Origin of the sequence: Marivita sp. (assembly GCF_022763305.1) — a bacterium.
GTDB lineage: Bacteria > Pseudomonadota > Alphaproteobacteria > Rhodobacterales > Rhodobacteraceae > Marivita.
Genome location: NZ_JALEGT010000067.1, coordinates 1 through 93,904, shown reverse-complemented (window position 1 = coordinate 93,904; position 93,904 = coordinate 1). Strand labels below are relative to the sequence as shown.

Here is a 93,904-nt window from a genome sequence, read left to right as displayed (position 1 = left end):
TCCCTACCGCCGGAGCCAAAAATCCCCAAGACAGCATATAGTCAGCATAAATCGCGACATGCGGTCTTGGACGGTTTTGGCGTTCACACTTCCGAAATCAGGTCCGGTTGACGATCAAGCCAGTCCGATCCGCGATCGGAACCTGTCGAGTTCGCTTTGCGTCGGCGCCTGAGCGGTGAAGGTTTTGACGTAATCCGGGATTCGCGTGAGGCGCAGCGCCAAGTCTTCCTGCACCTGCATCGAAATATAACCGATCTGGACCAGGTACATCGTCCGTGCGCGCACATCCGCTTCGCCGGGTGGATATCCGAACCGCGCGAACATCGCGCGCATGGCCGACAGCCTCCGGTCGTCCGTTGCGTTCACGATGGCCGCGACGCTGTCGGACTGGTGTGCCCAGCCGCGCACCGCGAGGTCGAGTCGCGGTTCGAATCCGCCGCCCGGCAGGAACACGGCAATCACGTTGAGCGCGGCTTCGGCGATCGTTTCGGCAAAGGCGTCGCAGCTGTCCAGAAGACGCCGCGTGTTGGTCTGATCCCAATCATCCAGCAGCGCCTGCAGCACCGCGTCACGGTCTTCGAAGAACCAGTAGAAACTGGTGCGCGAGAGGCCCAGGCGGTTGGCGAGCGGTTGAATTTTGACGGCGTCGATCCCGGAATCGAGAAAGGCCTCGCGCGCCGCAGCCAGCCAGACCTCGCGTGAGCCACGCCAGCCTTTTGTCTTTTCGTCGAGATCTGATGCCTCTGCCATGTCGCAGGTCTACGCGCGGATGTCGCCGCCGACAAGCAAAATGGTCATAGGTGAACATAAACTTTACAGGTATGAACATTCAGCGCAACGCTGTGCCAAACCGCGCGGAGCCCCCATGTCGACCGATCCTCTTCTTCAGCCCTATCAGCTCAAGCATCTGACGCTGCGCAACCGTATCATGACAACCAGTCACGAACCGGCCTATCCCGAGGACGGGATGCCGAAGGCGCGCTATGCGGCCTATCATGCGGAACGCGCCAAGGCAGGGGTGGCCTTGGCCATGACGGCGGGATCGGCGGCCGTGTCCAAGGACAGCCCGCCGGTGTTCAACAACATCCTCGCCTACAAGGACGAGGTGGTGCCCTATATCCGTCAACTCACCGATGCCTGCCACGATCACGGCTGCGCGGTGATGATCCAGCTCACGCACTTGGGGCGGCGCACGACATGGAACAAGGGCAACTGGTTGCCGTCCGTCTCGTCGTCCAAACACCGCGAACCCGCGCACCGGGCGTTCCCCAAGCTGGCCGAGGATTGGGATATCGAACGCATCATCGCCGATTTCGCCGATGCCACAGAGCGGATGAAGGAAGGTGGCATGGACGGGATCGAATTGCAGGTCTACGGCCATCTGCTCGATCAGTTCTGGTCGCCGCTGACCAATGATCTGGACGGACCGTATGGCGGGCAGACGCTCGACAGCCGGATGAAGCTGCTTCTCGACGTGCTGGCGGGTGTCCGAAAGCGCGTGGGTGATGAATTCATCATCGGCGTCCGCTACACCGCCGACGAGGCCGAGGCGGGCGGGATCACACCCGAGGAAGGGATCGAGATCTCGAAACGGCTGGCAGCCACCGGCATGGTGGATTTCCTGAACGTGATCCGGGGCCGTATACACACCGATCCAGCCATGACTGACGTGATTCCGGTGCAGGGCATGAAAAGCGCGCCGCATCTGGATTTCGCAGGCGCCGTTCGTGCTGCGACCGGCATGCCCACCTTCCATGCTGCGCGCATCCCCGATGTGGCCACGGCACGGCATGCCGTGCAGGCGGGGCTTCTGGACATGGTCGGCATGACCCGCGCCCATATGGCTGATCCGCATATCGTGACAAAGATCATCGAAGGGCGCGAGGATGACATCCGACCCTGCGTTGGCGCGACTTACTGTCTGGATCGCATCTATGCCGCCGGTGAGGCGCTCTGCATCCACAACGCCGCGACGGGCCGCGAATTGACCATGCCGCACGAGATCACACCTGCCGCAACTCGCAAGAAGGTGGTGATCGTGGGCGCTGGTCCGGCGGGGCTTGAGGCCGCGCGGGTGGCGGCCGAGCGTGGGCACGATGTGACCGTGTTCGAGGCGCAGCCCGATGCTGGCGGTCAGGTGCGGCTTACCGCGCAGAACCCTCGCCGCCGCGAGATGATCGGCATCATCGACTGGCGCATGTCGCAATGCGCGGCCCGCGATGTGGAGTTCCGCTTCAACACATGGGCCGAGGCGGAGGATGTGACCGGACTCAACCCCGATGTCGTGATCGTCGCCACGGGTGGCCTGCCCAATACCGAGCTGTTCGAAAGCCGGCGCGACTCTGACCTCGTGGTCTCGTCCTGGGACATCATCGCGGGCGATGTGAAGCCCGGCCAGTCGGTCCTGATTTATGACGAAACGGGCGACCACCCCGGCCTCATGGCCGCTGAAGTGGCCGCCAATGCGGGCAGCACCGTCGAGATCATGACGCCCGACCGCACCTTTGCGCCGGATGTGATGGCGATGAACCTCGTGCCCTACATGCGCGCGCTGCAGGACAAGGACGTGACCTTTACCGTCACACGGCGACTCAAGGACGTGCAGCGGGACGGCAACCGCCTGAAGGCCGTGATCGGCACCGACTACAGCGATCACACCAGCGAAAAGACATATGATCAGGTGGTGGTGAACTACGGCACGATGCCGCTGGACGATCTGTATTTCGCTCTCAAACCATTGTCGTCCAACGGCGGAGCTGTGGACTATGACGCGCTCATCGCAGGTCAGCCGCAGGGGGTGGCCCGCAACGAGACCGGCACGTTCCAGCTGTTCCGCATCGGTGACGCGGTCAGCGCGCGCAACACCCACGCCGCGATCTATGACGCGCTGCGCCTGGTCAAGGATATCTGAGGCGCGGTGATGCTCAAATTTCAGGCGGGTTTCAACGTATCCTGCGGCGCGTTTGCGCCTCATCGCGGCGTGAAACCGACGCCGCGCGAGGTGCATCGAAACGCCGGTCGCAAACCGGTTTCGCTGCGTCGCAAATCATGACGTGGCAGCGGAAATTGCGTGCGATTGCGCGATCTAGAGAACCGGGCCCCGGCCCTTGTCATTTCCTCCCACCGCCCTGTGGCGCGTGACCAATCAGAGGTGTCCCATGCTTCGCGAAGCTGATGTTCTGTCCACGTTGATGCGTCGCAAACCTGCCTATTCGCTGGCGCAGGATCTCTATTGCGATCCGGGTGTCTTTCAGGCCGACATGGCGGGGATCTGGTACCGCGAATGGCTGTTCGTGCTGCCCTCCTGCGAGATCCCGAAGCCGGGCAACTACGTCGTCCACGACATCGGGGCCTATTCGGTCGTGATCGTGCGCGGCAACGACAACGAGATCCGCGCCTTCCACAATTCCTGCCGCCATCGCGGGTCGGTTCTGTGCAAGTCGAAAAAGGGATCGAATCCCAAGCTGGTCTGCCCATATCACCAGTGGACCTACGAGCTGGACGGCAAGCTTCTCTGGGCGCGGGACATGGGGCCGGAGTTCGACCCCTCGCAGCACGGTCTGAAGCAGGTGCATTGCCGCAACCTGTCGGGGCTTGTCTATATCTGCCTTGCGGATGACGCGCCCGACATCACCGAGTTTGTCGCGCAAACCGCCCGCTATCTTGCGCCGCATGATCTGGAGAACTCCAAGGTCGCGTTCGAAAGCACCATCATCGAACATGGCAACTGGAAGCTGGTGTGGGAGAACAACCGCGAGTGCTATCACTGTTCGGGCAACCACCCGTCGCTCTGCCGCACCTTCCCCGAAGATCCGCGCTATATCGGGTCGGACAATTCCGGCGTGCTGTCCGAAGTGGCATCAAACCACATCACCCGCTGCGAAGCGGTGGGCGCCCCGTCGGAGTTTCTGGAATCACCGCTTGGGGATTGGCGCTATGTGCGCACGCCGCTTCTCGACAAGGGCGAAAGCTACACGATGGATGGCAAGGTCGCCGTGACCAAGCCGAACTCGTCGATCCCGTTCAAGGATGCCGGGTCGCTTCTCAAGTACAAGTACCCCGGCTGCTGGAACCATTTCCTGTCGGATCACAGCCTTGTCTTCCGCGTCACGCCGATCAGCGCGATGGAAACCGAGGTCTGCACCAAATGGCTGGTCCACAAGGACGCGGTCGAGGGGCAGGATTACGACCTCAAGCGCCTGACCGAAGTGTGGATGGCCACCAATGACGAGGACCGCGAGGTGGTCGAGAACAACCAGCGCGGCATCCAGTCGCCGGCCTATACACCGGGGCCGTATTCGCCGACACATGAGGGCGGCAATATCCAGTTCACCAACTGGTACGCGGACACGATGATCCGGGCGATCACCGGCGGCGCAACCCCGATGGCGGCGGAGTAGGCCATGGCCCTGGATGTTGATCTCAAAGCCTCGGAAGATGCGGGAATCTGGACCGACGGAGAACCGCTGGTCTGCTGCGCCGTGGTGCCCGAGGCACCGAACACGGCGACGTTCAGCTTTGTCTCGCCGTCCGGCAAGCAGTTCCGCTATGAACCCGGGCAATTCCTGACGCTGGAACTGCCGGTGCCCGGCGGCACGCTGTGGAAGACCTACACGATTTCGTCCTCACCGTCGCGCCCGCTGACGATTGGTGTCACGGTCAAGGCGCAGCCTGGCAGCATCGGCACGCGCTGGATGCTGGATCACCTCAAGCCCGGGATGCAGATCAAGGCGACGGGACCGGCGGGCATCTTCACCCTGCCCCGGTCGACCAAGAAGAAGTATCTCTTCCTCTCAGCCGGGTCCGGCATCACGCCATCGCTGTCGATGACCACATATCTCTACGACCGGGGCACCGATGTGGACGTGGTCTTCGTCAACTGCGCGCAGCGCCCGCAGGACATCATCTGCCGCCAGCGGCTCGAACAGATGGCCAGCCGTGTGCCGTCGATAAAGCTGTTCTTCATTGTCGAGGAAGACGACCCCTACCGCGTCTGGACCGGCTTTCGCGGGCGGCTCAACCAGCTGATGATCGGTCTGATCGCGGGTGATTATCTGGAGCGCGAAATCTACTGCTGTGGGCCCGAGCCCTTCATGGACGCGGTGCGCGAGATGCTGATCGGTCTGGGCTACGACATGGACCGCTACCATCAGGAAAGCTTTGTCGCCCCGGTCAAGAAGGAAGAGCAGCTTCCCGAACATGACGACGTCATCCCCGATGACAGCGCCACCGCCAGTGTCGCCTTCGCCCGATCCGACGTGACGGCAGACTGCCTTGAGACCGATACCGTTCTTGCCGTCGCCCGTGGCGCGGGGATCGTCATTCCGTCGGGCTGTACGTTCGGCGTCTGCGGCACGTGCAAGATCCGCAAGACGTCGGGCGAGGTGCACATGGTGCACAACGGCGGGATCTCGGAAGAGGATATCGAGAGTGGCTATATCCTCGCCTGTTGCTCGAAGCCCATCGGCGCGGTCGAGGTGGACATCTGACCCTGCGGACGCTTCAGCCCGCCAGCAGGACACCCAGCGCCATGGTCACCGCCGCCTGAACCGGGTCGATCACCGGAATTCCCAGCTCCGCCTCCAACGGGCGGCGGTGCCGGGCCATTCCGGCACAGCCCAGGATCACAACGCCTGCCCCATGTGCCTCGAGCGTTGCGCCTGCCTCAACCAGTTTCGCAAACGTGCCGTCCCCGCGTGCGCTGTCATCGACGCTCGTGTTGATCGCGACCTCGGCCGCGAAGCGGTCCAGAACCTGCATCCGCGCCATGTAGCGCCGGTGACGCGGGATCGATCCATCGGCCAGCGCGATGATCCCGAACCGATCCGCCCGCACCATCGCGGTCAGCACGCCGCTTTCCTGAATGCCGAACACCGGCTGCGGCACCACCGACCGGCAGGTGTCGAGACCGGGATCGGAATAGCAGGCAATCACAAACGCCCCCGCATCCGGGCGCGATTGCATGAGCTTGGCCAGCGGCAGGATCACGCTGTCGGAATCGCGCTGGCTTTCGATGCCGAACGGGCCTTCCGTCAAGGTCAGGCATTCGATGGTTGGACCACCTTGCAGGCTGAACGCGGCCAGCGCGTCGCTCAGACCATCGGTCACCGCCTGATTGGAGTTCGGATTGATGACCACGATGGGTGCGGTCATTTCAGGATCTCCGCGCCGAAATTGGTGGCCGGGTCGGTTTCCGGCAGGTGCGTGCCCGTCAGACCCGACAGATCGCTGCGCCCGCGTTTCACGAACGCCCCGTCGCCGGGTTTGGCGACCAGAGCGCCCTGATCCACGATCCGCCGTCCACGGGTGAGCACCGTTACAGGCCAGCCAGTGACTTCCATCCCTTCGAACGGGTTATAGTCCATCGCGTCGTGCATCTCGCCCGCGATGCGGGTTTCGGTCGGGTCCCAAATCGCAATGTCGGCATCCGCGCCAATCGCCAGAGTCCCCTTGGTTGGGTGCATGCCATAGAGCCGCGCGGCGTTGGTCGAGGACAGCGCGACGAATTGGTTGAGGTTGATCCTGCCCTTCACCACCCCTTCCGAGAACATCAAGGGCAGGCGCATCTCGATCCCCGGCATGCCATTGGCGATCTTGCGGAAATCCACGTCCCGTCCGTTCGAGAACTTGCCCGTGTCGTCATACCGGAACGGCGCATGGTCGGAAGACACGACGCTGAACGTACCGCGCGCGATGTGCCGCCAGAGCACCTCTTGCGTGTGGGTGTCGCGCAGAGGCGGCGAACAGATGTATTTCGCGCCTTCCATGCCCGGACGGTCCAGATCGTGTTTTGTCAGGAAAAGGTATTGCGGGCAGGTTTCGCCAAAGACATAGGCCCCATCCGCCCGCGCATTCGCCACCAGTTCCGCACCTTTCGGCGTGGAGACATGCACGATCATCAGCGGCGCATTGGTCAGCTTGGACAGGCTGATCGCGCGGTTGATCGCCTCTTCCTCGGCCAGACCGGGGCGCGCGGGGGCGTGGTATTTGGGGTCGGTATAGCCGTTGTCCGCCAGGGCGGAGGCCATCCATGTCAGCATGTCGTGGTTTTCAGCGTGCACCATGGTCAGCCCACCATGCCGCCGCGCGACGGTCAGGATGTCGAGAAACTGCGCATCGCTGACGCGGGTGGCGTAGGTCATGAAGACCTTGAACGAAGTGATGCCCCGGTCAAACACGCCCGGCAGTTCCTCGAGAACCGACGGGTTCGGATCGGTCAGGATCAGGTGGTAGGAATAGTCGATCACCGATTTGGGGGCCGCGCGACCGTCATAGGTGGCCAGCGTGTCGGCCACGCTCTGCCCCGGTTTCTGCGCCGCAAAGGGAACGAAACAGGAATTGCCCCCGAACGCGGCCGAGATCGACCCGGATTCGTAATCATCCGAGGTCATGAGCCCCATGCCGCTTTCCTGCGCGATATGGCAATGCGCCTCGATCCCGCCGGGCAGGACCAGCTTGCCGGTGGCGTCGATCACATCGTCGCCGCTCAGGTCATGGCCCAGTGTCGCGATCTTGCCGTCCCTGATACCCAGATCCGCGCGGAAGGTCTCGGACGCGGTGGCGAGTGTGCCGCCCTTGATCACCAGATCATGCTGCATGGTCCTTTTCCCCCTTAACCCAGTTCCGCCAGCTTGCGCTCCAGCCGCTCCATCAACCGCGTCAGTTCGGCGTGGTCGGCCTTGGTCATGGACGGCCCCGGCGCGCGCACCTTGGGGGCGGCCAGCACGCCGCGCCGGTGCAGGATTTCCTTGCGGATGGCAAGGCCGATGCCAAGCTGCTGTTCGTAGCGGACCATCGGCAGATAGGCGTCGAACAGGTCCTCCGCCCCGTCCACATCCCCCGCCTTGTGCCGTTCGACCACCTGAACCAGCATCTCGGGGTAGGCAAAGCCGGTCATCGCCCCGTCCGCGCCCCGCGCCAGTTCCTGCGGCAGGAAAAGTGCGGCGTTGCCCGTCAGGATCGACAGGCGCGGAGTATCGGCCGTGCCGCTTTCGGCCCGCACGCGCGACAGCTTGTTCAGCCCCGGCCAATCCTCGTGCTTCAGCATGACGATCTGGTCGTGGTCGCGGGTCAGTTGCAGGATCGTCTCGACGCTGAATTGCACACCGGTGGTCTGCGGGTAGTCCTGCACACAAACCGGCACTTCCGGTCCCAACGCGTCGCAGACCTGCGCGAAGTAGCCCCGCAGTTTGACCTCGGTCCCCAGCCCCGGCATCGGTGCGACCATCACACCCGCGGCACCCGCCTCCATCACGCTGTGCGACAGCCGCGCCATGTTGTCCAATCCGGCACCGGATACGCCCACCACCACAGGCACACGGCCCGCAACACGGTCAAGAACATGCCGGGCAAACTGCGCCGACTCCTCACCCGAGAGTTTCGGCGCTTCGCCCATGATGCCGAGGATGGTCATGCCGGTGACACCGCAGTCGAGGTAGAAATCCACCATCCGGTCGGTGCTGTCCAAATCCAGCGCGCCATCCTCGGCAAAAGGTGTTGCCGCGATGATGAAAACGCCTTCGGAGGTCCGGTCGATTTTCTGGACCATATGTGCTCTCCCTGTCTGTGTGATCGGTCTGATGCCGTGCTTCGCTGGAATGATAGCGGCCCGCGCCGGGCCGCGCGACCGGATTGTCATGGGGCCGACACGAAACCGCCCGGCCCCGGCAGGTCCGGGACCGGGCGGCCGGTCTGTCGATGTGCTCCCCGATCAGCCGACGGTGACCGTCAGCGATCCCAGCCCTTCGATCGACATCTCCATCGTGTCACCCTTGACCACCGGCCCCACGCCGGACGGCGTGCCAGACAGGATCACGTCGCCAGGCGCCAGTTCGAAATATTCGGACAGGTACGAGATCATTTCCGGGACTTTCCAGATCATCTGGTTCAGATCGCCTTCCTGGCGCACCTCGCCATTGACCTTGAGCTCCACCCGGCCCTGATCGGGATGACCCACCTCTTCAACTCGGTGAATCGGTCCGCAGGGGGCGGACTGTTCGAACGCCTTGCCGATTTCCCAGGGACGGCCCGCTTTCTTGGCGATTCCCTGAAGGTCGCGGCGTGTCATGTCGAGCGCCAGCCCGTAGCCGTAGACATGGTCGAGCGCCGACGACACCGGAATGTTCGTACCACCGGTTTTCAATGCCACCAGCATCTCGGCTTCATGATGCACATCGGATGTGTGCGGAGGGTAAGGAAAGCTGTCTGACGTGCTGAGATTGTTGGCGTTTTTCTGAAAGAAGAACGGGTCTTCACGGTCCGGATCATGACCCATCTCGATGGCATGGGCGGCGTAGTTTCGCCCGATGCAGTAGATGCGGCGGACCGGGAACATCGCCTCCTGTCCAGCTACGGGAAGGGCCACGACAGGCGGTGTTTCGATTGCGTATTGGGTCATGCGGTTCTCCGGATTTTCTCTAGCCGTTGGGGTGGATTAGCCCAGCACCATTCGTAAATCAATCTGGGTTGGGCGACCAATTGCAAGAAAAATCATTGATTGATCGCCCAATATGGGCTTAGATTTTCCCAAATACGCCCGAAAGGGTGAAAATTGGTCGACCAATATGAGGCCCAAGCATGTTGATGAATTCGGTCGCGGTGGATGCGGATGACGTGGTAGCAAAGCTGCGCGCCTATATCGCGGAAGGCGGCTACAAGCCTGGCGACCGGCTCGAATCCGAGCGAGACCTGATCGTCCGGCTTGATGTGACGCGTGCCCGCCTGCGCCGCGCACTCGATTCGCTGGAGCATGAAGGGATGATCTGGCGGCACGTGGGCAAAGGCACCTTCATCGCCTCGCCCAATGTCACCTCGGGTCCCAGCAACCTCAAGACGCTCAGCCAGCAGGTGACACCGGTCCAGCTGATGCGCGCGCGCCTGTCACTGGAGCCTGCCATCGCCCGCGAGGCGGCGCTGCATGCGTCCGAAGATGCGGTGCAGAGGCTGAAGCAATCCCGCGACCGCGCGACCGAGGCTCCGACCTGGGATGAGTACGAGGCGCAGGACGACAATTTTCATCGCAATCTCGCCGAGGCAACCGACAACGTGCTGCTGCTCTCGCTGTTCGATCATCTGAACGCGGTGCGGCGCGCGGTGGCCTGGAACATGGTGGTGCGCAGTTCGGACCGCCCGCCGCGCACCCATTCCAGCTTTGCCGAACATGACGCCATCGTCGCTGCCATCGAAGCGCGTGATCCCAAATCCGCGCAGGAGGCGATGCGCGCGCATCTGGGTTCCGTGTCCGCACGGCTCTTCGGAGAGGGGTGACAACACGAGCAAGTTTCGCGGGACAACAAGAACAAAACCGCCCGCACAGACGACGATCCAAATGATCTCAGGGAGGAGAGACATGTTTCGATTTCTGAAAGCCGCCGCGGTTGCGGCAGTGGTTCTGCCAGCCACCATCGGCCTGACGGCCGGTCCGGCGCAGGCCGAGAAAATCCGCATCGCGCTTGCGGAGACCCCGTCGGACGAACTTGCCGCGTTCTTCGTCGCGCTTGATCGGGCCAAGGCCAATGGTCTGGACTACGAATGGACAGCCTTCTCGGACGAGGAACTCGCCATTCAGTCGGTGCTGAGCGGCCAGATGGATATCGGGTTCGGCACGCCATATGCGGCAATGCAGCGTTCCAAGGCCCCGCTGCGGATCATCTTCCAGCTGTCAAAACTCAAGTTCTTTCCGGTCACGACCAAGAAATACAGCTCTCTCGAAGATCTGAACGGCGAGCCGATCCTGCTGCATTCCCGTGGTGGCGGTACGGATTCCATTGCGAACGTGATCGAAGACCGCGTCGGCATCACCTTTGGCGAGCGGTCCTACGTACCCGGGTCGTCCAATCGGGTGGCTGCCCTTCTGGGCGGTCGTGCGGATGCCACCATTATTGACTTGTCCAACAAGAACAAACTGATGCGCAGCGAAGCTGGTGAAAACTTCAACGTGCTCGAGATGTTCGACGTGGACGCCAGTGACGAGGCGCTGTTCGGCAACCTGGACTGGATTCAGCAGAACGAGGAAGACGTGGCGATCTTCGTGAATGCCCTTGTCAGTGTCTGGCAGGACATGGCCAAGGACCCCACCATAATCCGCCGGGAAACCGATCCCGATGGCCCGATCGGGCAGCTGCCCGCCGAGATCCTGGGTCAGCTGGACGACTTCTACCGCGATGCGGTCGAGGGTGGGCTCTATGACCCGAACGGTGGTGGCCGCAAGGCGGCAATGGCCGACATGGAATGGTACTCGGCGGCAGGTCAGCTCGAAGGGTCGCCGGATGAGCTCAACATCGAGGATTTCTGGTATCTCGCGCCGCTTGACGCCGCGATGAACTGATCCCGAGCACCGTTGCTGCGCGGAGCGACCGCGCAGCGACACCCTGCCCTGTCACCGGAAAGAGACCGTTCGATGCCGAACCGTGCCTTGCTTCTGAAACTGCTCTCGGCCGTGATCCTGTTCGGCGCGTGGGAAATCGCGGGCCGCGTGCCCGTCAGTTTCGCATTCCCGACCTTCCTCGACTCCATGAGTGCGCTGCTGGCGATGACGCTGGATGGGTCGATCTTCGACGCCTATGCCGAAACGTTGAAACCGCTCGCCATCGGGGTCGCAATCTCTGCCGTTCTGGGCATTGCCATCGGCCTTTGGGTGGGACTCAGCAGCACGTTCGACTGGCTGTTCTCGCCGATCTTCATCGTCATGCAGGCTGCCCCGCTGGCCGCGCTCATACCGCTTCTGGTTCTCGCCTACGGCATCGGGCTCACCTCAAAGGTGCTGGTCGTGTGCATCATGGCGATGCCAGTGATCGTTCTGAACACATCAGGAGCGGTCCGCAACACACCGGAATCGTTCAAGGAAATGGGACGCTCTTTCCTTGCATCCGAAACCGCCATCATCCTGAGGATCATCATTCCCGCCGCATCCCCCGTGATCTTTGCAGGCCTGCGTCTGGGTATTTCGGCGGGTTTCATCGGGGCGATCCTGTCCGAGCTGAAGATTACCCCCACAGGTGTGGGCGACATCATCACCTACAGCCGGTCGATTGCGGATTATCCCAGCATGTATGCCGCGATCTTCTCGATCATCCTGCTGGCGGTGCTGTTCCTCAACCTGCTCGAAAAGGTCGAGACCACCCTCTTCAAAGGAAACCAACGTGACTATGTCTCAAACTAAGGAAAAGATCACGCCAGCGGCGGCCGCCGGGTACGAAAGCGCGGTCTCGGCCCGCAACATCTCCAAGAACTATGGAGAGGTCGAAGCCCTGCGCAACATGTCACTGGAGTTTCCGCGCGGGCAGCTGACATCGCTGTTGGGTCCGTCGGGCTGTGGCAAGACGACCTTGCTCAAGATCATCGCAGGTCTTCTGGAACCGACATCGGGTGAAATCGAGGTCAATGGCAAACGCGTCACCGGCCCTGGCCCGGACCGTGCCTTCGTGTTTCAGGACTTTGCGCTGTTGCCCTGGGCGACCGTGCTTCGGAACGTGGCCTTTGGCCTCGAAATGCGGGGCGTTGCCGCGTCAGAGCGCGAAGCACGGGCCGAGAAATACATCAAGGAAGTCGGTCTGGCCGGCTTTGAGAACAGCTATCCGCACGAATTGTCCGGCGGGATGCGCCAGCGCGTTGGTCTGGCCCGCGCTCTTGCCGTCGATGCCGAAGTGCTGCTGATGGACGAGCCGTTTTCGGCTGTCGATGAGCAGACCCGGCGCAAGTTTCAGGAAGATCTGCTGCAGCTTGTGCAGAACGAGAACAAGACCTTCATCTTCGTGACACATTCCATCGAAGAGGCGGTCTACGTATCCGACCAGATCGCGATCCTGCTGCCGCGCCCCAGCCGCGTGTCCGAGATCATCCGCCCGACAAGCTTCCGGAACAAGGGTGTCGACAACATTCGCCGCGACCCGGAATACCTTGATATCGTGGATCAAATCTGGGCCTCGCTTAGAAGCTACGTGGAATGAGGCGGGCGCGATGATACTGTTCGGATACCGCCTTCCCGGAATGTCCTCGCTGCTGCTCTGGGGACTGCTCTGGGAGATCGTTGGCCAACTGGGCGTGACCTTCTTTGTGCCACCCTTGAGCGAGGTTCTGGGAACCCTGTTTGAAATCCTCGGCACCGCGTCGTTCCAGAAGGCGCTTTTCGAAACCGCGTATGCCTTTCTTGCGGGCGTGTTCTTTGCAATCGTGATCGGCATTCCGACCGGTATCCTGATGGGCAAAAGTCGCCTCCTGGACGAATTGCTGCTGCCTTGGGTCAACGTGTTCCTCAGCGCACCGTTGACGGCACTCGTGCCGGTTCTGATGGTGCTGTTCGGCTTCGGCATGAAGTCGATCATCATCACCACCACGCTGTTCGCGATCTGGATCATCATCCTGAACTCCCGCGCCGGAGATGGTATGGTTGCCGCCCTTCCCCGAGAGGCATCAACGTGCCAACATTTGTGGAGGTTAAGACCACAGAAATGAAGAAGGACGACATCATGAAAGATACAATGATCGGGGTAGATTTGGCAAAGCGCGTTTTTCATCTTCACGTCGCGTCGATGACGGGGGAAGTGAAAGATCGCAAGAAGCTGACGCCGGACCAGTTTCGGCGCTACATGTCCGACGTTCCTGAATGCGTTGTTGTTTTTGAAGCCTGCGGAAGCGCCCACTACTGGTCACGCGAGATGCTGGCACTTGGTCATGATGCTCGGATTATTCCAGCGCAATACGTGAAGCCATTCGTCAAGCGCCATAAAAATGACAGGAATGACGCTGAGGCGATCGTTGTGGCTGCACAGCGGCCGGACATGAGGTTCGCTACGGTGAAATCAGAAGATCAACAAGCGCGTGCGGTGGTCTTTCGTACGCGGGAACGACTTGTGCATCAGCGTACGGAGTTGGTGAACGCTCTGAGGTCTGCCCTTTACGAATACGGTCATGTTTTCCCGGTGGGCATCGCACATCTGAAAAAGATCGAGGAGCTTCTTCAGAACCCACATTGCGACCTGCCGACCCTTGTCGTGACGGAGTGCCAGGACCTGCTGGCGCAAATTGCTGAGAAGACCGAGCGCATCAACGCGAAGAAAACGCTCATCAAGGAACTCGCAAAAGAGAGTGATGTCGCCAGGCGACTCCAAACCATGCCGGGTGTCGGTCCGATAACAGCACTGGCGGTGGAAGCGTTTGCCCCTGACATGGCGCAATTCTCCTGCGGTCGTGACTTTGCAGCCTGGCTGGGACTGGTGCCGCTCCAAAACTCGACAGGCGGAAAGAGCCGATTGGGAAAGATGTCCAAAATGGGTCAAGCCGATATCCGGCGGCTTTTGATCATCGGGGCAATGTCACGGATTGTTGGCCGTGCGCGGCATACCATTCCAGACGACAGCTGGCTTGGCAGGAAAGTAGCTGCAAAACCGAAAATGCTAGTCGGCATCACGCTGGCCAACAAGATGGCGCGCCAGATCTGGGCGATGCTGACGAAGAGCCAGGATTATAGAGATCCGGCACTGGTGGGTGCGGCATGAGCCTCATGCCATAAACTGCAAGTGTCGGTGCCAAGGGGAGTGTGAGAGAGTTATGACCTGAATGGGCGCAACGATCGAATAGATCTGGATTGGGAAACCCATAGTCGAACTTAGAGCCACGAGCTCTTCCCGGAGATTTGGCCCTAATCTGCTGATCACCATACCGGCCGCGGCTTCTGGAAACGCCGCTTAGTATAGGCCTGAAAGAAGCACGCAATCGATCACACGCACAAACAGTCAGAAAAACTCTTGCACCACGGGCGGCAACCAAAGAAGTTCGACAGATCAACAGGTCCCTGATCGAAATGGCGCGGAGTTTCGGTGCATCGCCCACGGACGCCTTCTTCAAGATCTATTTCTGGGCCGCCCTGCCCGAGATCCTCGGCGGTGTGCGGATCGGCATCATCCGGGCGGTGAAAGGCGTGATCATCGGCCAGCTTCTGATCTCGATCGTGGGGTTTGGCGCCCTGTTCGAACTCTATTCTGCCAACTTCCTGATGGGGCATTTCTGGGCCGTGCTGATCGTGCTCTTCGCACTTGCTTTCACGATCTCGGAGTTCCTCGCCTATCTCGAACGGCGCGTGTCCTACTACGCGGCCAAGCGGTGATCGGAATGGAGGCAGAAACCGCGTGAGTCACCTGACCCTGACATTGGCCACCTGGGACCACGACCGCGTGATGGCGCTGCACGACGGGCGCGTCACGGTGCCGGGTGTCACGCTGGAAAGCCACATCCACCCGACCTCCAAGCTGTTCCCCTGGGCGGTTCAGGAGGCACGGTTCGACATCACCGAGATGTCGGTGTCGAGCTATGTGCTGCAATTGTCGCGCGGCGGGTCGGACTATACGGCGATCCCTGCCTTCGTCAGCCGCGCTTTCCGGCACAGCGGGTTCTTTGCCCGCGCGGGTTCCGGCATCGAAAGCCCGGCGGATTTCGCGGGCCGCCGGATCGGCGTGCCGGAATACCAGATGACCGCAGCACTCTGGATGCGAGGTATTCTGGCGGATGAATACGGCGTGGCCTGCGACCAAATCCACTGGCGCACCGGCGCCCTGGATGAAGGTGTGCGCCGCGAGCGGCTGGAACTGGCGCTGCCCGAAGGCATGGTGGTCGAGCCGATCACCGAAGGCGACACGCTTCAGGACATGCTCCTGCGCGGGGAAATCGACGGGCTGTTGGCTCCAAAGCCACCGCAGGCGTTCTTGGACGGAAACCCCGACCTTGTTCGCCTGATCCCCGATTTCGAGGCGGCCGAACAAGCCTATCACGCCAAGACCGGCTTCTTCCCGATCATGCATCTGATCGGCATCCGCAAATCCGTGGCCGAGCAATATCCCGAACTGCCGCGCGCGCTCTATGACGCCTTCGTGCAATCGCGGGACATGGCCATGGCACGGCTGCGGTCGGTCTGGCTTGGCAACGCCAACCGCATGACCCTGCCCTGGCTCAATTCCGCGATGGAACGGACGCTGGCCAGCATGGGCCCAGATTATTGGAGCTATGGCTGCAACGCCAACATGGCCGAGATCGACGCGATTTGCCGCTATTCGCTGGACCAGCACCTTGCCGCTGGACCGGTTGCTCCTGAAGCGCTGTTTCATTCGTCGGTTCTGGACACCTGAGATGATGGAGATGTGGCACGCAGGATTGGGATGGCCGACCGCAAGCGCATTGCTCGCCGTCAGCTTTGCCAGCTCCTTCATCACGATTGCCTTTGGCATCGGCGGCGGTGCGGTGATGCTGGCAGTACTGGCGACGCTGCTGCCTGCGTCTGCAATCGTTCCGGTACACGGTCTGGTGCAACTGGGTTCGAACGCCGGGCGCGCGGCCATCATGACGCGCTATATGCGGTTCGACCTGCTGGGTCCGTTCGCGCTTGGGGCAGTGATCGGGATCATCCTTGGCGGCTCTGTTGTGGTGCAGCTTGAACCAGGGTGGATTCAGATCGGCGTGGGCCTTTTCATCCTGTGGTCCGTCATCGCCAAACCGCCCGCGTTCCTACGGCAATCCGGTGTGGTGACGGGCGTGTTTTCCAGCTTTCTGACCATGTTCTTCGGCGGCACCGGGCCGTTCGTGGCCACCTATGTCAAGGCGCAGGACCTTGAACGTCATGCCCATGTCGCGACCCACGCGATGTTCATGACGTTGCAGCACCTGCTCAAGACCGTGGCCTTCGGCATTCTGGGCTTCGCCTTCAGCATCTGGGCCGGGCTGATCGTTCTGCTGATCGCCGCCGGGGTGCTGGGCACGCTGGCCGGGCGTGTGATGCTGGCGAGGATCGACGACCGGCGCTTCCGGATCGTGCTCAACGCCATACTGACGCTACTGGCGGCGCGGCTCATCTATGCCGGGGCCGTCGACATCTTTTTCACGAATGCGCCTCAGCTGACGACAGGAGGACAAGACTGACCCGCAGGAAGACAGCGCGCCCCTGCGGAGGACCACCCACAGCGCGTGTGAACTGGACCATGAAAACGGGAGGAAACCATGTCCATGAAACCGATGATCACCCGCCGGACCCTGCTGGGAACAGGTGCCGCTGCCGCAACGATGACCCTCGCCACACCGGGCCTCTTGCGGGCGAACACCTTCCCCGAACGAAACTTCAACGTCTATATCCCGACCGCTGAAGGCGGCGGCGCAGACCGCAACTTCCGCGCGTTCTCGAGCGTGTGGAAAACCCGCCTTGGTGTTGAATTCGAACCCAGCTTCTATCCGGGCGCATCCGGCCGCGTGGGATACGAGATCTACATGGGCAAGGCCGAGCCAGATGCCTACAACCTGCTTTTCGGCAATATCGGGCCGGAAGTGCTGAATTGGGCAATGCAGGCCCCCAGCTTTGACATCAACGACTACATCTATTTCGGACAGGTCGACAAAGACCCCTGTTGTCTGTTCGTGGGTGCGGAAAGCCCGCTTCAGACGATGGATGACATCATTGCGGCGGCCAAGACCCGCAAGCTCAATGTCGGCACCAGCCGCATGGCGCACCCGGCGTCGATCGGGCTTCTGGCTCTGGGCGACAAGCTGGGGCTGGATTTCAACCTGATCCCGCTGCAGGGCGGAAAGGGCACCGTCGCCGGTGCCGTCACCGGCGAGGTCGATTTCTCGGTCCTCACATCGGGTTCCGTGATCGCGGCGGGCGATGCGGTGAAAACGCTTCTGGTCTTCGGCAACAACATCGTCGGTGAGGCGCTCGACAATGCCCCGAGCATCAATGACGCCTACGATATGGACCTGCCGGAAATGCTGTCCACCCGTGCCTTCGGCATCCACAAGAAGGCGGTGGACGATTATCCGGACCGCTTCGAGGTGCTGACCCGGACCTTCAAGGAAACCCACGAAGACCCGGCCCTGATGGAAGCCTACATCGCCTCCAAGGGGCAGCCCGAGTACCTCGTCTACGCAGGGGTCGAGGAATGCGAGGCCGAGAAGGCCGCGATGCTCGAACTGGGCGCGCGCTACAAGTCGCTGCTCAGCGGCGCGTAATTCCAAGAACTCCGGATCGGCAGCGCAACCGCGCCTGCCGATCCGTTCCGGACCCCACTCCGCAGACAGGACGCCCTCACCATGTCATCCGAGCATCACAAACCGCCGCGCCAGATCGGCGGAGAGCTTGTCATCCCCATCCTTGCGGTGGGCTTCACGATCTACTTCTTCTCGACGATCTGGAATTCGCCGTGGACCGCGCAGGTCAGCACCTTCCTGATCGGAGGCATCCTGCTGCTTGTCTGCGCGATCTTCTTCATCCGCTGCGCCGTCTGGCTTGGTCGCGGTGAAGGCACGCTGGGGTTTGGAAACCTTGTCACCCTGGACGACATCCGGACCGGGCGGATCGGGCTTCTTGCCACGACAATCGGCTATGTCGCCCTGATCGACACGCTGGGGTTCACCCTGACCACCTTCCTGTTTCTGGCGGTCAGCATGCTGATCCTCGCACGTGGCAAGAATGCGGTGTTCATCACGATGATTTCGGCGGCGATGGCGCTGACCGGGTGGGCGGTGTTCATCTGGGCCTTCGACACACGCTTCCCGCGCGGCTGGTTCGAAACCACAATGAAGGCGGTGCTGGCCAATGGATAGCAGCACAGCCTCGATCCTGACCGAAGTGTTCTTCGAAACGCTCGGCTACTGGTACATCATCATCCCGACGATTTTCCTCGGCCTGATCGTCGGCGGCATCCCCGGTTTCTCGGCAGCGAACACGATCATCATCCTGATGCCGCTGACCCTCGCGCTCGACCTGCAATCCGGGCTCGTGTTCATGATCTCGCTTTATTGCGCCGCACGCATGGGGGCGGGCATTCCGGCCATCCTTGTCAACATCCCCGGCACGGCGGGGGCTGCAGCGACACCGCTTGACGGCTACCCGATGGCAAAGCAGGGCAAGGGCCAACAGGCGCTGGCGATTTCCTTTGTGGCCTCCTGTATCGGCGGTCTGCTGACAACCATCATCGCCCTTGCCGCCATGCCGATCCTCGCCCGGGTCGGGTTCTACATGCACTCGGTCGAAATGATCGTGGTCATGCTGTTCGGCATTTCCCTGATCGCGTCGATCGCGGCGCAGGACATGGTCAAAGGGCTGATTGCCGGGTTCTTGGGCCTGATGATCGGCTCCATCGGCACCGATGTGGTCTATGCCACACCGCGTGGCACGTTCGGGTTCCTTGAACTCTACGACGGGGTGCCCCTGATCCCAGCCCTTGTCGGCCTTTTTGCGGTCTCCGAAGCCTTCGTCATCATCGAAAAGCGCGTCATCGTGAACCATGACGGCGAACCAAAGGCCCCCAACTGGCACGACACGTTCGAAGGCGTGTCCATTGCGCTCAAACGCTGGGTGCATATCGTCTGGACCTCGATCATCGGTCTGGTGATCGGCGTGATCCCGGGTGCAGGTGCCTCCATCGCGAGCTTCGTGGCCTACCAACAATCGCGCAGCTTCTCCAAAACGCCCGAGAAATACGGCACCGGCCACCCGGAAGGCCTGATCGCGCCTGAATCCGCCAACAACGGCGTGACCTCGGGCACGCTGGTGCCGCTGCTGGTGCTGGGCATCCCCGGCGGAGCAACGGCGGCGATCATGCTTGTCGTGATGCAGTTCCATGGGGTGAGCTTTGGCCCCTCGCTGTTCGAGAACCAGCCCAAGGTCGGCTACGGCATGTTCATGGCGATGGCGGTCAGCTACGTCTTCATGTTCCTGACGATCCTGCCGCTGTCGCGCTACATGAGCCACGTGACCACGATCCCGACGATCTACCTTGCGCCGATGATCATCAGCTTCACGCTGGTGGGTGGCTTTGTTCCTCGCGAATACATGTTCGACATGTACCTCGCGCTGGCCTTCGGTGTGCTGGGCTACATCGCGCGGCGCACAGGATACCATGTGGCTGCGATCCTGATCGGGGTCATTCTTGGGCCGCTTCTGGAAAAGTACTTCCTCTGGTCGCTCAAGAAATCGGACGGCGACATCATGGTGCTATTCTCGTCCACGTTGGGCAACATCCTATGGGTGGCCTTCGCCCTGTCGATCATCCTGCCCATGGTGTTCAGCATGCGGCGCAAACGCAAACTCGAGGTGCCTGCGGAATGAAACGCGAAGTCACGTATGAATTGTCCCGCAACATCCGGCGGCTGGGACATCTGGACATCGAAGGCGGCGGCGAAGTGGTGGTGCGGGATGGCTATGCCTATGTCGGCCATATGAAGCCCCCGATGGGCACGTCGATCATCGACATGTCCGACCCTGCACATCCCAAGGTGGTGTCCCACGTTGCGCCGCCGGACGAGTGGTCGCACACCCACAAGGTCAAGGTGGTCGGCGATCTGATGATCACCAATGTCGAAATGGACCGCCGCCATTTCCTGCGCAAAGGCGACAAGATCGCGGGTCTGCGCGCCGAAGGGCTGTCGGACGACCAGATCGCAGAACGGCTTGCGGTCAAACCGTCGGACATTCCCGTGCTGGAAGAGGCTTTGGCGCGCGGTTACACCAGCGGTGGCTTCCGCGTTTGGGACATCTCGAACAAGGCCGAGCCCAAGCTGCTGTCCTACGTCAAGACCCACGGCTTTGGCGTGCACCGCTTCGATATGGATGCCAACTACGCGTATATCTCGACCGAGATGGAAGGGTATGTCGGCAACATCCTTGTCATCTACGATCTGTCCGATCCGACAAACCCCACCGAAGTGTCGCGCTGGCATATGCCGGGGCAGCATGTGGCAAATGGCGAAACCCCCACGGGTGTCGGCTACAGCCACCGCCTGCACCATGCGATGCGCTGCGGCGACGAGCTTTGGGCGGCGGTCTGGCATGCGGGCATTCGCGTGCTGGACGCCAGCGACATCACCAAGCCCACGCTCAAGGGCAGCTACCGGTTTCCCAAGGGCATTCCGGAACCAACGCACACCGTCATGCCGCTGGAACAGACGATCAACGGACGGCGCTATGCGATCGCCATTGACGAGGAACATGACCACAAACCCGGCCGCTTGCACGGGTTCATCTGGGTGATGGACGTGACCGATCTGGAGAACATGGAACCCATCGCAGCGTGGGACCTCTCGGAACGGGTCTGCCCCTGGGTGGGTGAAGCCGGTGTGCGTTTCGGTGGGCACCAATACCGCGAAAAGCTGGACAGCACACTGATCTATGCCACGTGGTTCGCAGGCGGTCTGCGCGTGCTCGACGTGGCCGACCCGCACCTGCCCGTCGAAGTGGCGCATTTCATGAAACCCGGCCCAACCGGCGCACCGCCGCAGTCGAACGACGTCGATGTGGACGATAACGGCCTGATCTATGTCCTCGACCGCAACCGGGGCCTCGACATTCTGGAGATGACCCTATGAGCGACAATGACCTTCTGCCCCCGAGTGTCGATCCCAACACCAAGGCGCTGGGCATCCGCCGCGTGAGCGCCCGGAACGAGGCCTCGACCCGGTCGGTCATGATGGTGCGCAACCATGTAGTCATCACGGATGAGAAAGAGTCGAACACCGGGCCGACACCTTTGGAGATGACGCTGTCGTCGCTGCTTGGCTGCGAGGGCGTCATCATCAACCGCTGCGCCGAGGCGATGCAGTTTTCCTACACCGCCGTCGACATGGAGGCCGATGGCGAGGTTGACCAGCGCGGCAGTCGCGGCGTGCAGGGCGTGCGCCCCTATTTCAATTGGGTCAAACTGCGTATTCGTGTCCACACAGACGAACCGCAGGACCGGTTTGATCGGCTCACCCGAAACGTCGAATACCGCTGCCCGGTGATGAACCTCTTCAAATCGGCGGATGTGGACGTGCAGATCACTTGGGAGCGCGTCACCCCGTGAGCCTGAGCCTGACGATCAACGGAACACAGCGCGAGATAACGTCAGACCCGGACACCCCGCTGGTTTATGTCCTGCGGGATGAGCTGAAGCTCAAAGGCACGAAACTGGGCTGCGGGTTGGAGCAATGCGGCGCTTGCGCGGTGATGGTCGATGGCAAGGTTGCGCTGTCCTGCGTGACACCGGTTGAGGCGTTCGACGGCAAAGAGATCACTACCATCGAAGGCATCGCTGAAACCGAGACAGGCCAACGCGTGCAACAGGCGTTCATCGAAGAGACCGCCGCGCAATGCGGCTATTGCACCTCTGGCCTCGTCGTCGCGGCGACGGCGCTCCTGTCGGAAAACCCCGCGCCGGATCTCGACACGACCAAGGCGGCGCTTACGCCACATCTGTGCCGCTGTGGATCACACCCACGCGTCCTCGCCGCCATAGAACGGGCGTCAAAAACATGAGCCTCGACGCGTATCCCCTTGTTTCAGATTGGTTAAGTCCATCTGCCGGTGGCTTCGTCATCCACAGCGGCAAGGTAGACATCGGCCAGCGCATTTCGACGGCGCTCTTGCGGATCGTTCAGGAAGAACTGGCGCTGCCCCTGGACCAGTTGAGGATCGCTGAGGTGCGGACAGGCGCCGCACCCGATGAAGGGATCACGTCCGGCAGCAATTCGATCGAACAGTCAGGCCGCGCCGTAGCCGCTGCCGCCGCGACCCTGCGCAGGCATCTTCTTGAAAACGCCGTTGCCCAGTATGGCGGCACGTTGGCCGACTGGTCCCTGGTAGACGGCTATGTGCAGCGTGCTGGCACGAACCAACGCATTGCCCTCACTGACCTTGCCCGCGATCTGCCGCTCGATCTGCCCGTAGACACCACGCTTCCGCGGCACGTGCCAGAGGACAGCGCCACCGCCACGATGCGCGGCATCACCGAGATGGTCACGGGACGCTTCACCTACGTCCACGATCTCGACCTGCCCGGCATGTGGCAGGCGCGCCGGGTCAGCCCTCCGCATGTGAAGGCAAAGTTGCAGGACATCGACATGACGGCGGTTGAGAAGGTGCAAGCCAAAGGCTTGCGCGTCTTTCGCGACGGCAGTTTCCTTGCCGTGGCGGGACCACGCGAATGGGACGTGGTCAAAGCCGCGACCAGTCTGGGCCTTGCCTGCACATGGGACACGGAAGGCGGACTGCCCGAAATCGATGTCTTCGCGCAGCTCATACCCGAAAATGCCAAACGCTTTCCGGTCGTGAACGGCACCCCGCAGAACGCCCCGGTTCCTGATCCCGACCCCACTCCCGACATCAGTTCCCGGTTCGAACGCCCCTACCAGATGCACGGCGCATTGGCCCCTTCCGCCGCACTGGCGGAATGGACCGGAGATCGCCTGATCATCAAAAGCCACAGCCAGGGCATCTACCCGCTGCGCGAAGCAATTGCCGACAGTCTTGGCCTTGCGCCCGAACAGGTCGAGATCACCCATGTTCCCGGCTCCGGCTGCTACGGCCATAACGGCGCCGACGATGCCGCATTCGAGTCCGCGCTGGTTGCGATGGCGCATCCCGGAACACCGATCCTGCTCAAATGGTCGCGCGAGGATGAACACGCATGGGAACCATACGCCCCGGCTATGGCGGTTCAGGTCGACGCGAGACTGACCGATGGCCGGATCACCGCCCTGTCGGCCGAAGCTTACAGCGACACCCATCGTGGCCGCCCCCGCCCCGGCCCGAACCGCGCGGGACCGGCCAAGCTTCTGGCCAACCGGTTTCAGGCAGACGCGATGGCCCCTTATGTCGCCCCACCGAACATGGGGAACCATGCCGGGATGCATCGGAACCTCGATCCGATCTACGACATTGCCGAAACGCGGCTGGTGAAGAACCTTGTGCAAGGGCTGCCTCACCGCACCTCCGCGATGCGCTGCCTGGGTGCGGTCGCCAACATCTTTGCGCTGGAAAGCACGATGGACGTAGCCGCGCACAGCGCGGGTGTCGATCCGATCACATTCCGCCGCACCCACCTGACCGACACCCGCGCCATTGCCGTTCTGGACGCGTTGGAACGCCGCCTCCTCCCCGTGCCCGAAGGAATGGGTCGCGGCATCGCCTATGCCCAGTACAAGAACGCCATGACCCGCGTTGGGCTTGCCGTCGATCTGACGGTGACGGACGCCGCCAAGGTCAAGCTTGACCGTGTGACGCTGGTGGCCGATGCGGGCCGCGTGATCGACCCGGAGGGCCTGAAGGCGCAGCTTGAAGGCGGGGTTATGCAGGCGGCCAGTTGGGCGCTCTATGAACAGGTGACATGGGATCGCGACGGCATCACGTCCCGCGATTGGGACAGCTACCCGGTAATCCGCTTCGACAATGTGCCGGTCTTCGACATCACGCTGCTGAACGACACCGCACAGCCCTCGGTCGGAGCGGGCGAGGCCTCGCCCGGGCCCACGGTCGCCGCCATCGCGAACGCCATCTTCGCCGCAACCGGCCTGCGCCTGCGCCGGATGCCATTCACACCGGATGCCATCACACAGGCCGCATTGTCCGTCTAGGCCGGACCACGGGGCGGGTTGCACGCCACCCGGCAAGCTGGCACAGCTAAGGCACCTGATACGGAGCATCCCATGTCCAAGACCATCTTTCTGATCAATGGCCCGAACCTGAACCTTCTGGGCAAGCGGGAACCCGCGATCTATGGCGCGGACACGCTCGACGATGTGGCGCAGCGCTGCGAGGCGTTGGCCCAACCGGCGGGGTTTGCTGTCAGGTCGATGCAATCGAACCACGAAGGTCAGATCATCGACTGGATCCACCAGGCCCGCGACGAGGCGCAGGCGATCATCATCAATCCCGGCGCGTTCACCCACACCTCTGTGGCGATCTTCGATGCGCTGCAGGCCTATGACGGGCTGGTGTTCGAGGTTCACATCTCGAACGTGCACAAACGCGAGGCGTTCAGGCATCACTCCTATGTGTCTGCTCGCGCAGAAGGTGTCCTCGCCGGGTTCGGGATCGAAGGATATGAACTGGCGCTGCGCCGGGTGATCAGCCTTCTGGGCTGACCCCTCCTAGAACGGGCCGTCCTCCAGCACGCCATCCGCCGACATCTGCGCGTAAAGCAAGCCTTCGCGCAGTCCCCGGTCCGCCACGGACAGCCGGTCGGTCGGCCAGCAGCGCAAAAGCGCCTGAAGGATCGCTGCCCCCGACATGATCAGCGCCTGACGGTCCAGCCCGATGCGCGGGTCTGCCCGGCGTCCTTCGGGACCCAGCTGCAGATAGCCCGAGATCACCTTTTCGATCTGGTCCGAGGTCATGCGCAGCCCGTCCACCTTGGTCCGGTCATAGCGTTTGAGACCCAGATGGCTGGCGGCCACGGTCGTCACCGTGCCGCTGGTGCCGACGATCTGGAATCCCTCGCGCGCCTGCTCGTCCTTGTAGGGGGCGAACTCGGCCAGGTTCTCCTCGAAATACCAGCTCATCAGAGCGTAGCGGGCGCTGTCGCTTTCCACATCCGAGAACTGATCGCGCAGCGTCGCGACCCCCAAGGGGACACTGATCCAGTCCACCACACGGGCCGCGGGAAACGGGCTGTCCTTGGTGTGGAACCCGGCATGCAGGCGCATGATGGCACGCGGGCGCTCGAACGGTGGCACCGCCGTCAGGTCGATCCAGACCAGCTCGGTCGAGCCGCCGCCGATATCCACCACCAGCAACTGCTCGGTCTTGGTGCTGACCAGAGGCGCGCAGGAAATGACCGCGAGCCGCGCTTCTTCCTCGGGCTGGATGATCTCGAGGGTCAACCCGGTCTCGCGTTTGACTTGGCGGATGAAATCCCGCGCATTGTGCGCGCGGCGGCACGCTTCGGTCGCCACCAGCCGCATGCGTGTCACTTCGTGCCGACGGATTTTCTGCTGGCACACCCGCAGTGCGGCAATGGTCCGGTTCATCGACGCGCGACTGAGCCGGCCCGATTTCTCGAGTCCGGCCCCAAGCTGGACCGATTTGGAAAAGCTGTCGACCACGTGGAATTGGTTGCCCTTGGGTTGGGCAATCAACATGCGACAACTGTTTGTGCCCAAATCCAGCGCGGCATAAAGCTCGGATGGATCGGGCCGTGACGGCGCGGGGCTCTCTACCGGTTTCGGGAATGCGCCCGCACCTTTGGGACGCTTTGGCGCCATGATTTCGCGCCTTCCGAATATGTAAGTTACCTCAACCCTAAGCCCGGTTTGCAAACGGCGCAAGTTTCGTGATGCGGCAGACGCCCGTTATGAAGCCACTTCATGCAAAGCCTGAGAAATTTGAACCTGCGGGGCCATCGCCTTCGCCAGCGACCTGCCCTATTGTTCGCGCGGGTCGCAGACGGAAGCGGACAAGTCGAAATTCGCCCTTATGTCGCGAATGGCGTAAACTACTTAGGCGCAAGCGGAACAAAGGAATCACGGACATGCCGGATGTCACAATTGTCTACTGGCGGGATATCCCGGCACAGGTGATCGTGGGCAAAGGCCGTCGCGGCGCAAAGGCACAATTGCCTGAACGCTTCGAGCAGGCCATCGACCGTGCCGCGATGAAGATCGGCGCGTCGGATACGGACAGCTATCTGGCCGAATGGCGCAAGGCCGACCCCTACCCGCTCGACGGCGAAGCAGACGAGGTCTGCGCCGCCGAAGCGGCCCGCATTGATGCGGAATACGACAAGGAGCGCCTCAAGGCGCTGATTGATAACGAAGGCTGGGCGTAAGCCCCCATGACCCTGAGGGAGGCCATCATGGCATTGTTGAATTTCCGCAAGCGCGAGACCGTCGAAACCGGCGCCACCCCCGAGATGGAAGCGTTCCTCAAGGGCTATTCCATCGAGGTCATGCCGCGCACCGCCGAGAAGGTCGAGAATTTCCGCGACCTGCTGGCCCCCGGCACCCGCGTCTACATCGCCCATATCGAGGGCACGCCGATCGAGGACATGGTCGCAACAGCAAAGCGCGTCGCCTCCGAAGGATTCCCGGTCATGCCGCACTTCCCCGCGCGCATCATCAAGGACGAAGCCACGCTGGCCGACTGGATCGCGCGCTACCAGGGCGAAGCAGGTGTCGATCAGGCGCTCCTGCTTGCCGGTGGCGTGAACCAGCCGCAGGGTGACTTTCACAGCTCCATGCAGCTGATGGAAACCGGTCTGTTCGACAAGGCGGGGTTCAAGCGTCTGCACGTTGCGGGTCACCCGGAAGGCAACAAGGATATCGACCCGAATGGCGGCATGAAGAACGTCGAAGACGCGCTGCGCTGGAAGCAGGCGTTCTCGGAGCGCACTGATGCCAAGATGGCGCTGGCCACCCAGTTCGCCTTTGACGCCGATCCGATCATCAAATGGGTCGACGACCTGTCTGCCGCCGGCATCAAACTGCCCGTCCATATCGGCATTGCCGGTCCGGCCAAGCTGCAGACCCTGATCAAGTTCGCGATCGCCTGCGGTGTCGGCCCGTCGCTCAAGGTTCTGCAGAAGCGCGCGATGGACGTGTCCAAACTGCTCCTGCCCTACGAGCCGACCGACGTGCTGACCAAGCTTGCCGCGCACAAGGCCAGGAACCCCGAGTTCAACATCGAACAGGTGCATTTCTTCCCGCTGGGTGGGATCAAGACCAACGCCACCTGGGCCATCGAAAACGGGGGTGCCGCAACCGCGCCCGCAGCCGCGAGCTGAACCGACCTGATGCCGGCCCTGCTCTTTGATCTCGACGGCACGATGCTGAACTCGGATCCGATCCATGAAGCCGTGTTCACCGAACTTTGGCAGTCCCGCGGACTGCCAACGCCGGAAGGGTTTTACATAGATCAGGTGCATGGCCGTCTGAACGTCGACGTCTTTGCGGAGCACCTGCCGGACGAGCCCGATCCGCAGGGCCTCAGCGAATGGAAGGAAGCGCAGTTTCGCGACCGCCTGCCCGCACCATACCCCGCCACACCGGGTGTCGAGGCTTTTCTCGACCATGCCGAAGCGCGAGGCTGGCAGATGGCGGTCGTGACAAATGCCATGCGCCTCAACGCCGAAGCCATGCTGGGCGCCATCGGGTTGCGCGACCGGTTCGAGGTGATCGTGATAGGTGAGGAATGTGCCCACGGCAAGCCGCATCCGCTTCCCTACCTGACGGCGATGGAGGCTCTGGGCGAAAACCCGCGCGCTTGCATCGCGTTCGAAGACAGCCCCTCCGGCATGCGCGCCGCCGCAGCTTCCGGGGCTTACAGCATCGGTGTCCGCTCTGCCCTGAGCGACGCAGACCTGCGTGCCGTCGGTGCGCAGATGACCATTGAGGATTTCACAGACCCCGCGTTGCCAGGCATTCTGGCCCGCATTGAAGGAGTAGCCGCATGACCCGCACCATCGTCGAGTCCAAGACCAAAACCGCCATCATCGGGTTCGACCAGCCGTTCTGCGTCATCGGTGAGCGGATCAATCCGACAGGCCGCAAGATCCTTAACGAGGAACTAGAGCGCGGCGATTTCAGCCGGGTCGAAGCCGATGCGCTGGCGCAGGTTGCGGCGGGCGCCAACATTCTCGACATCAACTCCGGCGCCGTATTCTCGAACAAGATGGCCGAAGATCCGCGTTATGCCGACAACAACTTTGTCGAACCGACCCTGATGAAGGAACTGGTGGAACGCGTCCAGGCCGTCACCGATTGCCCGCTCTGCATCGACTCGTCCGTTCCCGGCGCGCTGGAGAACGGTCTGGCCGCCGCCGAAGGCCGCCCGCTGTTGAATTCTGTCACCGGTGAGGAAGAGCGCCTCGAGATGGTGCTGCCGCTTGTGAAGAAATACAACGTGCCGGTGGTGGCGATCTCGAACGACGACACCGGCATCAGCGAAGACCCCGATGTGCGCTTTGCCGTGGCGAAAAAGATCGTCGAACGCGCTGCCGATTTCGGCATTCCCGCGCATGACATCGTGGTTGACCCGCTTGTCATGCCGATCGGCGCGATGGGCACCGCTGGCCTGCAGGTCTTCACCCTCGTCCGACGTCTGCGCGAGGAACTGGGCGTGAACACCACCTGCGGCGCGTCGAACATCAGCTTCGGCCTGCCGAACCGTCACGGCATCAACAACGCCTTCCTGCCGATGGCCATGGGTGCGGGCATGACCTCGGCGATCATGAACCCGGTCGCTCTGCCCGTTGGGGCCACCAAGATCGCCGAAAAGCGCGCCGAGGTGGCCGCCGCAGGGATCGTTCTGCCGGACGACATGGACGACGAGACCTTCTGCGTGCTTTTCGGCCTCGGTTCGACCAAGCCGCGTCCGGGCAAGGAGATGGAGGCCATCCGCGCAGCCAACTTCCTCACCAACAATGACGAAGGCGGTGGCGCCTGGATCGCGTTCAACCGTCAGCCGCCAAAAGCCGGTCAGGAAGGCCGGGGCCGTGACGGCCGCGCCGGAGGTGGTCGCCGCCGCCGCGCCTGAGTGCCGATGCAAAAACAGCCGCGCTCTGAGATTGGGCGCGGCTTTTTTGTGTGGACTTGTCCGTCATCTGAAACGGGGATGAGGGGTGTTGGATTTGCACCATGTCGCGTTTGCGGCACGTGAACAGCTTCATTGCCGCTCGGACATCTTTTGATCAGGTTTAACGATTTGTTCAGCTTGCCGATTCAGAATCTTCGTACGAAGATTCTGAGCCCCGCCCATAAAATTCTGGGCCGCAGGCCCATGGGCTGGTCAGCAGACGGTTCAGCGTCTCATGTCACGCCGACAACGCAACTCCACGCCGTCCCGCCAGATCGGTGAAATACTGCCACGCCACCCGGCCCGACCGCGCACCGCGCGTCGCCTGCCATTCGATGGCTTCCGCACGCAACGTCGCGTCGTCAATCTCGACGCCATATGCGTCGCAATAACCCCGGATCATCGCAAGATAATCGTCCTGATTGCACGGATGGAAGCCCAACCACAGACCGAACCGGTCCGACAGCGACACCTTTTCCTCGACTGCCTCGGACGGGTTGATCGCCGACGACCGCTCGTTCTCGATCATGTCCCGAGGCATCAGGTGCCGCCGGTTCGATGTGGCGTAGAACACCACGTTGTCCGGCCGTCCTTCGACCCCGCCATCCAGCACCGCTTTCAGCGATTTGTAATGCTGGTCGTCATGGCTGAAGCTCAGATCGTCACAAAACAGCAGGAAACGGTGATCGGCCACCCGAAGCAGGTTCAGAAGCCGCGCCACGCTTGGCAAATCCTCGCGCTGCAATTCCACCAGCTTCACTGGCAGACCCTCGGCCAACACGGCGGCATGCACCGCCTTCACCAGACTCGACTTGCCCATGCCGCGCGCGCCCCACAAGAGCGCGTTGTTCGCGGGCAGTCCTTTCGCAAACTGCCGCGTGTTGGTCAGGAGCGTATCCCGGCTGCGATCCACACCCACGAGCAGGTCCACCGGAACCCGGCTCACCTTGGGCACAGGTTGCAGGTGATCGGGGTCCACATGCCAGACAAACGCATCCGCCGCGTCGAAATCCGGCGCCGGCTGCGGCGCCGGAGCAAGGCGCTCCAGCGCGGCGGCAATCCGCTCCATCGGGTCCGTCACTTCTTCGCGTCCTCGTCGAATTCGCGCATCAGCGGGTCGTCATCCATGCCGTCGGCGGGATCATCCTCGAACCAGAGGCCCTGCGCCTTCAGTTCCTTCTCGCGTTTCTTCTCGACCCGGCGGACCAGAATGATCGACACCTCGTAAAGCCCATAAACCACGGTGAAGAGGATAAGCTGCGTCACCACGTCAGGCGGCGTCACCAAGGCGGCCAACACAAGAATGCCGACCATCGCGTATTTGCGCACGCTGCCGAGACCGTCTGCCGACACAAGCCCGGCCTTGCCCATCAGCGTCAGCAGAACCGGCAACTGGAAGCAGAGACCAAAGGCCATGATGAACACAAGCGAGGTCTGAAGGCTTTCGTTCACCTTGCCGAAGAAGGTGATCTTCAACCCTTCATTGGTCGCGGGCACCACCGCTGTGGGGTCCACGTCCACCGACTCGGACAGCAGGTTCGCAAACAGCGATGGCGCGTCCGTGAAGCCCAAGAAGAACGCCATGGCAAGCGGCGTCACCACGAAATGCGCAAAAGCGGCCCCGGCGAGGAACATCACGGGCGAGGCGATGATGAACGGCAAAAACGCCGACTTTTCGGATTTGTAGAGCCCGGGCGCAATGAACCGCCACATCTGGTGCGCGATCACCGGGAAGGCCAGGGCAAAGCCGAAGACAAGCCCGATGCGGAACAGCACGAACAGGTATTCCTGCGGGCTGGTATATTGCAGCGTCGGCGCCGGGTCCCCAAGCGCGCGGAGCGTTTCCTCGATCGGCACCAGCAGAAAGCGCAGCACGTGCTCGGCCAGGAAATCGCCTTGAATCGGCACGAACAGCACGCAGATGCCGACGAACAGCGCAAGAACGGACCGGATCAGTCGGGTGCGCAGCTCTGCCAGATGTTCGATCAGCGGAGCGCTGCTGTCTTCAAGCTCGTCGTCGCTGGCGCTCATGTCAGGCGTCCTTCTCCGGGCTGGACTCGGCTTTCAATGCCGCTTCCATTTCCTCGGCCTTTTTCAATGCCTCGTCCGCCTCGCGCTTCTTGCGGTCGGCGGCCGCACGGGCGGCACTGGCCTCGATCTTCTTCTTGGCGGCCTCGCGCTCTGCGGACAGCTTGCCGGTGTTGCTCGAGGGATCGACACTGGTCATTGATTTGGCCGCGTCCTTCACCCCGTCCATTGCGCTGCCCAGCGGGTTGGTCGCGGATTTGAACGTCTTCTGAACGTCGCGCATGCCGCTTTCGTCGGCCGCATCGTTCATCGCGCGGCTGAATTCCCGCGCCATGCCACGGGCCTTGCCCATGAAGTTGCCCACCTTCCGGAAGAGCACGGGCAAATCCTTGGGTCCGACGACGATCAACGCCACCACCCCGATCACCAACAGCTCGGCAAAGCCAAGATCGAACATGATGCTTTAGACCTTGTCCTTGTCTTTCGCCTCGTCCGGCGTCACGTCCTTGGCGCTTTCCGCCTTCTGGTCCTCAAGCTCCTGCTTGCCTTCATCCACGCCCTTCTTGAACGCGGTAATGCCCTTGCCCACTTCGCCCATCAGCGACGAGATCTTGCCACGACCGAACAGCACCAGCACCACAACGGCGATGAGCAGAAGGCCCGGCAAACCGATATTTCCGATACCCATGAAGTCTCTCCTTACCGGCAGGCGACCGCCTGCGTTGCATTCCATTGCGGTTATGTAATGACTCGCGCCGCCCGACGAAAGCGCGAAAACACGCCATTTCGGACCGTTTTTGTCAAGAGCTTGTCAGTTGACAGGTTTTTGTCAGTATGTGCGCAGTGCAGCACGGAGATTTCCATGAAACGCAGCGATCGACTCTATGCCCTGATGCACCGACTCAAGGATGGTCGTCTGCACACCGCCGAAGCCATGGCGCAGGATCTTGGCGTCTCGGTGCGGACCATCTACCGCGACATGGAAACCCTCGCGGCGTCGGGTGTGCCCGTCGAAGGCGCGCGCGGGTCGGGATATACGGCACAGGCGATGATCACCCTGCCCCCGCTCAACCTGACCCAGACCGAGCTCGAAGCTTTGCATATCGGTCTGGCGGCGGTGGGCGTTTCGGAAAGTGCCGATCTGGCCACGGCGGCTAAAGCGCTGTCTGACAAGATCGACGCCGTCCTGCCCGAAGATGTGGGCGCCCCTTCCGGCAAGTTCGGCTTTGCCACCTATCCCTTTGCCGAAGCGGCACAGGGGTTTCGGCACATGCCCGCCTTTCGCCGGGCGATCCGCGCGCGGCAGAAACTGCGCCTCGCCCTCGATGGTGACGCCCGCGGCCATATCGTGCGTCCGCTGCATCTGGACTATTGGGGCCGCATCTGGACCTGCATCGTCTGGGACGAAACCGACGACGGCTTTGCCACCTTTCGGATGGACCGCGTGACCGATCTGTCTCCGCTGCCAGGCCTGTTCGTCGACGAGCATGGCAAGACACTGAAGGATTTTCATACCTTGCAGTCCTGAGCGTCTGGTGGTGCACTCTGTCGGACCGCACAGAGAGGCGGCACAGGGAGGACATCATGGGCGTTCGGTTCTTTTCCGACAAAAACCGGCCGGTGCATCTGGGGCCGTTTCCGCTCGAACGGGCGGCACGTGGGCCGATGCCCGATCCGGCGACCGTCCCCCGCCATCCCGGTCTGAGCTTTCACCGCCCCGAGGACCCGGCCTCAATCGTCAACGCCATGGGCGAGTATCAGGCAATGATGGACGCGATCCGCGACGGGTTCGTGAACAAGGTGAAATCCGCCTGTCCGAATGATGCAACAGAACGCGCCAACCACCTGAAAGCATTCTGTTATTTCTCGGACGCCAGCATGGTCGGGATCGGCCCCCTGCTGCCTGAAGCGGTGCTTCCGGAACCCCGATTGAACCCGGATATCGACCGGCTCGCCCATGACCTCAAGACCCGCCAGACCAAGACACTCGCGTCGGGCATCGACCTCATCATGGCCGACCTCAAGGACTCGATGGACGCCCCGCCCAGCACCATCGCCGGGCATCACACCGTTCTGGTGTTCCTGTATGAAAGCCTCCGCGCACCCCGGCGCGGCGAAACCGGCAGCGACTGGATCAAGGACGCCCAACACCACCGCGCCTGCCTGCGGGCCACGGAGACCGCGGTGGTGATCGCGAATTACATCCGCTTGTTGGGATGGGACGCCAAGGCGCACACAGCCACCAGCACGGATGTCGATCTGAATCTCTGCACCGTGGCAGCGGGGCTGGCGCATGTGGACGAGGGCACACTCCGCAATCCGTGGTTGGGCGACCGGTTCGGTGTGGCCATCGTCACCACCAATTTCGACCTGACCCATGACCGCCCTCTTGCGGCGGACCAGCCCCGGTCAAAGACCCATGGTCTGGCCTGGAAACTGGGCACCACCTCCGTCCGGTCGACGCTCAATGGCGATCCCTACGAGACGCGACGCTACGTTGACGGACCCCACCCGTTCGAAACGCTGAAGCGCGTCGATTTGCCCACCACCTATATCGACGAAGCCAACGTGCCCCGCGTGCCGAAACGCACTGACATGTTCGCCCGCGCGCAGTTCGGTGACATGGGCAAGAAACTGCAGGATGGCGCAAAGGGCGGGTATTACGCGCGCAAGGCGGCCCCCTCGTCGGCGCAGCGGCGGATGCTCGGCGCCTTTGTGTTGTTGCAGGACGGGCCCCCTGAAAATGGCACGCGCCCGGAAGATGCGCAAAGCAATGCCAATGCTATCAAGGCAGCAGGCTATTGGCTGGGCGTCGACGCACTTGGCATCAGCCGCTGCCCGGACTGGACGTGGTACAGCCACGACGCGCGCGGGGACCCCATCGACCCACCCCATGATCAGGCGATCAGCATCATCATCGACCAGGGCTACGCGACCATGGACGGCGCATCCGGCGACGACTGGATCAGCGTGGCGCAATCCATGCGCGCCTATCTGCGGTTTTCCCTGCTGGGCGGCGTGCTCGCCAAACAGATCCGCAATCTGGGCTACAGCGCCAAGGCGCATACGGTGCTCGATGGCGAAGTGCTCCAACCCCCGCTCCTCCTGCTCTCTGGTCTGGGCGAGGTCAGCCGGATTGGTGAGGTCATCCTCAATCCCTTCCTTGGGCCGCGCCTCAAATCCGGCGTCGTGACGACGGACATGCCGCTCGCGCATGATAAACCCATAGACTTCGGTCTGCAGAGCTTCTGCGAAAGCTGCAACAAATGCGCCCGCGAATGCCCGTCGGGGGCGATCACCGCCGGGCCGAAGCTCATGTTCAACGGATACGAGATCTGGAAATCGGACAGCCAGAAATGTGCCACCTACCGCATCACCACCGAAGGTGGCGCAATGTGTGGGCGCTGCATGAAGACCTGCCCGTGGAACCTCGAAGGGCTGTTCGCCGAAAAGCCGTTCCGCTGGGCGGCGATGAACCTGCCCAAGGCTGCACCTCTGCTGGCCAAACTGGACGACGCGGCGGGGCGTGGCGGGTTGAACCCGGTGAAAAAATGGTGGTGGGACCTGGAGTTGCAGGACAACGGCAGCTACGCGCCCACCACCCACCCGGTCAATGCGCGCGATCTGCAAAAGGACCTCGACCTGAAATACGAGGACCAGACGCTAGCCGTCTACCCGGCCCCACTCGCCCCGCATCCCTACCCCTATCCGGATCCGATGGACCGTGAGGCGGGGATCGAGGCCTATACCAAAATGGTCAGCGCCAAGGAGCACAAGCAGCGGCTGGCCAAGGGCGACACCTCTCATCTGCACCGCCCCAAGGACGCATCCGACAGCCCCGTGGTTCCGGTCGTGGTGAGCAAGGTCGAGAAGATGTCGGCCTCTGTGACCAAATACGAATTCCGCCATGTCGACGGGCATGACCTGCCGGAATGGAGCGCCGGCGCGCATCTTGATCTGGTGGTGGCACCGGAGTTCCTGCGGCAATACTCCATGTCGGGCGATCCGGCGGATCGGTCGGTCTACCAGATCGGCGTGCTGCGCGAGGATCAGGGGCGCGGTGGCTCTGCCCTGTTGCACCGGATCTTTGCCGAAGGGCGACGGGTCTTCGTGTCGAACCCCATCAACCATTTCCCGCTGGTCGAGGACGCGAGCTTCACATGGCTGTTGGGGGGCGGCATTGGCGTCACCCCGATGATCGCCATGGCGCATCGGCTGCACGCGCTGGGGCGGCCCTTTGCGCTGCATTATTCGCTGAAAACGCGCGCCGAGGCCGGGTATCTGCACGATCTGGCCCGCGTGCCCTGGGCCGACAAGGTCCATATCCATGTCAGCAATGAGAACACCCGCGCCGATCTGGAGGCTCTGATCCCCGACTATGCGGAGGGTCAGCACATCTACACCTGCGGGCCTGATCTTTACATGAACGCCGTGATGCAAACCGCTGAGCGCAAAGGATTTCCGGACGAGGCAAGGCATCTGGAATACTTCGCTGTACCGGAACTGCCGGAGTATGAAAACCACCCGTTCACGCTCAAACTCAGCGACGGGCGCAGCTTTCATGTGCCGGCGGATCAGACGGCGACGGATGTTCTCAACGCCAATGGTGTGGCGGTGGACGTGAAATGCTCGGACGGGATTTGCGGGGTGTGCAAGGCGCGGGTTCTGTCAGGCGCGGTCGAGCATCGGGATTTCGTGCTGTCCAAGGCGCAACGGCAGGACACGATCATCCTCTGCCAGTCGCGCGCGGCCGAGCCGGATGGAGAGATCACGATCGAATTGTAAGCAGTTGAAATCCTTCAAAGGATTTCGCCAAACTCTTCGAAGAGTTTGGCTGCGCCCGCCGCGAAAGGGGGCGCAGCCAGATGGCTTTAACTGTCGGCTTCGGGCATCAGACCTTCGGTCTGCGCCACCGCCAGTTCATCCGCATTGATCAGGCCGTCCCCATCGGCATCCACCGCCATGAACGTGTCCGTCGTGACTTCGGGCAGGATGGCCTGCACCTCTTCATAGGACAGCATCCCATCCTGATTGGCATCTGCGGCCATGTAATCGGCGGCGAAGGCGGCCACAGGCAGCGTGACGAGGCCAGCGGCGATCAGTCGGGTCAGTGTCAGTGTCATGTTGGTCTCCAATTTGGTCCTTGGTGATGAAGCGCCGCGTCCTGCGGCCTTCACGGGGTATGAGGGGCAAACGCGCCCCCGCATCCCGGCCCCGTCCCGCCGTGGCGCAGACCTGCCCAAACCCGCCCATCGGCTGCGCAAACCACCGCGCAAATTGCGCTGCGTTCCGCCATCGGCGGAAACCCCCGGGATGGCCGGGGAATTCCCCGCCGTCATACTGCGCGCCATGGATATGCATGACCTTTCCCGCCTGCGCGCCCGCGCCCGTCGCCTGACGCGCAGCCCGCAGGATGCCGAAGACCTCTGCCACGAGGTCTGTCTGGCGTTTCTGGAACGCAAGGCTCTGGGCGCACGCATCGCGCGCCCCTTGCCCTACATGATGACCGCGCTGCGCCATGCCGCCGTCGCGCGGTCGCGGCGGCTGGCGCGTGAAGCGCCGCTGGACGACGGCGCTGAACCCCAGGTCGGTGACGCGGCGCTGGCCTGTCTCTGTTCCGAGGTGCTGGCGCATCTGGATCACCTGCCCGCCCCGGACCGCGCCTTGTTGCGGCGGGTGGCGTTCGAGGGGGTCACGCCCTCTGAACTGGCCGAGGAGATGGACGTGCCCGTGGGGACAATCATGTCCCGGCTCGCCCGCGCCCGTGCGCGCCTGCGGGAGGTCGCGGGGATTGCGTCGGTGTTTTGATCTTTCGCCCGACGGCACGTCGGGCCGCCCCCGACCGCCCCCACGGGCGGGGGCTACACACCCACCCGCGGTCGGGGTCAGCCCTTTGCGCTCAATAACAAAAAAAGGGGGCCGCAGAGGCCCCCTTTGAAGTTTCGCTCGTCAAGCTCTCAAGTTGTACACCGCTCGGAATAATCTTGCCTGCGGCCCGACGCGCGTCAGAGGCGGGCGCACCCGCCTCGTGACTGGTTGAAAATTGGCGATTAGTTCAGTTCGAAACCCGTCGCGATCTTTGCAAGATACTTGAGGCTGCTCTTGTGTTTAGGATCAAGATAATCACTCTCGAAAAAACAAGCCGTTAGTTCATGACCTTCGTGATAACACTTTAGTTCGCCGCGGTTTGCTCGGTGTCTATTCAGGAAGCCGTAGGGAACAAAAACGACACCATTTTTCGCCTTTGCCTTATCTACGCAGCACCTTGCTTTGCCGATGTGGAATTCAACAAACTCTTCCATCAGCTACACCCGCTCGTGGCGCCACAGGTGTTGCACTTCATGCAGGTGCCGTTGCGCACCAGCGTGTAGTTGCCGCAATCGCCGCAGGCCTCGCCTTCGTAGCCCTGCATCTTGGCTCGTGTGACCGCCGTCATGGCGGGCACCGACGCGCTGGACTTGGCTGTAGCCACGGCTGTCGCCACGCCGCCGGTCTCCGGCACCAGCGTGTTGAGCGCCGTCACCGCATCCACTCCGCCGCCAAAGGCCACGGCCCCGGTCTGGCCGCCCTGCAGCACGATCAGTTCCTGCGGCAGGCGCTTGCGCAGGTAGCCGGTGGAGCTGATCTGCTTGAGCACTTCGAGCGAGCGGGAGGCTGCGGTTTCGGAGAGTTCCTTGACGTTGGACACGCCCTCTTCCTCGCCCCGGCCCAGATCGTCGAAGGTTGCGCCTTCGGGTTTCACATGGGCCAGATCGGTGCGGTCGAGATAGCTGACAGCGAGTTCCCGGAAGATGTAGTCGAGGATCGAGGTCGCGTTCTTGATGCTGTCATTGCCCTGCACCATGCCCGCCGGTTCGAACTTGGTGAAGGTGAAGGCATCGACGAACTCTTCGAGCGGCACGCCATACTGGAGACCAACCGACACCGCGATGGCGAAGTTGTTCATCATGGCCCGGAAGCCTGCGCCTTCCTTGTGCATGTCGATGAAGATCTCGCCAAGGGAGCCGTCTTCGTATTCGCCGGTGCGCAGGTAGACCTTGTGCCCGCCGACGATGGCCTTCTGGGTGTAGCCCTTGCGGCGCTCCGGCATCTTGGTGCGCTGGGACTTGATGATCTCCTTGATGACCACCTTCTCGACGATCTTCTCGGCCAGCACCTGTGCCTTTTCCTGCGGCGAGCCGGATTCGAGCACCTCTGCCGCCTCGTCGTCGTCCTCGACCAGCGCCGCCGCCAAGGGTTGGGACAGTTTGGAGCCGTCGCGATAGAGCGCGTTGGCCTTGGTGCCCAGCGACCAGCTCAGCTCGTAGGCTTTCTGGCAGTCCTCGATGGTGGCGTCATTCGGCATGTTGATCGTCTTGGAGATCGCACCCGAGATGAAGCTTTGTGCCGCCGCCATCATGGTGATGTGGCTTTGCACCGACAGGAAGCGCTTGCCTTTCTTGCCGCAGGGGTTGGCGCAATCGAAGACCGGGTAGTGTTCAACCTTCAGGTGCGGCGCGCCTTCCAGCGTCATTGTCCCGCAGACATGGTCGTTGGCGGCGTCGATCTCCGCCTTGGTGTACCCGAGGTGACGCAGCAGGTCGAAGGTCGGATCGTTCAGCTTATCCGCCGGGATGCCCAGCACTTCGCGGCAGAACTCTTCGCCCAGCGTCCACTGGTTGAACACGAAACGGATGTCGAAAGCCGAAGCCAGCGCCTTGTCCACCTTTTCGAGCTGTGCCGGGCCAAAGCCGTGGCCTGCCAGCGAGGTGTGGTTGATACCGGGCGCGTTGCCGATGGTGCCGTGGCCCACGGCGTAGGACACGATCTCTTCGATCTGCGCAGAGCCGTAGCCCAGCTTTTCCAAGGCCGCCGGGACCGACTGGTTGATGATCTTGAAGTACCCGCCACCGGCGAGTTTCTTGAACTTCACCAGCGCAAAGTCCGGCTCGATGCCTGTGGTGTCGCAATCCATGACCAGACCGATGGTGCCTGTGGGCGCGATCACCGTCGCTTGCGCGTTGCGGTAGCCGTGCTTTTCACCAAGGCGCAGCGCCTCGTCCCAGCTTGCCATCGCCAGATCGACCAGAGTGCTGTCCGGGCAGTTGGCGTGATCGAGCGGAACCGGCTTGACCGACAGGCCTTCATACCCATCCGTCGCGCCATAGGCGGCATTGCGGTGGTTGCGGATCACGCGGAGCATGTGATCGGCGTTCTTCTTGTAGCCCGGGAAGGCCCCCAGCTCTCCGGCGATTTCCGCGGATGTCGCATAGGACACACCGGTCATGATGGCGGTCAGCGCACCACACAGCGCGCGGCCTTCGTCGCTGTCATAGCTGTAGCCGAGATTCATCAGCAGGCCGCCGATATTGGCATAGCCCAGACCCAGCGTGCGGAAGTCATAGGACCGCTGCGCGATTTCTTTGGATGGGAACTGCGCCATCATCACCGAGATTTCCAGCGTCAGCGTCCAGAGGCGGACGGCGTGCGTGTAATCCTCGGACTGGAACACCCCGTCCTTGAGGAAGGTCAGCAGGTTCATCGACGCGAGGTTACAGGCCGTGTCGTCGAGGAACATGTATTCCGAACACGGGTTGGAGCCGCGAATCTCGCCATCCGCCGGGCAGGTGTGCCATTCGTTCACGGTGTCGTGGAACTGGATGCCCGGATCGGCGCAGGCCCAGGCAGCGTGGCCCACATCTTCCCACAGCTTGCGGGCCTTGATCGTCTTGGCGACGCTGCCATCGGTGCGGCGGAGCAGTTCCCAGTCTGCGTCATCCTTGACCGCCTGTAGGAAAGCATTGGTCACGCGGATCGAGTTGTTCGAGTTCTGGCCCGACACGGATGCGTAGGCTTCAGAGTCCCAATCGGTGTCGTAGGTCGGGAATTCGATCGACGCATAGCCCTGCCGCGCGTAATCCAGCACGCGCTTGATGTAGGTCTCGGGGATCATGACGCCTTTGGCCGCGCGAATTGCGTCCTTCAAGGCATTGTTTTTCTTGGGGTCATAGGCGTCTTCTTCCAGCCCGTCCCATGCGCCGATTGCCTTGAAGATCCCGTTGAGCATCTTCTCGTGCATCTTGGAGCCTGCGACGATGCTGGCGACCTTCTGCTCTTCCTTGACCTTCCAATTGATGAATTCCTCGATGTCCGGATGGTCGGCATCGCAGATCACCATCTTGGCCGCACGGCGCGTGGTGCCGCCGGATTTGATCGCACCGGCTGCGCGGTCACCGATCTTGAGGAAGCCCATGAGGCCCGAGGACTTGCCACCGCCCGAAAGCGGCTCATTCGCGGCGCGGAGCGAGGAGAAGTTGGTTCCGGTGCCCGAGCCATATTTGAAAAGACGCGCCTCGCGGACCCAGAGGTCCATGATGCCACCATCGCCCACCAGATCGTCTGCCACGGACTGGATGAAGCACGCATGGGGCTGCGGGTGTTCGTAGGCCGAGGAGGACTTGGTCAGTTCGCCTGTCTTGTAGTCGACATAGAAGTGGCCCTGGCTTGGCCCGTCGATGCCGTAGGCCCAGTGCAGACCGGTGTTGAACCATTGCGGGCTGTTCGGAGCGGCCTTCTGCGTGGCCAGCATGAAGCGCATCTCGTCGTAATAGGCCTGCGCGTCTTCCTCGGTTGTGAAATAACCGCCCTTCCAGCCCCAATAGGCCCAGGCCCCTGCCAGACGGTCGAACACCTGCTTGGAGGACACTTCGCCGGTGCGCGGCGTGTCGTCGGCCTCTGGTACGGAGCGCCACAGGAAGCTGGGTACGTCCTTTTCCTTGACCTTCTTCAGGGCAACCGGGACACCCGCCTTGCGGAAATATTTCTGTGCGATGACATCGCTGGCGACCTGGCTCCAGCTGGCCGGCACTTCGACATTGTCGAGTTTGAAAACCACGGACCCGTCAGGATTCCGGATTTCAGAGGTGGTCGAGACAAACTCGATCCCTGCATATGCGTCCTGCCCAGATTTCGTAAATTTTCTTTCGATTTTCATCGCACCGGTCCGTTTTTTGTGACTACGCCATGGCCCTTGCAAGGCCGCGACAGGCACGAGCATTCCGGCCCCGCGTGGCATGCACGCAGGAAAGCGCCTCAAAAGCTGTTAACCGGTGTTCCCGTCCCTGTTGTCGACCCTGACACTATATGTTGTGGTTCCCCGAGCCGACCCGCACAAATTGACGGGAACATCACGGAGTCGTCAATACGTTTTTTGCAGATTTGGACATAGATTTTGGGTTGACCGGCACCGCGAACACAATGGGTGGTGATTCAGCTGTGGATGATCCCGGGAAAGGTCTGTGGATAAGTGAAGGGATAAAAAATCCTGTCCGCACAGAAAGTTATCCACAGGCATTCGGACCCCGCTTGAACCCTCCGCGGCACGCTGTGGCGCAGATGGGGTGCACCGTCCCGAATCTCGGATCGGGGACGCCTTGTGGCCAGCAGGACACGCACAACCCGTGCAGGCCCGGATCGCCGCGATATGACGGAGCAATGGTATCGGAATGAAGATTGGTCGGGACGGCAAGATTCGAACTTGCGACCTACGGTACCCAAAACCGTCGCGCTACCAGGCTGCGCTACGCCCCGACTTGCGCGTCGTTTACCGACCGTCGGCAGGATTGGAAAGCGGTTTTTTCCAGCCGCGTCAGGACGCGCAGGCCCAGCTTGCAATCTCGTCCAGAATCGCAGGATGACGCATCTGCGTGCCGACGTCGATACCCAACCGATCGGCCATGCCGCCATTGATTTCCAGCACGAACTGGATGTTTGAGCCGCCAGGAATGGACGTGAGGTCCCCCGGCACCGCGTTCTCATGCACGCGCTGCACGACGCCGCTGCCATCGGCAAAGAGCATATCGAGCGGGATCAGCGTGTTCTTCATCCAGAACGACACGGATTGTTCGCGGTCATAAACAAAAAGCATGCCGCTCATCGTCGGCATACTTTCCACGAACATCAAACCGCGTCCGCGCGACTCGGGCGTGTCCACGACCTCGACCGAAAACCGCGCGCTCCCCCAATCGCCCCGCAGGAACACGACATCATCGCTGCAGGCCGGATCGGCTGCAGCTGTCGATGCCACAATCGCGAGAAAACCGCTTAGGACAGACCACTTTCCCATGGGAGTACCTCGACCGCCATGCGCCCGCGGCTGCTCTGGATCGAGCGCAACGCCAACGCCTCGCCCGGAAACAAATCCGAAAGGCCGGAACGGCGCAAGACCTCGACATGGATAAAGATGTCCTCGGACCGGCCATACACATTGGCAAATCCGAATCCCTTGGCCTTGTCGAACCACTTGACCCGTGCAGGCTCAAGCGGTGCGGCCGCCAGTTCTTCCGCCGAAACACCGCTGAAATCCTCCAGAGGTGCAATGCCGGACTGTTCAGGCGGCGTGATATTCAAGACTTCGACGGCCTGAAGGCCGCGTGTGGTGGTTTGAACCACGACTTCGATACGCGCTCCGTCTGCGACGGAACCTTGGCCGTAATTGCGAAGTACGTTTGCATGCAGCAAGATATCAGGCCCTCCCTCGTCTGAAACGAGGAAGCCGAAACCTTTGGCTGGGTCAAACCACTTCACTTGGCCCGCAACGCGCGCGCCAGGCTGTTGTGACTGTTCCACGACTCTTTCCAACATCAAATTCCCACCACAGTGTGCGGTGCCCCAACCTTAGTTGCAAGTATAAGAAAAAAAGTGGGAATTTCATCCCCGCATTTCACGTGACGTGAATGTCAAGGGTTCAACCTACTGATTTCCCATGTTATTTTTTCATCCGACTTCGTCCAGCGAAACCGGTCATGAAGACGAAACGCCCCATCTGCCCAAAATTCGATCTCGGTCGGATGAATGCGGAATCCCCCCCAAAACGCCGGACGCGGGGGATTTGTTCCAAGTTTTGCAGTAAGCTGGGCCACTTCGGCCATCAACTCGGTGCGGGATCCCAGAGGCTGCGACTGGCGTGACGCCCATGCGCCGAGGCGACTCTTGAGCGACCGTGACGTGTAATACTCGTCCGCCTGTTCGCCGTCTTCGCGGGTCACGGTGCCACGCACCCGGATCTGACGCCGCAAGGATTTCCAATGAAGCACAAAAGCCGCTTTGCCGGAGGCGGAAATCTCCTGCCCCTTCACGCTGTCATAGTTCGTGTAGAAAACGAACGCGTCCGCCTCGATTTCCTTGAGCAGCACCATCCGCACATTGGGCATGCCGTCAGCATCCACCGTCGACAGCGCGATGGCATTGGGGTCGTTGAGTTCCGACGCTTCGGCTTCTGTCAGCCAGCGGCGCGCGATGTCGAACGGATCATCTCCTGCAAAAATTCCAGAGCGATCACTCATAGTAACCTCCAGTTGAAGCGTGCGCGGTAACGCACAACTCGGGCATTGTCCACCACGACGTCGTGTCACGAAATCGCGATGCCGAATTGGTCCCATTGACAGCCTTGCCGCGCAAGGCGGCATCGCCTAAACGGAAGGCATACAGACCAAGAAGGGGCGTGGCACCATGAAAACCGAAATAATGGCCGGAAAGCGTGGGCTTATCATGGGCCTTGCCAATGACAAGTCGATCGCTTGGGGCATCGCCCGCACCTTGGCGGATGCGGGGGCGCAGCTCGCCTTCTCCTATCAAGGCGACGCGCTCAAGAAACGGGTGGATCCGCTGGCAGCGCAACTTGGGTCGGATATCGTTCTGCCCTGCGATGTCGGTGACGCGGCCTCGATTGATTCTCTGTTCGAAGGTCTGAAAGAGCATTGGGACAGCCTTGACTTCGTGGTGCATGCCATCGGCTTTTCCGACAAGAACGAACTGCGCGGCCGCTATGTGGACACCAGCCGCGACAATTTCATGATGACCATGGACATCTCGGTCTATTCCTTCACCGCCGTGATGCAGCGCGCGGAAAAGATGATGACCAATGGTGGCTCGGCCCTGACCATGACCTATTACGGCGCGGAACGGATCATGCCGCATTACAACGTGATGGGCGTGGCCAAAGCCGCGCTGGAATCCTCTGTGCGCTACCTGGCCGAAGACCTCGGCAAGGATGGCATCCGCGTCAACGCCATCAGCGCCGGCCCGATCAAGACGCTGGCCGCCTCCGGCATCGGTGATTTCCGCTACATCATGAAGTGGAACGAATACAACTCGCCGCTCCGCCGCAACGTAACCATCGACGACGTGGGCAAGTCGGCGCTTTACCTGCTGTCCGATCTCGGCTCCGGCGTCACCGGCGAGACCCACCATGTCGATTCCGGCTACCATGTCGTCGGCATGAAGGCGGTCGACGCACCGGACATGAGCAAGGAATAAGCCATGACCACGGCGCAGCTCATCGCGTTCAACCTCACGCTGCTGGCGGCGATGGCCGCGCCGGGCCCGGCGCTGCTCTATGCGCTGCGCCAATCCGTGGCGGGTGGCTTCGCAACCGGAGTTGCGACCGGTGTCGGGCTTGGTTTGGTCGCCGCCCTCTGGACAGGTGCGGCGCTTCTGGGCCTCAATGCGGTCTTCGCGCTTGTGCCCTGGGCCTATCTTGCGCTGAAGACCGCAGGCGCGGCCTACCTGATCTGGGTCGCGATCCAACTCTGGCGTCACGCGCACACACCCGTGGCCGACAGCGCGCGTCCCGGCGCGCGGGCGTTCCTGGGGGGCGTGTTGGTCAATCTGGCCAACCCCAAATCAGTGCTTTTTGCAGGGGCGGTTCTGGTGGTGATCTTCCCCCCGGACCTGACGCTTGCCCAGAAGGGCCTGATCGTTCTCAATCATTTCATCGTCGAAGTGATCGTCTACACCCTGTTTGCCGCCTTCCTGTCCAGCGCCCCCGCCCGCGCCGGATACCTGCGGCTCAAACCGATCATCGACCGCACCGCCGCCGTGATCCTTGGCGCGCTTGGCCTGCGCCTGCTCTTCGGCCGCTGACCCTTTGAAGGAGCCAACCATGACCGACCGCCTGCCCCACGAAAAAGGCTTCCACGTCAGCTGGGACCAACTGCACCGCGACGCCCGCGCCCTTGCTTGGCGGCTTCAGGGCGAAGGCCCAGACGAAGGCGGCTGGCGCGCCGTTGTCGCCATCACCCGCGGCGGCATGGCCCCGGCGATGATCGTGGCCCGCGAGCTCGACATCCGCATGGTCGATACGATCAGCGTCAAAAGCTACAACCACCAGACCCAATCCGAACCCAAGGTGATCAAATCGCCCGATATGGACGTGGTCGGCGACGGCACCGGCGTGCTGGTGGTGGACGATCTGGTGGACACCGGGCGCACGCTCGAAGTGGTGCGCAAACACATGCCGAACGCCCATATCGCCACCGTCTACGCCAAGCCGATGGGCCGCCCGCAGGTGAACACCTACATCACCGAAGTCAGCCAGGACACGTGGATCTTCTTCCCGTGGGACATGGCGCTGCAATATGTCGAACCCTATCGCGGCAAGGACTGACCCGGCTTCTCTGGTTCCCAAATACTTCGGGGGAGTCCGCCACAGGCGGACGGGGGCAGCGCCCCCAAACCCAAAAATACAGCGCGCCGCAGGCGCACAATGTGGAAAGACAGGCATGACCTCACGCACCCAGACCACATTCGCCCCTCCGGTCATGGAAGCCCGGCGCTGGCTGGCTGGCGTGACCTTCCCGGACAACCAGCCCCTGATCAACGTGAGCCAGGCCGCTCCGGTCGAGCCGCCGCCCGCGCCCCTGCGTGCCGCCATGGCCGAGGCACTGGACCTGCCCGAAACGCATCTCTACGGCCCGGTGCTGGGCCTGCCTGCCTTGCGAACCGAACTCGCCGCGCAATGGTCGGCGCATTACCACGGCACCGCCACACCGGATCAGGTCGCCATCACCTCGGGCTGCAATCAGGCCTTTGCCGCGATCATCACGGCGATCTGCACCGAAGGGGATGAGGTGATCCTGCCAACCCCATGGTATTTCAACCATAAAATGTGGCTCGACATGTCCGGCGTCACCTCGGTCGCGCTGCCGACCGGTGCTGACCTGATCCCGGACGCCGAGATCGCGCGCACCCTGATCACGCCGCGCACCCGCGCCATCGCGCTGGTCACACCGAACAATCCCGGCGGCGTCGAATACCCGGCCGAGACGCTCTCCGCGTTCTTGGCACTCGCCCGCGAGACCGGCATCAGGCTGATCGTCGACGAGACCTATCGCGACTTCGACAGCCGCCCCAATCCGCCACACAGCCTGCTGTCGGACCCCACCTGGGACGACACGCTGATCCAGCTCTATTCCTTCTCCAAGGCCTACCGCCTGACCGGCCACCGCGTCGGCGCGATCATCGCTGCACCGGCTCTTCTGGCCGAGGTCGAGAAATTCCTAGACACCGTCGCCATCTGCCCCTCGCAACTTGGCCAGCGCGCAGCGCTCTGGGGCCTGCAAAACCTGGGCGATTGGCTCGCAGGCGAACGGGCCGAGACCCTCGATCGCCGCGCGGCGATCCATGACTACATGCCTCTGATCGAAGCAAAAGGCTGGCGGCTCATGGGGTGTGGTGCCTATTTCGCCTATCTCGAACATCCCTTCGCCGAAAGCAGCGCCACCTTGGCCCCGAAACTCGTGCAGGAGATCGGCGTGCTCGCCCTGCCCGGCACCATGTTCACCCCGGACAGTGACCCAAGCGGCGCACGCCAATTCCGCGTGGCGTTCGCCAATGTCGACCGGGCCGGGATCGAGGCGCTTTTCACCCGTCTGGCCAGCCTCGACTGGCCCCTTGCGACCCCAGTCTCTGCCGCGTAGACACGTCGCACGAACTCACACCTAAGCAAGGGGCACACCTGCATGGCCATGGGCAAAGGCAAGCTCTCGAAGACGTTCATCTGGATCCTGATGGGGCTTCTCATCGTCGGGCTTGCGGGCTTCGGCGCCACCAGCCTGTCGGGCACCGCACGCAGCGTCGCCACGGTCGGCGACAAGGAAGTGTCGACGGACGCCTATCTGCGAACCCTGCGCACCGAGATCAACGCCTTCGCCGCGCAGGCCGGTCGCGCCGTGCCGATGTCCGAAGCGCAGATGCTCGGACTGGACCGGCAGGTGCTGGCTCAGCTGGTCACCGCCCGTGGCCTCGACAACGAAGCGGCGCGCATCGGCATCTCGGTCGGGGACGACGTGGTGGCGGACCAGCTCTTGCAGGTGCCCTCGTTCCAGGGGGCCGATGGCAGCTTCAACCGCGAAGCCTACAGCTTTGCCCTGCGCAACCAGGGCCTGTCGGAATCCGAATTCGAGGAACAGCTGCGCGATGACACCGCGCGCACCATCCTGCAAAGCGCGCTCATCGCGGGAAACACCCTGCCCAATACCTATATCGACACGCTGCTGGCCTATACCGGTGAAACCCGCGACTTCACCTGGGCGCGTCTGACCGGATCGAACCTGCAAACCGGCCTGCCGGAGCCGTCGGACGCTGATCTGCAGTCCTATTACGACGACAACATCGCCAACTACACCCTGCCCGAGCTCCGGGACATCACCTATGCGTGGATCACCCCCGAGATGCTTGTCGACACGGTCGAGGTGGACGAGGACACGCTGCGCGCCGCCTATGAAGAGCGGTTCGACGAATTCAACCTTCCCGAACGGCGCCTTGTCGAACGGCTGGTCTTCAGCACCGAAGATGCCGCAGCCGACGCCGCCGCGCGCCTCGGTGACGACTTTACCTTTGAAGCGCTTGTTGCCGAGCGCGGCCTCGCGCTGGCCGATATCGACATGGGCGATGTCACCCGCGACGGGCTGGGCGACGCGGCCGATGGCGTCTTCGCCGCAGAGCCCGGCGAGGTCGTGGGCCCCCTTCCGTCCTCGCTTGGACCGGCGCTCTACCGTGTGAACGCCGTGCTGGACGCGCAATCCACCCCGTTCGAAGACGCCCGCCCCGATCTGCGCGGCGAACTGGCACTTGACCGGGCCCGCCGCGTGATCGAAACGCTGGCTCAGACGATCGACGACGAACTGGCAGCCGGCGCCACGCTGGAAGAGATCGCCAACACCACCGAGGCCGAACTGGGCCAGATCGACTGGTATCCCGGTGCGGATGGCGCGATCGCCGCCTATGACGCGTTCCGCGAGGCGGCGGCCCAGCTGGATGAAGGCGATTTCCCCGAGGTGATGCAGCTTGGCGATGGTGGCGTGTTCGCCATGCGCCTCAACCGCATTCAGCCCCCCGCGCCGCAGGCGCTGGACGAGGTGATCGACCAGGTCCGCCAGGGCTGGGACACCCGCGAACAGACCGCTCAGCTGATGGCTCAGGCCGAAGAGCTCGCAGCCTCGCTGGTCAATGGCAACAGCTTCGAAGATCTGGGTCTGACCCCGCAACCTGAAACCGGGCTGGGCCGCAATGCGCAGATCGCAGATCTGCCTGCCGGCCTGCTGTCCGCCGTGTTCGAAATGGGTGTCGGCGACACCCGCGCCGTCGCAGGGATCGGCGAGGTCATCCTGCTCAGGCTCGACGCCATCACCCCGGTCGACCGCAGCGATGGCGATATCGAACTGCTGGCACAGGCGCTGCGCAATCAGGCCTCCAACAGCATCGCCGAAGATCTGTTCCGCGCCTTTGCCACCGATGTGCAGCAGCGCGCCGGGGTCGAAATCAACCAACCCGCGATCAACGCGGTCCATGCCTTGATCCAGTAAGACAGATGGCCAGCCTGACCCCCGATTACGACAGCTTCGCCCGCGCCTACGAGGCCGGCGAGAACCAGGTCGTCTATGCCCGCCTTGCCGCCGATCTCGACACGCCGGTGTCGCTGATGCTGAAACTCACCGGGGCCGCCAAGGATGCCTTCGTGCTGGAAAGCGTGACAGGCGGTGAAGTGCGCGGGCGCTATTCGATCATCGGCATGAAACCCGATGTTATCTGGCAGTGCCACGGCACCGAGAGCCGGATCAACCGCGCCGCGCGGTATGACCCTGACGCGTTCGACCCGCTGGAAGGCGATCCGCTCACCACCCTGCGCGCGCTCATCGCCGAATCGAAGATCGACCTGCCTGCGGACCTCCCACAAGCGGCGGCGGGTCTGTTCGGCTATCTCGGCTATGACATGATCCGGCTGGTCGAACATCTGCCGCATATCAACCCCGACCCCCTTGGCCTACCCGATGCGGTCATGATGCGACCGTCCGTGGTGGCAGTTCTGGACGGCGTCAAGGGTGAGGTGACTGTGGTCTCTCCGGCATGGGTCAATGACGGGCTGTCCGCCCGTGCCGCCTATGCGCAGGCAGCCGAGCGGGTGATGGATGCGGTGCGCGATCTCGAGCGCGCCCTGCCGCAACAGGCCCGCGAGATGGGCGAAGCCGCCGACATCCCCCCGCCCGTGTCGAACTTCACCCATGAGGGCTACAAACAGGCCGTCGAAAAGGCCAAGGACTACATCCGCGCGGGCGACATCTTCCAGGTCGTCCCCGCACAGCGCTGGACGCAGGACTTCCCGCTGCCGCCCTTCGCGCTTTACCGATCGCTGCGGCGCACCAACCCGTCACCCTTCATGTTCTATTTCAACTTCGGCGGCTTCCAGGTGATCGGGGCCAGCCCCGAGATCCTCGTGCGCGTCTTCGGCAACGAGGTCACCATCCGCCCCATCGCTGGCACCCGCCCGCGCGGCGCGACACCTGCCCAGGACGACGCGCTCGAGGCCGACCTGCTGGCCGATCCCAAGGAATGCGCCGAACACCTGATGCTGCTCGATCTGGGCCGCAACGATGTGGGCCGTGTGGCCAAGATCGGCACGGTGCGCCCGACCGAGAAATTCATCATCGAACGCTACAGCCACGTGATGCACATTGTGTCCAACGTGGTGGGCGAACTCAGCCCCGACCATGATGCGCTTTCGGCCCTTCTGGCGGGCCTGCCCGCAGGCACGGTCTCCGGCGCGCCCAAGGTCCGCGCGATGGAAATAATCGACGAGCTGGAGCCGGAAAAACGCGGCATCTATGGCGGCGGTGTCGGCTATTTCAGCGCAGGTGGCGACATGGACATGTGCATCGCGCTGCGCACCGCGCTGGTCAAGGACAAGAAGCTCTACATACAGGCCGGTGGCGGTGTCGTCTATGACAGCGATCCGGAAGCGGAATATCAGGAAACCGTGCACAAATCGAACGCGATCCGCCGTGCCGCCGCAGACGCCGCGCGCTTTACCGGCAACGGCAATTCCTGACCGGAACCGCACACCCAGTCCGTCTTCTTCGGTTTCAAAATACTTCGGGGGCTTTGGGGGCAGCGCCCCCAATGGGCTTTGCGGCCTGAAGGGCAGCAAAGCTTGAACCTGTGCGCCGAAGGCGCTCAAATCAACTTGAAGATGCCCGCGCAAACCCTTGCAAACGCTCGATCATCGCCCGCAACCCGTTAGACCGCTGCGCCGACAGATGGTCGTTCAATCCCAGCCGCCCCAATTCGGCCCGCGCGTCGATGGCAGCGACCTCGGAAGGCGGCAACCCGTTGTATAGCTTGCGCAACACAGCGATCAGCCCGTTGACGATCATCGCATCCGACTCGCCTTCAAAGACCACCACACCGTCTTCGATCTGCGGATGCAGCCAGACCTGACTGGCGCAGCCCTCGACCTTGGTGGCCGGCACTTTGAGCGCGTCGGGCAGTGGCTCCATCGCCTTGCCCAACTCGATCACCATCCGGTAGCGGTCTTCCCAATCGTCCAGAAATTCGAAATCCTCGACAATCTCTTCAAAAGCGGCGCTCGCCATCGCGGTCTCCGGGTCTCTGTCCTTGTGTTCCCCGAACACCTAGGCAGGGACGGCACAAAGGTCCAGCCCGGGCTTCGCGCTTTTCAACGGCGGCGCAATCGGTTACGTCGAAGACAGACAGGCAGAGGGACCGACCATGCGCAAATCCGTGACGCTCTTGATCCTTGCAACCGTGACGTTGACGGGGTGCGCCACCATCAGCGAGTCGCGCCTCAACCCGTTCAACTGGTTCGGCCGCAGCGAGGCCGATCCCGCGGCGGTGGCCAATGCGACGGTCAATCCCCTGATCCCCCAGCGTCGGGCATCCGTCTTCCTCGACAACCGCCCCGAAGTCTTTGCGGGTCGCCCGATCGCCGAGGTGACGGAGCTTTTGGTCGAACGCCGCCCCGGCGGGGCCATCATCCGCGCCACCGGCGAGGCCAATCGCCTCGGGCCATTCGACGTGCGCCTGATCCAGGACGAGGCAGCCAGCGACGAGGGCACACTGGTCTATGATCTCAAGGCCTTGCAACAGCCCGGCCCGCGCAACACCAACCCGCGCTCGCGTCAGGTAACGGTGGGCCTCTGGATCACCGATCAGGACCTGGCCGGCATCCGCACCATCACCGTGCGCGGTGCCGAGAATGCCCGCAGCGTGCGGCGCTGACCCGACTTACAATTCGATGATCTGAACCTGCTTGCCCTTCGCGGCAAGCCCGACATGCCCGTCGCAGAGGCGCAGCGCGTCATGGCCAAAGACCTCGCGCCGCCAGCCCTGCAGCGCGGGCACATTACGGTCGCCCGCCGCCAGCGCGTCGAGTTCCGCAGACGTGGCGATCAGCTTGGACGCGACGCCTGACGCCTCGGTCTTGGCCTTGAGCAGCACCCGCAGCAGATCGGCCAGGGCGGGGTTCACCTGCGGCGAAGGTCGGTTGTCATCCTGCGACGGCAACTGATCCTTGGGCAGGCTCTGCGCCCGGTGCACCGCCTCGAGAATGCCGTTGGCGATCTCACCCTTGCGCGCCTCGCGCAGCAAAAGCCGAGACCGGCCCAGATCGGTCATGTCCTTGGGTTTGGTCGAGGCCAGCTCGACCAGCGCGTCATCCTTGAACACCCGGCTGCGCGGAATGTTGCGCTCCTGCGCATAGGCTTCGCGGAACCGCGCGAGTTCCTTGACGAGCGCAAGGAAGCGCGGCGCATTGGAGCGTGTCTTCACGCGCATCCACGCATCCTCGGGTTTCGTGACATAGGTCGCAGGATCAAGCAGCGTGGCGATCTCTTCCTCGACCCAGCGGTCGCGCCCGGTTTCAGCCAGTTTCTTGCGGAGGAATTCGTAGATCACCCGCAGATGGGTCACGTCCGCCAGCGCGTAGGCGGTCTGACTGTCCGACAGGGGCCGCCGCGACCAGTCGGTGAAGCGCGAGGATTTGTCGAGCGACTGCTTGGCAATCTTGCGCACGAGGGTCTCGTAGCCGACCTGTTCGCCGAACCCCGCGACCATCGCCGCGACCTGACTGTCGAACAGCGGTTCGGGGATGACACCATGGTCGATATAGAAGATTTCCAGATCCTGCCGCGCGGCGTGAAACACCTTGACCACGTCCCGGTTGCGGAAGAGCTCCAATAATGGCTCCAGTGACAACCCGTCCACAAGTGGGTCGACCAGAACCGCATCGGTCTTGCCGTCACCGCGAAAGGCCAGCTGAATCAGGCACAGCTTGGAGTAATAGGTCCGTTCGCGCAGGAATTCCGTGTCGACGGTGACATAAGGGGTCTGGGCGGCGCGCTCGCAAAAGGCGTCAAGCTCGGTCGTGGTCGTGATGATGTGCATGTCTCGGGTCGTTCGTTCTTCTTGTTCTGTCGGCACCCCGACTTGCGTATAGCCCAAATGCCGGGCTTTGCCTAGCGGGGGCGCCTCTGCCGTCAGGGCAGGTCGATGCGGGTCCGGTCACCGGCCGCAAAACGGCGCAGGATCAACGGGTAAAGCATATGTTCCTGCACCAGCACCTTGGCGGCCAGCGTGTCGGCGCTGTCCTCGGGTGCAATGGGCACCCGGGCCTGCCCGAGCACCTGACCGCCGTCCAGCTCTGCCGTAACCTCGTGTACGGAACAGCCCGCCTCGGCATCGCCCGCATCGATGGCGCGCTGATGGGTGTGCAGCCCTTTGTACTTCGGCAGAAGCGACGGGTGGATGTTGAGCATCTTGCCCTGCCAGCGCGTCACGAAACTTTCGGTCAGCACCCGCATGAAACCGGCAAGGCAGAGGATGTCGGGACGAGCCTGATCCAGCACATGGGTCAGCGCGTCCTCAAATGCCGGACGGTCTGATCCGAACGGCCGATGGTCCACCACTGCCGTGGGGATGCCGTGCGCCCGCGCCTTCTCCAACCCACCCGCATCGGCGCGGTTGGACAGCACAAGCACAGGCCGCGCCGGGTGATCCCCGGTCATGTCCTCGACCAGCGACACCATGTTGGAGCCACCACCCGAAATCAGGATCGCAACCCGTTTCGTCAAAGCAACGTGCCTGTGTAAGCCACACCCGGCGTGCCGGTCACAGAGCCGATCCGCGACACGGTCTCGCCCGCCTCCTCCAGAACCGCTGTCAGCGCGTCGGCGCGGTCTGCAGCGACGACGACGATCATGCCGATGCCGCAGTTGAAGGTCTTGAGCAGTTCCGCCTCGGCCATTCCGCCGGTTGCCGCCAGCCATTTGAACACCGGCGGCAGGTCCCATGCGGAAAGGTCAATCTCGGCACCCATGTCTTCGGGCAGCACGCGTGGCAGGTTCTCGGTCAGGCCACCGCCGGTGATATGCGCCAGCGCATGCACGCCGCCCGCCTTCACCGCCGCCAGCGCCTGTGTCACGTAAAGCCGCGTCGGCGTCAGCAGCACCTCGCCCAGCGATCCGTCGGCCCAGGGGCAGTCCGCCTCCCAACCAAGGCCGGACACCTCCACCAACTTACGCACAAGGCTGTATCCGTTGGAATGCACACCGTCCGAAGCCAGACCCAGCAGCACGTCGCCCGTCGCCACCCCCGACGGAAGGTCCGTACCCCGCTCCATCGCGCCCACGGCAAAGCCAGCAAGGTCGAAATCGCCGGCCGGATACATTCCCGGCATCTCGGCCGTTTCGCCACCGATCAGCGCACAGCCCGACCGCGCGCATCCTTCGGCAATACCTTCGATCACCCGTGCCGCCGTGTCGGTATCGAGCTTGCCTGTCGCGAAATAATCGAGGAAAAACAGCGGCTCAGCGCCCTGGCAGACCAGATCATTCACACACATCGCCACAAGGTCGATGCCCACGCCATCCACATGGCCCGTATCAATCGCAATCCGCAGCTTCGTGCCCACGCCATCGGTCGCGGCCACCAGCACCGGATCGGTAAAGCCTGCACCCTTGAGATCGAACAGCGCGCCAAAGCCGCCCAGCCCGGACATCACACCGGGCCGCGCCGTGCGCTTGGCCGCGGGTTTGATCCGCTCCACCAGCGCGTTGCCCGCGTCGATATCCACACCCGCATCCGCGTAGGTGATGCCGTTCTTGCCGTCTGTCATGCTGCACCCTCCGAAGGTCGCGCGTGCCTTAGCGCAGCGACGAACACGAGTCCATCATCCCTGTGCCGCGCCTCTTGACGCGCCCCGGTTGTCTGCTACAGAAACACACATGGCGGGCCTGTAGCTCAATTGGTTAGAGCAGAGCGCTCATAACGCTTTGGTTGCGGGTTCAAGTCCTGCCGGGCCTACCATTCTCGTCACACACCACCAGTCCAGATGCGGGTGCCGCCACGACACGCCGCGTTCTGGCCGGTTCAGATATGAAGCGGCAGAGGCATGGTCATGAACATGTGGCTCAGATGGATTTTCTGCATGTATCCGGGCCAATCCCAGTTCGGTCCGGGACAATTGTGATTGGTGGTCGCGATCTCCTGATGGCCGAGGATATGCGTGCGATCTATGGGGACAGAGTATTTGTGGCAGAGATAGCGAACGAGAACCGCTGACGAGCAGTACTGGACATCTGTCGGGCTTTCTCCACTTCGATTGCTGGCACCGTGTTCGATCCCGATGCTGCGTTCGTTCGCACTGGACCCGGCATGGTGAGCGCGGTCCTTCTCCCGCACCATCTGAAAGATCTCGCCTTCCTGCCCGACGACATAATGGCTCGAGGTCCTGTTCGCGTTTCTGTCGGTTGCAAAGGTGCTGATCGCGCTCGAGATATTCGGGCCACCGGTGATGTGTATGACAATCCGGTCGATGTCGGCAGCGGTTCTGTTCGATACCGTGAAGTTGGTCGAAGCCGCAGGAACAAACCCTTCTGCCCAAGGGTACTCGGCGGTATGGCCTCGTCGTTCGTAGTACCCCGAGTCCAACGCCCTCCGCCACCAGGGTTTAGCCATGTCCGGCCTCCTGATCGATCTGGAAAGATGATCCAGAGTGCGCGCGCAGGTGACTTCAGTCAAATCCTTGCTGCACAGCATCGCGATTTGGGCGACTTCTGGCGCATCACCGGCCAGGGATATCGACTTACGCCTTGAGTGAAGCCCGCCAGCGCAGCGCATCCGCGATCATCTTGGGCACGTCCGGGTGCAGGCCGATGGGATCAAGGACGACACCCTCGAACCCCGATGCCGCGACCGCCTCGGGCAGATCGTCGAGCACGTGGCCGCGCTTGGCGGCGAAGAACGGCAGGCAGATGGCGTTTGCCCCCAGACCGGACAGCGCGTTGGTCAGGGAAGGCTCTTCCTCGACAAAGCCGCAGCGGACGGACCTTGGCCCGAAATCCTTGGCCACGCGGTCGGCAAAGGCGCGGGTGGCCTCGGACACGCGCCGGGATTTGCCCGAGCCGTGGCCTGCGATGACGAGGTCGGTTCCGTACGGCTCGAACCCGTGATCCGTACAGACCCGCCGCAGCCAGTTCGCAGCGAGCATCGGCAGGGTGCAGTCCAGACCAAAGCTGACCAGTTGCGGCCCCACGCCATCCGCCAGCCGCTTGGGCAGTTGCACCTGCGTGAACCAGCCATCGGCCATGAACATCGGATAGATCAGCGCCCCGGGGCGGTCTGCCGACAGCGCCTCGATCCGGCCCTCGGCGGCCAGCGTCACGCCTTCCACCCGCGCCTCGGGCAGATGCGCCGCAACGGCCGCCGCAAGCGTTGCGATTTCCGCCTCGCCCACATCCGGGTCCGAGGGCTGGCCGTGGCTGACGATCAGGGCATCGAAGGTCATGAACGTCTCCGGGGTTGCTCCTGACGAGACTTAGCGCGGGGCCATGCGGATGGCACCATCCAAGCGGATCACTTCGCCGTTGAGCATCGGGTTCTCGACGATATGGCGCACCAAAGCCGCGTATTCGCTTGGACGACCCAGACGCGAGGGATTCGGCACCTGCGCGCCAAGGCTGTCCTGCACCTCCTGCGGCAAGCCTTCGAGCATGGGTGTCTTGAAGAGCCCCGGCGCGATAGCGCAGACGCGGATGCCCAGTTGCGCCAGATCGCGCGCCATCGGCAGGGTCATGCCGACCACCCCGCCCTTGGAGGCCGCATAGGCCACCTGCCCCACCTGCCCTTCAAAGGCCGCGACAGAGGCGGTGTTGACGATGACACCGCGCGCCCCGTCCGCATCCAGGCGGTCGTTCGCGGCCATCAGCGCCGCTGCTTGCGAGGCCACGTTGAAGGTGCCGATCAGGTTGACATTGATCGTGGCGATAAAGGGCTTCGGGTCATGTGCTGCGGCTTTCGACACGGTCTTGGCGGCAGGCGCAATGCCTGCACAGTTCACCGCGATATGGGCGGCGCCATAGGTGGTTTTGACAGCCTCCATGGCGGCGGCGACGCTGGCGGGGTCGCTGACATCGGTCTTGACGAAGGTGCCCCCCAGAGCTTCGGCCTGCGCGGTGCCAGCCGCCTCGTTCATGTCGAGAAGAACAACCTTTGCCCCGGCGTCGGCCAGAGCGGTTGCGGCGGCGGCCCCGAGGCCGGATGCGCCGCCCGATACGATGGCGACGGTGTTTTCGGTGATGATCATGTGCGCTCCCTCTTCCCCTTAAAGTCACAGGTGGTGATGCCTTGCGATCCTTACAGAAGTGTTTCGAACGGGAAAAACAAGGTCGGGCATGGCACGGGGGGCAAGCCCGTTGCAACGGGCTTTGACACGCGATTTGCAAATCGCGTATCAAGCGCCTTCGAAGGCGCTTCCCGCCGACACCAGAACAGGTTTTCCTTTTGGCCAAGACGAAGAAGCGCAAACACACCCCCGGCGGCTGGGAGGACTGGGCCACGGATCGCGTGCTGCGCGCGGCGATCTGGTGCGCGCTGCGCCTGCCGCTCCGTGCCCGGCTGTGGTTGATGGGGCGGCTCATCCGCCATGTGGTGGCCCCGCTTGCGGGCTACCGCGACCGTGCGATGGACAATCTCGCCCATGTCTGGCCCGAGATGGGCGTGCTTGACCGCCGCCGTCTGGCCGATCTGGTGGCCGACAATGCCGGGCGCACGATGATCGACAATTACGACGTCAAAGGCCTGATGCGCCGGATGGCGAAGGCGGAAATCAGCGGTGAAGGGCTGGCCGAGGTGGAACAGGCCCGCGCCGAGGGGCGTCCGGTGCTGTTCGTCACCGGGCATTTCGGCAATTTCGAAGCGCCGCGCGCGGCGCTGGTGGCACGGGGATACCGGATCGGCGGGCTCTATCGTCCGATGTCCAACCCCTATTTCAACGCGCATTACGCCGCCAACATGCATGCCCTGTCAGACCCGGTCTTCGAACAGGGTCGGCGCGGCACGATGGGGCTGATCAAGCACATCCGCGAGGGCGGCATGGGGGTTCTCTTGTTCGATGTCTATGACAGCGCAGGCGAACCCATCGACTTCATGGGGCAACCCGCCCCGACCCTGACCTCAGCCGCCGACATCGCGCTCAAGACAGGGGCGCTGCTGGTTCCGTTCTTCGGCATACGCAAGGCAGATGGCATCAGCTTCGAGGCGGTGTTCGAGGCCCCGATCCCGCATGGGGACCCGGTCGAGATGATGCGCGAGGCAACCCGCAGGCTCGAGGCGCGCGTCCATGCGCATCCCGAGCAATGGTTCTGGATTCACCGCCGGTGGAAGCCCAAACGTCAGCGCAAACGCGCCGCTGCAAAGATGGGGCCGTAGTCCTTTTTCTGCACCAGAACCACGATAGGCGCATTGCCCGAAACGGGCACCGAAGAGGACAGCGGCGCGCGGCCGTTCCAATCGCCGATGTCGGACCATTCCGTGACGATGTGGCTGTAGCTCAGGGTCTTGCCGGCGTTTTCACCGCGCGGGATCTGCACATTGGCAGACGGGGTGTAGCGGATAAGGATCACATCCGCCTCGGCCAGACCCGACGCGGCCGGAGCGGAAATGGTCAACCGGTCGCCGGAGCGTTTCAACGTCAGGCGCACCGGCAGACCTTTGGCGGAATGCGCCTGCACCGTGTCGCTCACATCCATGGGACGGTTGCCCACCACATCGGCTGCCCCGTTGACGACCATCTGCGGCGTGTAGATCGACCGGTTGCCGAATGACCGGGCATAGCCCTTCTGGCGCTTGGTGAAGGCGGCATGGGCGAACTTATCCTTCCAGCCGATGTAATCCCAGTAATCGACATGCAACGCCAGCGCGATCACGTTGTCGCGTTCCCCAAGACGGGCCAGCATCTCATCGGCGGGAGGACAGGACGAACAGCCTTGCGAGGTGAACAGCTCGACCACAACCGGTGTGTCCTGCGCCCGAGTGGCGGTTGCCGTCACACCGACGATCAGCGCCGTCAGCAAAGCCATGACCTTCTTCATTCCACTGGTGTCCCGTGCTCGTTTCTGCCTGTCCGTACTTAGCGGCAGCGCGTTGAAATAACCAATCAAGGTTTTGCGATAGGCTGCGATCAGGGCGGCACCAAAGAATTGTGCACAATAGTATACCAAAATCGTCGCACCCCCCTTGATCGACTCTGTGGCATCAGGCAAAGAGCGCGCAAAGACCCCTTTTCCCCTTTTGAGGAGCCATGTCATGCCCATCATCGTTGGTCAGGATACAGCCAAGACTCGCAAGACCCTTACGGTCAATGGCCAGTCCATCGCCTATTACTCGATCCCTGCGGCAGAAGCCGCCGGGCTTGGGACGTTTTCCAACCTGCCCGCCTGCCTCAAGGTGGTGCTCGAGAACATGCTGCGCTTCGAAGATGGCAAGACCGTCAGCGTGGACGACATCAAGGCCTTTTCCGAATGGGGCGCCAATGGCGGCCAGAACCCGCGCGAGATCGCCTATCGTCCCGCCCGCGTGCTGATGCAGGACTTCACCGGCGTTCCGGCGGTTGTCGACCTTGCGGCAATGCGTGACGGGATCGTGGCGCTGGGGGGTGATCCCGAAAAGATCAACCCGCTGAACCCGGTCGATCTGGTCATCGACCACTCGGTCATGATCGACGAATTCGGCAACCCGCGGGCGTTCCAGATGAACGTCGACCGCGAATACGAACGCAACATGGAGCGCTACACGTTCCTGAAATGGGGCCAGAACGCGTTCAACAACTTCCGTGTGGTTCCCCCGGGCACCGGCATCTGCCACCAGGTGAACCTCGAATACCTGGCACAGACCGTCTGGACCGATGCGGATCAGAACGGTGTTGAGGTCGCGTACCCCGACACGCTGGTCGGCACCGACAGCCACACCACGATGGTGAATGGCGCGGCCGTTCTCGGTTGGGGTGTAGGCGGGATCGAGGCCGAGGCCGCGATGCTGGGTCAGCCGATCTCCATGCTGATCCCCGAGGTTGTGGGTTTTGAGCTGACCGGCCAGATGATGGAAGGCACCACCGGCACGGACCTCGTGCTCAAGGTCGTGGAAATGCTGCGCGCCAAAGGCGTGGTCGGCAAGTTCGTGGAATTCTACGGCGCAGGTCTTGATACGCTGCCGCTGGCAGATCGCGCGACCATCGCCAACATGGCGCCGGAATACGGCGCGACCTGTGGCTTCTTCCCGATCGACGACGAAACGCTGCGCTATCTCAAGACCACCGGCCGCGACATGGACCGGATCGCACTGGTCGAAGCCTATGCCAAGGAAAACGGCTTCTGGCGCGACGCGGATTACGCTCCGGTCTACACCGACACTCTGCATCTCGACATGGGCACCATCGTTCCGGCGATCTCCGGCCCCAAGCGTCCGCAGGATTACATCGCACTCGACAAGGCCGGCAAAGCCTTTGGCGAGTACGTCAAGGGCATCCGTTCCGGCAAGGACGCCAGCCCGAAAGAGGAAATCCGTTGGGAAGGTGAAGGAGGCGCACCCGAACCGACCGAGATTCCGGGGGACGAAGGCCACCACAAGCGGGGCTATGTCGCCAGCAAGGACGGCAACTATCAGCTGCATGACGGCTCGGTCGTGATCGCGTCGATCACCTCCTGCACGAACACGTCGAACCCCTATGTGATGATCGGTGCTGGCCTTGTCGCCCGCAAGGCGCGTGAAAAGGGCCTGACCCGCAAGCCTTGGGTCAAGACATCGCTCGCCCCCGGCTCGCAGGTCGTCTCCGCCTATCTCGAAGCGGCAAACCTGCAGGAAGATCTGGACGCCATCGGCTTCAACCTCGTGGGCTATGGCTGCACCACCTGTATCGGCAACTCCGGTCCGCTGGCCGAAGAGATCTCGAAGTGCATCAACGACAACGACCTGATCGCGACGTCGGTCCTGTCGGGCAACCGCAACTTCGAAGGCCGGATTTCCCCGGACGTTCGCGCCAACTACCTCGCCTCCCCGCCCCTCGTGGTGGCCTACGCGCTGGTTGGTGACATGAACGTGGACATCGCAAACGAACCGCTGGGCCAGGACAAGGACGGCAATGACGTCTATCTTAAGGACATCTGGCCGACACAGGCCGAGATCGCCGAGCTGGTCGAACAGACCGTGACCCGCGAGGCGTTCCAGTCGAAATATGCGGATGTGTTCAAAGGCGACGAAAAGTGGCAGGGCGTCGAAACCACGGACGCCAAGACCTATGACTGGCCGCCGACCTCGACCTATGTGCAGAACCCGCCCTATTTCCAGGGCATCACCATGGCGACCAAGAAGATCGAGAACATCGAAGGTGCCAAGGTTCTGGCCCTCCTGGGCGACATGATCACCACCGACCACATCAGCCCGGCGGGGTCCTTCAAGGACACAACCCCGGCAGGCAAGTACCTGATCGAACGTCAGGTGCCGGTGCGTGAATTCAACTCCTACGGGTCGCGTCGCGGCAACCACGAGATCATGATGCGCGGCACCTTCGCCAACATCCGCATCAAGAACGAGATGCTGGATGGCGTCGAGGGCGGCTACACCAAGGGCCCCGACGGTCAGCAGACCTCGATCTATGACGCGGCGATGGCCTATCAGGAGGCGGGTGTTCCGCTGGTTGTCTTCGGGGGCGAACAGTACGGCGCAGGCTCCAGCCGCGACTGGGCGGCCAAAGGCACCGCGCTGCTGGGCGTCAAGGCCGTGATCGCCGAGAGCTTCGAGCGTATCCACCGCTCCAACCTGGTTGGCATGGGGGTGATCCCGTTCGAGTTCACCGGCGGTGACACCCGCAAGTCGCTGGGTCTCAAGGGCGATGAAACCGTGTCGATCCACGGGCTCGACACCATCACCCCGCTGGCCGAGGTGCCCTGCACCATCACCTATGCGGACGGAACCGAGAAGACGATCACGATCAAGTGCCGGATCGATACCGCCATCGAGATCGAATACATCGAACATGGCGGCGTGCTGCACTACGTGCTGCGCGATCTCGCCAGCCGCGACACGGTGGCTGCGGAATAAGACGTCTGTCTGCCTGAGGGCAGACAGAGCACACAAACAGACAGGCGGGCTTTGGCCCGCCTGTTTTCATTTCAGGACCCGTCCACGGCGCACGCCGCACCGCGCATTCCCGGACCTGCCTTGAAACCGGGCAGCTTCGGCAAAAATCTGCACAAAAATGAAAAAGATATTCAGAATTTGGCACAAGTTGTCGCATGTGACAGCTTGGACCCTACAAATTCCCCAAGAATGTCCCACTTATCTGCCACACAGGCACGATAACCCGACGAGTTGGACCATGAAGCTGTTAACGATCATCCAGACCGCTGCCTTGCTTCTGATTGCAGGTGCAAGTGTGTTCGCAGGTATCCCGGACGCCGGACCTGCCCTGATTCCCTGAAGGGATGTCAGTCGGCCAGCGCTTTTTCCAGCGCTGGGACAAACCGCTGTTCATAATCCGATCCGACAAGCGGGCCGGCAAACCGGAACAGCACAACCCCATCTCCATCGACGATGAACGTCTCCGGCGGCGCGGTCACACCCCAGTCAATTGACGTCCGCCCCGCAGGATCAAACGGCACGGCGGCAAAGGGATTGCCGTCCTCTTCAAGATACGTTCTGGCGTTGGCTTCCTGATCCCGGATATTGACGCCGACGATCTGCATGCCCTCGGCCTGCATTTCGAGAAGTTTGGGGTGTTCGATCCGGCACGGCGGACACCAGCTGGCCCAGAAGTTCACCAGAGTCACCTCGCCCGAGGTCAGCATCTCGGGCGAAAACGCCGGATAGCCCGCCAGCGGAACGTCCGTGATCGGCGGCGCAGGCTGACCCACGCGTGTGGACGGCAAGCCCTGCGGGTCTTCACGGAACATGCCGACATAGGCGAGCACCGCGAAGGCCCCAAAAATCACCGGCGGCAGGATCATCAGGGGCGAGACACGGGCCATCAGGGTTTGCGCCTCTGTTCGACATCGTCCAGCGCACGGCGCGCCTGACGCGCGCGGCGCAGGCTGGCGGCAACCAGTCCGACCAGCAGAACAATGGTCACGGCGTAAGAGCTCAACACCTCGAACGCGTATTTCCCGAGATCCGGCATCATGCCTGCCCGTCCCGCGCCAGAAGCGCCCGCGTGCGGCGGGCCCGGATTTCGGTCTGGGTGCGCAGGAAGACCAGCGCCACGAACAGAAGGCCGAAGCCCAACATGCTGATCACGGCTGGAAACCAGAACACGTCGGCAATGTTCTCTTCCTTGTCCATCGAGAAGGTCGCGCCCTGATGCAGGCCCTGATTCCAGAAGTTCACCGCGTAGCGGCTGAGGATCGCGAAGACCGACCCCACAAGGCAGAGGATCGAGGTCAGGTCCGCCGCCGTATCATCGTTCTCGATCGCCGCCCAAAGCGCCATATAGCCGAGATAGAAGAGGAAGAGGATCAGGAAGGAGGTCAGGCGCGGGTCCCATTCCCACCAGGTGCCCCACATCGGCTGGCCCCAGAACGCGCCCGTGACCAGCGCAATCACGGTCATCACAGCCCCCACGGGCGCCGCAGCGCGGGCGGCCAGAGCCGAAACGTGGTGGCGGCGCACAATCCAGATGAGCGACGCGACCAGCATCATCAACCAGGCATTGATCGCCATCAGCGCCGAGGGCACGTGGATGTAGATGATCTTGACCGTCGATCCCATGCGAAAATCGTCCGGAGTGAAGAAGAATCCCCAGATCAGGCCGGTGCACAGACATCCGAGCGCAAGAGTCCAGACCCACGGCAACACCTTGTCGGTGGTGCGGATGAACTTCACCGGATTTGCGTATTCCCACAAAGACATGACAGTCAGGTAGGCGGTTTTGCGGCGGCCTTCAATTCAAAAAACCGCATGGGACGCGTTATCGCAGATTGATCCGCAGAACCGCCGCACTGGCAAAGGGCAAAAGCGCCATTACGCCAAAGCTGATCCCCGCCAGAAGCATCAGCGGCGTCTGCACCGTAAGCCCTTCGGCCCCACGCCGCGCTACCTCGGCGCCGAAAATGAGCGTCGGCACATAGAGCGGCAGCACGAGGAGCGACATCAGCAGCCCGCCGCGCTTCAGACCCACGGTGAGTGCCGCGCCAAAGGTGCCGATCACGCTCAGTGCAGGAGTGCCCACGGCAAGGCTGATCAGCACCCACTGATAGGCGGCGAGCGGCAGGTTCAGCAGCACCCCGAGCACCGGGGCCGCGAAGACAAGCGGAAGTCCGGTGGTGATCCAGTGCGCCAGCGCCTTGATCGTGACGATCCCTTCCATCGGCAGGGGCGCCGTGGCCAGCAGATCAAGCGATCCGTCCTCCCAGTCGAGCGCGAGAATGCGATCCAGCGACAGAAGACACGCCAGAAGCGCGCCAATCCACAGAATGCCCGGCGCAATGCGCGAGAGCAGATCTGTTTGCGGACCGACTCCGAAGGGCACCAGCACGGTGACGATCAGAAAGAACGCAAGACCGAGGCCAAAGCCGCCGCCTGCCCGGATCGCAAGCCGCAAATCCCGCAGAAGAAGGGCGATCACAGGAAGGCCTCATCGATCTGGCGCGTGCGCGGCCTCGCCTTGAACGGGGTGAGGTCAAGCACCCGCGCCTCGTCGAGGCCAAGGTCGATATGGGTGGCCATCAGTGCACTGCCGCCACGACCGAGGTGGTCGCGCACCGCGTCGGCGAACAGGGCCACCGAGGCGGCGTCGAGCGACACGGTCGGCTCGTCCAGAACCCAGATCGGCCGTCCCGTCACCATCAGCCGCGCAAGCCCCAGACGCCGTTTCTGCCCCGCCGACAAGGTGCCTGCGAGGCGCATGCGCAGATCAAGAAGATCGAAGGCCGTCAGCGCCTGTTCGATCTCCGTCAGGCCGAAGACGGACGCCCAGAACTGCAGATTCTCGGTCACACTCAGCATCGCCTTCAGCCCGTCGGAATGACCTGCATAAGCGATCTGGTCCTCGGCCCCGGTCACACTGCCGGTTTCGGGGGGTTGCAGCCCGGCGATGCTCCGCAAGAGCGTCGTCTTGCCGATCCCGTTCGGACCGCGCAGCACCAGCGCCTCGCCCGGGGCCATGTCGAAAGACACGCCTTCCAGGATCGCAAGGCCACCCCGGGTGACGGACAGATCGCGGACAGTCAGAACCATGGCCCCGACTTAGACCAAGGCGACCGATGTCGAAAGCGCGAAAATGCCGCTGTGGCTGTCCCGTGTCAGGTGGTTTGCAAAGTCGCATCGGTGGTGCGGTTCCGTTTGACCGGTCAGGCTTTGCGCCAACGCACAGCGGTGATGCTTCAACCCATCGTTCAGCCTGTCGCGTCTGATGGGACAAGCTTTGCGTCAACGCAAAGCGGCGATGCGTCAACGCATCGTTCAGCCGGACGTGTCGGATCGGGCAGGCTTTGCGTCAACGCAAAGCGGCGATGCGTCAACGCATCGTTCAGCCGGACGTGTCGGATCGGACAGGCTTTGCGTCAACGCAAAGCGGCGATGCGTCAACGCATCGTTCAGGCTGTCGCGCCGGATCCCACAGGCTTTGCGTCAACGCAAAGCAGCGATGCGTCAACGCATCGCAAACACCACCCCGATGAAACGCAGGTTGATTGCACCTGCATCCACAATGCGGTTTCGCCGCCTCTCCGGTGCATCGGCGTGACTGGCGGAAGAGCGCGGTCCGTCAGGCCCCGCCACGCACCGGCATCAGCGCGAGCGCCACCCTGCGACCCTCGGACAGAAGCACGTTATAGGTCCGGCAGGCCGCCGGAGAACTCATGATCTCGACCCCCAGCCCGGCCTCTTCGAGCGTGGCGCGCAACGTGGCGGGCAGATGCGCGATGTCATCGCCGGTGCCCACAAACAGGACATCTGTTGACCCGGCCAGCGCCAGAAGGGTCTCGACATCGTCGTACCCACCCCAATCCGTCGTGCCGCCCGGTCCCGTGACAAGCGGTGCTGCATGTTTCTGTCCGCCGATCCGGAAAAACCCCGGGCCATAGCCTTCGATCGGTTCGGCGTCGGTAAAGACCACCTCGTTCAGTCGCATGTCGCCTCCTTGTCTCAGACCTTGTCCCACAGTGGCACCCCCATCAAGGTCGCCGCTCCAATAATGACATAAGCCGTCAGCCGATAGAACCGTTCCCAGCGCGGCTGAAACAGCGCCTGTCCCAGCAGCGATCCCGCGCCATAGGGCACCAGCAACAGCGCACCCACGACCACGGCCTCAAGCGTCAGCAGCCCCTGCAGGTACATCAGCGGCAAGAGCAGCAGGCTCGTCGATGTCAGGAAGACGACCGTTGTGGCACGGCTCGTGGCCACCGAGTCCCGTCCGGCCAGTTGAAACAGCACCATGATCGGCCCAAGCAGACCGCTCACACCCCCCACGAATCCGGTCGCGCAGCCAATGACGATCCGTGTTCTAAGCGACGGGGTCACCGCATAGCGCCAGCCCGCGATCAGGGCGATCAGTGTCACGGCGCAGATCGTGACGACGGTCCAGCGGATGGCCGTGACATCCGCAACCCGCAGCACCCAGAAGCCCAGAGAGGCCGCGACCGCAGCGCTCAGGATCAGAACGGTGACAGCCTGCCGGTCCACCAGCGGAACCGCGCGGGGAAAGACCGTCACGAACGAAGACAGCGCAGAGACCGAAAACGCCGCAATCGCCACGGCTGGAGGCAGGAAGATCACCGCCACCGGCATGAAGATCAACGCCGCGCCAAACCCGGCAAAGCCATAGACCACCCCGGCGATGATGGTGGTCAGGATCAGCCATCCCAGCCCCGCTGTGTCCAGCGCGGCCAGGACGATCTCAGGCATCGACATTCGCGAACTGGTTGCCCGTCGTGTCGGTGGGCTTGGTCCAGTCGCGCTTCACACCCAGCCAGAGCAGGATCGCGGAGGCCACGAAGATCGACGAATAGGTGCCTACGATCACACCCCAGATCATCGCGAAGACGAAGCCGCGGATCACGTCTCCCCCCAGTGCGAACAGCGCGATCAGCGCCAACAACGTGGTGGCAGAGGTCATGAAGGTCCGGCTCAGCGTCTCGTTGATCGAGATGTTGAGAACCTCCTTGAGGCTCTTCTGTTTGTACTTGATCAGGTTCTCGCGCACCCGGTCGAACACGACGACGGTGTCGTTGAGCGAATAGCCGACGATGGTGAGCAGCGCTGCGATGATCGCAAGATCGAACTTGATCTGCAGTTCCGAGAAGATGCCGATGGTCAGGATCACGTCATGCACCAGCGCGATCACCGCGCCGAGCGCGAACTGCCATTCGAACCGCAGCCAGATGTAGATCAGAACCGCACCAATCGCGAGGATCACCGCAATCGCGGCGGTCTGGATCAGTTCGCCGGACACTTTCGGCCCAACGGATTCGACCGACACGAACCGGATATCCGGCACGACCTCGGCCAGCGCCGCTTCGACCTGCTCGATCACGGCAACGCTCACCGCCTCTTCGCCATCCTGCGCCTGAATACGCACCATGGCGACGTTCTGATCGGGTCCGAAGGTCGGGTCGAAGACTTCGGAAATGGTGATGTCCCCCAGGTTCAGCGCACCGATCGCATCGCGGTACTGACCCACATCCACCGGCTGCGTGCTTTCGGTGCGGATCGTGGTGCCGCCCCGGAAGTCGATCCCGTAGTTGAGCCCCTGCAGCAGGAACGACCCGAAGGAGATCACCATCAGCACGGCAGAGATGCCGAACCACAGCTTCCAGCGGTTGAAGAAATCGAAATTCGTGTTCTCTTTGACCAGTCGCAAGCGCATGTCAGACCTCGATCGTCTTGGGGCGACGGCGTTCGAACCACATCACGATCAGAAGCCGGGTAACATAGATGGCGGTGAAAACCGAGGTCAGAATGCCCAGACCCAAGGTGATCGCGAAGCCGCGCACCGGGCCCGAGCCCATGACGAAGAGGATCACCGCCGTGATGAAGGTTGTGATATTGGCGTCCAGAATGGCCGAAAGCGCCTTTTCATAGCCCAGTTCGATGGCACGCGCCGGGCCCTTGGCGGTCTTCAGCTCTTCTCGGATGCGCTCGAAGATCAGCACGTTCGCATCGACCGCCATGCCCACCGTCAAAACGATCCCAGCGATGCCCGGCAGCGTGAGCGTCGCGCCGATCAGGCTCAGCAGACCGAAGATCAGGGCGATGTTGATGATCAGCGCGATATTGGCGAACATGCCGAAGAGGCCGTAGCTGAGCGTCATGAAGATCAGCACGGCGGCAAAGGCGACAACCGTCGCGATCTGTCCCGCCTCGATGCTGTCCTGACCAAGCTCCGGCCCGATGGTGCGTTCCTCGAGGAACTCAAGCCCCGCCGGCAGCGCCCCTGCCCGCAGCAGAACCGCCAGCTGCGTGCTTTCCTCGACCGAGAAATTGCCCGTGATGATCCCCGAGCCGCCGGGAATATGGCTCTGGATCACCGGGGCGCTGATCACCTCTTCGTCCAGAACGATGGCAAAGGGATTGCCGATATTCGCCGCCGTGTAGTCACCGAACTTGCGCGCGCCGGTCGGGTTGAAGCGGAAATTGACCGCGGGCCGTCCGTTCTGGTCAAACGACGGCTGCGCATCCACAAGCTCTTCCCCGGTCACGACCGGCGCCTGTTCAAGAATGTAGAAAACGCCGTTTTCGTCCAGCGACGGCAGCACTTCATTGCCCACGCCGGGGGCTGTATTGCCGTCATCGGTGCGGCCGACCACGGGCTGGAACGTCAGCTGCGCGGTTGTGCCGATGATCTCTTTCAGCTCGGCTGCCGAGCCGATGCCGGGCACCTGGATCAGGATGCGGTCACTGCCCTGACGTTGGATCGTCGGCTCGCGCGTGCCCACCTCGTCGATCCGGCGACGGATGATTTCGAGGCTCTGCAGCATCGTACGCTCGTCGGTCGCCGTCTGCTCGGCTTCCGACAGGGTCACGACGATGTCGGACCCTTCGGCCCGCACATCGAGATCATCGCTCAAGGCGCCTGTGACGGACACGACGGGCTGCGCCAGACCGCGCACCAGTTCCAGTGCGCGCGCCATGCCTTCGGGCTGCGAGATCCGGACCCGCAATTCGCCATTGGCGGACGGCTGCAGGCGGATCGTGCCGACCGTGTCCCGTTCGGGGCGCAGAACATCGCGCACCTCGGGCCAGAGCGCTTCGAGCCGCGCCTCATAAACGTCCTGCACCTGGACTTCAGCCAGCAGATGCGCCCCGCCGCGCAGGTCGAGGCCGAGGTTCACCAGACCCGACGGCAGGAAAGACGGCCAGGCGGACGCCTGCTGCACCAGTTCCGGGTTTTCGCCCGTCTGGGCGATCGCCGCGATCGCGTCATTGTGTTGCTCGACCCGGGGGTAGAACAGGTTGGGCAGCGCCAGAACCAGACCCACCACGACGGTGATCCAGATCAGAAGGCGCTTCCAGAGGTCGATCTGAAGCATGAGCGATGGGTCCGATGCGGCAGGAGAACAGGATCAGGTGTTGGCGGGTTCGGTCTTGGAGACAACCGTGGCGATGGTGTTCTGCACCACGCGCACCTTCACGCCTTCGGCGATTTCCACGTCCAGCTCGTTGTTTTCCTTGACCTTTACGACCTTGCCGATCAACCCGCCCTGGGTGATGACGACATCGCCGCGGCGCAGCCCTTCGACCATTTTCTGATGCTCTTTCATCTTTTTCTGCTGCGGACGGATCAGCAGGAAATACATGATCGCAAAGATCAGGATGAGCGGAATGAACTGGGCAATGGCGTTGCCTTCCATGGGCGTGCTCCTTGAAGATGGCGGGGCACACCCCCGCGTGATCAGGCCGTAAATTTGGGCGGAACCTATGTTGCCGGGTCAGGCTTTGCAAGGCGGGTTCGGCAGCGCTAGCAAGGCGGTAATGTCACAGGGCCAGCGGCATCATGGCTTTTTCCCGGGTCCGCGCGAAAACTTGACTTGGCGCATTGTACAGCCGAGCGCTTTGCGCCTTACATCGCCATCATGAGATCTCTGGTATCCCTGTTGCTCATGGTCTGGACCAGCGCCGCTGCCGCGCAGGACCTGCCCGTGCTGCCCGCCTCGGACCATGCGCTCTGGCAGGCGGTGGGGCGCGTCAACGCAGCGGGCTACCGCACACGCGAGATGTGCACCGGCACGCTGATCGCGCCGGACAAGGTGCTGACCGCCGCGCATTGCGTGGCCGGAACCGACGGGCTTGGCCCGCGTGCCGACGAGATCACCTTCGTGGCAGGCTGGCTGCGCGGGACGGCCGCCGACAGCGTGTCGGGACAGTCGGTCTGGATCCATCCCGAGGCCTATGCCGAGGGGCAGCTTGACCTGCGCTTTGACCTTGCCATCCTGACGCTGGACCGGGTGGCCGAGGTCGCGCCCCTGCCCCTGATCACCGCCGAGTCGCATCCACCCTATGGCATTTTGGGCTACTCCGTCCGGCGCCCCCACATGCTGGGCGCCGCGTTCGAGTGCGACGGCAAGATCGCGTCCGCGCTGCTGCGCCTCGACTGTCCGGTCAGTCCCGGCAATTCGGGCGGTCCGGTCCTTGCAAAGATGGGCGATCACTGGGCTGTGGCCGGGGTCATCAGCGCCATGGGGCAGACCGGCGCACTGGCCGTTCCCGTATCGCGCCTGCCGCCGCCCTGACCCCCTACCAAAGGCGCGCGTTCCGGTGCATAACGCCGCCCATCCCATTGCGAGTCAGAAGGACAAGACCCATGCATGACATCCGAGCCATCCGCGAGAACCCCGCAGCGTTCGACGCCGCGCTGTCGCGCCGTGGACTGGAGCCGGTCTCGTCCGAAATCCTGCGCATCGACGAAGCCCGCCGCGCCGCGATCCTTGCCGCCGAAACCGCACAGGCCGACCAGAACAAGGCCGCCAAGGAAATCGGCAAGGTCAAAGCCTCGGGGGACGAGGCCGCCTTTGAAAAGCTGCGCGACGAGGTCGCGGCCAAGAAAACCGCCGTGGCGGACATGCAGGCCCGTGCCAAGGACCTGGACGAACAATTGACCGAGTTGCTGGTGGGCCTGCCCAACCTGCCCTTCGAGGACGTGCCGAACGGCGCGGACGAGGCTGACAACGTCGAGATCCGCCGCTGGGGCACGCCACGCACATTCGATTTCCAGCCCAAGGAACATTACGAGATCACCGGTGTTCTTCCCGGAATGGATTTCGAAACCGCCGCCAAGCTGTCCGGCTCGCGCTTTGTCGTGATGTCGGGGGCCGTGGCGCGGGTACACCGGGCCTTGGCGCAATTCATGCTGGACACGCACATCACCGAGAACGGCCTGACCGAGACATGGACCCCCGTCCTTGTCCGCGATGACATGATGTACGGCACCGGCCAGTTGCCGAAATTCGGCGAAGACAGCTACCAGACCACAAATGGCTGGTGGCTGGTGCCGACTGCCGAAGTGACGCTGACCAACATCGTCAACGGGGTGACGGTGGACGAGGATTATTTGCCCCGCCGCTATGTTGCCCACACCCAGTGCTTCCGCTCCGAGGCGGGCAGCGCCGGGCGCGACACCGCGGGCATGCTGCGTCAGCACCAGTTCGAAAAGGTCGAGATGGTGTCGATCACGCACCCGGACAAAAGCCGTGAAGAGCTGGACCGCATGACCGCCTGTGCGCAGGGCATTCTGGAAAAGCTGGGCCTGCCCTACCGCACCGTGGTGCTCTGCACCGGCGACATGGGCTTTGGCGCGCGCCGCACCCATGACATCGAGGTCTGGCTGCCCGGTCAGAACACCTACCGCGAGATCAGCTCTTGTTCGGTCTGCGGCGATTTCCAGGCCCGCCGCATGAACGCCCGCTTCAAGCCTGCAGGCGGCGGCAAGCCGGAATTCCTGCACACGCTGAACGGATCGGGCCTTGCCGTCGGGCGCTGCCTGATCGCCGTGCTGGAGAACGGTCAGGAGGCGGATGGCTCCGTCACCCTGCCCGAGGCGCTGCATCCGTGGCTGGGCGGCAAGACGCGGATCACTGCAGACGGGGTGATGGCATAGGCATGACACGGGTTTGGGCAGCTCTGGTTCTGGGCGCGGCGATCCTTTTCGCCGCGTCGCCTTGGTTCACCCAGGGGTTCAACGGGTTCGAGCCCGACCAATTCCCGGTGCCGCAGAATGATCCGCCCGTACAACCTGCCGGCTACGCCTTCTCGATCTGGGGTCTGATCTATCTCTGGCTGATCGTCGGGGCGGCATTCGGCCTGCTCAAGCGCGGTGACGATCCCGACTGGGCTGACATGCGCCCGCCGCTTGCGGTGAGCCTTGCCATCGGAGCCACTTGGCTGCCGGTGGCCAATGTCTCGCCCGTGATCGCAACGGTGCTGATCCTTGCGATGCTCGGAACCGCCCTGCTCAGCCTGTTCCGCGTCGGTGACACAGACCGGTGGCTTCAGCAGACCCCTGTGGCGATCTACGCGGGCTGGCTGACCGCCGCCTCTTCCGTCTCGGTTGGTCTTCTGCTGGGCGGCTACGGCATCCTCAATGCCACATGGGCGGCCATCGTGTCTCTGTCGCTCGGTCTGGTTCTGGCGCTTGTCGCGCAATACCGCCTGCACCGCGCACCGGAATACGGGATCACCGTCATCTGGGCCCTGATCGGGGTGATCGTGGCCAATACCGGACCGCTGAACATCGCCGTTGCGGGCCTCTGCGTGATCGGCATCATCGCGATCCTGTCCCTGCGCGCGACGGACACCGAATAGCCCGCAACAAAAAGGGCTTCGGTGTCCCGAAGCCCCCACCTTGACACGCGTCTGCCGGATCAGTTGACGACGAGGATCTCCGCGTCCTGAGCGGCGGTCAGTTCTTCCAGGCTGACAGCGCCGTCCCCATCGGTGTCCACTTCAGCGAACACGTCTTCGGTCAGGTCGGTATAGGTGACCATCAGTTCTTCCATCGAATAGCTGCCATTGCCATCCGTGTCTTCCACCGCAACCTGCGCATGCGCCAAACCTGCCGTCAGCGCGACCACGGTTCCAAGGGTTACAATTGCGTTCTTCATGATGTTCCAGTGCTCCATTGCGGACAGGGCCGCAAACAACGACTCCGTGTCGTCGAGGCCTGAGATATCATGGCAGAAACGCGCCACAAGGTGCTGAAATAATGCCGTGATCCCGGATCGGCACCAAAGCGCCGATGGCCGTTTCCGTCAACGGAAACGCTGGATGCGTCGACGCATCCAACCCACGTCAAACCAAGCGCATCGCCGACAGACCGGAACCCGACAGCGCCACACGCTCCTCCTGTTTCCGTCAACGGAAACATTGGATGCGTCGACGCATCCAACCCGCGCCAACCACACGCGCAGCGCCGTCAGACCGGGACCTTTCGGCGCCACACACTCCCCTGTTTCCGTCAACGGAAACATTGGATGCGTCAACGCATCCAACCCACGCCAACCACGCGCAGCGCCGACAGGCCGATACCCGACAGCGCCACGCGCAGGGATCACCCCATCGCGCGCAGGCGCTTGATCAGGCTCGACGTGTCCCAGCGCCCACCGCCAAGCTTCTGCACATCCTTGTAGAACTGATCGACCAGCGCCGTGACCGGCAGGGACGCGCCCACCTCGTCCGCCGTGTCAAGGCAGATGCCGAGATCCTTGCGCATCCAGTCAACGGCAAAGCCGTGGTTGAACTTGTCGTCGATCATCGTCTCGTAGCGGTTCGACATCTGCCACGACCCGGCTGCCCCCTGGCTGATCACCTCGACCACCGCGCGGCCATCGAGCCCCGCCTTCTCGGCGAAATGCAGCGCCTCGCTCAGGCCCTGCACCAGGCCGGCGATGGCGATCTGGTTGCACATCTTCGTCATCTGTCCGGCCCCGCTCTCGCCAATCCGGCGGCAGATACGGGCATAGGCGTCGATCACCGGTTCGGCGCTGTCGTAGGCCGCCTGATCGCCACCGCACATCACCGAAAGGACGCCATTCTCGGCCCCGGCCTGACCGCCCGAGATCGGCGCATCGACAAAGGCGATGCCTTTCGCCGCACCGGCCTCGTACAGCTCGCGCGTCACCTTCGCCGACACGGTGGTGTGATCGACAAAGATGCTGCCTTCGACCATCCCCGCAAAGGCACCATCCTCACCGAGGCAGACGCTGCGCAGGTCATCGTCATTGCCGACGCAGGACATGACGAAATCGCACCCCGCCGCCGCCTCGCGCGGGGTGGCCGCATGGGCGCCGCCATATTCACTGGCCCAGGCCTCGGCCTTCGAGGCCGTGCGATTGTAGACGGTCACGTCGTGCCCGGCTTTCACCAGATGCCCCGCCATCGGGTAGCCCATGACCCCCAACCCCAAGAATGCCACTTTCGCCATGTCCTGTGCTCCCTATCTTTCATGGTAATGGTCTGCGGCCTTTACCTGACGCTGCACCGCCCCCTTGGCAAGGGCTTGCGTGTTCGGTAGGGCATCGCTGGGCTATTCGGTCCGGGCCCGGCTGCGGGGTCCGGTCCCCCGTGTGAGAGGTGAAACTGGCGTGGCGCTGATCTTCAGAACCCTGGTGTGGCTGACGACGGCCTGTCTGGTCCTAGCGACGATCGGGGTCATCACCGTCTATTATCTCGCGTCCCGTTCGCTGCCGGAGTATGACAACGTTGTGCTGGCCACCGGACTGACCGCGGATGTGGAGATCCTGCGCGACAATTCCGGCGTGCCGCATATCTTCGCAGCCTCCGACCGCGACGCTTTCTTTGCTCTGGGCTATGCCCATGCGCAGGATCGGCTGTGGCAGATGACGCTGATGCGCCGTACCGCGCAGGGCCGCCTGTCCGAGCTTTTCGGCGCCCGCACGGTCGAGACCGACAAGCTCCTGCGCCGACTTGACCTCCATGCACTCGCGGTGCAGTCGGTCGACGCGCAGGATGCCCGCACCCGTGACGCGCTCGAGTCCTATTCAGCCGGCGTCAATGCCAGGATCAATGAGATCAACCGCGACAGTCTCGGCCGGGGTGCGCCGGAATTCTTCGTGTTCAACGCGCCACTGGCACCGTGGCAGCCTGCGGATTCGCTGTCACTGATCAAGCTGATGGCGCTGCAGCTGTCCAGCCATCTGCGCGAAGAGGTGCTGCGTGCGCGCACCTCGCTGCTGCTGCCGGATGAAAACCGGTTGGCCGACATCCTGCCCGACATCCCCGGCTCCGGTGTCGCGGCCTTGCCCGAATACGCGTCACTTGTGCCAGGCCTGCCGGATCAGCACCAGTTTGCCACAACCCGCCCCGACCCGCTCTTCTGGCCCGTCGCTCCCCGTGGTCTTGCCGGCGCGTCGAACGCCTGGGCTGCGGATTCGACCCGGTCGGCCACCGGATCGACCCTGATGGCCAACGATCCGCATCTGCAATTCACGGCCCCTGCCACATGGTATCTGGCGCGGTTGCAGCTCTCGTCGGGTGGGGTGATCGGGGCCACGATTCCTGGCATCCCGGCGATCATGGCTGGCCGGTCCGATGCCATCGCCTGGGGGCTGACCTCTTCATATCTCGACGATCAGGACCTCTTCATCGAAGAGCTGAACCCGGACAATCGCGAACAGTACCGCACGCCCGACGGCTTCAAGGAGTTCGTCACCCGCCGCTCGATCATCGAGATCAAGGATGCAGCGCCTGTCACGCTGACCCTGCGCTGGACCGACAACGGCCCGGTGCTGCCCGGAACACAGTTCGACCTGGCCGCCATCACGCCGCCCGATCACGTGACGGCGCTCGGCTGGACGGCGCTGAGCCCGCGCGACACCTCCATGTCCGCCGCCATCGCGCTGATGCATGCGCAATCCGTCGACGAGGCGCTGGACGTGTCCAAGGCCTTCGTGGCCCCCTCGCAGAACCTGACCGTGATCGACGGCGACAGCATTGCGATGAAGCTGATCGGCGCGATGCCCCGCCGGGATGCCGCGCATCAGAGCCAGGGGCGCCTGCCCGCGCCTGGATGGCGGGCCGAGAACCGCTGGCAGGGCGTGTTCCCCGACGACTCGAACCCGGTCTTCCGCAACCCCACGGGCGGCATCGTCGGCAACACCAACAACAAGATCGTCGACCGCCCCTTCCCGCTCCATGTCAGCTTTGACTGGGGCGACAGCCAGCGGGTGATGCGCTGGCAAGGGCTGATGCAGGGTCGCGAGGTCCACACCCGCGACAGCTTTATCGAAGCGCAGCTCGACACCGTATCCATCACAGCCCGCGCCCTTCTGCCCCTGATCGGCGCGGATCTCTGGTTCACCGGCGAAGCCGCCCCGGAAGGCACCCCCGAACGCCTGCGCCAGCGCGCGCTCGATCTCCTGGCCAACTGGAACGGCGAGATGAACGAACACCTGCCGGAACCCCTGATCTATTCCGCCTGGCTGCGCGCTCTGCAGGAACGTCTGATCCGCGACGACCTCGGCCCGCTTGCGTCCGAGTTCACACGGGTGGAGCCGCTCTTCATCGAACGGGTCTACCGCGACGTGGACGGTGCGAGCGCCTGGTGCAACGTCATCCGGTCGGCGGTCGAGGAAACCTGCACCGACATCGCGCGGCTCGCGCTCGACGACGCGCTGGTCTGGATTTCCGAAAACTGGGGCACGTCGCTGGAATCCCTGCGTTGGGGCGACGCGCATCAGGCCACCCATGACCATCCCGTCCTCGGAGAGGTGCCGATCCTGCGGTACTTCGTGAACATCCGTCAAAGCACCTCTGGCGGCGATCACACGCTGATGCGGGGTCGCGGCGCAGGCGAAGGCCCCAACCCGTTCCTCAATGTGCATGGCGCGGCCTATCGTGGCGTCTATGATTTCGCCGATCCCGACAGTTCCGTCTTCATCCTGTCCACCGGGCAGGCGGGCCATTTCCTGTCGCGCCACTATGACGATCTGGGCACGCTCTGGCGTCGGGGTGAGTACATCCCGATGTCGCTGGATGTGGACCTTGCGCGCGCGGCCTCGGTCGGGGTGACGCGGCTGGTCCGGGAGTAAGGGGGCTCTGCCCCCGTCGCCCAAGGGCGACGCCCCCGAGGTATTTCCGGCCCAAAGAAGCCGGACACAGCGCGCGGCTAGAGCGTTTCGAACTGCCGGGCATCCTTGGCAGACCAGCGCACGCGCAAGGTATAGCCGGTCTCGTCCTGACGTTCCTCTTCGACCAGCGCCTTGTCGAAAAGCCACGCCCGCTTGCGCCCGTCCTCAAAACCAAGGTGCAGGGTTTCCTCGCGCCGTTCGCCTTCGAGATGCCGGTTGATCGCCGCCAGAAGCACATCAAGCCCGGCCCCCGTCAGCGCCGATGTCGCGTAGACATCCGTGCTGCGTTCGGCACGCGCCTGTGTCGCCTCCCGAAGTTCGGGGTCCATCGCGTCGATCTTGTTCCACACTTCCAGCAGCGGCGTCGTGTCCGTCACCCCCAGCGAATTGAGGATCTCGCGCACGTCCTGCGCCTGTTCCTCGGTGGCGGTGTGGCTGATGTCGCGCACGTGCAGGATCAGGTCGGCCGCCAGAACCTCTTCCAAGGTGGCGCGGAAGGCCGCAACCAATTCGGTCGGCAGATCGCTGATGAACCCCACCGTGTCCGACAGGATCACCTCCGGACCGTCGGGCAGCCGGACGGAGCGCATGGTCGGATCAAGCGTGGCAAAGAGCATGTCCTTGGCCATCACATCCGCCCCTGTCAACCGGTTGAACAGCGTGGACTTGCCCGCGTTCGTGTAGCCGACAAGCGCGACAATCGGATAGGGCACCTTGGCCCGCGCCGCGCGGTGCAGGCTGCGGGTCTTGACCACCTTGTCCAGTTGCCGCCGCAGGTTGACCAACTGCTCGTCGATGGCGCGCCGGTCGGCCTCGATCTGGGTTTCGCCGGGGCCACCCACGAACCCGAGCCCACCGCGCTGCCGCTCGAGGTGGGTCCAGGCGCGCACCAGCCGGGTGCGCTGGTAACTGAGCGCGGCCATCTCGACCTGTAGCACCCCTTCCCGGGTCGCGGCCCGATCGCTGAAGATCTCGAGGATCAGGCCGGTCCGGTCGAGGAGTTTCACCCCCCAGGTCTTTTCGAGGTTGCGCTGCTGCACCGGAGACACCGGCCCGTCGACCAGCACCAGTTCGACCTCGGACTCCTTGAACAGGGTCTTCAGTTCTTCGATCTTGCCCGATCCGAAAAGCGCGCCGGGATGCGGTTTGGGCAGGCGCACAACGCTGCTGCCCACAACTTCGAGTCCCGGAAGAGCCGCCGCCAGGGCCACGGCTTCTTCCAAGGCAGGCAGCGCGGCCCGGCGGGACCGGTCGCTGGTGATGTCAGGATGCAGGACCCATGCGGGGGTCACATGCGCCTTGTGTTCTTTCAATTGTCGCCTTCGCCGTCATACAGGTTGATCGGCTGCGCTGGCATGATTGTCGAAATGGCGTGCTTGTAGACAAGCTGCGATTGTCCGTCGCGACGCAAAAGCACGCAGAAATTGTCAAACCACGTGATGACGCCCTGCAATTTGACGCCGTTGATCAAGAAAACCGTTACCGGAACCTTCGTTTTGCGGACGTGGTTTAGAAACGCGTCCTGAAGGTTCTGCTTGTCAGATGCCATAAAATTAGCCTTTGTTCTTGCTCTTGTCGCGCCGGAAGTCGTGATTTGAGGTCACTATGTCTTGGCAATCATGTAAATTCCAGTGGAAAAACAAGGAATTTCGGCAGTTGTCGGCCGAAGGGTCAATCGCGCCAGAGATCTGGTGTCAAAATGACCACAAGTGCAAGCATTTCCAGACGCCCCATGATCATGGCAATCGCGGCAATGACTTTCGGCCCGGGGCCAAGCTCGATCAGCGTCAGACGCCCGGCCTGAACCACATCGACGAGAGGTCCGCAATTCGACAGGCTCGCCACGGCGAGGACAAGGGACTGTTCGAACGGGATGCTGAACGCGGCAAAGGCCACCGTGGTGGCGGCCAGTGTGATCGCAAAGATCATGAAGAAGACCCAGGCGATGAACGCCCCCTCGCGCCGCGTGCGGCGTGACACCAGCCCCGAGCGTCCAACCGAGGACGGGTGCACCAGCCGGTCCACCTCGCGCATGCCGTTCATGCTCAACGCGAACACCCGCATGAGCTTGACCCCGCCCGCGGTCGTCGCCACGCCTCCGCCGATCAGCGCAAGACCCATCAGGATCAGCCCCGGTGTCTCCAGTCCCGACCAGGCCTGCGCATCGACCCAGTCGACACTGGAATAGCCATGGGTGGTCAGGAACGAGAGGACCGTAAAGGCGGCGCCCCAAAAAGCCCGAAGCGCGGCGATGAGGTTGTTCTGGTCGCCGATATCGAGCGCCGCCACGAAATGGCGCAGCACCAGCAACGTCGGGACCGTCAAGACGATGGCAAGGCCCAGCCGGAATTCCGGATCGTAAAAAAGCCCGGCACGCCGCGCAGTGCTCGCATCCTGCGAAAACGTCACCCGCGACAGCGCGAACAGCAGGAACACCGCCATGATCAGCTCTCCCGTGATCCCGCTGCCGGCCCCGGACGGCCCTCCGACAGGCGAGATTCCCGAAGTGGACATCACGCTCATTGCATGCACCAGCGCCACGAAGGGCGTATCCCCCGCAACCAGCAGCAGCACCCAAAGCGCCAGCGTCAGCAGCGCATAGGACGGCACCAGAACGGCGGCGCTGCGGGCCAGTCGGCTCGCGGGGTTGGCGGTGTCGCGGCGCGCGGCCCCCACCACGAGGTCCTGCCCCGGCTCGCCCAGCGATGTCACCTCGAACCCGCCCAGGTTCAGCGGCGCAAGGATGGCCGCCGCTGCAACCCACATCAGCAGCCCCCCCATCCAGGCCACCTGCGCGCGCCACAGATGCTCCGCCATCGACAGGCGCTCGGGCTCGAACAGCGGCAGGCCCGTGGTCGACAGGCTCGACACCATCTCGAGATAGGCGTTCAGAAAGCTGGTCGTCTGCACCGATTCGTAGAACGGCACCGCCAGCACCGCCGGCAGGATCGCGAACCCGCCCAGCAGCGCCAGCAGCTGCCGCATGGCGTTGCGGTTGTGCGGACGGTTCGCCAGTGCCAGACCGACCAGCGTGCAGAGGATCAGCCCCACCAGCCCCGAATAGAAGAACGACCGCGCCTCCTGGTAGGCCTCGGCCCAGAGCGCCACCACGGCCGGCACGATCATCGAGACCGATCCCAGCCCCGTCAGCAGCAAGAGCAGCGGCAGGCGAGACAGCAACACCATCGGATCAGAAGAAGTCGATCGACACCTGGAGCAGGCGTTCGACCTCCGGCACGTCCTTGGCCAGCGTGAAGAGCACCACCTGGTCGCCCTCCTCGATCACCATCGACCCCACCGGGCGCTTGACCTTGCCTGCCTTGCGCACAGCACCGACCAGCACGCCTTCGGGGAAGTCGATGTCGCGCAGCTTCTGCCCCGCCATGGGTGACGTAGACAGCACCTCCGCCTCGATCACCTCGGCCTCCGCATCGCCGATGGAATAGACCGCGCGCACCCGGCCATGCCGGAAATGGCGCAGGATCGAACTCACCGTGACCGAGCGCGGGTTGATATAGGCGTCGATCCCCAAGGGCTCCATCAGCGGCTCCAGCGTGGGGTCGTTGATCAGCGCGATCGCCATCCGGCAGCCTTCGGACTTGGCGCGCACCGCGGCCAGCATGTTGGTCTTGTCGTCATCGGTCACGCAGAGCACCGCATCCGCGCGCTCGATATTCGCCTCGGCCAGCAGCGCAACGTCCAGACCGTCGCCATTGAGGACAATCGTCCGCTCCAGCGCCTCGGCCGCGCGTTCGGCGATCTTGCGGTTGCGCTCGATGACCTTGACCCGCACCCGGTCGGCGCGCTGTTCAAGGTCCTTGGCCACCATCAGCCCGACATTGCCGCCGCCGATGATCACCACCCGCTCCTGCTTGTGATGGGTCTTGCCGAAGATCTCCAGCGTCCGGCGCACGTCCTCGATATGGCACATCACGTAGCAGGAATCGCCCTCGAAGATCTGGTCCCCCGATTCCGGCGCGAACAGAGTGCCCTCGCGGCGGATGCCCACCACGATGCTGCGCAGCGTCGAGAACAGATCGGTCAGCTGTCGCAGCGGCGTGTTCACGATGGGGCAATCGGCGTCGATGGTCAGCCCCATCAGCGCCGCATCGCCATCCAGAAACTTCTCCGTGTCAAAAGCCGCCGGCGCGTTGAGCCGCTGCAGTGCCGCCTCGGCCACCTCCATCTCGGGGCTGATCACCACGTCGATGGGCATGTGATCGCGGCGGTAGAGATCGGAATAGATCGCCGTCAGATAGGATTTCGACCGCAGCCGCGCGATCTTGCGCGGGATCGAGAACACCGAATGCGCCACCTGGCAGGTCACCATGTTGACCTCGTCCGAATGGGTCGCCGCGATGATCATGTCCGCGTCCCGCGCCCCCGCCTGGTCGAGCACATCCGGATACGAGGCGAACCCCGCGATCCCCTGCACATCCAGCGCATCCGTCGCCCGGCGCACCAGATCGGGGTTGTTGTCCACCACGGTGACGTCATTGCGCTCCCCCGAGAGGTGCCGCGCGATCTGCCAGCCGACCTGACCTGCTCCGCAGATAATAACCTTCATGTCCCGCAGCCCGCCGCCGGGCCCCTTGGCTGTGTCGCAGCCTTCTCAATGGCAGAGGTCCGGGGTGGGGTCAATTGCAGAGGGCCGCGCCACCCGCCCCGTAGGGTGCGTGCCCGCACGCGCCACCGACCTCTACACTCCGCGCAACGCTCACCCGCCGCGTATCGCCGACGCGCGCGGTGGCGATCCAACCACCGAATCCCTCGATTTATCCCGGCCACGTCCGAAGAAGATCAAAGCGGAGCACTGGCCCCACCAAATCGCCACCACCCCGCGCAACGCTCACCAGCCGCGCATTGCCGACGCGCGCGGTGGCGATCCAACCGTCGAATCCCTTGATTTATCCCGGCCACATCCGAAGAAGGTCAAAGCGGAGCACTGGCCCCACCAAATCGCCGCCGCGTGGGGGCGCGTCATGCCGAAGGCATGCCTCCGGCATGGCGATGCGCGGCGGGCTGCGCCCGCTGTTTCGCGCAGTGTTTGGGAAAACGGCCCAAACCTGTCGTCTATGACTTCTCCGATGGTAATCCCTACGCTTTCGGCTCTGGCCGCTGCCGAGGAGTTCTTCACACAAACGCAATGGCTGGTTCGCGGGCCTTTTCCCAAGGCATGAAATCCCAGTTTCCTCTAGCACCGGAAATTCGGAGCAATCGGGGCGGATTCAACCCCATTCCCATCAGGTAAGAGATAACGAGCCAACTCTGCGCTTGCACGCAAATCTGCATGTCTTGCCGGAAGTCTCATTCTAAATGAATTGCGTTGATTGACCCGCCTTCCGCAACCTAGCATTATGAGCGGAAGACTATGTCACAGACTCCAAAATCGGCACGAGTTGACGCAACACGCGGACCACGAAAGTTGCTGCAGTCTATTCGGGTCCTTTATGTCGGCCTATGTGGGAGGCGAACGATGCAATCGAAAGAGTACTTCGGCGTAGTACCAATCAAGGGGATTAAGATTGCGCAGGGCGAAGCGAATCCAGAAATATTCGAGAACCGGTGGTCATTGGTCAGCACACAAGATACAGGTATCTTGAATTCGATGCTTGAGGATCATGCTGGTTTCAAGGGAAATCTGGAGATGCTCATAGAAAGACTTCATCCATCTTGTTACTTATTGTTTAGAAGACACATAAGTGATCTGAATTTCCTTACTTGGCGAGAAATTGTCCATGACGCAGAATTAGTGGTAGCCGCGCTTAATCTCGTTCTTCTTACACAAGTGCGTAGCGATCACTACGGGTCGGATCGAGATCGGGTTTCACGCGAGTTACCTTCACCTATCTGGATTCCCACAGCCCGCGAGCATTGCGAGTTACCGATTGTGTTTAGTCGCGCAAACCTTGCGATGGTAGGTCACAGTTCCTACGCACCAAATTGGCAAGCGCTGGAAATGATAAGTGGTGAACCAATTACCAACACCCTGATCAGAAGCATTATCGAGAGATCGGATGATTTCATAAGGAACATATTCAACCGAAAGGGACCCGCTTTTCTGAGAAACGCAAGCCGAGCGCTTGTTCGAAGTCTCAATAGCCCAAGTATTGGAAACTTCAATGCACAGAATCTGGCTTGTTTAGATATTTTGTTTGGGGAATCAGGTACGGTAAGATGGGATTCACTGAAAGACTATGTGAATTCAATTTGCACTGACGCCAATCCTGACGATACTACCCGCCTGTTTGAAGCTAGGCATGAGTTCGTCCACAGGGGCTTGGAACCCGTGGACATGTCGCTTCACTTCAAATCGCTTGCGCTCGTCGTTGCGACGATTTCTGGCTACATGGAACTTATTTCACGCTATTCCGATCGCGCGGTAGTGAGGCATCTTCTTGACGCCAACTCAAAACTGGCGGCTGCACGATTGCAAGCAAATGTCACTGGTTTTTCCGTATCCATCGATGATCATCTGGGAACAGCGCCCCCTGCGCAGTGGGTTAGAGACTGGTTGGATGCCGAGGTATTCAAAGTTCCGTTTACCAGATCGTCATCTAAATGAATCTAATCTTGTGAAGATAAAATATGCCTGCGCTGAAATTTATTTTCTGTGTATTTCGATGTTTTCTTATTGAGGCATCATGGTAACTTATAGCCCTTTCCGAATTATAATTGACTGGCTTAGGACAAGTGCTGTGCAACACACTTGTGGCCGTCTTGGAGTGGGCTCACTGAAGCGTGATGTTCTCGGCGCAGCCCAATCCTACCTAGAGGTCCGCTTTGACCATGAGGCTCAGATCTCTTCGCTTTCGCAGAGAAGGTCCGTTATCCGCCCAATCCCCAACCTTACCAAACCCTTAATAGGTCCAGATCGGACCCAATGTTTCGCGCGCGAAACAATAGGCCCAGACCGGACCTATCCGCCCGGAGCGAGATCCCGCGCCACGCGGAAGCCGACATTGGCCTGGCGGCGGGTCTTGGGGATGCCCACCCGATAGCTCACCCGAAGGTTCTCCGGCGGATCGTCCCAGGACCCGCCCCGCAGCACCCGGCTGCTGCACGTCCCGCCCGTCCGCGCCGCCCCGTCCGAAGGCGCGCCGCGATGCGATCCGTCCCAGCAATCCGCCGTCCATTCCCAGAGGTTCCCGATCATGTGCGACAGCCCGAACGGGTTGACCGGGAACACCCCCGCCGGCACAGGCGCCTCGGTCCCGTCGTTGCAGGCGGTGTTGCGGTGCCGGAACCGGCTCTCCGCCCCGGCCCCGTTCACCCGCTGGCAGATCGCCCCCAGCCCGCCGGGCCACGGGTATTGCTGATCCAGCGTGCCACGGGCCGCGTATTCGAACTCCGCCTCAGACGGCAGCCGCCACCCGCCGCGCGGGTCTTCGTCGTTGAGCCAGTCCACATAGGCCATCGCGTCGTCCCAGTTGAGGCAGGCCGCCGGATGATCGTCCGTCACGTCAAACCCCGGCGCGCCCCAATAGGCCCCGTCCCGCGACCGCATCCGCCCCTCCGGCGTCCAGACAAAACAGGACCGCCCCGTCCGCGTCCCCGTCGCCTCCTCGAAGGCGCGCATGTCGCCCACGGTGATCTCGGTCGCCGCAATCTCGAACGCCGCGATGGTCTGGCTGGTGCGCGGCCCCTCGGCCCCGCCCTGCTCCGACCCCATCACCGTGTCGCCCCCGGGCACCCGCACCACGCGCGGACAGACCGTACATTGCTCCTGCGGCGGGTTCACCAGCACCAGCGACGGACGCGGCGGTTCGGGCACAGGGTCAGGCTCCGGCTGCGGCGCAAGATCGGGCCGCAGCGCAAAGAGCTGCGCCTCCGCCTCGCCGCGAAACAGCCCGTCTGGAAACGCTTCCAGATAGGCGCGGAACGCATCGGCGGTGTTCAACTCCTGCGCAAACTCCCACGCCGCCCGGTCAACCCCCGACGGATCGATCTGCCGCGTGCCCTGCGCCCCCGCCATCCCGGCAGTCGTCATCAGCGCCAATGCGGCGGCCAACATCAGATGTCGCATGGTCCAGACCCGGTTCGTTTCGACATCCGTAAAGATAATGTCTTACGACGCCTCTTCCACCTCATCCTCGAGATAGGCCACCCGCCCGCCGGACTTGGACCCGGTGACCACTCCCAGCGATTTCAGCTTGCGGTGCAGCGCGCTGCGCTCCATCCCGACAAAGCTCGCGGTGCGGCTGATATTGCCCCCGAACCGGTTGATCTGGGTCAGCAGGTATTCCCGCTCGAACGCCTCGCGCGCCTCGCGCAGCGGCATGGTGGCGAGCGTGCCCGACAGCACCACCCGGCCCTCTTCATCCTCGGCCGGCCCACTGTCCTGCGGCAATTCCCGCGCGGCGATGTCGCCCGTGCCGTCGCCCAGGATCAGCACCCGCTCGATCAGGTTCTTGAGCTGCCGCACGTTCCCCGGCCAGACCATGGTCTGCAAGAGCGCCACCGCATCCGGGCTGAGTCCCCGCTTGGGCAGGCCCTGCGACTGGTTGAAGAGGTCGATGAAATGCGCGGCCAGCATCGGAATATCCTCGCGCCGCTCTTCAAGGCTGGGGACGCTGATCGGCACGACATTCAGCCGGTGATACAGCTCCTCGCGGAACGTGCCCGCGGCGATCTCGGCCTGCAGATCGCGGTTGGTGCTTGAGATCACCCGCAGATCCACCCGCACCTTGTCCGCCCCGCCAACGCGCTGGAACTGCTGATCCACCAGCACGCGCAGGATCTTGGACTGCGTGCCGATCGGCATGTCAGCCACCTCGTCGAAATAGATCACCCCGCCATGCGCCTGTTCCAGCAGGCCCGGCTCCACCCCGCGTTCCGGCGTTTCACGGCCGAACAGCACCTCTTCCATCGTCTCGGGCGCAACACCCGCACAGTTCACCGTGACGAACGGCGCGCTGGCGCGGTTGGAATTGGCGTGGATGTAGCGGGCGGCCACTTCCTTGCCGCTGCCTGCGGGACCGGACAGAAGAACCCGACCATTCGACTTCGTCACCTTGTCGAGGTTCGAAACAAGACCGCGATAGGCCGCACATTCGCCGACCATCTGGGCCACGTCGGTTTCGCGGCGTTTGAGCTTGTTGTTCTCGCGGCGCAGGCGACTGGTTTCCATCGCACGGCGAATGACGACCAGCAACTGGTCGATATTGAACGGTTTTTCGATGAAGTCATACGCGCCCTGCTTGATCGCAGCGACCGCGATTTCAATGTTGCCGTGGCCTGAAATGATCACCACGGGCACATCCGGGTTGTCGCGCTTGACGGTCTTCAGGATGTCGATCCCGTCCATCTTGCTGTCTTTCAGCCAGATGTCGAGGATCAGGAGCGACGGTTCCTCTGCATTGATCTCGGCCAACGCTTCGGACGAATTTCCGGCAAGCCGGGTCGTGTAGCCTTCGTCTTCAAGGATGTCTCCGATCAGTTCGCGGATGTCGCGCTCATCGTCCACAATCAGAATATCGCTCATAACCTCACCCCTGTTTTTCTCTACATCACGTCTCTGATAAAGGTTCAGCTGCATCAGCTTCGACTTGCAGCGCATTCATTTCATTCTGCAATTTGCCTTTTGACAGGACAGGCAGACGGATGACCGCCATCGCCCCGCAGCGGCCGGTCTCATCAAAAGGCTCGGCCTGTTCGAGGGTCAGCGTGCCGCCATGTTCCTCGATGATCTTCTTCACGATGGGCAGGCCAAGCCCGGTGCCTTTCTCGCGCGTTGTCACATAGGGTTCAAAGAGGCGCGACGGGTCTTCAGGCAGCCCGATCCCATTGTCTGAAATCCGGATGACGGCATGATCGCCGTCGATCACGCAGGCCAGCCGGATCTCCGGCGTGACCGATGCCTCAAGCTTCGTTTCAACATAGCTTTCAATAGCTTCCCCGGCGTTCTTTACGAGGTTTGTCAGAGCCTGCCCGATCATCGTGGCATCGATCTCGGCCGGAATCGCCTGCTCGGGCATGTCAGTGACGAATGTGACCTCGGGCTGACCGGCCTCCTGCAGGAGGATGACGCTGCGCAGGATATCGACGATATCCTCGGGCTTACGGTCAGGTTCGGGCATCCGCGCGAACTTGGAGAATTCATCAACAATGCGCCGCAAGTCATTTGTTTGACGCACGATGACCTCGGTGAGCTGCTCAAGACTCTGGGCATCTTCCTCGCCCAGAGCGCGCCGGAATTTGCGACGGATCCGCTCGGCGGACAATTGGATCGGAGTCAGAGGATTCTTGATCTCATGTGCGATCCTGCGGGCCACATCGCCCCAGGCCGCCATGCGCTGCGCACTGACAAGGTCGGTCACGTCATCAAAGGCAATCACATAGCCTTCCAGACCGCCATCCTCCCGACGCCGCGTCGACAGGCGGACCAGCAGATTCTCCAGTCGTCCCGCGCGGCTGACCTTGATCTCTTCCTGCGCCGTTTCGATGCCCTGTTCGCGCAACCGATCGAAGAGCGGGCCGAATTCCGGCACAGCCATGGTGATCGCGACGCTGCGCTGCGTTTCGTGCCAGGCCAGAAGGCGTTCGGCAGACCGGTTGACGAACGTCACGCGCCCGTCCGCATCAAGCCCCACCACCCCCGAAGTGACAGAGGTCAACACGGAGTCGAAAAGCCGCTGGCGGCGTTCAATCTGACGGGTGTTGTCGAGCAGCGTTTCGCGCTGGCCTTTCAGTTGCCGCGTCATCTGGTTGAAATACCGGCCCAGCATGGCGATTTCGTCGTCGCCCTCTTCTTCGACCACCTTCACATCCAGATCACCCGACCCGACCCGCTGAGCAGCCCCGGTCAGACGTCCCACGGGTCGGCTCAGTCGTTCAGCGAACCAAAGGCCCAGCCAGACCGCGGCCAGGATCAGAAGGAAGGCAAAGCCAAGGTAGAGCAACGCAAAGTCGAAGAGCACGCGCCCCCGATCGTTTTCCTGCTGCTGGTAGAAGCGTGCGGTTTCCTGCGTGTCATCCAGCAGGTTCAGGATTTGCCCGTCCACTTCGCGGGTGATGTAGAGGTAACGGTCCGTGAAAGCGCGCAGTGGGATCAGCGCGCGCAGCTCGTTGTTGTCCCAGTCCTGAACAAGCGCGACACCGATCTCGTTCGCCTCGGTAAAGACGTCGGATGCGGGGCGTTCGTAGTCGAACAGATACGACCCTTCGCCACGCGCCCGGATTTCACGCGCGCCATCAATGACATAGGCCTCGCGCAAGCCGCGTTGGATCTGCGCCTGTCCCTGGCTCAACGCCTGCCGCAATTCGCCGTCATCCATGATGAAAGTCGCCCGGCGGTTTGCGTCCAGAAACGCCGCTAGCGCTTCGGCGTCTTGGGTCAGACCCTCGCGGTGTTCCTGCTCGTAGGCTTCGGCGGCGGACAGCGACGCGCCCACCACGTTGCGGACACGTTCCGAGAACCATGTCTCGAGCCCGATATTGATGGTCAGAACCGCGAAGACAGCCACCGTGATCGTTGGCAGCAGCGCCATGAGGGCAAAAGCGCCCGTGAGGCGCAGGTGCAGGCGGGATCCGGCGGATTTGGCGCGTCTGGCGGCAATCAGGTTGACGACCCGCCGCAACACCAGCGCCGCCAGCAAGAGCACGTAGATGAGATCGGCGAGCAGGACGAGCCGCAGGTTGAACTGCGCGCCCGCGCCCGTGTCGAGCGGTCCAAGCACGAGGATCGTGGCAATGGCCAGCACGGGCCCGAGAAGCACCAGACCGAGGGTCATGGCGTTCTGATAGCGCCGTTGCCGACGCGCCCGGTTGAACCGGGTCCAATTCCACGAGCGTGCCCAGGTGGCCACAGCCAACCCCCGCCTAGATGTGCCGCGCAGTCCGGCTACCGCCACATATTGTGTTTCCGGCCAACTGCGTCACCGCCAGAACACGATTATGTGGCAGTTTTACATCAACTTGCGGCGGCGTGTCACCTGAATATCGAGGTCGGTGATCTTCTTTCTCAACGTATTGCGGTTGATTCCGAGCAAATCCGCACACTTGGCCTGATTTCCACCTGTCGCCTCGAGGGCGATTTCGATCAGCGGCGCCTCGATTTCGCGCAGGATTCGCGGATAGAGCCCCGGCGGCGGCAGCATCGTTCCGTGCAGATCGAAGTAGCGACGCAGGTGGCGCGAGACGGACGTGCTGAGCTTCTCGCTGTCGCCACCGCGCAGGACGGGGCCGGTTTCCGGCTGGTTGCCCAGCACGTTCTCGACCTCGGCGCGGGTGATCTCGTCGGCGCGCGAGGTCAGGCTCAGGCGGCGCACGACGTTTTCCAACTGGCGCACGTTGCCGGGCCAGCTGTAGGCGCGGAACAGATCGGCGGCATCCTCGGACAGCCAGCGCTTGGCCCCGCCATCGCGTTCAGCGCGGGCAAGGAAGTGTTCGCAGAGCAGCGCGATGTCATCGACCCTTTCGCGCAGGGACGGCACAGAGATCGTGGCGCCGCTGATCCGGTAATAGAGGTCTTCGCGCACGCCACTGTCGGAGATGCCCTGCCCCGGATCGGACTGGCTGGTCGCGATAAAACGCGGGACGTGTTCGCCGGGGCCATCCATCATACGCACGATGCGGGCCTGAACCTCGTCCGGAACATCGGCCAGCTCGTCGATCAGAAGCGTGCCGCCGCGTACACGGGCAAGGATGCGGGCCGGGCCTTCGATATCGGCGAGGTCACTTCCTGTCACGGTGACGAAAGGCAAGGAGCGGCGATCGGAGAAGTCATGCAGGGCACGGGCGATCAGGGATTTTCCCGTCCCCGATTCGCCACAGATCAGCACCGGCAGATCGGTGTTCATCACCTTGGCCACCAGACGGTAGAGCGCCTGCATGGCCGGGGTCTTGCCGATCAGGGGCAGATCGTCTGGCGCGTCGTCGATCACCCGGTCAGGTGACGGGCGCGCAACGCGACTTCGGGAATCGAGCGCCTTGGCGGTGCGCTTCATCAGGTCCGGCAGGTCGAAGGGTTTGGGCAGGTAATCATAGGCCTCGGCTTCGGCGGCCTGAATGGCGGTCATGATGGTGTTCTGCGCCGAAATCACGATCACCGGCAGATCGGGCCGGTCCTGGCTGATCTTGGGCAGCATCTCGAGCCCGTTGCCATCGGGCATGATCACGTCCGAAATCACCACGTCGCCCTTGCCCTCGGCGACCCAGCGCATGAGGGTCGTTAGCGACGAGGTCGCATGCACCTTGCACCCCGCCCGCGTCAGCGCCTGTGTCAGAACCGTGCGGATCGTGCGATCATCATCCGCGACAAGTACCGTACCATCCATCAGTTTGACTCCTTTTGTTTTCGCGGTGCCTGCGGCAGCGAAATGCGAAAGCGGGTTTTTCCGGGAACGCTGTCGACGGCGACCCAGCCGTCATGGTCCGAGATGATCTTGCTCACCAACGCGAGGCCAAGGCCGGTGCCGTTCTCGCGCCCCGACACGAAGGGGTCGAACACGTCGCCGCGGATCTCGGGTGGCAGGCCGGGGCCGTCGTCGATCACCTCGACCTGAAGCGGCAGCGACTGGCCGGTGCCATCGGCGCGGCGCAGGCTGTAGCTGTGTTCGTAATAGGTGTGCAGGCGGATGGTGCCGCCTGTCTTGGGGTCTGCCGCCTCGGACGCGTTCTTGATGAGGTTCAGGACCACCTGAAGCAGTTGGTCCGCATCTCCCAAAGCCAGCGGCAGCGAGGGGTCGTAATCCTCGATGATCTTCATATGGGCCCCGAAGCCCAGCAAAGCAGAGCGGCGGGCTCGGTCGAGCACGTCGTGCAGGTTGACCGGCTTGCGTTCAGGGGCGGACAGGTTGCCGAATTGTTCGACCTGTTCCAACAGCTTCACGATGCGGCGGGTTTCAGCGACTATGAGATCAGTCAGTTCCAGATCGCCATTGCTGAGGCTCATGCTCAAAAGCTGTGCTGCCCCGGTGATGCCCGCCAGCGGGTTTTTGATCTCGTGCGCCAACATCTCGGCCATGCCGATCGCGGATTTGGCGGCGGATTTGACGGAATGGCTCTGGTTCACGCGGCCCGCCAGCTCACGCGGGCTGATGAGCAGGATCATGCAGCCGTCCATGCCCTGAACGGGCGCGAATTGCAGGTTGCAGACCAGCGGCGGGCGGTTGCCGGTGCCGACATCCACGTCATTGACGAAGAGCGGCGTGCCGTTCGCGCGGGCTCGGGCAAGGCTGTTTTCCATCGGCGCATCGACGGTGAGCCGGTCCCAGATCGGCTGGCCGCGCAGCCATTTGGCCGAGTTGTTCATGAAGCCTTCGGCGGCGGGGTTCATGTCGTAGATGTTTTCATCGCCGTCGATGATGATGGCGGGCACTGGCAGCGATGACCAGATCAGCCGTTCATCCACCATCTCGACCTCACCGGACTCGTGGTCGGTCATGCGGCCTTCCTTACATCGGTCAAAAGCGCATCGGGCAGCGCGGCGAGAACTGTGGCGGGGTCTTTTGCGGTGAGCACCGTCTTGCGCAGCGGGGCTGCTGTACCGGCCTCGTCCATGTACCAGCCCAGATGCTTGCGGGCGACGCGGTTGCCCAGATCGGTGCCGTAGAAATCGAGCATGGACTCGTAATGGCCGGCCACCATGTCGACCAGCTTGTGTCCCTTTGGGATGTCGGGCCTTGGCGTGCCGTAGATGTCCGCCGCGATCTGCGCCAGAACCCACGGTTTGCCCTGCGCCCCGCGTCCGACCATCACGCCGTCGGCACCGCTTTGCGCAAGTGCGGTCCGCGCCGTTGCGGTGTCGGTGATGTCGCCGTTTGCGATGACAGGGATCGACACGGCATCCTTGATCTGCCGGATCGCGGCCCAGTCTGCGCGGCCCTTGTAGAACTGGCAGCGGGTGCGCCCGTGAATGACGATCATCGCGATCCCCAGCGCCTCGGCCCGTTGCGCCAGTTCAGCGGCGTTGTGCGTGGCATCATCCCAGCCCAGTCGGGTCTTGAGCGTGACGGGTACACTGACTGCCCCCACCACCGCGTCGATCAGGCGGCAGGCGTGGTCGAGATCGCGCAAGAGCGCCGAGCCGGAATAGCCGCCAACGACCTTTTTCGCAGGGCAGCCCATGTTGATGTCGATCACCTGCGCGCCCATGCCTTCGACCCTGCGGGCGGCCTCGGCCATCGCCTCGGGTGTGCGGCCTGCAAGCTGCACCGAGGTATTGGCGATCCCTGCCCCCAGCTCTGCCTTTTCGCGTGTACCCGGGCGCGCGGTCAGGAATTCCCCGCTGGCGATCATTTCGGACACGACGCGGCCTGCCCCGAAGCCCGACACCAGCGTGCGGAACGGCAGATCGGTGATGCCGGCAAGCGGTGCCAGCATCACGGGAGGAGAAATCAGGTTGTCTGGAACCGACGGAGTCACCGCTGCAATCCTTGATTGATGAGTTTGAGCTACGCTGTGGCTGCATGCCATTCAATGATAATAGCCTGAAAAACAGACCGACAAAACGCATATGCCTAATTATTAGGCAAACAGCCGGGGGAGATTGCACAGCCACCGGACAGAGCTTAGACAGGCGCCACGATTTCAAAGGATCTGCACATGAAAGTTCGGCTGGGCAATGGCTATGATGTTCACAAGTTCGGACCGGGCGATCATGTCGTTCTGTGCGGAATAAAGGTTCCGCATGATCAGGGACTTATGGGCCATTCTGATGCCGATGTCGGCATGCACGCGATCACCGATGCGATCTATGGCGCGCTGGCGGCGGGCGATATCGGGCGACACTTCCCGCCCTCGGACCCGCAGTGGAAGGGCGCCGCGAGCGAGATTTTCCTCAGACACGCGGTTCAGATGGCGGGGGATGCGGGATTCGTGATCAGCAACGTCGATTGCACGCTGGTCTGCGAATACCCCAAGATCGGCCCCCATGCCGACGCCATGCGCGCGGCCCTGTCCGAGATCATGGACCTGCCGGTGGAAGACATCTCGGTCAAGGCGACCACATCCGAGAAACTGGGCTTTACCGGGCGCGGCGAAGGGATCGCGGCGATGGCAACGGCCGCACTGGTGTCGGCATGAACAAGCTGATCGCCACGTTCTTCGGTATCGGATACCTGAGGCCCGCGCCGGGCACATGGGGGTCACTGGCTGCCCTGCCCGTCGCCTATGCGGTTCTGTCGATCGGGGGCTTCTGGCTCTTGGTGAACCTGACGTTTTTCGTATTCATGTCCGGCTGGATCGCAACCCGCGAATTGACCCGTGGGCAGGAGGATCACGATCCATCCTATATCGTGGTGGACGAAGTGGTGGGCCAGTGGATCGCCCTCTTTCCAGTGGCTTACGGGGCGTCGCGCATGTCGGCGGACCTTTTGGCGCTGTACCCCGGCTGGATCGCGGCCTTTGTGCTGTTCCGGCTGTTCGACATCTGGAAGCCCTGGCTTGTGGGCCGCGCGGACGCGCGGGGTGATGCGTTGGGCGTGATGCTGGACGACGTGATTGCGGGTGTGTTTGCGGCCATCGGCGTGGTGGCTTTGGCGGCACTGTTTCATCTGGTGCTGATGTGACCTTGCCTTTGGCAGACGAGTTGCTGCGCCTTGCGGTGGCGGCCGGAGCCACCGTGACAACGGCCGAGAGTTGCACCGGCGGGATGGTCGCAGCGGCGATCACCGATGTGGCCGGATCGTCGGCGGTGTTCGAGCGGGGATTCGTGACCTACTCGAACGTGGCCAAGACCGAGATGCTGGGCGTGGCACCCGCCACGCTGGAGGCCCATGGCGCAGTGTCGGAAGAGGTTGCGAGGGAAATGGCGACGGGGGCGCTGCAGGCGGCACAGGCCACGGTCGCGGTGTCGATCAGCGGCATTGCCGGGCCTGGCGGGTCGGAGTTCAAGCCCGAAGGTCGGGTCTGTTTCGGGCTGGCGACAACCAACACTGTCGAGACCAAAACCATCGACTTCGGCGCGCTGGGGCGGGCCAATGTGCGGGCCGCAGCACGGGACGAAGCGCTGTCATTGCTGCTGACAGGGCTGCGCAACTTGTGACGCATTATTGCGCACGGACGACCATTTTTGCACAATATACTCATGCGCCTGAATTGACCTGATGTCGTTTCAGACGATTTTGTATTTTTCTAGGGATACGACGCGGAAGTTGTCGGTTACGGTATCGCG

General features: G+C 62.7%; 90 protein-coding genes, 2 tRNA genes and 1 pseudogene. 46 read left to right on the top strand and 47 right to left on the bottom strand.

The features are described from left to right. Nucleotides 1–114: 114 nt before the first annotated feature. The gene (locus MRY75_RS13590; RefSeq protein ID WP_292308550.1) at nucleotides 115–750 is read right to left on the bottom strand and encodes a TetR/AcrR family transcriptional regulator; all 636 of its coding nucleotides are present in this window, start codon (nucleotides 748–750) and stop codon (nucleotides 115–117) included. A gap of 115 nt (nucleotides 751–865) precedes the next feature. Between MRY75_RS13590 and MRY75_RS13585 the strand changes: the two genes are divergently transcribed. The 3 genes from MRY75_RS13585 (at nucleotide 866) to MRY75_RS13575 (ending at nucleotide 5,489) form a co-directional block, all read left to right on the top strand. Next, a complete protein-coding gene (locus MRY75_RS13585; protein WP_292308549.1) occupies nucleotides 866–2,911 on the top strand; it encodes an NADH:flavin oxidoreductase in 2,046 nt (681 codons plus the stop codon). 247 nt (nucleotides 2,912–3,158) lie between these two features. Beyond that, nucleotides 3,159–4,400 carry an aromatic ring-hydroxylating dioxygenase subunit alpha gene (locus MRY75_RS13580; RefSeq protein WP_292308548.1) on the top strand — a complete coding sequence of 414 codons (1,242 nt, stop codon included), beginning with the start codon at nucleotides 3,159–3,161 and terminating at the stop codon, nucleotides 4,398–4,400. Between the two features lie 3 nt (nucleotides 4,401–4,403). After that, nucleotides 4,404–5,489: a hybrid-cluster NAD(P)-dependent oxidoreductase gene (locus MRY75_RS13575; protein ID WP_292308547.1), complete on the top strand. Its 1,086-nt coding sequence runs from the start codon at nucleotides 4,404–4,406 to the stop codon at nucleotides 5,487–5,489. A gap of 13 nt (nucleotides 5,490–5,502) precedes the next feature. Here MRY75_RS13575 and MRY75_RS13570 read toward each other — a convergent pair whose 3' ends face one another. From MRY75_RS13570 to MRY75_RS13555, 4 genes are all read right to left on the bottom strand, one after another. Next, complete coding sequence (locus MRY75_RS13570) at nucleotides 5,503–6,153, bottom strand: aspartate/glutamate racemase family protein (RefSeq protein ID WP_292308546.1); 651 nt, start codon at nucleotides 6,151–6,153, stop codon at nucleotides 5,503–5,505. Beyond that, on the bottom strand, nucleotides 6,150–7,598 hold the full coding sequence (gene hydA / locus MRY75_RS13565; RefSeq protein ID WP_292308545.1) for a dihydropyrimidinase: 1,449 nt from the start codon (nucleotides 7,596–7,598) through the stop codon (nucleotides 6,150–6,152). The genes MRY75_RS13570 and hydA overlap by 4 nt, the downstream gene beginning before the upstream one ends. Nucleotides 7,599–7,612: 14 nt before the next feature. Then, nucleotides 7,613–8,548, bottom strand: a complete 936-nt coding sequence (locus tag MRY75_RS13560) for a dihydrodipicolinate synthase family protein (protein WP_292308544.1) — start codon at nucleotides 8,546–8,548, stop codon at nucleotides 7,613–7,615. 162 nt (nucleotides 8,549–8,710) lie between these two features. Continuing rightward, a complete protein-coding gene (locus MRY75_RS13555) occupies nucleotides 8,711–9,397 on the bottom strand; it encodes a fumarylacetoacetate hydrolase family protein (protein WP_292308543.1) in 687 nt (228 codons plus the stop codon). 179 nt (nucleotides 9,398–9,576) lie between these two features. Between MRY75_RS13555 and MRY75_RS13550 the strand changes: the two genes are divergently transcribed. The 17 genes from MRY75_RS13550 to aroQ all read left to right on the top strand — a co-directional run bounded on the left by MRY75_RS13550 (nucleotide 9,577) and on the right by aroQ (nucleotide 24,876). Beyond that, on the top strand, nucleotides 9,577–10,266 hold the full coding sequence (locus tag MRY75_RS13550) for an FCD domain-containing protein (protein WP_292308542.1): 690 nt from the start codon (nucleotides 9,577–9,579) through the stop codon (nucleotides 10,264–10,266). Nucleotides 10,267–10,348: 82 nt separating this feature from the next. Continuing rightward, a complete protein-coding gene (locus MRY75_RS13545; protein WP_292308541.1) occupies nucleotides 10,349–11,326 on the top strand; it encodes an ABC transporter substrate-binding protein in 978 nt (325 codons plus the stop codon). A 72-nt stretch (nucleotides 11,327–11,398) separates the two neighbouring features. Then, a complete protein-coding gene (locus tag MRY75_RS13540) occupies nucleotides 11,399–12,160 on the top strand; it encodes an ABC transporter permease (protein ID WP_292308540.1) in 762 nt (253 codons plus the stop codon). Next, complete coding sequence (locus MRY75_RS13535; RefSeq protein ID WP_292308554.1) at nucleotides 12,147–12,947, top strand: ABC transporter ATP-binding protein; 801 nt, start codon at nucleotides 12,147–12,149, stop codon at nucleotides 12,945–12,947. Before MRY75_RS13540 ends, MRY75_RS13535 begins: the two co-directional genes overlap by 14 nt. Before the next feature lie 10 nt (nucleotides 12,948–12,957). Next, a complete protein-coding gene (locus MRY75_RS13530) occupies nucleotides 12,958–13,452 on the top strand; it encodes an ABC transporter permease (RefSeq protein WP_292308539.1) in 495 nt (164 codons plus the stop codon). Between the two features lie 14 nt (nucleotides 13,453–13,466). Then, nucleotides 13,467–14,495 (top strand): IS110 family transposase, encoded by a 1,029-nt coding sequence (locus tag MRY75_RS13525; protein ID WP_292308538.1) that lies wholly within the window; start codon nucleotides 13,467–13,469, stop codon nucleotides 14,493–14,495. A gap of 176 nt (nucleotides 14,496–14,671) precedes the next feature. Beyond that, the gene (locus tag MRY75_RS13520) at nucleotides 14,672–15,103 is read left to right on the top strand and encodes an ABC transporter permease subunit (protein ID WP_366934932.1); all 432 of its coding nucleotides are present in this window, start codon (nucleotides 14,672–14,674) and stop codon (nucleotides 15,101–15,103) included. Between the two features lie 22 nt (nucleotides 15,104–15,125). Continuing rightward, the gene (locus MRY75_RS13515) at nucleotides 15,126–16,118 is read left to right on the top strand and encodes a 4,5-dihydroxyphthalate decarboxylase (protein ID WP_292308537.1); all 993 of its coding nucleotides are present in this window, start codon (nucleotides 15,126–15,128) and stop codon (nucleotides 16,116–16,118) included. A 1-nt stretch (nucleotide 16,119) separates the two neighbouring features. Beyond that, entirely contained in the window at nucleotides 16,120–16,905 is a 786-nt protein-coding gene (locus MRY75_RS13510; RefSeq protein WP_292308536.1) for a sulfite exporter TauE/SafE family protein, read from the top strand. Nucleotides 16,906–16,983: 78 nt separating this feature from the next. Then, nucleotides 16,984–17,985: a tripartite tricarboxylate transporter substrate-binding protein gene (locus MRY75_RS13505; protein WP_292308535.1), complete on the top strand. Its 1,002-nt coding sequence runs from the start codon at nucleotides 16,984–16,986 to the stop codon at nucleotides 17,983–17,985. An 81-nt stretch (nucleotides 17,986–18,066) separates the two neighbouring features. After that, nucleotides 18,067–18,579 (top strand): tripartite tricarboxylate transporter TctB family protein, encoded by a 513-nt coding sequence (locus MRY75_RS13500; RefSeq protein WP_292308534.1) that lies wholly within the window; start codon nucleotides 18,067–18,069, stop codon nucleotides 18,577–18,579. Continuing rightward, a complete protein-coding gene (locus MRY75_RS13495; RefSeq protein WP_292308533.1) occupies nucleotides 18,572–20,086 on the top strand; it encodes a tripartite tricarboxylate transporter permease in 1,515 nt (504 codons plus the stop codon). The genes MRY75_RS13500 and MRY75_RS13495 overlap by 8 nt, the downstream gene beginning before the upstream one ends. Further along, nucleotides 20,083–21,342, top strand: a complete 1,260-nt coding sequence (locus MRY75_RS13490; RefSeq protein ID WP_292308532.1) for a hypothetical protein — start codon at nucleotides 20,083–20,085, stop codon at nucleotides 21,340–21,342. The genes MRY75_RS13495 and MRY75_RS13490 overlap by 4 nt, the downstream gene beginning before the upstream one ends. After that, on the top strand, nucleotides 21,339–21,818 hold the full coding sequence (locus tag MRY75_RS13485) for an OsmC family protein (RefSeq protein ID WP_292308531.1): 480 nt from the start codon (nucleotides 21,339–21,341) through the stop codon (nucleotides 21,816–21,818). Before MRY75_RS13490 ends, MRY75_RS13485 begins: the two co-directional genes overlap by 4 nt. Next, on the top strand, nucleotides 21,815–22,270 hold the full coding sequence (locus MRY75_RS13480; protein ID WP_292308530.1) for a (2Fe-2S)-binding protein: 456 nt from the start codon (nucleotides 21,815–21,817) through the stop codon (nucleotides 22,268–22,270). The genes MRY75_RS13485 and MRY75_RS13480 overlap by 4 nt, the downstream gene beginning before the upstream one ends. Further along, a complete protein-coding gene (locus MRY75_RS13475) occupies nucleotides 22,267–24,366 on the top strand; it encodes a molybdopterin cofactor-binding domain-containing protein (RefSeq protein ID WP_292308529.1) in 2,100 nt (699 codons plus the stop codon). The genes MRY75_RS13480 and MRY75_RS13475 overlap by 4 nt, the downstream gene beginning before the upstream one ends. Nucleotides 24,367–24,438: 72 nt before the next feature. Further along, the gene (aroQ, locus tag MRY75_RS13470) at nucleotides 24,439–24,876 is read left to right on the top strand and encodes a type II 3-dehydroquinate dehydratase (protein WP_292308528.1); all 438 of its coding nucleotides are present in this window, start codon (nucleotides 24,439–24,441) and stop codon (nucleotides 24,874–24,876) included. 6 nt (nucleotides 24,877–24,882) lie between these two features. On the opposite strand, the gene MRY75_RS13465 is transcribed toward aroQ, so the two are convergent. Then, entirely contained in the window at nucleotides 24,883–25,995 is a 1,113-nt protein-coding gene (locus MRY75_RS13465) for a Ppx/GppA phosphatase family protein (RefSeq protein ID WP_292308527.1), read from the bottom strand. A 266-nt stretch (nucleotides 25,996–26,261) separates the two neighbouring features. On the opposite strand from MRY75_RS13465, the gene MRY75_RS13460 reads away from it, so the two are divergent. Genes MRY75_RS13460 through MRY75_RS13445 form a run of 4 tightly spaced genes read left to right on the top strand, consistent with a single transcriptional unit; the run spans nucleotide 26,262 to nucleotide 29,263 of the window. Next, complete coding sequence (locus MRY75_RS13460) at nucleotides 26,262–26,558, top strand: virulence factor (protein ID WP_292308526.1); 297 nt, start codon at nucleotides 26,262–26,264, stop codon at nucleotides 26,556–26,558. Between the two features lie 27 nt (nucleotides 26,559–26,585). After that, nucleotides 26,586–27,512 carry a methylenetetrahydrofolate reductase gene (locus MRY75_RS13455; protein ID WP_292308525.1) on the top strand — a complete coding sequence of 309 codons (927 nt, stop codon included), beginning with the start codon at nucleotides 26,586–26,588 and terminating at the stop codon, nucleotides 27,510–27,512. A gap of 9 nt (nucleotides 27,513–27,521) precedes the next feature. Then, entirely contained in the window at nucleotides 27,522–28,181 is a 660-nt protein-coding gene (locus MRY75_RS13450; RefSeq protein WP_292308524.1) for an HAD family phosphatase, read from the top strand. After that, the gene (locus MRY75_RS13445) at nucleotides 28,178–29,263 is read left to right on the top strand and encodes a methyltetrahydrofolate cobalamin methyltransferase (protein WP_292308523.1); all 1,086 of its coding nucleotides are present in this window, start codon (nucleotides 28,178–28,180) and stop codon (nucleotides 29,261–29,263) included. The genes MRY75_RS13450 and MRY75_RS13445 overlap by 4 nt, the downstream gene beginning before the upstream one ends. A gap of 277 nt (nucleotides 29,264–29,540) precedes the next feature. On the opposite strand, the gene MRY75_RS13440 is transcribed toward MRY75_RS13445, so the two are convergent. From MRY75_RS13440 to MRY75_RS13425, 4 genes are read right to left on the bottom strand one after another with little or no spacing between them, the layout of a single operon-like run. Further along, entirely contained in the window at nucleotides 29,541–30,383 is an 843-nt protein-coding gene (locus MRY75_RS13440; RefSeq protein ID WP_292308522.1) for an ATP-binding protein, read from the bottom strand. Further along, the gene (locus MRY75_RS13435) at nucleotides 30,380–31,333 is read right to left on the bottom strand and encodes a twin-arginine translocase subunit TatC (RefSeq protein ID WP_292308521.1); all 954 of its coding nucleotides are present in this window, start codon (nucleotides 31,331–31,333) and stop codon (nucleotides 30,380–30,382) included. Before MRY75_RS13435 ends, MRY75_RS13440 begins: the two co-directional genes overlap by 4 nt. A gap of 1 nt (nucleotide 31,334) precedes the next feature. After that, nucleotides 31,335–31,787 carry a Sec-independent protein translocase protein TatB gene (gene tatB, locus MRY75_RS13430; protein WP_292308520.1) on the bottom strand — a complete coding sequence of 151 codons (453 nt, stop codon included), beginning with the start codon at nucleotides 31,785–31,787 and terminating at the stop codon, nucleotides 31,335–31,337. Nucleotides 31,788–31,793: 6 nt separating this feature from the next. After that, nucleotides 31,794–32,018 carry a twin-arginine translocase TatA/TatE family subunit gene (locus MRY75_RS13425; protein ID WP_292308519.1) on the bottom strand — a complete coding sequence of 75 codons (225 nt, stop codon included), beginning with the start codon at nucleotides 32,016–32,018 and terminating at the stop codon, nucleotides 31,794–31,796. Between the two features lie 174 nt (nucleotides 32,019–32,192). On the opposite strand from MRY75_RS13425, the gene MRY75_RS13420 reads away from it, so the two are divergent. Both MRY75_RS13420 and MRY75_RS13415 read left to right on the top strand, forming a co-directional pair. Next, a complete protein-coding gene (locus MRY75_RS13420) occupies nucleotides 32,193–32,858 on the top strand; it encodes an HTH domain-containing protein (protein WP_292308518.1) in 666 nt (221 codons plus the stop codon). 56 nt (nucleotides 32,859–32,914) lie between these two features. After that, on the top strand, nucleotides 32,915–36,115 hold the full coding sequence (locus MRY75_RS13415) for a 2Fe-2S iron-sulfur cluster-binding protein (RefSeq protein WP_292308517.1): 3,201 nt from the start codon (nucleotides 32,915–32,917) through the stop codon (nucleotides 36,113–36,115). An 86-nt stretch (nucleotides 36,116–36,201) separates the two neighbouring features. Here the strand turns inward: MRY75_RS13415 and MRY75_RS13410 are convergent, their stop codons facing one another. Further along, complete coding sequence (locus MRY75_RS13410) at nucleotides 36,202–36,453, bottom strand: hypothetical protein (protein ID WP_292308516.1); 252 nt, start codon at nucleotides 36,451–36,453, stop codon at nucleotides 36,202–36,204. On the opposite strand from MRY75_RS13410, the gene MRY75_RS13405 reads away from it, so the two are divergent. After that, the gene (locus MRY75_RS13405; protein WP_292308515.1) at nucleotides 36,452–37,138 is read left to right on the top strand and encodes an RNA polymerase sigma factor; all 687 of its coding nucleotides are present in this window, start codon (nucleotides 36,452–36,454) and stop codon (nucleotides 37,136–37,138) included. The genes MRY75_RS13410 and MRY75_RS13405 overlap by 2 nt on opposite strands. Nucleotides 37,139–37,380: 242 nt before the next feature. On the opposite strand, the gene MRY75_RS13400 is transcribed toward MRY75_RS13405, so the two are convergent. From MRY75_RS13400 to pdxH, 6 genes are all read right to left on the bottom strand, one after another. Next, on the bottom strand, nucleotides 37,381–37,632 hold the full coding sequence (locus MRY75_RS13400; protein WP_292308514.1) for a hypothetical protein: 252 nt from the start codon (nucleotides 37,630–37,632) through the stop codon (nucleotides 37,381–37,383). Next, nucleotides 37,632–41,303 (bottom strand): vitamin B12-dependent ribonucleotide reductase, encoded by a 3,672-nt coding sequence (locus MRY75_RS13395; protein WP_292308513.1) that lies wholly within the window; start codon nucleotides 41,301–41,303, stop codon nucleotides 37,632–37,634. Before MRY75_RS13395 ends, MRY75_RS13400 begins: the two co-directional genes overlap by 1 nt. A gap of 519 nt (nucleotides 41,304–41,822) precedes the next feature. Further along, a tRNA-Pro gene (locus tag MRY75_RS13390) sits at nucleotides 41,823–41,899 on the bottom strand. A gap of 58 nt (nucleotides 41,900–41,957) precedes the next feature. Next, nucleotides 41,958–42,434, bottom strand: coding sequence for a DUF192 domain-containing protein (locus tag MRY75_RS13385; RefSeq protein ID WP_292308512.1), 477 nt, complete (start codon nucleotides 42,432–42,434; stop codon nucleotides 41,958–41,960). Further along, nucleotides 42,413–42,952, bottom strand: coding sequence for a cold-shock protein (locus MRY75_RS13380; RefSeq protein WP_292308511.1), 540 nt, complete (start codon nucleotides 42,950–42,952; stop codon nucleotides 42,413–42,415). The genes MRY75_RS13385 and MRY75_RS13380 overlap by 22 nt, the downstream gene beginning before the upstream one ends. A 95-nt stretch (nucleotides 42,953–43,047) precedes the next feature. Beyond that, the gene (pdxH, locus tag MRY75_RS13375) at nucleotides 43,048–43,653 is read right to left on the bottom strand and encodes a pyridoxamine 5'-phosphate oxidase (RefSeq protein WP_292308510.1); all 606 of its coding nucleotides are present in this window, start codon (nucleotides 43,651–43,653) and stop codon (nucleotides 43,048–43,050) included. A 166-nt stretch (nucleotides 43,654–43,819) separates the two neighbouring features. Between pdxH and fabI the strand changes: the two genes are divergently transcribed. From fabI to trpE, 6 genes are all read left to right on the top strand, one after another. After that, nucleotides 43,820–44,626, top strand: coding sequence for an enoyl-ACP reductase FabI (fabI, locus tag MRY75_RS13370; RefSeq protein ID WP_292308509.1), 807 nt, complete (start codon nucleotides 43,820–43,822; stop codon nucleotides 44,624–44,626). 3 nt (nucleotides 44,627–44,629) lie between these two features. Then, complete coding sequence (locus MRY75_RS13365) at nucleotides 44,630–45,232, top strand: LysE family transporter (RefSeq protein ID WP_292308508.1); 603 nt, start codon at nucleotides 44,630–44,632, stop codon at nucleotides 45,230–45,232. Between the two features lie 19 nt (nucleotides 45,233–45,251). Next, nucleotides 45,252–45,755: a xanthine phosphoribosyltransferase gene (gpt, locus tag MRY75_RS13360; protein ID WP_292308507.1), complete on the top strand. Its 504-nt coding sequence runs from the start codon at nucleotides 45,252–45,254 to the stop codon at nucleotides 45,753–45,755. 115 nt (nucleotides 45,756–45,870) lie between these two features. Further along, a complete protein-coding gene (locus tag MRY75_RS13355; RefSeq protein WP_292308506.1) occupies nucleotides 45,871–47,067 on the top strand; it encodes an aminotransferase in 1,197 nt (398 codons plus the stop codon). A gap of 42 nt (nucleotides 47,068–47,109) precedes the next feature. Then, the gene (locus MRY75_RS13350) at nucleotides 47,110–48,954 is read left to right on the top strand and encodes a peptidyl-prolyl cis-trans isomerase (protein ID WP_292308505.1); all 1,845 of its coding nucleotides are present in this window, start codon (nucleotides 47,110–47,112) and stop codon (nucleotides 48,952–48,954) included. A 5-nt stretch (nucleotides 48,955–48,959) separates the two neighbouring features. Continuing rightward, a complete protein-coding gene (gene trpE, locus MRY75_RS13345; protein ID WP_292308504.1) occupies nucleotides 48,960–50,474 on the top strand; it encodes an anthranilate synthase component I in 1,515 nt (504 codons plus the stop codon). Nucleotides 50,475–50,604: 130 nt separating this feature from the next. Here the strand turns inward: trpE and MRY75_RS13340 are convergent, their stop codons facing one another. Next, a complete protein-coding gene (locus tag MRY75_RS13340) occupies nucleotides 50,605–51,018 on the bottom strand; it encodes a SufE family protein (protein ID WP_292308503.1) in 414 nt (137 codons plus the stop codon). A gap of 136 nt (nucleotides 51,019–51,154) precedes the next feature. On the opposite strand from MRY75_RS13340, the gene MRY75_RS13335 reads away from it, so the two are divergent. Then, nucleotides 51,155–51,664, top strand: coding sequence for a hypothetical protein (locus tag MRY75_RS13335; protein WP_292308502.1), 510 nt, complete (start codon nucleotides 51,155–51,157; stop codon nucleotides 51,662–51,664). A 6-nt stretch (nucleotides 51,665–51,670) separates the two neighbouring features. Here MRY75_RS13335 and rnd read toward each other — a convergent pair whose 3' ends face one another. The 3 genes from rnd to purM form a co-directional block, all read right to left on the bottom strand. Continuing rightward, entirely contained in the window at nucleotides 51,671–52,828 is a 1,158-nt protein-coding gene (gene rnd / locus MRY75_RS13330) for a ribonuclease D (RefSeq protein WP_292308501.1), read from the bottom strand. A gap of 92 nt (nucleotides 52,829–52,920) precedes the next feature. Beyond that, nucleotides 52,921–53,514 carry a phosphoribosylglycinamide formyltransferase gene (gene purN, locus MRY75_RS13325; protein WP_292308500.1) on the bottom strand — a complete coding sequence of 198 codons (594 nt, stop codon included), beginning with the start codon at nucleotides 53,512–53,514 and terminating at the stop codon, nucleotides 52,921–52,923. Continuing rightward, on the bottom strand, nucleotides 53,511–54,557 hold the full coding sequence (gene purM, locus MRY75_RS13320; protein WP_292308499.1) for a phosphoribosylformylglycinamidine cyclo-ligase: 1,047 nt from the start codon (nucleotides 54,555–54,557) through the stop codon (nucleotides 53,511–53,513). Before purM ends, purN begins: the two co-directional genes overlap by 4 nt. Before the next feature lie 114 nt (nucleotides 54,558–54,671). On the opposite strand from purM, the gene MRY75_RS13315 reads away from it, so the two are divergent. After that, a tRNA-Ile gene (locus MRY75_RS13315) sits at nucleotides 54,672–54,748 on the top strand. A 63-nt stretch (nucleotides 54,749–54,811) separates the two neighbouring features. Here MRY75_RS13315 and MRY75_RS13310 read toward each other — a convergent pair. From MRY75_RS13310 to MRY75_RS13300, 3 genes are all read right to left on the bottom strand, one after another. Next, nucleotides 54,812–55,399, bottom strand: a complete 588-nt coding sequence (locus MRY75_RS13310) for a peptidoglycan recognition family protein (RefSeq protein ID WP_292308498.1) — start codon at nucleotides 55,397–55,399, stop codon at nucleotides 54,812–54,814. Between the two features lie 127 nt (nucleotides 55,400–55,526). After that, entirely contained in the window at nucleotides 55,527–56,228 is a 702-nt protein-coding gene (locus MRY75_RS13305; RefSeq protein ID WP_292308497.1) for a CbiX/SirB N-terminal domain-containing protein, read from the bottom strand. 30 nt (nucleotides 56,229–56,258) lie between these two features. Next, entirely contained in the window at nucleotides 56,259–57,026 is a 768-nt protein-coding gene (locus tag MRY75_RS13300) for an SDR family NAD(P)-dependent oxidoreductase (RefSeq protein WP_292308496.1), read from the bottom strand. A 197-nt stretch (nucleotides 57,027–57,223) separates the two neighbouring features. Here MRY75_RS13300 and MRY75_RS13295 point away from each other — a divergent pair, with 197 nt between their 5' ends. After that, nucleotides 57,224–58,150, top strand: coding sequence for a lysophospholipid acyltransferase family protein (locus MRY75_RS13295; RefSeq protein ID WP_292308495.1), 927 nt, complete (start codon nucleotides 57,224–57,226; stop codon nucleotides 58,148–58,150). On the opposite strand, the gene MRY75_RS13290 is transcribed toward MRY75_RS13295, so the two are convergent. Continuing rightward, nucleotides 58,114–58,800, bottom strand: coding sequence for a thioredoxin family protein (locus MRY75_RS13290; protein ID WP_292308494.1), 687 nt, complete (start codon nucleotides 58,798–58,800; stop codon nucleotides 58,114–58,116). The genes MRY75_RS13295 and MRY75_RS13290 overlap by 37 nt on opposite strands. A 226-nt stretch (nucleotides 58,801–59,026) precedes the next feature. Between MRY75_RS13290 and acnA the strand changes: the two genes are divergently transcribed. Beyond that, entirely contained in the window at nucleotides 59,027–61,816 is a 2,790-nt protein-coding gene (acnA, locus tag MRY75_RS13285; protein ID WP_292308493.1) for an aconitate hydratase AcnA, read from the top strand. 386 nt (nucleotides 61,817–62,202) lie between these two features. On the opposite strand, the gene MRY75_RS13280 is transcribed toward acnA, so the two are convergent. The 10 genes from MRY75_RS13280 to yajC form a co-directional block, all read right to left on the bottom strand. Next, nucleotides 62,203–62,742 carry a DsbE family thiol:disulfide interchange protein gene (locus MRY75_RS13280; RefSeq protein WP_292308492.1) on the bottom strand — a complete coding sequence of 180 codons (540 nt, stop codon included), beginning with the start codon at nucleotides 62,740–62,742 and terminating at the stop codon, nucleotides 62,203–62,205. After that, nucleotides 62,742–62,894 carry a heme exporter protein CcmD gene (gene ccmD, locus MRY75_RS13275; RefSeq protein ID WP_292308491.1) on the bottom strand — a complete coding sequence of 51 codons (153 nt, stop codon included), beginning with the start codon at nucleotides 62,892–62,894 and terminating at the stop codon, nucleotides 62,742–62,744. Before ccmD ends, MRY75_RS13280 begins: the two co-directional genes overlap by 1 nt. Next, complete coding sequence (locus MRY75_RS13270; protein ID WP_292308490.1) at nucleotides 62,891–63,619, bottom strand: heme ABC transporter permease; 729 nt, start codon at nucleotides 63,617–63,619, stop codon at nucleotides 62,891–62,893. Before MRY75_RS13270 ends, ccmD begins: the two co-directional genes overlap by 4 nt. 58 nt (nucleotides 63,620–63,677) lie before the next feature. After that, the gene (gene ccmB, locus MRY75_RS13265; protein ID WP_292308489.1) at nucleotides 63,678–64,334 is read right to left on the bottom strand and encodes a heme exporter protein CcmB; all 657 of its coding nucleotides are present in this window, start codon (nucleotides 64,332–64,334) and stop codon (nucleotides 63,678–63,680) included. Beyond that, the gene (ccmA, locus tag MRY75_RS13260) at nucleotides 64,331–64,945 is read right to left on the bottom strand and encodes a heme ABC exporter ATP-binding protein CcmA (RefSeq protein ID WP_292308488.1); all 615 of its coding nucleotides are present in this window, start codon (nucleotides 64,943–64,945) and stop codon (nucleotides 64,331–64,333) included. Before ccmA ends, ccmB begins: the two co-directional genes overlap by 4 nt. A gap of 529 nt (nucleotides 64,946–65,474) precedes the next feature. Further along, a complete protein-coding gene (locus MRY75_RS13255) occupies nucleotides 65,475–65,840 on the bottom strand; it encodes an Mth938-like domain-containing protein (protein WP_292308487.1) in 366 nt (121 codons plus the stop codon). A gap of 14 nt (nucleotides 65,841–65,854) precedes the next feature. Further along, nucleotides 65,855–66,613: a sulfite exporter TauE/SafE family protein gene (locus MRY75_RS13250; protein ID WP_292308486.1), complete on the bottom strand. Its 759-nt coding sequence runs from the start codon at nucleotides 66,611–66,613 to the stop codon at nucleotides 65,855–65,857. Further along, nucleotides 66,606–67,574 (bottom strand): protein translocase subunit SecF, encoded by a 969-nt coding sequence (gene secF / locus MRY75_RS13245; protein ID WP_292308485.1) that lies wholly within the window; start codon nucleotides 67,572–67,574, stop codon nucleotides 66,606–66,608. Before secF ends, MRY75_RS13250 begins: the two co-directional genes overlap by 8 nt. Nucleotide 67,575: 1 nt before the next feature. Then, entirely contained in the window at nucleotides 67,576–69,237 is a 1,662-nt protein-coding gene (secD, locus tag MRY75_RS13240) for a protein translocase subunit SecD (protein ID WP_292308484.1), read from the bottom strand. A 33-nt stretch (nucleotides 69,238–69,270) separates the two neighbouring features. Further along, nucleotides 69,271–69,558: a preprotein translocase subunit YajC gene (gene yajC / locus MRY75_RS13235; RefSeq protein WP_292308483.1), complete on the bottom strand. Its 288-nt coding sequence runs from the start codon at nucleotides 69,556–69,558 to the stop codon at nucleotides 69,271–69,273. 222 nt (nucleotides 69,559–69,780) lie between these two features. On the opposite strand from yajC, the gene MRY75_RS13230 reads away from it, so the two are divergent. From MRY75_RS13230 to MRY75_RS13220, 3 genes are all read left to right on the top strand, one after another. Then, complete coding sequence (locus MRY75_RS13230) at nucleotides 69,781–70,437, top strand: trypsin-like serine protease (protein ID WP_292308482.1); 657 nt, start codon at nucleotides 69,781–69,783, stop codon at nucleotides 70,435–70,437. Between the two features lie 71 nt (nucleotides 70,438–70,508). Then, entirely contained in the window at nucleotides 70,509–71,801 is a 1,293-nt protein-coding gene (gene serS / locus MRY75_RS13225; RefSeq protein ID WP_292308481.1) for a serine--tRNA ligase, read from the top strand. 2 nt (nucleotides 71,802–71,803) lie between these two features. Beyond that, nucleotides 71,804–72,505, top strand: coding sequence for a hypothetical protein (locus MRY75_RS13220; RefSeq protein ID WP_292308480.1), 702 nt, complete (start codon nucleotides 71,804–71,806; stop codon nucleotides 72,503–72,505). A gap of 59 nt (nucleotides 72,506–72,564) precedes the next feature. Here MRY75_RS13220 and MRY75_RS13215 read toward each other — a convergent pair whose 3' ends face one another. Together MRY75_RS13215 and MRY75_RS13210 are read right to left on the bottom strand one after the other, a co-directional pair. Beyond that, a complete protein-coding gene (locus MRY75_RS13215) occupies nucleotides 72,565–72,804 on the bottom strand; it encodes an EF-hand domain-containing protein (RefSeq protein ID WP_292308479.1) in 240 nt (79 codons plus the stop codon). A gap of 446 nt (nucleotides 72,805–73,250) precedes the next feature. Continuing rightward, a complete protein-coding gene (locus MRY75_RS13210; protein ID WP_292308478.1) occupies nucleotides 73,251–74,123 on the bottom strand; it encodes an NAD(P)-dependent oxidoreductase in 873 nt (290 codons plus the stop codon). 160 nt (nucleotides 74,124–74,283) lie between these two features. Between MRY75_RS13210 and MRY75_RS13205 the strand changes: the two genes are divergently transcribed. Continuing rightward, nucleotides 74,284–76,749, top strand: coding sequence for a penicillin acylase family protein (locus MRY75_RS13205; RefSeq protein WP_292308477.1), 2,466 nt, complete (start codon nucleotides 74,284–74,286; stop codon nucleotides 76,747–76,749). Between the two features lie 77 nt (nucleotides 76,750–76,826). On the opposite strand, the gene hflX is transcribed toward MRY75_RS13205, so the two are convergent. From hflX to trkA, 4 genes are all read right to left on the bottom strand, one after another. Next, the gene (gene hflX / locus MRY75_RS13200; RefSeq protein ID WP_292308476.1) at nucleotides 76,827–78,080 is read right to left on the bottom strand and encodes a GTPase HflX; all 1,254 of its coding nucleotides are present in this window, start codon (nucleotides 78,078–78,080) and stop codon (nucleotides 76,827–76,829) included. A gap of 17 nt (nucleotides 78,081–78,097) precedes the next feature. Beyond that, nucleotides 78,098–78,337, bottom strand: coding sequence for an RNA chaperone Hfq (gene hfq, locus MRY75_RS13195; protein ID WP_085629992.1), 240 nt, complete (start codon nucleotides 78,335–78,337; stop codon nucleotides 78,098–78,100). A gap of 122 nt (nucleotides 78,338–78,459) precedes the next feature. Next, nucleotides 78,460–79,974, bottom strand: a complete 1,515-nt coding sequence (locus MRY75_RS13190; RefSeq protein ID WP_292308475.1) for a potassium transporter TrkG — start codon at nucleotides 79,972–79,974, stop codon at nucleotides 78,460–78,462. 4 nt (nucleotides 79,975–79,978) lie between these two features. Continuing rightward, the gene (trkA, locus tag MRY75_RS13185; protein WP_292308474.1) at nucleotides 79,979–81,355 is read right to left on the bottom strand and encodes a Trk system potassium transporter TrkA; all 1,377 of its coding nucleotides are present in this window, start codon (nucleotides 81,353–81,355) and stop codon (nucleotides 79,979–79,981) included. Between the two features lie 109 nt (nucleotides 81,356–81,464). Here trkA and MRY75_RS13180 point away from each other — a divergent pair, with 109 nt between their 5' ends. Both MRY75_RS13180 and MRY75_RS13175 read left to right on the top strand, forming a co-directional pair. Continuing rightward, nucleotides 81,465–81,968, top strand: coding sequence for a hypothetical protein (locus MRY75_RS13180; protein ID WP_292308473.1), 504 nt, complete (start codon nucleotides 81,465–81,467; stop codon nucleotides 81,966–81,968). 296 nt (nucleotides 81,969–82,264) lie between these two features. Then, nucleotides 82,265–83,353 carry a hypothetical protein gene (locus MRY75_RS13175; RefSeq protein ID WP_292308472.1) on the top strand — a complete coding sequence of 363 codons (1,089 nt, stop codon included), beginning with the start codon at nucleotides 82,265–82,267 and terminating at the stop codon, nucleotides 83,351–83,353. A 354-nt stretch (nucleotides 83,354–83,707) separates the two neighbouring features. Here the strand turns inward: MRY75_RS13175 and MRY75_RS13170 are convergent, their stop codons facing one another. From MRY75_RS13170 to dusB, 6 genes are all read right to left on the bottom strand, one after another. After that, the gene (locus MRY75_RS13170; protein ID WP_292308471.1) at nucleotides 83,708–84,814 is read right to left on the bottom strand and encodes an SUMF1/EgtB/PvdO family nonheme iron enzyme; all 1,107 of its coding nucleotides are present in this window, start codon (nucleotides 84,812–84,814) and stop codon (nucleotides 83,708–83,710) included. A gap of 42 nt (nucleotides 84,815–84,856) precedes the next feature. After that, nucleotides 84,857–86,272, bottom strand: a complete 1,416-nt coding sequence (locus MRY75_RS13165; RefSeq protein ID WP_292308470.1) for a sigma-54 dependent transcriptional regulator — start codon at nucleotides 86,270–86,272, stop codon at nucleotides 84,857–84,859. A gap of 25 nt (nucleotides 86,273–86,297) precedes the next feature. After that, nucleotides 86,298–88,520 (bottom strand): PAS domain-containing sensor histidine kinase, encoded by a 2,223-nt coding sequence (locus tag MRY75_RS13160; RefSeq protein ID WP_292308552.1) that lies wholly within the window; start codon nucleotides 88,518–88,520, stop codon nucleotides 86,298–86,300. Between the two features lie 174 nt (nucleotides 88,521–88,694). Beyond that, nucleotides 88,695–90,065, bottom strand: coding sequence for a response regulator (locus MRY75_RS13155; protein ID WP_292308469.1), 1,371 nt, complete (start codon nucleotides 90,063–90,065; stop codon nucleotides 88,695–88,697). Beyond that, on the bottom strand, nucleotides 90,065–91,174 hold the full coding sequence (locus MRY75_RS13150) for an ATP-binding protein (RefSeq protein ID WP_292308468.1): 1,110 nt from the start codon (nucleotides 91,172–91,174) through the stop codon (nucleotides 90,065–90,067). Before MRY75_RS13150 ends, MRY75_RS13155 begins: the two co-directional genes overlap by 1 nt. Then, entirely contained in the window at nucleotides 91,171–92,112 is a 942-nt protein-coding gene (gene dusB / locus MRY75_RS13145; protein WP_292308467.1) for a tRNA dihydrouridine synthase DusB, read from the bottom strand. Before dusB ends, MRY75_RS13150 begins: the two co-directional genes overlap by 4 nt. 228 nt (nucleotides 92,113–92,340) lie before the next feature. Between dusB and ispF the strand changes: the two are divergent. From ispF to MRY75_RS13130, 3 genes and pseudogenes are all read left to right on the top strand, one after another. Continuing rightward, nucleotides 92,341–92,814, top strand: a pseudogene (gene ispF / locus MRY75_RS13140) (2-C-methyl-D-erythritol 2,4-cyclodiphosphate synthase); the annotation flags it as partial. Further along, nucleotides 92,811–93,299: a phosphatidylglycerophosphatase A gene (locus MRY75_RS13135; protein ID WP_292308466.1), complete on the top strand. Its 489-nt coding sequence runs from the start codon at nucleotides 92,811–92,813 to the stop codon at nucleotides 93,297–93,299. The pseudogene ispF and the gene MRY75_RS13135, both read left to right, overlap by 4 nt. 2 nt (nucleotides 93,300–93,301) lie before the next feature. Continuing rightward, a complete protein-coding gene (locus tag MRY75_RS13130) occupies nucleotides 93,302–93,775 on the top strand; it encodes a CinA family protein (protein ID WP_292308551.1) in 474 nt (157 codons plus the stop codon). Nucleotides 93,776–93,904 lie beyond the last annotated feature (129 nt).

Coding starts and splice junctions, on each gene's coding strand:
- MRY75_RS13590 (WP_292308550.1), bottom strand. CDS start 750: ATGGCAGAGGCATCAGATCTCGACGAAAAGACAAAAGGCTGGCGTGGC.
- MRY75_RS13585 (WP_292308549.1), top strand. CDS start 866: ATGTCGACCGATCCTCTTCTTCAGCCCTATCAGCTCAAGCATCTGACG.
- MRY75_RS13580 (WP_292308548.1), top strand. CDS start 3,159: ATGCTTCGCGAAGCTGATGTTCTGTCCACGTTGATGCGTCGCAAACCT.
- MRY75_RS13575 (WP_292308547.1), top strand. CDS start 4,404: ATGGCCCTGGATGTTGATCTCAAAGCCTCGGAAGATGCGGGAATCTGG.
- MRY75_RS13570 (WP_292308546.1), bottom strand. CDS start 6,153: ATGACCGCACCCATCGTGGTCATCAATCCGAACTCCAATCAGGCGGTG.
- hydA (WP_292308545.1), bottom strand. CDS start 7,598: ATGCAGCATGATCTGGTGATCAAGGGCGGCACACTCGCCACCGCGTCC.
- MRY75_RS13560 (WP_292308544.1), bottom strand. CDS start 8,548: ATGGTCCAGAAAATCGACCGGACCTCCGAAGGCGTTTTCATCATCGCG.
- MRY75_RS13555 (WP_292308543.1), bottom strand. CDS start 9,397: ATGACCCAATACGCAATCGAAACACCGCCTGTCGTGGCCCTTCCCGTA.
- MRY75_RS13550 (WP_292308542.1), top strand. CDS start 9,577: ATGTTGATGAATTCGGTCGCGGTGGATGCGGATGACGTGGTAGCAAAG.
- MRY75_RS13545 (WP_292308541.1), top strand. CDS start 10,349: ATGTTTCGATTTCTGAAAGCCGCCGCGGTTGCGGCAGTGGTTCTGCCA.
- MRY75_RS13540 (WP_292308540.1), top strand. CDS start 11,399: ATGCCGAACCGTGCCTTGCTTCTGAAACTGCTCTCGGCCGTGATCCTG.
- MRY75_RS13535 (WP_292308554.1), top strand. CDS start 12,147: ATGTCTCAAACTAAGGAAAAGATCACGCCAGCGGCGGCCGCCGGGTAC.
- MRY75_RS13530 (WP_292308539.1), top strand. CDS start 12,958: ATGATACTGTTCGGATACCGCCTTCCCGGAATGTCCTCGCTGCTGCTC.
- MRY75_RS13525 (WP_292308538.1), top strand. CDS start 13,467: ATGAAAGATACAATGATCGGGGTAGATTTGGCAAAGCGCGTTTTTCAT.
- MRY75_RS13510 (WP_292308536.1), top strand. CDS start 16,120: ATGATGGAGATGTGGCACGCAGGATTGGGATGGCCGACCGCAAGCGCA.
- MRY75_RS13505 (WP_292308535.1), top strand. CDS start 16,984: ATGTCCATGAAACCGATGATCACCCGCCGGACCCTGCTGGGAACAGGT.
- MRY75_RS13500 (WP_292308534.1), top strand. CDS start 18,067: ATGTCATCCGAGCATCACAAACCGCCGCGCCAGATCGGCGGAGAGCTT.
- MRY75_RS13495 (WP_292308533.1), top strand. CDS start 18,572: ATGGATAGCAGCACAGCCTCGATCCTGACCGAAGTGTTCTTCGAAACG.
- MRY75_RS13490 (WP_292308532.1), top strand. CDS start 20,083: ATGAAACGCGAAGTCACGTATGAATTGTCCCGCAACATCCGGCGGCTG.
- MRY75_RS13485 (WP_292308531.1), top strand. CDS start 21,339: ATGAGCGACAATGACCTTCTGCCCCCGAGTGTCGATCCCAACACCAAG.
- MRY75_RS13475 (WP_292308529.1), top strand. CDS start 22,267: ATGAGCCTCGACGCGTATCCCCTTGTTTCAGATTGGTTAAGTCCATCT.
- aroQ (WP_292308528.1), top strand. CDS start 24,439: ATGTCCAAGACCATCTTTCTGATCAATGGCCCGAACCTGAACCTTCTG.
- MRY75_RS13465 (WP_292308527.1), bottom strand. CDS start 25,995: ATGGCGCCAAAGCGTCCCAAAGGTGCGGGCGCATTCCCGAAACCGGTA.
- MRY75_RS13460 (WP_292308526.1), top strand. CDS start 26,262: ATGCCGGATGTCACAATTGTCTACTGGCGGGATATCCCGGCACAGGTG.
- MRY75_RS13455 (WP_292308525.1), top strand. CDS start 26,586: ATGGCATTGTTGAATTTCCGCAAGCGCGAGACCGTCGAAACCGGCGCC.
- MRY75_RS13450 (WP_292308524.1), top strand. CDS start 27,522: ATGCCGGCCCTGCTCTTTGATCTCGACGGCACGATGCTGAACTCGGAT.
- MRY75_RS13445 (WP_292308523.1), top strand. CDS start 28,178: ATGACCCGCACCATCGTCGAGTCCAAGACCAAAACCGCCATCATCGGG.
- MRY75_RS13435 (WP_292308521.1), bottom strand. CDS start 31,333: ATGAGCGCCAGCGACGACGAGCTTGAAGACAGCAGCGCTCCGCTGATC.
- tatB (WP_292308520.1), bottom strand. CDS start 31,787: ATGTTCGATCTTGGCTTTGCCGAGCTGTTGGTGATCGGGGTGGTGGCG.
- MRY75_RS13425 (WP_292308519.1), bottom strand. CDS start 32,018: ATGGGTATCGGAAATATCGGTTTGCCGGGCCTTCTGCTCATCGCCGTT.
- MRY75_RS13420 (WP_292308518.1), top strand. CDS start 32,193: ATGAAACGCAGCGATCGACTCTATGCCCTGATGCACCGACTCAAGGAT.
- MRY75_RS13415 (WP_292308517.1), top strand. CDS start 32,915: ATGGGCGTTCGGTTCTTTTCCGACAAAAACCGGCCGGTGCATCTGGGG.
- MRY75_RS13405 (WP_292308515.1), top strand. CDS start 36,452: ATGTTGGTCTCCAATTTGGTCCTTGGTGATGAAGCGCCGCGTCCTGCG.
- MRY75_RS13410 (WP_292308516.1), bottom strand. CDS start 36,453: ATGACACTGACACTGACCCGACTGATCGCCGCTGGCCTCGTCACGCTG.
- MRY75_RS13400 (WP_292308514.1), bottom strand. CDS start 37,632: ATGGAAGAGTTTGTTGAATTCCACATCGGCAAAGCAAGGTGCTGCGTA.
- MRY75_RS13395 (WP_292308513.1), bottom strand. CDS start 41,303: ATGAAAATCGAAAGAAAATTTACGAAATCTGGGCAGGACGCATATGCA.
- MRY75_RS13385 (WP_292308512.1), bottom strand. CDS start 42,434: ATGGGAAAGTGGTCTGTCCTAAGCGGTTTTCTCGCGATTGTGGCATCG.
- MRY75_RS13380 (WP_292308511.1), bottom strand. CDS start 42,952: ATGTTGGAAAGAGTCGTGGAACAGTCACAACAGCCTGGCGCGCGCGTT.
- pdxH (WP_292308510.1), bottom strand. CDS start 43,653: ATGAGTGATCGCTCTGGAATTTTTGCAGGAGATGATCCGTTCGACATC.
- fabI (WP_292308509.1), top strand. CDS start 43,820: ATGAAAACCGAAATAATGGCCGGAAAGCGTGGGCTTATCATGGGCCTT.
- MRY75_RS13365 (WP_292308508.1), top strand. CDS start 44,630: ATGACCACGGCGCAGCTCATCGCGTTCAACCTCACGCTGCTGGCGGCG.
- gpt (WP_292308507.1), top strand. CDS start 45,252: ATGACCGACCGCCTGCCCCACGAAAAAGGCTTCCACGTCAGCTGGGAC.
- MRY75_RS13355 (WP_292308506.1), top strand. CDS start 45,871: ATGACCTCACGCACCCAGACCACATTCGCCCCTCCGGTCATGGAAGCC.
- MRY75_RS13350 (WP_292308505.1), top strand. CDS start 47,110: ATGGCCATGGGCAAAGGCAAGCTCTCGAAGACGTTCATCTGGATCCTG.
- trpE (WP_292308504.1), top strand. CDS start 48,960: ATGGCCAGCCTGACCCCCGATTACGACAGCTTCGCCCGCGCCTACGAG.
- MRY75_RS13340 (WP_292308503.1), bottom strand. CDS start 51,018: ATGGCGAGCGCCGCTTTTGAAGAGATTGTCGAGGATTTCGAATTTCTG.
- MRY75_RS13335 (WP_292308502.1), top strand. CDS start 51,155: ATGCGCAAATCCGTGACGCTCTTGATCCTTGCAACCGTGACGTTGACG.
- rnd (WP_292308501.1), bottom strand. CDS start 52,828: ATGCACATCATCACGACCACGACCGAGCTTGACGCCTTTTGCGAGCGC.
- purM (WP_292308499.1), bottom strand. CDS start 54,557: ATGACAGACGGCAAGAACGGCATCACCTACGCGGATGCGGGTGTGGAT.
- MRY75_RS13310 (WP_292308498.1), bottom strand. CDS start 55,399: ATGGCTAAACCCTGGTGGCGGAGGGCGTTGGACTCGGGGTACTACGAA.
- MRY75_RS13305 (WP_292308497.1), bottom strand. CDS start 56,228: ATGACCTTCGATGCCCTGATCGTCAGCCACGGCCAGCCCTCGGACCCG.
- MRY75_RS13300 (WP_292308496.1), bottom strand. CDS start 57,026: ATGATCATCACCGAAAACACCGTCGCCATCGTATCGGGCGGCGCATCC.
- MRY75_RS13290 (WP_292308494.1), bottom strand. CDS start 58,800: ATGGCTTTGCTGACGGCGCTGATCGTCGGTGTGACGGCAACCGCCACT.
- acnA (WP_292308493.1), top strand. CDS start 59,027: ATGCCCATCATCGTTGGTCAGGATACAGCCAAGACTCGCAAGACCCTT.
- MRY75_RS13280 (WP_292308492.1), bottom strand. CDS start 62,742: ATGGCCCGTGTCTCGCCCCTGATGATCCTGCCGCCGGTGATTTTTGGG.
- ccmD (WP_292308491.1), bottom strand. CDS start 62,894: ATGATGCCGGATCTCGGGAAATACGCGTTCGAGGTGTTGAGCTCTTAC.
- MRY75_RS13270 (WP_292308490.1), bottom strand. CDS start 63,619: ATGTCTTTGTGGGAATACGCAAATCCGGTGAAGTTCATCCGCACCACC.
- ccmA (WP_292308488.1), bottom strand. CDS start 64,945: ATGGTTCTGACTGTCCGCGATCTGTCCGTCACCCGGGGTGGCCTTGCG.
- MRY75_RS13255 (WP_292308487.1), bottom strand. CDS start 65,840: ATGCGACTGAACGAGGTGGTCTTTACCGACGCCGAACCGATCGAAGGC.
- MRY75_RS13250 (WP_292308486.1), bottom strand. CDS start 66,613: ATGCCTGAGATCGTCCTGGCCGCGCTGGACACAGCGGGGCTGGGATGG.
- secF (WP_292308485.1), bottom strand. CDS start 67,574: ATGCGCTTGCGACTGGTCAAAGAGAACACGAATTTCGATTTCTTCAAC.
- secD (WP_292308484.1), bottom strand. CDS start 69,237: ATGCTTCAGATCGACCTCTGGAAGCGCCTTCTGATCTGGATCACCGTC.
- yajC (WP_292308483.1), bottom strand. CDS start 69,558: ATGGAAGGCAACGCCATTGCCCAGTTCATTCCGCTCATCCTGATCTTT.
- MRY75_RS13230 (WP_292308482.1), top strand. CDS start 69,781: ATGAGATCTCTGGTATCCCTGTTGCTCATGGTCTGGACCAGCGCCGCT.
- serS (WP_292308481.1), top strand. CDS start 70,509: ATGCATGACATCCGAGCCATCCGCGAGAACCCCGCAGCGTTCGACGCC.
- MRY75_RS13220 (WP_292308480.1), top strand. CDS start 71,804: ATGACACGGGTTTGGGCAGCTCTGGTTCTGGGCGCGGCGATCCTTTTC.
- MRY75_RS13215 (WP_292308479.1), bottom strand. CDS start 72,804: ATGAAGAACGCAATTGTAACCCTTGGAACCGTGGTCGCGCTGACGGCA.
- MRY75_RS13210 (WP_292308478.1), bottom strand. CDS start 74,123: ATGGCGAAAGTGGCATTCTTGGGGTTGGGGGTCATGGGCTACCCGATG.
- hfq (WP_085629992.1), bottom strand. CDS start 78,337: ATGGCATCTGACAAGCAGAACCTTCAGGACGCGTTTCTAAACCACGTC.
- MRY75_RS13190 (WP_292308475.1), bottom strand. CDS start 79,974: ATGGTGTTGCTGTCTCGCCTGCCGCTGCTCTTGCTGCTGACGGGGCTG.
- trkA (WP_292308474.1), bottom strand. CDS start 81,355: ATGAAGGTTATTATCTGCGGAGCAGGTCAGGTCGGCTGGCAGATCGCG.
- MRY75_RS13175 (WP_292308472.1), top strand. CDS start 82,265: ATGCAATCGAAAGAGTACTTCGGCGTAGTACCAATCAAGGGGATTAAG.
- MRY75_RS13170 (WP_292308471.1), bottom strand. CDS start 84,814: ATGCGACATCTGATGTTGGCCGCCGCATTGGCGCTGATGACGACTGCC.
- MRY75_RS13165 (WP_292308470.1), bottom strand. CDS start 86,272: ATGAGCGATATTCTGATTGTGGACGATGAGCGCGACATCCGCGAACTG.
- MRY75_RS13160 (WP_292308552.1), bottom strand. CDS start 88,520: ATGACCCTCGGTCTGGTGCTTCTCGGGCCCGTGCTGGCCATTGCCACG.
- MRY75_RS13155 (WP_292308469.1), bottom strand. CDS start 90,065: ATGGATGGTACGGTACTTGTCGCGGATGATGATCGCACGATCCGCACG.
- MRY75_RS13150 (WP_292308468.1), bottom strand. CDS start 91,174: ATGACCGACCACGAGTCCGGTGAGGTCGAGATGGTGGATGAACGGCTG.
- dusB (WP_292308467.1), bottom strand. CDS start 92,112: ATGCTGGCACCGCTTGCCGGCATCACCGATCTGCCGTTCCGCACGCTG.
- MRY75_RS13135 (WP_292308466.1), top strand. CDS start 92,811: ATGAACAAGCTGATCGCCACGTTCTTCGGTATCGGATACCTGAGGCCC.